Raw genomic sequence first — 115343 nt, forward strand, 5'->3', positions numbered from 1 at the left:
ATGGCGAAGACCGCAGCAAAAACAGCGCCAGTCGTCGAAGGGTTGACCGCATTGATGGAGCGTCATGCCGACGCTCTCTCCAGCCAACTTCAAGCCCATCATCTCAAGGTCTTCCCGCCGACGTCCGAAAAGGGCATTCGATCCTTTGCACCGTCAGAAGCCTCAAAATTGCTTGGCATCGGTGAGTCTTATCTTAGGCAAACTGCTTCGGAAATGCCTGAATTGCACGTTAGCATGAGTCCTGGCGGTCGACGCACGTTTACGATCGAAGATATTCATTCAATCCGTAAGCACCTGGACCTGATTGGCCGCGGGAACCGGCGCCACCTGCCCCATCGTCGCACGGGAGAGCAGCTTCAAGTCATCTCGGTGATGAATTTCAAAGGCGGCTCGGGCAAGACGACGACGGCCGCGCATCTGGCACAGTACTTGGCAATGCGTGGCTACCGAATTCTGGCGATTGATCTTGATCCCCAAGCAAGCCTTTCCGCACTCTTCGGCAGTCAGCCAGAAACTGACGTTGGTCCGAACGAAACACTCTATGGCGCCATCCGGTATGATGACGAGCAGGTCCCAATCGAGCAGGTTGTCCGAGGAACGTACATCCCGGATCTTCATCTAATTCCCGGCAATCTTGAACTGATGGAGTTCGAGCACGACACCCCCCGCGCGCTTATGAACCGGAAGGAAGGCGACACGCTTTTTTACGGTCGGATCAGTCAGGTCATCGAAGACATCGCGGACAACTACGATGTCGTCGTTATCGATTGCCCTCCTCAACTTGGCTACCTCACTCTTTCGGCTCTGACTGCCGCAACCTCGATCCTCGTCACCGTCCATCCGCAGATGTTGGATGTAATGTCGATGAACCAGTTTCTGGCGATGACCTCGAATCTCCTTCGGGAAATCGAGAATGCAGGCGCCCAGTTCAAGTTCAATTGGATGCGCTACCTCGTCACTCGTTTTGAACCGAGCGATGGCCCGCAGAACCAGATGGTGGGCTATCTGCGTTCGATCTTCGGCGAAAATGTCCTCAATTTTCCGATGCTCAAGACGACGGCCGTTTCGGACGCTGGTCTGACAAATCAAACCCTCTTTGAGGTTGAGCGCGGACAGTTCACGCGCTCAACCTATGATCGGGCCTTAGAGGCGATGAACGCCGTCAACGACGAGATCGAAACTCTGATCAAAAAAGCATGGGGTAGAACCACATGAGTCGGAAGCACCTCCTTGACGTCTCCACGGACGCCCCCGACAGCTCATCAGCTGCTGAACACAGAGCGGCAAAGACTCGCTCCATGCCGCTTCTCGGCGTGACCAGAAAAGAACGAGATCCAGCGACGAAGCTGACTGCAAACATCGGTAACGCGTTGCGCGAGCAAAATGATCGTCTTGGTCGTGCCGACGAGATCGAGCGGCGTCTAGCCGAAGGTCAGGCCGTGGTTGAACTGGACACGTCGTCAATCGAGTCGTCCTTCGTTCAGGATCGTATGCAAGGTGATATCGAAGGACTTCTTGCATCCGTCCGCGAGCAAGGACAGCAGGTCCCAATCCTTGTGAGACCTCATCCCGTTAAACCCGCGCGCTACCAGGTTGCCTTTGGACACCGCCGGCTGCGCGCCGTTTCGGAGCTAGGACTGCCGGTCAAGGCGGTTGTTCGGGACTTGACGGACGAGCAGTTGGTTATCGCACAGGGTCAGGAAAACAATGAGCGCGAAGACCTCACCTTCATCGAAAAGGCACGTTTCGCACACAAGCTAAACAAGCAGTTTCCACGAGAAATCGTCATCGCGGCAATGTCAATCGACAAAAGCAACTTGTCGAAGATGCTCCTGCTTGTCGACGCCCTCCCCTCTGAATTGATCGATGCCATTGGCGCCGCTCCAGGCGTTGGACGCCCAAGTTGGCAGCAATTGGCAGAGCTGGTTGAGAAAGCATCGTCTCCGGGAGGCGCGGCGAAATATGCGGCCTCGGAAGAGGTGCAGGCGCTGCCGTCGTCAGACCGGTTCAAGGCGGTGATCGACCATTTGAAACCGCGTCGGATTGCGCGCGGGTTGCCAGACGTCATGTCGACCCCCGATGGCGACAGGCTTGCGCAGGTCACGCAGAGCAAGAGCAAGGTCGAAATTACCATTGACAGGAAAGCCACGCCGGATTTCGCGGCTTTCGTACTCGAGCATTTGCCGGCGCTCTACCAGGAGCATCGCGCAACGCATCAACGGAAACAGGGAGTGTAACCCGCAAAAGAAAAGAGCTCCCTCAACGTCGCCGTCGTGGAAGCCCTTCTGTCTCTGTAGCAAGAACAGAATCGCATTTCCTCGAATCCTCGTCAAGAGTCTTTGGCGCCGTTTTGGTGAGCGAATTTCGTTTGCCTGGTGAAAGGTGAGAGACAATGCACTCGGGGAATGTGACGACGCCGTTCGGGCGGCGGCCGATGACGCTTGCGCTCGTGCGGCGCCAGGCGGCAATAGAGATCAAGCATGGAAAGATTGCCGATAAGTGGAAAGTGTTGAGAGACGCTTCCGCCGCGATGGGACTGCTCGGGATCCAGTCGAACAGCCTGGCCGTTCTTGACGCACTTTTGAGCTTTTATCCTGACAATGAGTTGCGTCAGGACGCACAATTGATTGTCTTCCCGTCGAATGCTCAACTGGCGCTTCGGGCGCATGCAATGGCGGGCGCAACGTTGCGGCGGCATATAGCTATCCTGGTGGAGTCGGGGTTAATCGTCCGTAAGGATAGCGCAAATGGCAAGCGCTTCGCCCGTAAGGGCGACGATGGCCGGATCGAGAACGCTTTCGGCTTCGACCTGTCGCCCCTGCTGGCGCGATCGGAAGAGTTGGCGATGTTGGCGCAAAGAGTGGCGGCCGAGAGAGCCTCTCTCAGGAAGGCCAAAGAGAGCCTTACCATTTGCCGGCGGGATGTTCGCAAACTTATCACGGCTGCAATGGTCGAGGGCGCAGACGGCGATTGGCAGACGACCGAAGATATCTACGTTGCGCTCGTGAGCAGAATTCCGCGTGTTCCGACCCTTGAAGGGGTCACTAGCGTTCTCGATGAAATGTTGATGCTCCGTGAGGAAGTGCTCAATCGATTGGAAAACCTTGAGAATAATGAAGAAATTAGCACCAATGCTGCTCGTATTGAGCAGCACATACAGAATTCAAAACCCGAATCCATCAATGAATATGAACCTCGCTCCGAAAAGGAGCAGGGGGCAAAGGCTGGCTTGAGCCATCAGCCGAAGAATAAATCGCAAAGGGCATTCCCATTGGAATTGGTGCTCAAGGCGTGCCCGATGATCAGCGACTATGCGCCACGCGGCGTGGGGAACTGGCGAGATCTGATGTCTGCCGCCGTGGTGGTTCGATCTATGCTGGGGGTAAGCCCTTCCGCCTACCAGGATGCCTGCGAGGCGCTAGGACCGGAGAACGCGGCGGCGGCAATTGCGTGCATCCTGGAAAGGGCTAATTTTATCAACTCCCCTGGAGGCTATCTGCGGGATCTAACGCGTCGGAGTGAGCGCGGTGAATTCTCGCTTGGCCCGATGTTAATGGCGTTGTTGAAGGCCAACGGACAAGGTGGTTTGAGGGCTGGGTAGGTGCGGCTGATCGTTATCCTGCCGCTGAGGATTTCGGTTGTGGTCAGCTGACCACAGAGCTAACCCCTTGGAAGACGCTGATTTTCGAAGGAGACTGGTTGGAGGGACTGTGTGTAGGTTACCGTCAGGCCCTGAGCCAAATGACGCCTCTTAGGGGAACAGTAGACCGTGACCTCAATACGAAGTCGCTCCAAAGTCGAGCACAAACAAGCCAGGAGCGAAGTCTTCGCACGATTCAGTAATTCATTGGAACCGTCGCGGCGAGCAAATCGCAAGGTGGTCTGCTGCGCCGGCTAATCGCGAATGCGCGATGGCGCCGAAGGAATAGGACGCAAACAATAGGAACAAATACCTGCTGCTATCCGCAGAGGCCCCGATCCTGGTCGAAGCGAAAGCCGATGCCCGCTGGTAGCTGGATTTCGTTCACGACCAGTTCACTTGCGGAAGGCGGTTTCGCGTGCTCAACATCGTCGACGATGTGACGCGCGAATGCCTGGCGGCGATCCCGGACACCTCGATCTTGCGTCGTCGCGTCGCTCGAGAGCTGACGACCCTCATCCTATGCGCGGCAAACCTGGAATGGTCGTTTCCGACAGGCACCGAACTCACCTCAAATGCCATCCTTGTCCGGTCGAAAGATCATGAGGTCGAGCGGCACTACATCGCGCCGGGAAAGGAGATGCAGAATGGCTATGTCGAGAGCTCCAACGGCTGCATGCGCGACGAGCTGCTCAACGAAAGCCTCTTCTTCGGCCTCGATCATGCCCGAAGTGCCATTGCCGAATGGGCCGACGATTACAATCCTGTTTCATAACACCCATCTTTCTATGTCATTGAAAGGAATAGATTTTCCTGATCTGGAGGCGATCCCGCGGGGTGGCGAGGGTTCTTCCGGGCACGATCGAGAATCTGACGTGCTTGCGGGGTCGCGAGTTTGGAACGGCTGAAGATCCATGGGCCATCGGGTAGCGGATGAGCCCCCTTAATATCGCCAGCCTCGGCCGCCAGACGCAGCGTCTTTGGCGATATCCCGAGTAACTTCGCCGCACCGCCCAGATTAAGCCATGGCTCAACCCCGTCGATCTGCGGACGGAAGACCGGAATCTTGCGATATGACCTCAGCGCGGTGACCCGCTCCCGTGTCCAGCGATTGCCATTGCCGGTCGTCAGTCCGTTGCGATTGAGGACACCGGCAATCACATCATCATTGGCGATCAAGACGAGCTGTTTCACAGCGTCGACAATGTCGTCAGGGGTCGCATTTCTTTGGCCACGGTGTCGCTTCGGCAGGCGCAGTTCGGTGTGGACGCCTCCAACCCAATGAATGACGAGGACGATCTCAGAGGTTCCATCATCGAGATCGGCGACCACTTCATTGATGAGCGTGCGCACGATGCGCTTCTTCAGCCTTGCATCGGTTGTCGGCGCCGTCCAGACGGCGCGAAGGTTTCCCGCAAGTGCGGTTACCTGTGATGCGGACATGGGGAACGGATGCGGCGTAACTGTCCGATGTTTGGCAATCTTGGCCTCGATCTCACCGACGCCAGTCAGCGCCTTGTTCCAGCGTGCTTCCAGCTCCGACGTCACCAGCCTATTCTCTGGATCGGCCGCGTCATATTGCCGGAATGCCCGGTCGGCTACATAGCGTGCTGCCTCGAGGTCGCGCATCAGGGCATCCTGAACCTGATCGCGTTGGTTGGCCATATTGCGTTCCGCCTCGACGGCGGCGGCAATGGCTCCTGGCTCGACCACGCCGAGAAGTGCCTCTTCGATCGCGTCATCGACCCGCAGACCGCCGAAGGCGATGCAACGTGGTTCGCCGTTGTCGAGCAACCCTCGCCAACAGGAATAGCGCGGGATGTTATGGTTGGCTCCTGTGTAACGAACCGTCAGCTTCCGGCCGCACCTTTTGCAGCGGAACAGGCCGGCAAGCAGAGCGTCGCCATGCTTCGGCGCTCCATGATGGCGACTGGCCGGTACATTGTCGCTGACCATCTTGCGGATCTCCTCCGCCCGTTCCCAACTGATGTAACCTTCGTGCGCATCCGGGATCAGCGCCAGCCATTCATCACGCGCCTTGCGGCGAATTCCAGATCGGCCATCGTATCCTGGTACGGAACGACTCTTACCATAAGCATAAGCGCCGCCGTAGATCGGGTTCGCAATCATCCGGTGGATGGTGGCATAATTTGGCCTGCGCCAGATGACGTCACCGTTGGCGCACCTGACGGGCAGGTCCAATCCCTGCTCAAGGAACCATAGCAAGGCCTGCCGGGCACTCCCGAGTTCGGTGACCTTGTCGAAGACGAGTGCGATGGCTTCCTGGATGCGCCGATTGGGATCCTTCTCGATCCTGTCACCGGCCTTTACGAAGCCGGCCGGAACAGTGACGACGAGTTCACCGCGGCGAGCCTTCTCATAGCGGGCGGAAAGGGAACGCTGACGCAAGAGATCGAGTTCATACTCGTTGAGGCTGCCCTTCAAACCCAAGAGCAGGCGGTCGTTGCCCTGGCGGGGCGCATAAACTGCTTCCTGGTCGACCAGGACGGTATCGACAACGCGGCACATCTCGATGAGTTGCTGCCAATCGCGGCTGTTCCGGGCGAAGCGCGATACCTCACGCGCGGCCACGGCGCCTACCTTGCCAAGGCAGACTTCCGCCACCATCCGATCAAATCCAGCGCGGGTCACGCCGCCGGCGGCCGAACGACCAAGGTCGTCATCCACCGTCTCTATATGTGACCATCCAAGCGCTGCCAGACGGTCGCGCATGGCGTACTGGAGGGCGCTGCTCTCTCGATTGTGCAGAACCTGGTGAGCCGAGGACTGCCGAACATAGAGGATGGCCTTCCGCTCCAGATGATGCGGCGCGATCTTCTCATGCATCATGACCGGCCTCCTTCTGTTGGCAGGCATGTCCGCACTTTGCGTGATCGACGAACAGCCGCACGATGAGCACCGTCAACGCTTGGCGGGTCTCCTCCGGCAACTCCGGCCATTGCGGCGTCCCTGCCGTCTTCCCCCGCTGCGGGGCCGAGAACAGATCGAACTGGCATGTCATGGGCTGGCGAGGCATGAACATCTCTCCGACTCGTTTCGTGAGAGACCAATGCTGCGCCCATTACCGAAGATTGCGATGAGGCATCAGCGTCCTTCAGCAATCTTGCCAAAGAATGCAGGCTTGCGAGATCGACGTGCGGGACCGCCAGGCTGCGCCAACAACCACTCACTGATCGGTCGAACATCCACGACGGGACCTCAAGAAGTCGACCAGAAGAAGAACCAGAAAGGCTGCAGCGGAAAATATGCGTCCCTTTAGACACCGCCTCATGCACGTGAACAAGCCGTCCGGACCAGGGATGCCACGGATACAGAAGCTCGCGAACCTCGGTCCCGTGGGTGTTCTGTCGTCGTGTTGTACAACCAATTCCGGCCGCACGCATCGCTCGGATCCAGACCCCGACAAATGATGCTGAAATAACCGCCGTAACCGCGCCATTTGGCCTACTCTAAACCGCCGGGCTCTCTTATGTTCGTTTGCAAGCTCTTTAGTCATGAGTCTTTCTTTCCGGTTTTGAGGACGAAAGCCGATGCGTGTAGCTGTTGAACAAAGGAGGAGACAGGGCATTTCGACGACGGCTGGCATACTCTTATGCGCGGGTTGGGTACCGCATTTCCGTGTGTTCGTCTGGGGCTGCCTCTGTCTAATCTCGGGCTTGGAATTGTCCGCCACATAGAGCCTGCGAGGGTTCCCCACCGGAGCCCTGCCTCCATCTTTGTCCAACAGCAGATGATTTCAATTTGCGGGTTAAGCGTCTCTGTTCAAGCTGGTTATTCGCCTTTAGCCTTTTGCTATGGGAGCGACCTCCTGCCCGATGGCCCACAGGAACGCTGCCATTTCTCGCGCAATGGCGGTGACCGCGACGACCTTCGGCTTGCCTGCCGCCATCAGCTTGCGATAGCGCGCGCAAAGCCTCACCTGGGCTTTCCAAGCAATCTCGCGAACCGTTCTTGGTAGGTCGTCCAGTCGCGCCTGGATCTTCGGGCTCACGCGAGCCGGGAAGCGATATGTCCAAGCCCCTTCAATGAGTACCCTTCGAGCCCTTGTATTGCCCGCCTTGGTGATCCCACCACGCTTGACCCGTTCGCCGGTTGAGCTTTCCGACGGCACGAGACCGAGATACGCCATCAACTGACGGGGATTATCGAAGCGCCTGACGTCGCCGATCTCGACGACAAAGGTGACCGCCGTCATGAACGCGACGCCGCGGATCGCCTGGTAGGCGGCCACAACCGGGGCCATTGACCAGGATGCCGCGGTCTCGACGACCAGCTTGGTCAGCCGATCCAGGCGCACGCAGGCATCCGCGACTGCCTGGCAATATTCCGCCAGCAGGATTTGGTGGGCGGGATGATCGAAGGCCTGGCATGTCAGTCAGCCATCTTGTATGGGCACGCGTCCATGGTTCGCGTCCGGCATAGATCCGGCCATGACGCAACAAGAAGGACTGAAGTTGCTGACGCGCCTGTTTCAGCGCGTCGCTGGCCGCCTCACGCGCCCGCACCAGGTCGCGGATCGCCTCATGGCCTTCATCTGGGACCCAGACTGCGGTCAGCTCGCCCGCCCGGTGCAGGCGCGCTAGACCCATGGCATCCCGGCGGTTTGTCTTCACCCGGTCGCCCGCACGCTTGGGCACCAGTGACGGCGCCACGACCACGCAATCATGCCCCAGTTCGACAATATGCCGGTAAAGACCGTAACCGTTGGACCGGCCTCATAGCAAAAATGAAGCTTAGCTCCGCGCTTGGAAAGCTTGTTGACCATAGATGCCACTGATGCCGGCTCCGAGGAGATGTCGCCGAAAAACCGCACCTCGCCGTTGCGGGTTCCGTCGGCAATGGCCACCGAAATCTTCAATTTCGACGTATCCAAGCCGACGAAAATTACGCTATCTTCTTTCATGGTTCGCCCTCGCTAAGCGTGGGGCTCGGCTCCGGCCTATCCAGAGCAACCCCCGAATTCAGCTTACCGCGGGGGCGGGCCACCTTCACCCTACGAACATACGGTCTAATCGCCGCCGGATGAGGATTGAGCGCCAGCCAGCGGGTCCAGTGATCAAGGTTTTTCCGCCCGACCTGCTGTCGTGGGCCAACTGGCAGGGAGTTTTTTGGAGTAAGACGCCCCGCCAACAGCTAGTTTTCCAGTGGTCAGCTGACCACAGCTCCAACACTTTGAAACGAAACGACTTTTCAGACGCTTCTGGAACGGTGCAGCTCCTCGGGGCCACCTTTCACAAGGTCAGCCATCGAGATAGGTACCGTCCTGTCGCCGCCATGGGTTCGCAGGTTTTGATGGGCAATTTTGATCGTCATGACCGTAAAGATCTCATGACATTCTAAGGTCACGGTTGACTGGGTAGAATGGCCGCCAGCCTTCTATGCGGCTGGTGTAGTAAGGTCAGTTGATGCACGGACCCGATCGAGCAGCTTCGTGTTGTGCGCCCAGCATGGGCGCACTCTTGTGGGTGGAAGTCCCCACGTAAGTTGGTCATGGCGAGCGAAGCGAAGCGCAACTGAGGAAGGGCGACCAACCGTGAGGAGGAAGCGTGGATCGAAACTGAGGGCCGATGAACAAGAATCGGATATGGCGGTGCCGACCAGGGCGAGCGGGCAAAGAACGGCGAAGCTCTCTTGACCAAGAGGCGGTGGCGTAGATCCGGCGGTCGGGCAGTGAAGGAGTGCGCTCTTACCTGGGGAGATCTCGCCTCACGCCAAAGGGCGACGGTGTCGAGCCTGAGCGAGAAGCAGAGGCCTTAGTAGTGAGCACGGAAGTGCGGACGAAGGGCCGAACGAGCGAAAGGGAGAACCGCTGGTTATCTGATTTGAACGGTCTCTGATGGTCGCGTCAGCGAAGCTCGCCGATCTGGCAGGTAGGGTGAAGCTCGAAGGGCCACGGCAGCGAGAAATGAAATCCGCCGCACCAGGATAAGCAACGCCACGCGTCAGGCTGGGAGAACTGCGATCCTGCCGACTTCAACTGCTCCAACCGCCCGGTGCGGATCCGGATGCCGGGTGGCTGGGAGGGAGGAGCCGAGGCAACAGGCTCCCCCTATCCCCATCAAGCGACCAATGACAATGTTTGTCACGACTGAAAGCAGACATTAGCTTGTAATCTTTGCAACGCTTCCGCGAGATGCTTCAGGACGATGACCTCCCAGGCTCCGAGGACAGTCGGAACTTGCTGGTCGCGAAACAATATGTTCGCAGATTTTGGCCGTAGTCATTCTTGTAGAAATCATAGCTGCCGGCGTGGACAAAGGCCCAACCGAATTGTCGACCATCCTCGAAAGAACGCCGAAACGCTTATGGGATTTTGAATGAAACAAACACTGTCTGACTGGGTCCTAGCTCGCGCCCGAATTCTTCGTGCGGCCGAGATGGATTGGCCGCGAGGGGAGGGGGCCGTTCTCTGCTTTCAATGGCGCCGTCGAGGGTCATGGCCCGCGCGCCTCTACGGAACGTAATCGCCGCGGCTGAAGCCGCAGCATGTTCCGAGGGAGGGAGGGCGAGCAGGGGGAAGAAGCCGCCTCCGCGGTCGAGGATGTAGGCGCTGAGCCGAAACTGTGGAGCGATAGCGACTAGCGGTCCTGGCGCTGCAGATCCCCAAAGCCGGACCTGCAAGCTATGCCGTCGAATAGCGGCAAGAAGAAACACCCTGCCATCGGTTGCCGGATGAACCGTGCCCTCAGCGGCGAATGAGGCCAAACCGGTGGGCTTCGTCCAGCAGGACCCGCACCGAGGACGGTTGCCACTTCTTGCCGCCGCGGACAGGCCGTTCTCCCATCTGGTCCAGTTGCGCGGCGATGTCGCGCAGCGACAGATTGGGATCGGCAATGGCAATCGCTGCCACCAGCTTCATCAGGTAGTCTTCGGGAGCGCGGCGAGGGGACCGAGCAAGGAGTTCCTTCTCCGCCAGCTTTTCGCGGACCATGCGATGAACAGCGCGACGAAGGCGTTCGACGGTCCAGTCGTGGCCACGGCGATTGAGCACCCGCACGACATTGTCCCAACTGTGCTGCGGCCGGAGTTGCCGCACCATTGGCAGCCACGTCTGCGCCGATGCAATAAGTTCATCAAGATATAACTTATGCCGTGCTTGCGTGACTGCCTTGATCGCCTCCGGCCGTCGTTCTCGCAGACCCGGATTTCCAGGAAGCTTGCCGCGCGCCTTCGCCGCCTTAATGCCGGCTTTGGTGCGCTCGGCGATGAGCGCCCGCTCGAGCTGCGCGACCGCGCCGAGGACCTGAAGGGAAAACATGCCCTGTGGTGTGGACGTATCGATCGGATCGCGGATCGACCGGAAATGGACGCCGCGTTCTTCAAGGTCCTCGATCACCTGCAACAGATGGCTGACCGACCGAGCAAGGCGATCCAGCCGGACAACAACAAGCACGTCGCCGGCGGCGAGCTCGCCGAGCAGTCTCGTTAGGACGGGCCGTGCCCGTGAAGCACCTGATGCTTGCTCCTGAAAAATCCGCTCACAGCCGGCGGCGCGCAACTCGTCCATCTGCGCATCATGGACCTGATCATCAGTCGAGACGCGTGCATAGCCGATAAGCCGTTTGGGTGCTGACGATGGATTGGCGCCTGGCCGTTTTGCCATGGTTTTCTCACGGGTATTTCAGGTGCTTTGTACAGATAAGGAATGCGTGAGAAAATGATCAGTTGCAAGCGTGTTTTAAGCTCTGAATAGCGGGCCGCCAGACTCAAATCGTCGCCCAAGACGAGCGACGGGCCGTCCACATAGGCAAACGCGTGCCTGCGGGCTTCTGTGACGGAAATGCCGGAAAACCAATGGTTCCGAAGATAGTGGAACGACTAAGACCTCGCTCATGGGGTATTGAAGTCTGTTTCGGTATCGGCGCCAGATCACTTGGCCCGACGGCGCGGGTCGAATTCTGCTTGGGCGAGTCCGGTTAATCCGGCCGACATCGCCCTAGAAGGCCGAAAACCGGGCCTTTCCGGTCATCCAGGACGACCGACATCGCCGATTTGCGGTGTTATAGCAATCACGTCCGATAAGCATTACTTATCGGAAGTGAGGCGAACTCTAAACGACGCAAGCGATGACGGAAGTTAATGCCATCCTGGCTTCCAGGACAGAAAAGAACGGCATTAATTCATATGGTTAATGAAACGGAAACGGCGAAATATTGAGTAAGCGGGGGGTAAGCGGGGCTGATTTGGTGGCCATGCCAATACAATCAGCATGTCTGACGCAGAGCAGGGTGCTCGAAGGGCCGAGAGCGTTCAGGCGCGTGCTGCAACCATCGAGGCGAGGGGTGCAATAGGATGATCTTCGTCATTGATCCCCAGCCGATCGCCGAGATAGTGCCAGAACGACAGGCCGAGCTTTTGGCAGGTCTTCATCAGGCCGAGCATGCTGTCTCGCGCCTGCCGACCGTTGCGACTGACCGTGCCGCCGGAAATCTTTCGCTTGATGACAAATCCGCGCAGATCTCTTTCCGACGCATTGGTATGGAGCGGGGTTTCAGGCCGCTCGAGAACCCGCAGCAGTTCTGCCTTGCGGCGTCTCAGTCGAAACAGCAGTTTGTCGAGGTCGCCATAACCGGTGCGCAGCGAGAAAATCCGATCGAACCGGGCCTGAAGGCTCCGGGCTGCACGCGGATCAGGTCTTCGCTGATAGGCTTTCAGGGCCTTGTAAAAGCGCCAGATGAGATCCCGCAGGGTTTCGACATGCCGTACTTGGCCGGGTGTCGCCGGCATCAGTTTGTGCAGCAACCGTTCGGCGTGGAGCACAGCGCATGGGTGCCGACGCGGAACTGTCCGGCATCATCGGACACAATCACCGCATTGCCGACCAGACCATGATGGCGGATGGCGCCCCAGATGCCGGCCTCGGCAAACGGGCGGATTATTTCTTTGTCGAAGATGTCGACCCCATTGGCGGCCAGATACTCGAGAAACGGAACCTGATTGGCAAACCGCCGCGGTTGGCGTGTGTTCAACCGCGCCAGAAGGGCGGGGTCGACCTGACGGTCTTCCAGAAAGGTGAAGGCGGCATCGTTGAGAACATAGTCCTGATAGTTGCCGCGCAGCAGGGCCAGAAAGTTCAGCCGCGACTTCGACGGCGTAGTGCGGAAGGCGGTGAAATGTTCGCCTCCGATCTGTGTCGTATGGAAATTGCGGTTGGCATGACGGGCGCCAGTGTCGTCGACCGTGACAAAGGGAGCCGAGACCAAGCCCGCATGCAGCACGGCGGCATCCTCGGCATGAAAGCCGTCCAGCCGCTGCGTCAAAAACCGGATGACCTGGCGTTTGGAAATCTCGACACCGACATCGTTGAGCAAGGTCGTCAATCGCTGCGTTGTGACCTGCCCATGGCTATGAAGCATCAGGCAGAAGCGACGCAGACTGGCGCCGTAGCCGCCCCTTATCCCTGCTGGCAGCGGCGCAATGATCGTGCGTCCTTCCGGTGTCACCCAGCATTCGCGGCGATAGCGCACCACTTCGGCCCGCACGACCAGATCCCGGACCACGCAATCCTTGTAGCCTTTAAACCGCGATCCAGGTGGGGCTCTGGCAGGCAGTACCTCTTCGCGCGTGGCGCTCCCCGTGTCGCCCTTCGGCCCGCGACGCCGCGCCGGCTTTCGGCTGCCGGCCACCGCCTTGTCGCTCGTTGCCTGGTCCATACCCGAGGGCCTGAAGGGTGGGCGTGGCGGCAGGTTTTTAAGCCGCGCAATCTCGTCGCGCAGAAGCTGGTTGTCGACCTTCAGCCGCGTGTTCTCTACCCTGAGCAGGTCGTTGTCTTCTCGAAGCTTTCGGTTGTCAGCCTCAAGCTTCTCGATCCGGATTTCTGCCCGATCAGCCCGCTCCACCAGACCAGTCACCAACTCCCGCAGCGCCTTCAGCGACAGCGTGTCGGCATGCTCGGCCATGGGGAGGCGGCGCTTCGTCATAAAGGAAGTGAATCATGATTCACAAAAAACAGGAATCCCTTCTGCCACCAGATCTGCTCCAGTTACCGTCTGGGCGCTGACCCCAGAGGGCTGCGCCCAGATCTGCTCCAGTTACCGTCTGGGCGCTGACCCCAGAGGGCTGCGGATACTCCGCGGTCATGGCGGGGACATTACACCAGAGGTGGGTGGGCTCGGTGGCGCAGGAGTCGCTACCGGTCTACCGGCCGCCGCGCGACACGGCCGACCGGGGGACGGGAGAGGCCCAAGATTTCCGATCCCCCCGCGGCGGAGTTAGCTGCGATCGACGCGGTACTCGCCCGTTCCAACACGGCTATTGCCGAGGCTCAGGCGCCCGGGCGTGGGCGGAAGGGGCAAGCTCGACGTCACGCCGCAGGCGGCGCGACGGATCCTGTAATTTCGGTCGTGTCCGCTATCGTGGGGCAAACGTCTGTCTGAAAACTAGTGGATCGGGAATGGAGCGCTCGTCGGCAGGAAACGACGTCTTCAGAGCAGCGTGCGGAACCTCGATCTGAAAAGTCTACCCCGCACGTTCGCGCATAGGCTTGTTTGCAATCAGGCCCGCCCTGGCGCGTAGAGTGCTGAATGTTGTCTCGCCATATTCACCTAACCTATTGGCGTTAAGCGGCCTTCTATTCGACATCACATCTCCTCCAAGGCGCCACCTCGATCGGTTCCGTCAGCCTTCCGAGAGGTGATCCATCGGAGATCACTGTGCATGGGCGCCTGGCACCTGATCCAAAAGGAATGGTTATGGCGGCAAAACCACTGGGCTGGAGATGTCAAATCACCTGCTGCCCTTGCTGTCAGCGCCCGCAAGCCGAAAATGTCCTCGGCGGTCCTTATCGCCTTCCTCGACCGTCCCGCCCCAGGTTAGTCGCCGCAAGACCCTCAGAACATCCCACGGGATCTCATCGATATCGATGGCGATATCAGAGCCGCTGCGATAGGTCGCTTCATCCAATGCGGCAATGACCTTGGCTTCGAGGCGACCGTCGTAGGACGGTTCTTCATTGCCGTATTCGAAGCGCCCGCACCATACGATATGATCACGCCAGACGATGAAATGGCTGCGGCAGCCGTCCTCGCGCCATACCGACGGATAAAGCGAGCAACGCTCGCCCCGGACCGTCAGAGACCATGCCTTTCCCGCTCGAGGATCAAGGTTGATGACCAGGGTGTCACCGCACCCGTCTGGGCATCTTATCAACAGCGAACGGGGGCGGGTGCGGATGACGGCGGCGGTATCGCCGGGCAGTTCGAGCAAGGCTTCGGTATCATCACGATATTCGCCTCTTCCGCGCCAGCGGATCTTGCGTGCTGGCGACGTCATGGTGCGCCCCCGCAAAGATCGGCGACAAGACGGGCGGCGATCCGGTAGCCCCTTGCGCGGCGCCCGCGGTCGGCATCGGGACCATCCGCCCATTGGCAGCGCCGCAGGAGCTGCACGGCGACGGCGGTCTGGTATTCGCCGGGGCAGGTCTGAATGGCGATCCCCATCGTGCGGATCTGGCGGACAACCGCTTCGATCCAGGCAAAGCGTGTTGCCGGGCGAGCAGGCCCGGGGGGATGGCGAAAGGCCGTTGGTGCATAAAGTCGTTCGATCACCGTGGTCCATTCCGGATCGTCATAACGGTGCTGGTCGACGTCGGGTGGCAACTCGAATGCCAGCCAGGCTTCGAGTGCGGCAAGATCGGCGGTCAAAGGCCCGAGCGTTACCGAAGCCAGATCGATCAGGATGGCACTAGATCCGCGCACCCGCACATTGTCGCCATGCAGGTCACCATGAATCGGGGCCCGTCGATAGGTCTGCTCAAGTGATGCAAGAGCGGTCCACAACGTCTCAGGTGTTTCAAAGATCCCGGCCTCGGCGGCACGCTCGACATAACAGGGATCAATCCGATCCGGGTTCCACACGCCAATGTTCCTGAGGGCAACCGCGACAGCGCCTCTGACCGGATCGCTCGCATAACCCTGGTCGCGCCAGCCACCCAACGTTTCATCCAAGAGGGCGGTGATGGCTGATCCTGCGACATTGCGCCGGGCAAGCGTCCAGAGCGATTCCGAGCGGTCAACGAAACTGCCGACGAGAAGACTGCGCTGGCTGCCGTGGATCAGTTCATCGATATTGGGACGCAGTCCGAACGGGATGAAGCGCTCCGCGAAATTCCGATAATTGTCGTGTTCCTGTGCGATCTTGTCGCGTCGGTCGAGCTTTGCGAATGCCGGTTGCGGCCACGCACCGATGTTGGAACGGTCGACGATCATATGGACGGCAAAGACGCGAGCCGCAGAGCGCCCGCCACCCAGTTCGACAAGCGCGATCCTGCTGCAGTGAGGAAAGGCCCGTTTGAACAGGATCTTGTCGGCTTCGCGTAGTGGCTCGCGGTCATCGGACGTGTTGATGTCGAGGTCCAGGCGCGGCACCTTGCCCGCATCGTATCGGGCAATCACCTCGGCGATGGCGGGCGCTTGAGGCGCGGTATGCAGGCCGACGGAAGGTAGGCCGGCAAGCGTTCCCAGACGATCCTGGATACGGCCCGTCGCGGCATCGTCGGGCGCAATCACATCGACGCGCAGACCGTGATCCACAAGCTGCAGGGCGTCGCGTCCGACCGCCTTGATGAGCTCGTCTTCCTGTCGCCCATTGACGTTCACGACGACACTACGTGCGAAGCCGGCATTCGGGAACAGCGATGTCGGATCACATCGTTCTATGATGCAACGGCGATTGGCAAACTCGCGCATCATCAGTGCGCCGGGCGCTTCACCGATCCACAGCACGTTGCGGCGTTCGTCAAACATGGTGTGCTCCTGCGGGGCGGACGGGCAGCGGCCAGCTTGGGCCATGGCCGAGCGCGCCGGATGGTGAACAGACGATGCAGCCGCAGCGCTGGGCGGCAGCCGTTGGCCTCACCGTGCCGCGCACGCCGTCATAATATTGGAAGCGGCTTTGCGCGGGCATGGCCGTGACGGCTCCGAGGAACATCGTGACCGCAAGCGAGGCGACCGTCGAATTGATGGAAACGACCGCGGGCTGGGGAACATGTGCGCCGAGCACATAGGGATCGGCTGCGCGTTGGGCCGGGGTGAGCATCTCACGGCGGATCTGTTCGCCGTTCAAGGCACCGGTGCAGGTCAGGCACGGCAGACCGGGCGCCAGCATTTGTACCCGGCCGGTCATGTGCGAGACCAGACCGTCGGCAACCGTCACACTGACGCCGACATCGATGGCCGGCACGAGATACTGGTAGGCGGCCTGGCCGACGACGGCGCGGCTGGCATGCGAATCCGTGCACAGGAAGATGAAATCGAAGCCGCCGATCAGGCCTGCGACCGGGCCGTCGACGATATCGCCGACAATGCCCTGCACAGCCGCCTTCGGATTGACGGCAAGCATGGCCCGGCGGGCGACATCGACCTTCGGCGTGCCGATATCTGCTGCCGTCGCCCCGATCAGCCGATTGAGGTTGGTCGCCTCGACGCTGTCGGGATCGACGATCGTCACGTTTTCGGCTCCGAGATAGGCGAGCTGCTGCACCGTCGCCGATCCGGTGCCGCCGGCGCCGACAACCAGGATTTTCAGCCTTGCGATCATCTGCTGGCCGTCCCGGCCGAAGGCGCGGATCTGCCGATCGTGGCGCAGATCGCCCTCCTGGAAGCCTGCCGCCGCGTCGCTCAGCAGCGTCAGCCCGGTTCCGACCTCCCAGACGTCAACGGGCGTCCGCAGGCCGAGACGACGGGCGCTCAGCCCTTGCGGTCCGATCACCATTGCCAATGGACTTGCCTGCGGGGCACGCCGGTCGAAAAAGGCCTTCATCTCCTTTTCGCCGGCATCGTCGATCGACGAAAAGACAGGCCTCCCGGCGGCGTGCGGATGCGTATGGATCATGACGGGGCTGAGGCGCTCGATGCGCGCTCGATTGGCAATGTCGACCAGGACGGCGGGGTGGAGGCAGACCGAGGTCGGGCCCCGGCTCACATAGGCCGACTGGTCGACCGGCGAGGCTTCGGCAAGCACCCAGCTTTTGGTAATCTGGTCGAAATGGGCGTAGCCGATTGCGCAGGCCTCGGCGCCGGTTGCCGCCAGCAGATCGTCGGCCAGGCTCCTGCAGGTCCCTTGCAGCGTACGTAGTCCGCTCATTGGATCCTCCGTAGCCGGTCGATGATGGTGTTCATCCAGCCCGACAGCGTGTCGCGGTTTGCGTCCCATGGCGTTGTCAGATGCCATGAAAACCACAGCCCGCTTTCGCTGGTTTCCGGGATCGCATTGTCCGAGGCCGCATTCTGCGGCAGGTTGCCCGAGGAAAGCCTGAGGCTATTGTCACCCCAGAAGCAGTCCAGGGCGGCGTAAGGGTAGGCCACCGGAACCAGAAAACGGATCGTGGTCTGCCTTGCCGACCATCCTTCGGGCAGCAGGACGGCCGGCACGCTCACGAGCGTCGTTCCGCTCGGCAAGAGGCGTTTTTCGGCGGCTGAAAAGCGCGCCCGGAGTTCGTCAAATTGACGTTCGAGGATCGTGCTCATCAGCCAAAATTCGCCTTCGGGACAGAGGAGAAGCGGCGCGCAGGCGTCACATCGAGATCGACGATCTCGTCGTCTGCGATGATGCGGTCCGGATCGTCGCCATGGCCTTCCAGCATAAGATCGTGTTCGGGGTTCCAGCCCGAAACGCGTGCCTTGATCTGCAGACCGGTCAGTTGCGGCTGGTCGGTTTCGTACTTCTGGCCATTGACGAAGAAGTGATAGGTCTTCGGACGCGGCGCGGTGATGAAGCGCTCGACGCCGTCGCGCGTGAGGTCGATGGCTTCGCCTTGCTTGATCAGGCGGTCGGTGCCGCCGCGAACCTCGAGAAAAACCGCCTCATTGTCCGACGCACCGCTGAACAGGCGCAGCGCCGCCTCGTCGATCGTTTCGAGACCCCATTTGATTTCCCGGTTATTGGCAAAGAGGCGGAAGATACGGTCACCGGTAAAGGCGATGAAGCGTTCGGTGCTCTTGGCGCGCAGGTCGAAGGTTTCGTCGAGACGGACATCCTCGAAGTCACCGGTTTGAAGAATGGCATAGAGGCTATAGGCCTCGGGCGGCGCAAGCTTGCCGGCGCCCAGAAGCTGGCGGCCCAGTGGCACGGGGTCGGAAAGCGCGATCGGCTTGAAGACGATACCGTCGACGGCGAGTTCGGCGGGATGGCCCTTGTTGGTACTGTTATCTTGCATCGGAATTGATCCTCATGATTGTCACCGCGGTCTGCTGTGACGTGCACTGGATCAATCCCTGCGAGGAACGATAACCGGAAAGGTCAGGCGAAATTTTTTTCGAATGTTCCGCCCGGCACGGTTCCGCACATAAAAAACGCCGGGCATTTCGGACAGGTGCGCGGCGATGCCTTGGTCGGAAATTGGCCGGACAGTATGGCGGCGATATTGGCCTCGAGCTTGCGCCGCCGCGTGTCGAGCGGCCCATCCTGCAGGCTGAGCCGTTCGTGGCCTGCGTCGGAAAGAAACAAGATTTCGGCGCTGCAGCCAGGTGCCTGATCGTTGACGGCAAGGAGCGTCGCCATGACGGCAGCGCCTTCCATCGCCGTCGTGCGCCTGTGGCCCGTCTGGACCTGCCGCAATGCCCGCATGACGCCGGCGGCATCCGTCTGCGCATAGTCGATCTCGATTTCGATCGTTGCCCCGGCGAGCGTAAAGGACAGGCGGTCCGGCGGGGCGACGGGCCTGCCGTCGTTCATGGCGACGAAATTCCGGACGAGTTCGCCGGCAAGGCGGCGATAGGCCGGCGCGGCCGGCAATGCAGCAAGAGGCGAGGCCGACCAGAGACGTTCGACGATCTCATCCGGACCGGCCGCCTCCGCCGCGATGGTGCCGGTGGCGATCAGCTCGCGGACCGCCTGCCGGACGATCTCGTGCATGTCCTCATAGGCGGTCGTGGTACGCCGGCCGCCGAGTTTGAGGATATGGGTATAAAAGAAACGGCGCGCACAGCGCTCGTAGAGGGCAAGCTCGCTCTGCCGGAAGAGGGGCTGTCCGCGATAGATTATCGCGATCGACGGGTTGTCGGGCGGCAGATCGAAGCTGGACGGCGTAACGCCGAGCCGAGACAGGCCGGATCCGAGCCGGGCGATGAAGGGTGAGGGCTGCCGCTCGGACTTTTTCGTGCGGCCGGGCGCGTAGACGAGGAGCCGATCGCGCGCCCGCGACAGGGCGACATAAAACAGACACTGCTGCTCCTGCATATGCTCGCGATCATTGAAACGTTCGCCGTCAAGGTCCGATCCTTCGATCATGCCGTCGGGCGGCGGACAGGCTGGCGCGGCGGCGTTGCGCGGCAAGGTACCCTTCGCCATGCCGGGGATGTGCACGACGCGAAACTCAAGGCCCTTGCTGGCATGCATGGTCATCAACCGCATCGCGTCGATGCCGCCTGCCGCCTGCGGAATATGTCTCAGGTCCCGGTCGTCGGAGAGGCGTACAAGCCGGCGGATCCTCTCGAGCAGGGCGGAAATGGCTCCGGTGCGGCCTGCGGGCTGGGTCCGCACGAAATTCATTAACTGCCAAAGGGCGATCCCTTTTGCGCGCGCCTGCATGTTGCCGGCGCCGGCAATCTGTGCCGCCATACGGCTGCGGTCGAGCAACAATTGCGCGAGGGTATCCCAGGGCGGAGAATTGGCGTCGAAGCCGGCAAGCAAGGAGGAATAGGCGGCAACGGCCGCCGCGGCTGGCTCGCTGAGGCCGGCAGGCGGGTGTTTTATCCAATCGAGTGGTCTGGCCGTGTCGTTATTGAGCGCTTCATTGAAACGACCAAGATCGCCAAGCGGTATCGTCAGCCCCGGTGTGGCGACCGCGCGCGCAAGCGCCATGGCGCGCCGGTCGATCAACAGCGAAAGCCATGCCAAAAGATCCTTCACCTCCGGCCGCTCAAACAGACTGCCAAGATAGAGGACGGGAATGCCCCTGGCCTCGAGGCCGGCGCCGATCTTGGCGAGCCGGTCGTTGCCGCTGCACAAGAGCGCCTGGTCGCGGAAGGCATGACCGGCATTGCGCATTTCCAGGATGCCGTCGGCGAGAGCGTCGATTTCCCTTTCGGTGTCGCCGTCGACGGAGCGGAATTCGACCGGATTGCCGCTGGCCCTGCGGTTCGATTTCAGTGCCATGGGCGTGGCCCCTTCGATCTGCATGCCAGCCGCGAAGGCTTGGTAGCTGTCGACGATCTCGCCCACAGAGCGATAGTTCACCTCCAGCTGATCGCGACTGCCGCCCTTGAAATCCTGCGTCTCGAAACGGGAAAGGTTGAAGGATGATGCGCCCCGGAAGCGATAGATCGACTGACGGACATCGCCGACGCACCACAGGTTGCGACCACCCGGGCTCAATTGCTGCAGGAGCCTCACGCTTGCCCGGTTCACATCCTGATATTCGTCGACAAGGATATGGCCGATATCGGCGGCGACGGCGCGCGCGATCTCGGGGCGCGTCTCAAGCAAATGCGTCGGCAAGGCGACGAGATCGCCAAAATCGACGCAGTCGAGCGACCTCTTCAGGTCGCTGTAGCTCTCATAGACGCGCGCGACTTCGCGGGCCCGGTCCGCCCGTCCGCCCGACGCGCCGTCCGAAGCGGCCAACTTGTCGACGAGAGCGGCATAATCTGGCGCAAGCACGACCTCATCCTGCGCCCGGGAGATCGCAGACAGGAGATCGCGCAGCTTGTCAGTCGGATCGGAGAGATCCCGGTAGTGGGCAAGATCGAGACCGGCGACCCTGTCGAGCATAAGATCGATGGCTTCGGTGCGATCGAGCAGCCGTGGTTCGCGAGCAAATCCGAGCTCCCTATGATAGCTGCGCACCAGATTGAGGCCATAGGCGTGGAAGGTGCCGATCCACATGGCCGCTGCCGCTTGCGGCGCACGCTTTGCAATACGCTCCGACAATTCGCCGGCCGCTTTGTTGGAATAGGTCAGGACGACCATGGTACGCGGGTCGACCGCATCCTTGTCGATGAGGTCGCAGATGCGGCCGACGAGGGTCTTCGTCTTGCCCGTACCCGGGCCCGCCTCGAGCAGAAAGGCACCACCGCGATGGGCTGCGGCGCGCGCCTGACGATCGTTCAGCGGCAACGTGTCGCAGGCGTCCTGTCTGAGCTCGACCGACGGCAAGAGTAGCGCGTCCAGCAATTGCTGGGCAACCGCGCCAAAGGGCGCGCCCAGCTTCGCCGCTATGGCGTTCGCGCTCATGCCCGCCAGGTGTTGCTCACGCAGGAATGCGCGCGGCATCAGCAGCTCGCGCGAAAAGAGGTCCATCTGCACCTCGCGACGCGACTTGCGGCTATAATCGGCGACGCGCTCTTCGCCATCGGGGGCCGCCTCGACCGAACGAGCCGGATCTGGGTCGCGCGCCTGGTCGGGCAATCGCGCGTCACCGAGGGTGGCATGGCCGATTTCGTGGCCGATCAGGAAGGCGTTCATGAACGCATTGCCGGTGTCTTCATGCAGAATGCTATGGCTGTGCGGGTCGTAGCTCGCACGTGCTTGGGCCAGAAGCGCGCCGCCCGGCTTCAAACCGGTTATGTCGACGATGCCGCAGCGATCGGCGGCCGCTTCCACCAGCGCCAGCGGGTCCCAGGGATCTATGCCTTGTTCAACCAGACGGGCGTGGATCCTTGCGGCCTCCTGACGGCCGAGTTCGACCGTATCCATCCTAGTCCTCGTCGAGAAGAAGTTCTGCAACGTGTTCCGGGGAGACATTCGCCTCCTCCAGCACTGCCTTGAAACTCAGCTTGTCGCTTGCCGCCCCAGGCTTGCCGTCCGACTTATACTGGACCCCGCGCGACAGGCTCGGAGGAGCGGAAAGATAGTCCGCAAGTTCCTGGATGCCGACATTCAGCCCGGCGGCGAACTTTTCCAGGAAGGACAACGGCACGCTCCCGAGCGTTATCAATCGATCGCGAAAGGCGTTGATGACGGGGCCAGGAACGCCGAGGCTCTCGCGGAGCGCGGCATAGGCCGAACGATCAAGGCCCGCAAAGGGACTGGTCCGGGACGGGCCGGTAGGGGTGAGGTTGGCAATCCATCGATCGGTGGCCGCGTCGATGGGAGTGTCCTGTTCAACGCTCTGCAACAAGAGCAGTTCATGGGCGAGCGCGACGAAGTCGTGCGTATTCTGCGGATAGCGCTGACAGTAGCGGCCGAGCGAGACGGGATCCTTGCGGAAATCGACGGCGAAGCTTGTCAGCAATGTCTCAGGGGTCGGCTGATCTTTGCTCATTTGTCCTCTCCGAGGCCGAGCGCCTGTCGCAATGCCGCAATAGCCCGCTTGCGGCGATTGTGCACGGTGCGCGGATCGCAGTGCAAGAGGCCGCTGATTGAAGCAATATCGGGATCGCTCGACTGGCTCGGGATATTTGCAAGCGTCATGGTGATGACCTCCTTTTGTTCCTGTGGCAAAGCATCAATCGCCGCCAACAGCCGAGGCCGGAAAATAGGATCTGAAAGAATTGCATCATCCGCATCATTTGCATGCGCGCCGGTCGTCTGGGCCGACGCGACGAGAGCCCCGCTGTCGTCATCGACTTCGATCGGGGTCTCGCGTTCGGCGCGAACGGAGACACGCCTGCGTGCGCTCAGGCGAAGCTTCGCGACCGCCTCGTCGAAATGGACCTCGTAGAAATCGAGACGGTCGCCGCCACTGCGGTCAAGGCTGACGAGAAGGCGAATACGGTCGAGTGCCGCATCGTTGATGTCTTTCGTGGCCGCATCGACCAGAACCTTGCCGTCGACCGTGCGTTCGGCACGCGGCAAGGCGCGGGCGATGCGCCGGAGAAAAAGCACAAACAACCGGTTGAACCTTGCGTCATTATTGTCCGACCGCGTCGCCCGCATCCTGTAGACCAGCGATTCCGAGCGTATATAGCCGGGGTTCGAGCGGTCGGAAATTTCGCAACGCGTAATAAGCTCGTCGAACCCAAGCGTTTCAAGTCCGGCAAGCTCGGTCTCGACCTCGGTCATTCTCGTATATTTGCTGAGCGGCGGAATGGTCCGCGGGTTCATTTTGTCGGCTCCGCGTCAAAATTCGATTCGAATCACATTTCGAGAATCCAACATCTTTAAGTTGATGTCGAGCGGGGCACCGGACCAAAAATGGGCATGGCCTTCTGAAGGCGAGTCTCGTGGTCGATGAGCCGGACTATAACTCGGCCCCATGCTTTCAAAGAAAACGTCTCAAAAGTTCATTTGTCTCCAAGACTGGTCTTCTTAAAGTTGAAAAACACGGCTAGTCTTTTCCGCCAAGGGGGAGACAGCAATGCAGGATTTTGAGAATTATGGTAGTGAAAGCAAAGAAGCCGATAGATCCAACAATCCTGCCGTTGTTGTCGACGTTGCGGCCAGCTTCACCTACGCATCTTACCAAAATGCGATTCCGGTCATCCGCTCGATCCTGATTGAGAATAATACTGATAGGCACATTGAAAACTGCCGCCTCGATCTGACGTCTTCGCCTTCGTTTCTAAGGCCGAAATCATGGATAGTTGATCGCCTGATGCCGGGCGATCGGCTTCCGCTGGTCGATCGAAAAGTCGAATTCGACGCCGCCTATCTCTCCGGCCTAAATGAGGCAGAGCGCGGTGAGATCACGCTACGTCTATCCAGGGGTGGAGAGATTCTGGACGAACGGCGCCTTCCCGTCAGACTGCTTGCGCGAGACGAATGGGGAGGCGTTGCCGATATGGTGCAACTGCTGCCAGCCTTCGTCATGCCGAACGATCCGGGAGTTGCCCAAATCCTGCGAACGGCAGCAGAAAGGCTTGCTGCACACGGTCAGCCGGGAGGATTGGACGGTTACCAGTCACAGAATCCCCAGCGAGCCTACATGCTCGCCGCAGCTATCTATTCAGCCGTTGCCGGGATGGGGCTGCACTACGCAGAGCCGCCGGCAAGTTTTGAAAGTCGCGGCCAGAAGATTCGGCGTCCCAGCACAATTGCCGAGGAGCGGCTGGCGACCTGCCTTGATACTACCCTTCTTTTTGCCGCTGGACTGGAAGCCGCCGGATTGCATCCGGTCGTCTTGATGTTCGATGGGCATGCGGCAGTTGGTGTATGGCTGTCTAAGAGAACCTTCGCCCATGCGATCGAGACAGATCATATGGAGGTCCGAAAGGCCCTTGCATCGCGCGAGTTGATAGTGTTTGAAACGACTGGCGTGACGCATCGTCCCGCCATGACCTTGGAAAGTGCACAGCGGGCCCTGGACAGCCGTCTCGGAGAAGGCGAAGCTCACGCATTCGTCGCGGCGATCGATGTCAGGCGATCGAGAAGCGGCGGGGTCATGCCACTCGCCTCACATGAGCCGATCCGGCGCAATGTCCTCGATGACGAAATGTCACCCGTCGCGGATCTGCGCCTTCCCTCAGCCCTCAGTTTTGGCGAGTTACCGGCTGATATCATTGAGATAAAACCGCCCACCGCCGCCGGCCGTATCGACCGATGGCAGAAGAAGCTGCTCGATCTCACCCTTCGCAACCGGCTCCTCAACTTTCCCGAATCGAAGAAGACGATTCCGTTTCTTTGTACTGACGTTGCCTATCTCGAAGACCGACTCGCGAATGGCGCTGCAGTACGGATCATTTCATTGCCCGAACAGAACCCACTCGGCGAACGGGACGCGGCGCTCTATCGTGACGTGCACGGCCGCGATCTTCAGCGCAATTTTGCTGCCGAAGCTCTGCTGAGAGACGAACTTCCGTCGCCACTGGATACTCAACAGCTCGATGCTCGGTTGATCGACCTGTACAGGCAGGTCCGTAATGATTTTGCCGAGGGCGGAGCAAACACCCTCTTTCTTGCCGTCGGCTTCCTGCGGTGGAAGAAGAAACCGGAGGATGAGCGCAGCTATCGAGCGCCGCTTTTGTTGGTTCCGGTAAAGCTTGAGCGCCGCAGTGCCAGTTCGCGCTTTACGATCCGCTTTCATGAGGATGAGCCGCGCTTCAATGCTACTCTCTTGCAATTCCTGGAGCGGGATTTCGACCTGACGCTTCCCCAGTTCGGCGGCGATCTGCCGCTCGATGACAATGGGGTGGATGTACCACGTCTTCTGGCGATGATGCGGCAGGCGGTCCGTGACGTGCCTGGTATGGAGGTTGTGGACGAGACAGCATTGTCGACCTTCTCCTTCGCGAAATTCCTCATGTGGAAGGATCTCGTGGAACGTACCGAGGCGCTTCGCGAGAACAGAGTGGTCCGCCATCTGATCGATACGCCGGAGGACGCCTTCCAAGAAGGCGGCGGGCAATCGGCGTTCCGGGACGAGCGTGAGCTCGATCTTGCTTACGCGCCAGCGGACATCATTTGCCTTCTTCCGTCAGATTCATCCCAGACAGCGGCAAGCCTGGCGGCCGCTGAGGGCCGAGATTTCGTCATTGTCGGTCCTCCCGGTACGGGCAAGAGCCAGACTATCGCAAACATGATCGCGAACTGCCTCGCGGTGGGAAAAACGGTCCTGTTCGTCGCTGAAAAAACGGCTGCGCTGGACGTTGTCTACCGTCGGTTACGCGCGCACGGCCTCGGAGACCACTGCATCGAATTGCACTCGCACAAAGCTGATCGCCGACATTTCCTTGGACAGCTCAAGGCAGCCTGGGAGCATGGCGGTCGGACAGATGCGTCGGAGTGGGTCGCGATCAACGAGCGACTTCGATTGCGCCGCGACGAGCTCAATGCCTACGTCGAGGCTTTGCACAATCGTTATCCAAACGGATGGACGCCTTATCTGGCATTGGGCGTCGCTCTCAAGGCTGTGGACGCTCCGGCACCAGGCTTGTCATGGTTGGAACGAGACGCTCATGATGCGCAGACGTTACGCGAGCTTGAAGACCTTGCGGGCGAACTCGGTCTGGTCTTCGCATCGGTCGAGCGGCAGCCAGCACTGGACCTTGTTAAGGTTGGCGAATGGACTTCCGCCTGGCAGGATGGGTTGTTAGCGTCCGCACAATCGCTGCAGAATGCGATCGATCTGTTGGCCAGCTCAATCGACGGCTATCTCGCGAGCATGGGCCTGAAGCCGCGGGAACGGTCGTCACAAGCCGAACTCCAAGCATTGGAAAGTCTAGCGCGAGCACTGCAGAAATGCCGAGGTCGCGACATCACGATCGTATTCGATCGGGACTTCGCGCGATGTGCCGAGGCGCTGGAAAGTCTTCGAAATTCTATCGAGGCCTATCGCGAAGCAGAGCGCGGACTCGCAGCATCTTATGGAGCCTCCGCCATTCGAGACCTTGATCCGGACGTGCTGGATCGCCAATGGCGAGAGGCGAACGCTTCGTTTTGGCCAAACGCGATGCTTGCCAAGCGCAAGATTCAAAAGCTGCTGCAAAGCTATGCCGATAAAGGTACCGCGGAACCGGAGCGGGACCTCCCACTAATGCGCCGCATGAAGGATTGCCTGGCGGCGATCGACCAGAATCTGTTGAACGGAAAACCCTTGCCGGTACACGGCCTGGGTACAGATGTCGGAGTGGTTGCCCAAACTCTGGAACTGGCGCGAGAGTTTCGTGCCACCATGCCGCTTCCGGGACGTGATCAGGAGGAGATACGGTCGGCGGTCCGCATCATCGCGCCATGTCTCCACGCAGTGGTTGAAAACGATGGCGTCCGGCAAGCGGGAGACAGGCTTCTTGCCGCAGTCGAAGGCTTTAAGGAAGCGCGACAGCGCTTCAGCACGATTGCGGGGTGGGATCGCTCTGTTGAGAAAGACGTGGTCGACCTTGCGACGCTTAGGGAGAAGCTTGATGCTCTCATCGGTGCACGACATCTGCTTCGCGATTGGTCCGCCTGGTGCCGGATCAGAAGCCGCGCAATGCACGCGAACCTGTCCTCTCTGGTCGAACAGATTGAGAATGGGGTGATCCGGCTCGATGAAGCGCGAGCTGCGTTTCGCCTCGGTTACGCGAGGTGGTGGCTTCCGAAGGTTCTGGACGCAGACCATGTTCTGCGAAGTTTCCGCCGTTTCCAGCACGAAAACGCAATCCGTGAATTTCGTGAAATCGATGATCTCGTTCGATCACACGCTACCTCACGTGTCGTCAGTGTGATTGCCCACGGATTGCCGCCCGTTCAGAGCGTTCCACGGAATTCGGAACTCGGCCTCTTGCGCTACCAGATGGAGTTGCAACGGCCGAGCCAGTCGATACGAGACATGATCGGCAAGATGCCGCAGAACTTTTCAAAGCTTGCGCCCTGCATGCTCATGTCGCCGCTCTCCATTGCTCAGTATCTCCCGCCAAACCAGGCGTTGTTTGACGTTGTGATCTTCGATGAGGCGTCGCAGATAACAACCTGGGACGCTGTTGGCGCCATCGCGCGGGCTCGCCAGACTATTATTGTCGGGGATCCGAAGCAGTTGCCGCCGACGAACTTCTTCGGGCGCAACGAGGAAGAGGAGGAAGTCGCCGATCATGAGAAGGATCTGGAGAGCATTCTTGACGAGGCGAAGGCCGCTGGTATTCCGGTCCGCGATTTACGATGGCACTACCGCAGTCGAAGCGAGTCTCTGATCGCTTTCTCAAACCATCACTACTACCAGAACCGTCTGGTAACGTTTCCGTCGCCTGCCGTTGAAGACCGCGCGGTACATCTGCGCAAGGTACCTAACGGCATTTACGACCGTGGGAAGAGCAGAACCAACCGGATCGAAGCAGAGGCAGTCGCAAAAGAAGCCGTTTCCCGAATGAAGGCGTGGCTGAAATTGTCTGAAAAAGATCGCCCGACGCTTGGGATAATCACCTTCAACGCGCAGCAGCAGTCGCTGATCCTCGATCTCCTCGATTCCGCGCGCCGAGCCGATCCGGAGCTCGAGTGGTTCTTTGTCGAGGAACGGGTCGAGCCCACGATCGTCAAGAACCTGGAGAACGTGCAGGGCGACGAGCGAGACGTCATCCTGTTTTCGATCACGTTCTGGAAGGACGCCGCTGGCAAGCTCACGATGGATTTCGGCGCGCTCAACCGGGACGGTGGCGAGCGCCGCCTCAATGTTGCTGTCACACGTGCGCGGCAGGAACTCATCGTCTTCTCCGGTTTCACGGCTGACCAGATCGACCCGACCCGCACAAAGGCACTCGCCGTACAACATCTGAAGACATTCCTCGACTATGCCGACCGTGGCGCGATCGCCCTGCCGGCCCAGGATATCGGTTCTGTCGGCGGTTTCGACTCCCCCTTCGAGGAGGCCGTCGCTGCGCAATTGGAGCGCCACGGCTGGCGGGTCGTGCCGCAGGTTGGGATTTCCGGATTTCGGATCGATTTCGGTATCCGCCATCCCGATTTGGCTGGTAGCTATCTGGCGGGCGTGGAGTGCGATGGCGCCACCTACCACGGATCGGCCACCGCCAGAGACCGCGACAAGGTCCGTGAACAGGTGTTGAGAGGTCTTGGCTGGAACATATTGCGAGTCTGGTCGACCGATTGGTGGTTCGATGCGGCAGGCTGCGCCGAGCGACTCCATGCCAGCCTCGAAGCCCTCCTGGAGGAGAGCAGGGCGCGCCGTGCTACGGAAACGGAGGACACCGCGACCCGTTGGAACATGGGGCACGAGGTGGAGGGGATTGACGAAATTCATGACGACGAAGCTGCCCCTCCTGTCGAGCAGGCTATTTTGCCTCCAGCGATCGTCGAGACCGAACTCGTCTCTGCGGAGACGCCGCCCTCTTCAAGCATGTTGGGATCGGTGGGAACACAACCACCTGCCGCTTCGGTCGGCGACGAAGCATCGGATGGACAGCGATATCGTGTCACCGATCTGTCCAGCTTCCGAGCTGATCCCGATCAGTTCTTCGAATTCGGCTATAGAGATACCCTGCGAGGTATGATCGAAGCGGTCATCGAAACCGAAAGCCCGGTACGCACAGACATACTAGCCCAGCGCATTTCGCGGGCGCACGGCTGGTTGCGTACCGGTGGACGAATCCGAGAGAGGATCGACCTTCATCTTCGCGGTCTCCAAACGACCAAGGAATCGAGCGGCGAGTTCGTCTGGAAGGTGGGAACCGTTTCCGAAATTGTTGCATACCGGAAGCCAGCCAGCGAGGATGCGCGCAGATCGATTGCCGATATCCCGCTTGCGGAACTTGCTTTTGTAGTACTCGATAATCCCGACTTACTAGACCAATTAGATCCGGCCCGAGATCTGGCTCGGCTGCTTGGTGTCGAGCGCCTTGCCGCTGTTTCCCGCTCACGGCTTGACGAAGCGATTGCGAGAGCGCAGCAGCATATTTCAACCACCCATTCATTCGAGTAGCCATGTTCCGATTTATCCATTCAAGCGACCTCCATCTTGGCAAGCGCTTCGGCAATTTCTCGGGCGACTTGCCCAGTCGATTGCGCGAGGCAAGACACGCAGTCATCGCGCGGCTCGCTCAGCACGCCCGCGAACAAGGCGCCACCACTATCCTGCTCGCGGGCGACACATTCGACACCGAAACGCCTGCGCCGGATGTGCGAAGACAGGCTCTCACGGAGATGCAGAACCACGCCCCGATCCGATGGGTAATTCTGCCCGGCAACCACGATTCGCTACAGGCAACGCAGCTTTGGACGACGCTGATTGCAGAAGTGCCGGAAAATGTCGTGCTCGCGGTCGAGCCTCGGCCGGTCGAATTGGCGAGGGACGTTTTTCTATTGCCTGCCCCTTGCACCACACGCCGTCCTGGCCGGGATTTGACTGAATGGATGGATGGCGAAGCAACGCCAGAGGGGACGCTTCGCGTCGGGCTTGCCCATGGCGCAATTCAGAGTTTCTCCGAGGAGGCAATCGCCTCGGATGTTATTGCGGTGGACCGGGCACGGCGAGCCGGACTTGACTATCTTGCGCTTGGCGATTGGCACGGCGCGGTCGAGATCGATCAGCGAACCCATTACAGCGGTACCCCTGAACCCGACCGTTTCAAACACCAACGTCCAGGCACCGCGTTGCTTGTTAGCATTGCCGGCCCCTCCGCCCAGCCCGAGGTAACGCCGCTACCGATGGAGAGCTTTACATGGCGCAGGCTGGATCTTCACCTTCTCGAAGGCGACGAACCCGTCTCGGCCTTAGAAGCGCTCCTGCCGGATTCCAGGCATCGAAGGATGACCCTCGCCCGCGTGGCGGCGACAGGTCGCAGTCGTCTGGCGGCACGAGCAGCGTTGGCGGGTGCGGCCGAGAGACTTTTGCCGGATTTCGCATTCCTCGAGTTGGATGACATGGGTATTGTCACGGAGTACGAGGTCGAAGACCTTGACCACATAGATCGCGGAGGCGCACTTCGCGAGGCCGCGAATGCGTTGCGTGCCGAGGGGGACGACGAGAGTCGCGCATCGTCTGAACGTGAGATCGCACGGGCGGCGCTGGTGCGCCTTTATTCTTACGCACAGGCGATCACACCATGAAGATCTCGGCACTACGCTTGTTCAATGTGAAGCGGTTTGCCGGTCGTGGTGTTGCCATTGACGGTATTGGCGATGGCGTGAACGTCCTTTGCGCTGCCAACGAGTTTGGCAAGTCGACCAGCTTTGAAGCGCTGCACGCACTCTTTTTCCAACCACATTCTGGTACTCCCGCCGATGTTCAGAGATTGCGGCCCTACAGTGGTGGCAATCCACTGCTCGAAGCCGACTGTTGGTTTCCACGCGGAACTGAGCCGGTTTTTCCACCGAGAAGTGAGCCACCTCTGAGTATGGTTTTCTGATCAGGGTTTGGTCAAGGGATTGGTTTTTTCTCCTTTCCTCTGTGCTGCGGCAGCCGAGCTGGCTTTGAATCGGAAGCTGTCGTTGCCGGTTTCCAGGATATGACAACGATGGGTCAGGCGGTCGAGCAGAGCGGTCGTCATCTTGGCGTCCCCAAAGACGGTGGCCCACTCGCTGAAGCTGAGGTTGGTGGTAATGATGACGCTGGTGCGTTCATAAAGCTTGCTCAGCAGATGGAAGAGCAGCGCTCCGCCTGAGGCACTGAACGGAAGGTATCCGAGTTCATCGAGGATCAGCAGATCGAGGCGAACCAGCGTCTCAGCGATCTGGCCCGCCTTGCCTTTGGCCTTCTCCTGCTCGAGCGCATTGACCAATTCTATGGTCGAGAAGAAGCGAACTTTTCGGCGATGATGCTCAATCGCCTGGACTGCGAGGGCGGTCGCGACATGTGTTTTTCCTGTGCCCGGTCCGCCGACAAGCACAATATTATGCGCTCCGTCCATGAACTCGCATCGGTGCAACTGGCGCACCGTCGCTTCGTTGATCTCGCTGGCGGCGAAGTCGAACCCGGAGATGTCCTTGTAGGCTGGGAAGCGAGCAGCCTTCATGTGATAGGCGATGGAACGGACCTCGCGCTCGGCCATCTCGGCCTTCAGCAACTGGGACAGGATCGGCACGGCCGCATCGAAAGCCGGGGCTCCTTGCTCGATCAGGTCAGTGACAGCCTGGGCCATGCCATACATCTTCAGGCTACGCAGCATGATGACGACTGCGGCGCTGGCAGGATCATGACGCATGGCGACCTCCGATCCGGACGCGCAGACCATCGTAGCGCTCGACATTGGCCTTGGGTTCGTGAAGCAAGGTCAACGCGTGTGGCGTATCGATATCGGGGCCATCGGTCGTCTTGCCGTCGATCAGCCGATGCAGCAGGTTCAGCACATGCGTCTTCGTCGCTACGCCCGCATCCAGAGCCAGTTCCACAGCCCTGACGACGACCTGTTCGTCGTGATGAAGAACGAGAGCAAGGATATCGACCATCTCACGATCACCGCCAGGGCGGCGAAGCATCTGGTCCTGCAGCCGTCGAAAGGCCAACGGCAATTCCAGGAAGGGCGCACCATTGCGCAGGGCACCAGGTTTGCGTTGGATGACCGCAAGGTAATGCCGCCAGTCGTAAATCGTTCGCGGCGGTTTGTCGTGACTCCTCTCAATAACCCGCGCATGCTCGCATAGGATATTGCCCTCGGCCGCAACGACCAGCCGCTCCGGATAAATCCGCAGGCTGACGGGCCGGTTAGCAAACGACGCGGGCACGCTGTAGCGGTTCCGCTCGAAGGTAATCAGGCAAGTCGGCGAGACGCGCTTGCTCTGTTCGACAAAGCCATCGAAAGCGGCAGGTAATGCCATCAGAGCAGCCTGCTCGGCGACCCAGATGTCCGCAATCGTGCCGGGCAAAGTGCCGTGCTGGGTCTCGCGCCACAGGTCTTGGCAATGCTGTTCCAGCCATGCGTTCAACGCCAATAAATCCGGGAAGTCCGGCATCTGTTGCCACAGCCGCGGTCGGGCATCCTGGACGTTTTTCTCGACCTGACCCTTCTCCCAACCCGCGGCGGGATTGCAGAACTCAGGCGCAAAGACGTAGTGGTTCGTCATTGCCAGGAAACGGATATTGACCTGTCGCTCCTTGCCGCGGCCAACACGGTCGACTGCAGTCTTCATGTTATCGTAGATGCCGCGACTAGGCACACCGCCGAACACGCGGAAGCCGTGCCAATGAGCGTCAAAGAGCATCTCGTGGGTTTGCAGCAGGTAGGCCCTGATCAGAAAAGCTCGGCTGTGCGATAGCTTGATGTGGGCGACCTGAAGCTTCGTGCGTTCGCCGCCGATCACGGCATAGTCCTCACTCCAATCAAATTGGAATGCCTCGCCAGCGCGGAAAGACAGCGGAACGAATATGCCGCGGCCCGATATCTGCTGCTCAATCCGCCACTCACGGGCGAAGGCGGCGACCCGGCCGTAGGACCCGGTAAAGCCCAGAGCCATCAGATCGGCATGAAGTTGCTTCAGCGTTCGGCGCTGCTTGCGTGACCTCCCGGCCTCGGTCTTCAGCCAGCCAGCGAGTTTGTCGGCGAACGGATCAAGCTTGCTTGGTCGTTCCGGTACCGTGAACTTCGGCTCGATCGTGCCGGCGCTCAAATACTTCGCGATCGTATTGCGCGACAATCCGGTTCGTCGGCTGATCTCGCGGATCGACTGCTTCTCCCGAAGCGCCATCCGACGGATGATATTTAAAAGTCCCATGTGGATCACTCCGTTGCCCCCGTCGCTCACCGCGTTGGGGGAAGGTTCACATGGCTCAATTCTCAATGGAAATTATGCGCCTAACCGGCTCAGTTCTGCGTGGAAACCAACAGCTCATACTGAGCGTACGCATCCAGCATCATTTGCGTATACTCGCTCGTGCTGGAGGTTAGCTCGCCCAATCTCGGCCAGGCGAAGGGTATCGCGGAGCACATCGATTCGAGTTCAACCTCGATTCCCAGTTGTGCCGCTACAATAAAGGCCTGAACGGGCCGCTTGTCGTGCGGCCACAAATCCTCCTCAAGTGCGATCCAGACGTCATTTTCGTCTTCGACACTGATCTCAGCCTGAAGTGCGCCTAGCTTTTCGCTGATGTTGGTGGCGTCATCAAGCAAGGCGCATCGGATGAGAAGAGTGATCTTCTCTTCATTCAGGTCGAGTTTGGGTCTGTCATCGACAACCCGGAAATCGGGCTTGTCACTGTCCACCGCCCCGTCCGTTCTTACCGACGGAAGAGACTCACCACCATCATCACACCAGAACGCCGTGTCAAAGATGTCGAGAGGAGATGCCCCACACCCCGGGCAATGCCAGAGGTTTTGAGCGATCTGAGTACCGATAATTTTTCTACCGCAATGCAAGCAGAACCACATGTCTGACTCGCCGCCCCAAAGTGGGTGGCGAACCACCCCGTCGAGGTCAGGCTTTGTGGAGCGTCGGGGCCAGTCGGTGGAGATTTCTCCACGAACCTGGACAGCCCGATCTCTCGCCAGATCAAGTGCTTTTTGAAGGAATTCCGGGTCAAACACCGGGCATCGCTCATCATTTTCGATAGATGTCTGGATGATCGGTGCCGCGCCAGGGTTCTCAGGCACCTTTATACTCCATCCGGCTCCCGCCATAACGACGTCGTGGAAAATCACCTGAAGACGGTATGCATGATCTCCAATCATGCCATGTTCGGCCTGTTCGAGGTTTGCGAACCGCCGGGTCATTGCTTCGGGATGTCCGGTCTGAAAATCTTCCGTCGGAAGAGCATGTGCCACGAAGGCTTCTATGCTCGCCATCTGTTTGGAACTGGGTATCCAATCATTCTTGCTGGCGGAAGCGAGTTTGGTCCAGTTGGCGAATCCCAGTTTCCCCGCAACCAAGTCAAGAGCTTGGTGTAGCGTGATTCTCTTGGCCCGCGCGTATCGTTTAGCAAGAAGCTTGAGGCTAAGTTTTGTTGCTTTGGTCATATCGATATCCTGAAATGATCCGACCATGTGCCCGCTAATGGCCAGACCATGCCTGTTGGCACGGATTGACACTTCAGGAATGAAACGCTGACATAGCTTTGCGTGGCGGGCACACCGGCCCGCGTGTAGGGCCATGTTTTGTATGCCAAGCATGGCGATGTCGGTCAAGCCGACCCGTATTTTCCCACAGCGATTTCGCATGGCACGCGCGCGCTAACGGTGTGGCAAACCGGACCTCGATACCGCATGGCTTCAGCGAGGGCCGAAAACGCCGGCCAAGGCGGTGAGGTCGCGATTAGGCGTCAACTGGCGGGCAGGTCGCAGATTCACATCCCGTCAAGAACTGCCGCTGCCTCATCGGCGTTTCGCTCGCGCCGCCAGATGCAATGAAACGAACAGGTTGAGCGGTGCGACTTTGCGAAATCATTACCCCGGTGAATGGCACAAAATTTCATGCCGGCCTCGCTTTGCGCAACTCAAATTGCCCTTGCAACGTAAGCAAGAAAATGTGCAAGTATAAGTCGTCTGCTTTGTCTCGGAATCACTATAGAAATGCTTCAAGAAGAAAATCAAAATGCTCACGTGGGGAGTGAACAGCTCGCTATCGCTCTGGATGCTATCGACAGGCGATTTAATATGCTCCGTCGCCCACGGCGCTCGCTCGTAGTCGGTACGCGATCAATTGGGGCTCTTGACGCGTACTTGCGGGGTGTCAGCGGAAATCTAACAAGCGAAAGGATCACGATCCGCAACGTCGTCCGATTCGGTATCGCCCTGCAAAATGATGAGCCTGATGATGTGATCATCGGCATACTGTCGCGCTTCTCTGTCCTGAGTTTTTATCCCGAAATTGTGGCTTTCTGTTGTGGTACCGAGGCTGCGGCAACATTGGGCCTCAAGATCGAGTCTGAAATCGATCTTCATGCGGTAGCTCCGCCACATCTGCCATTGAATGAGACCATGCGCATACGGAACATGATCGCTCAACGTCTGTCGAGCATGGGTATTTCGTTGCCTGTCGACATCGAAGATCTACGTACCCTCAATTTCCGCGTGGCCAAAGTCAGAGGAAAAAAGCCATTCGATTTCGAGGAGCTCAGCAACTTCCTCGGCGCGGTCCAACAGAGCGTTTGGCCGTATTTCTTCGCTGACGCCTTTCGCTTATTGCGAGCAATGTTCAAGCACGACCTCAGCCTGTCGCTCGCGTCACTCGATGAGACTCATCGGGTCTGTCACGCTTGCGGACTGGAAATTTTCTTCTCGCAGATGCTGATGGTACGCGCCCTATCCGGCCATGCCGCCGAACAAGCCTATCTAATTCAGAACCAAGCGCGCTACGGTGACGCGCGCCTGCCTCGAAAGCTGATCGTCTGGGTTCGTCAGACCCTTTCTGGCCGAAGAGCGACGATCGCCATTGAGGATGTGCAATCCTATTCCCAGCCCCTGGCAAGACTCATCGGAGCGATAGTCTACGTGCTTGCCTCTGATGAGGAACACGCTTTTCTAAAAAGGCTTGCGGCAGCCTATGAGGTAGATGAGGCACTGCCCGACTTCTTGAACTGGCAGTCGCTAGGGCCTCTCCTGGACAAGACCGCTGGCATCAACCTGCCGCATCTCGTGTTCATGTCAACATTGGCTTCATCCGATCGCGTTGTCGCACGCTATCCCTTCCTCTTTCATAGCTATTGGGTCGGTGGAGCGACGGCGGACCTAGAAAGCTATGCGATGTTTGTTCGGGGACGCTCGAAAGAGTCGGGCCTCGGTGATTTCCTGACTAGCCTTGCCACCCTGCCACCGAAGGCGAGGGCAAAGACGTTCAAACACCTCTTTTCTCCCACAGTCATCGAGCGGCTAGCGAGCCTCCTGACGACCCCGATCACAAAGCGTCTGGGCCTGTCAGAAGGTGCAGACGAATTTAAGTCTCTCCATGCCCAACTTGCGATCTTGGATTTTGTCGAGACACATCGCGTTCTTAGTCCTGAGTTCGTCCATCAACGTCGCGAAGATATCCGCAAGTTCATGCGGTTCCTAAAATATTCGACCCATAAGAGTGGCGGCATGATACGCATTGATCCGCTCGACGTCGAGAACGAGCTGCTGCGGTTCCTTGCGACCAGCGGCGACGAATATCTAGGCATTTACTACGGCGTTAACGAAAGCGCAGATGTTATTCTTGAAATTGTATCGCAACAGTTAGCACAGCTCGTCACCCGATACATCTGCTTCAACTCACGCGTTGCATTCGATTATGTGCTCAGCAACCGCTTGAGGCATGGTTGGTTGGAGCGGCGGTTGGAAAGGGCCGTGCTCGATGCTAAAAGCAGCGTGCGCTCGTCGATCCTCGATTGGGCAAATCTGCTCGATCAAGTAGACGCGGTGGTCAAACGGTTCAATTCGATAGAACTGACACTGTCAGAAAGTAGCCGATACTTCGAGGCGATCGCTAAAACAACTGCAGATTGGTTTCGTCGCGAGCTACCGAATGGTCGCGAAGCCCTCCGCGGTAATGCAATTTCGCGGCTGTCAACAGATCTGATCGCTCACCTTCATACGATGCTTGAGCACGCTCGTCAGCGTTGGAAATTTGATTATAAAGAAGATGTGCTGGTCCTCTGTAACGACAGCGCGCGCGAAGTGGACGAAAAAGATCGGCCGGTCGTCCAAGACCATCTGCTTGCAAATTTCGACGCGGCGTTTACTGAGACGGAGCGCTGGATCCGTGTCAACTCCCGTGAACTCAACCATCAATCCGACGTTCAGCTAAGATCGCTCATCGAATTCGAGGCGCGTACCATCGCGGTCAATGATCCCCCCGAAAACGGGATCACCTTCGAAGTTTATGATGGTGACGCTCACGGCCGACGCCGGCATGGTTTCGACGTGTTGATCCCCGCTAAATATGTCGGGGTCCTAACGACACTGGCCGATATTGCCATACAAAACGCGATCGACAAAAGTGGTTTGCGGCACAGCACTCTCATTAATATCATCGTATCTTTCAGCTCTGCACGGGTTCAGCTGAGCTTCACGAACACTTTTCGGAAATCCGAGCTCTCGCGTATCAAGCGCAACATTGCCCATGCGCAACAGATTTTGACCAAAGCCAATCTGATGAACAGCGGCGAGTTGCTCGCCAGCCGACGGATCGAAGGTGGAGGAGGGCTCATCAAGGTGATTTACGAATGCCGCGAGACTTTTGAAAAAGGATTCAATATCGAGGTCAGCGAAGATCTGCTGTCGGATGGATGGTTTTGCGTCAAGGCGGATTTACCGATCGTTGCGGCCAAGCTGGTGCCGCCCGATGCCGTTCCGGAGCGATCGTCATGAAGATACTCGTGGTGGAGGACAACGACCTCAAATATCGGCGCCTGCTGGAGGTATTGACTTCATGCGGTTTTGCTAGCGAGAATGTCACTCGATCTAAGAATCAGCGATCGGCGCTAATCAATCTGCGGCTGCACCATGATTTGGTGCTGCTCGACATGACGTTCGAGGTCCTGGAAAACAAGAGCCAAACTGCAACGCTGCAAGCGCTTGCGGGGCTTCAGGTCATGCAGTACATGCGGCGCACTGGGCTGCAAACTCCCACGATCGTCGTTACCCAACATTCCAGTTTTCAGCAGCCAGGGACCCCTGTCATCCCGGATATCGAGACGTTGGACACCGTCCTGAAAACCAACTTTCCTGGACTATATCGCGGTTACGTTTTCATGACGGAAACGAACAACTGGCGGGAAGTCCTCATCAGTCATTTGAGGCCCCTAAATGGATAAGCTTAGCATTCTCATTGTTGAGGATCAGAACAGTAAATACGAGGACGTTTGCAAGAAACTCGTCGAGCGCTTTCGCCAGGAAAGTCTCCCAGAGCCGGCCATCTGTCGCGCGGCGAGCCATACCGGCGCGGTGCTGGCACTCGGTGAGAACAAGCATTTTGATATTATCGTTCTTGATCTGAAAATACCATTCGTCGACAACGACAATATGCCCAGTTTCGAAGCCTCGAAAGCGTTCCTTCACTACCTTCGCAGCAATCCGACAGCCCAACCTTTCCGGGTTCTGGCCTTAACGTCCTTCGAGGAGAGCGAGCTTCCGGATCTGCAGGCAACCGACGCGACGGTCACGGTGCAGCAGTATAAGGCGATGGACGACAGTTGGCTCGACCGCCTTATTGAGGAACTGCGATATATCTCGAAGGCGAAGACGGCCTTGATGCGGTACTATAACTCAACGTACGATCTTGATGTGTTGATCGTTGTGGCTCGCTACGAAAACGAATTCGCGCCAATTAACGAGGCCATTGAGTGGCTTGCCCCGCCGACCAGTGATGCGCGGCTCGGCAAACGGATGAATGTGTTTGGCAAAGTCAGCTACGGCGCGACAACTCGGAGGGTTGGCCTCATCTGTATTCAAGAGACGGGGCTTTCAACGAGTGCCGCCCTCGTTGGTAACGTGATTGCTTTCTTAAGGCCCAAAACGCTGCTGATGCTCGGAATGTGCTGCGGTCTCAACGACTTGAGCTCGCCACGCAAATCGATGCTCGGCGACGTCATAGTGGCTGACGAGACGGCCTGTTGGGACGAAGGGAAATACTCCGAGGAGTTGGTTCGCGATGACCCTTTCTATAATCGGTCCGTCGTTCGCACGCCCGAACATAGCTTTAGAAACCATCTTAAAGCATACTTTGAAACGAACGCATTGGCGCTCGATAGTGCGCTCTTGTCGGCGAGCAAGCCCTTCAAAAAAACGGCTGCAAAGTGTGACGAACCGGTCGCCGCCAATCCGACCGTCTACTGCGGTCTGATGTTGTCCGGATCGAGTGTCGTCGATAGCGTCCGTCAGATTGCAACAATCCGCAGCCGGTTCCCGTCAGCAATTGGCTTGGAGATGGAAGCCCACTCGATCTATGCGGCGGTCGATGCGACAGTTGGCCCTAAACCGGGTGCTGTCGTCATCAAAGGCGTTGCCGATCATGGACAAGGTAAGAAGAACAAGCAGGCGCAAAAGTGGGCCTCGACCTTGTCATACGTGGTCGCCCGCGAATATTTGGTTTGGGACGACTGCCAATCGAGCTAAGAGGGCGGTTTGTGTTCCTCTCCAACAGTCTCGCCAAACGTGATCAAAGACGGATTACGTCGTGCACCGAAAAATCACGTAACGGGTGTTCCGCTCCCGCGTTGCCCTGACTGCCCAAATCTGTGATTGGCTTCCATGGACGAGCGACGGGAGTTTCTCCATTAAGAGTACATTGGCGGTTCTAACAACCAAGAAATCTGGACGTGAGGTCACGGGCACCGACGGGACGAGGTCAAAGGCAGAGATCGTTTCCAAGAGCCTTCGGCCGACGTGATGGTGAATGAGGTCGCACAGCGGCATGGCGTGAAGCCGAACCAACTGTCGACTTGGCGAACGATGGCGCGGCAGGGCAGGTTGATCCTGCCTGCACCCGAGGATGCGGTGGAGTTCGCCTCGGTCGATCCGCCCGCTTCGGAGTCGCCAATCAAGAAAGCCAGCGGTCCCGAGATTTGTTGGCTCTGTCACGATCCGTACGGAACAAGGCGCGTCTGCTGCCCGGATCGCCAGGGCGGTGCGAACAGGCCGCTGATGTTCAAAGGTCAATAGTGCGGCGACTAACAGTTCCAGCTTTTCGAAGTCTGCAACGGGTTATACCGCTCGAAACACCGACTGCGGCAGCTTCGATGACCAGCCAAGGTGCTGTCGACAGCACCTTCCTTTCGCGATAGTGCATGCCCCCCGCTCCGGATTTCCCGCTGAGATCTGTACGATGCGCGGAAAGTCATCCAAAAGAATGAGGTCTCGCATGCGTCAGACTTCTTCCCGACGCTCGGTTCCTGACCCCGAGGGACCGATATTTGTTCTAGCGGCTGAGTGTTTAGTTCCCACATCGCCGGCACCGCCAGAGCTTTCGAGACTAGAGCTTGTTGCCATGCTGTTCACGGTCTGGGCCAAGAGGATCGCATAATGGATCGTCGGGAACACCAATTCACCGGACACGCCGATGGGCGGTACTGTGAAGGGAACTACGCCGGCAAGCGCGCCTCGGCATAATGGTCGGCGGCCTCTTCCAGCACCTCTTCTGCCCACTGGTTCAGACTCTTTCCCGAAAGCTCAGCAGCAAGAGCTGCTCGGCGATGGACTTCGGGAGCGACACGAAACATCATCTTCCCAGAATAGGGTCGCTGAGGCTCTTTGCCGATTTTCCTGCAGGTCTCGAGGTAGTCATCGACTGCCTCATGGAAGGCTTTCTTGAGTTCAGTGACACTGTCACCGTGAAAGCCGATTACATCGGAGATACCTGCAATCCTGCCGAAAAACACATCGTCCTCAGCGTCGAATTCGATGCGAGCGTGATATCCGTTATAGGTCATGATGTTCATGGCGTTACTCCAATCTGCATCAGGAACTCGCGAGCATCGCGCACCTGATAACGCTTTGCTTCCTTGTCCGGATGAGGTCGATGGAAGCTCGCAATGATCTCGTCTTTTTCAAACTTAACGCGGGAACCGTTCCCCTCAATGACGTCGGCTCCGGCAGCCACAAGCAGATTCTCTATAGCGGCCCATTCAATGGTTCCCGAGACCGGGTCCGTGAAGACCGCCGCGAGAGTCTTTCTCTGCTTGCTGTTCATGCTAGCAAATATAGAGACGCTTGCTGATTATGCAAGCACAAACTCAACAGCCTCTTGAATTCATCCCAAAGGTCGTACCGGGGGGCGTGGTGGGGCAATAATCGCGGGTCGGCAGTTCGTATCCCTTCAAGGCGTCCATTGGGCACCCTCGCCCAACTCATTTCTATGGCTGCGGGATCTGCGACGAATGTCTGGCACCATGACTGCCGGCGGCAAAACACCTCCACCGATTCTGGCGACGTTCGAAGACGCGCTTGCGAAAAGCTCGGAGGAGGGGAAACGGACCTGGCTCTATGCGAGGAGCTTAGCGGAACCGATATCGTCAGCTTCAACCCCGGCACGGGAACACTGCGTCTCGACCACAATGCCGAAAAACGCACAGAATTTCATATTGCATTGCAACATGCGCATGGCTGCACTGCGATCTGAGCGCTGGCGGTCGGGGCAGCCTCTGGTATTTTCAGATCATCGAAGCGATGCACCTCCTCCCGCAAAGCTTCGTGTTTCAGGCGACCCATTCCTCCTCCCAAGGGGCGCCTGACGGAATAGCGGCACTCCTCCTCCCAGCCGTTGTTCAATTCTTTCGAAAAGCCTGCCGCACCTCCTCCCGCGGCAGGCTTTTTTCGTTTTCCGATACAATCAAGCTCTGAGTTCCGGCGTTAAAGCAAACCGCCCTGTTCCACCGGCTCTCCGGATGTCGAGACGATCGTGGATCCATACGGCTCGCGTGAGGAAATAATTAGCGCGTCGTCCGGTAGAGGCCGTGCGAGATTCTTGGCCTCATCCCAAGGCGCCCGCATCCAGGTGTCGGTCTCTTCCTTCGTCAGCAGCAGGACCGGCATGGCCTTCTCATGGATCGGCTCCACCAGTCTGTTGGGATCCGTGGTCAAAAACCCATAAAGGTCGTCGGTTGTCAGGCCATCCCTGACTTTTCGGACACTCTGCCATTGCGGCACATGGATGCCAGCGAAAAACATCAGCGACTTTTGCTCATCGCGGGCGAACCAGGCATTTGGCACCTTACCACCTTCCGCTTGGCTGGCCGGATCCGGTTCCGCGAAACTGGTGACCGGGACGAGACATCTATTTTCGACGCCGAACCATCGCTTCCTATGCGGAAAATTGAGCTTGCGCACATTGGTCGTGCCGCGGTCGGCCTCTATGCGGATCAGCTCTTCGAAATCGAATGGCTTGCCCTTGGCCGCAAGTCCGTGGCTTTGGCCGTCTTCTCGAGCGCGAAGCGCGGGGAGGGCAGTCCCCAGCGCGCATGGACCAGTTGTTTCTTCCCGTCCGCGGTATTGCGGACGATCGGCCCCATCTGATCGATTTCTCCCAATCCTTGGCGAGACGGCGGCAGCGTCCAAGCCAGGCGAAAGTCCTTTCCACCACCCATCTCTTGGGCAGGACGACGAAGCCCTTGGCGTGATCCGAACGCTTGACGATTTCGATCGTCCAGTCACCATGGCCGCACATTGCTCGCCTCAACTTGGCTCCGGCGTAGCCACCATCGGCGAAGATGTGGCGCAGCCACGGAAAACGGCGGCGGATCGCCTTGAGGACATGGGGTGCGCCGTCGCGATCCTGTATGTCGGCAGCATGGATGAACACGAAGATCAGAAATCCAAGCGTATAGGTGACAATCTGACGCTTGCGGCCCTTAATCTTCTTGCCTGCATCATAGCCGGATATTCCGCCGCTTTCCGTGGTCTTGACGCTTTGGCTGTCGATAATCCCTGCCGTCGGTTGCGCCTCCCGTCCCTCGATTTCCCGCGCCGCCATCACCAGAAGCTGGTTGATGCTCTGCCACAGTCCGATCGCGCGCCAAGCATAAAAATAACCGCGCACTGTCGAAACCGGCGGAAAATCGCCCGGCAGCATGCGCCATTGGCAGCCGCTCGAGGCGATATAGAGGATCGCCTCCACGACCGGGCGCATATTCGTCGTCCGACGCCGCCCGCCACGACGCGCTGGCGGGATCAGCGGTTTGATCAACGCCCATCCCCGGTCCTCCAAATCACTTGGAAAACGAAGCACGTCTCGGTTATGCCCACGGCGAGCGATAGCAGTCCAGCTCATCGAAACCCCATTTGATTTAGCACCAATAGGGAATCACAACTGCCTGTTTCGCTCAACTTCTTTTAAATCGGGCTCTAAGGCGTGAATTCACAAACGTTCAGGCCAAAGTGAAATGACGCACAATGCATCGGGTCAGTAAAGCAATCGAGCGCGTATCGTTCCCGGAATCTGGCGAACTTCATCAAGGATGTCATCCGCTCTCTGGCCAATGCTCTCGGCCTCAATCACCACATAACCCATCTCGCCGAAGGTCTGCAGGAATTCGCCGACGATATTCAGTCCGCGGGACGAAAAAATCATATTCAAACTGTTCAAGATCCCAGGGCGATTTTCATGAACATGGATGAAACGTGTGCCGTTCGGTCGCGGAGGCAGTTGAACCTGGGGAAAATTGACCGCGCCCAGCGTCGAACCGACGTCCGAATATTCGACGAGCTTCCTTGAGACTTCCCCTCCGATGCGCTCCTGGGCTTCTTCGGTTGAGCCGCCAATAAGTGGCGTCAGAATTACATTGTCCAAACCCTGTAGCGGCGTCTCGAAAAGTTCTTCATTGGATGCCGGCTCTTTCGGGAACACGTCCACAGCGGCGCCTGCGAGATGCCCTTCTTTCAAAACCGTCGCAAGCGCCTCAAGATCGACCACGGTCCCGCGGGAATTGTTGATAAAAACGGCTCCCTTCTTCATTCGGCGCAGTTCCGCTTCAGTGATCATGTTTCGCGTTGAACCGGTCTCTGGAACGTGCATCGTCACATAATCTGAGATTTCGAGCAGTGCCCCGAGCGTTTCCATCGATTCTGTATTGCCGTGCCGAAGCTTGTCCGAGGGATCGAAATAGCGCACGTTCATGCCCATACTTTCCGCAAGAACGCCAAGCTGCGAGCCGATATTGCCATAGCCAACGATTCCCAGCGTTTTACCGCGCACCTCACGACTGCCGACGGCAGATTTTTCCCATCCGCGTTCATGAGCCGAGGCCGAACGCGGGAAGATCCGCCTGGTCAGCATGATGATCTCACCGATCACAAGCTCGGCCACCGAGCGCGTATTTGAATAGGGTGCGTTGAACACGGGTATCCCACGTCGGCGGGCCGCATCCAGATCGACCTGATTTGTCCCCACAGAAAAACAGCCGACGGCCATGAGCTTCTTAGCCGATCTGAAAACTTCCTCTGTCAGATGTGTGCGTGAGCGAATTCCCACAATGTGCTTCGGCTATATGACTTTTGAGATCCTTGTCATCCAGAGCCTTCGGCAGATGCGTGAGATTGACGTAGCCGGATGACGAAAAATAGTCCACCGCGCTCTGACTGATGCCTTCAAGCAGAAGTACGGAAATCCGGTCGCGCGGAAGCGAAAGAGGTCGGGACATTGGATTGCTCTCGATTTTGAATCATTAATATACCGACAATGTGACTGAATCCTGTTGCCCTGTCTGTGAGCTTTTGTGGCCTCATCTAAAAAACCCGTATTCGGAGATCATCGCTCAGGGCCTGTCCCATCATCCACCTCTCCGCTGTGGATGTTGAATCAGCTTCGACCGGCCCCGTCACCTCACAATCGATTCATCAATCGCAGGACATGCTCTAGCAAATGATGTAGATCTTTGGGCAATGCGGAACTGTCCGCTGGCGAGCCATATGTTCAACCCCCGAAGTCGGTTATGATGTGCAATTGTCCGTGGATCTGACATAGACAAAGCGCCGTAGATCTGGCCGTCGCCGCTATTGTGATGTCCCTCGGCTCCTCGTTCTCAATACGTGAGTTCCGGCACAAGCAACTGAAGGGGTGGCGACAAACAACTTTCGCTGTTGCTGAGGATCAGGATACGATACCGCCAGCTGCGACCAATGCTTCCATTGTGTCGACATCGTGCAATGCTGAGGGACCGATATCGACTTCTACGACCGGCAGATTGGAGCCTCGGATAATATTTCGTGCTCCAAGGTCGCCCTTAAGATTGGCGACCTCGCCCAGGAGAGACCTGGGAAGGATCACTGGATTCCCGCGAACGCTCCCGCAGGTCGCGACAATAATCGGTCGACAACGATGAGCAAAGAAAGCCTCAATAAGCGAGTTTATGTCAGCTGTTGAAACCCACGGCATGTCGGCCAGCATGACCAGCGTTCCTTGCGCCGATCGCACGTATGTCGCCACCTACGGACTTGGTGTCACCGGCGAGTTCGTCGCTCTGATTAATGCAACGTCTAGGTTGGTTGACCTTCCTCCCCAAGAGCGCGAGCGCCAGCGGTGCTGCAGGTCTTCCCAGACGGAGCCCCACCGGCGCCTTGAGGCTAAGGCGTGAGCGTCAGTGCCAGTTGCCGTGGGGTGTTTATGCGGTCACGCCGCACCTGATGACAAGATTATTGTGTGAGTACCTGCAGACCTTCTTTCTGGCTTATCGCCTGCGATCGGATCGCCGTTTCTTATGGGTCCGAAGCTTTCAATATTAGACCTGATGCCTTATCTATAGTGTGAACCATCATCAATTCGGCCTCGTCCGATGAACAATTTTATAAAGCTGCCCATGAACATTGCGTCCTCACCCGATGTTGAAAAACCCTTGTTAATGCAGCGGCAATCATCGGTTCGTCGAACCATGGAAATTGTTTTCGAGACCTGGAACTTCTTGATTCTTCGAGAAGCCTATTTCGGTGTGCGTCGGTTCGACAAATTTCAAGAGCGTTTGGGATTTCCACGGCAAACGCTTTCGTCCCGACTCTGTGGCAAATGAGATCCTCAGCACCGGCAAGCGGCCCAACGAGCCGGGGCAACAGTATTTTCTAACCCTCCGAGGTAAAGATCTTTTTCCGACGATGCTTTCGCTCATGGAGTTCGGCGACAAGTGGTTGACAGGGGGCAACGAAGCCCCGCTACAGTTGATTCATAAAAGTTGTGGGTGTGAATGCCATCCCATCACTGTCTGCTGCGAGTGTCTCGAACCTTTCACGGCTAAAGAAGTTGCGCCTCGCGACGGACCGGGCGCGGGGTATGCTCCGGTCGAGACGCGCCCGACATCTCGCAGAAGCTCAGATTCGACACTTTTGGAAAGAGTGCGGCCGTGCTCCGTCGCGCGGACGCTCGCGATCATTGGCGATCGTTGGAGCTTCCTCATTCTGAGAGAAGGCTGGTTCGGTGTTCGCCGCTTCGAGGAAATGCGGGAGAATCTCGGCATTGCGACCAACATTCTCGCGGACCGTCTCTCCCGGCTCGTACAGGCAGGGTATTGCGCAAAGTTCCCTATAATGCGGGCGTACGCTTCGAGTATCGCTTTACGGAAATCGGCCTCGATCTGTACAAGCCCATGCTCGTCATGATGGCTTGGGGAGACAGGTGGCTCTCAGATGGCAAGCCACCGATGCGGCTTCGGCATAAGGGCTGCGGGCAGGATTTTTCCGCCATTTTGGTCTGCTCCGAGTGCAAGAAGCCCATCTCCTCCAAGGACACCGACTATATCCTGAGGTACCCATTTGACCTTTGAAGGGTCTCTTGTCCCATAGGGATTTCCAAAAACGCGATGTTCGGGGTCAATCCGGCGCATCGGGGAACAGTCTCTTATGGCGAAGCATCTGGAAAATGCGCTCTGGAGTAACTGGCAGCGTTCTACCGACACGCCGAGGTGAGAAAGCGCGTCCGAGACGGCGTTTGCGATCGCCGCCGGCGCGCCGATCGTGCCGCCTTCGCCCATGCCGCGAAAGCCGCCGATATTATTCGGCAGATTTGCTTCGGTATGGACGATACCGCCAGCTCAGCCTCGATCAGTTCGTCGAAGGCCTGACTGGTCGCGGAAAGATCTTCCAGCCGATCGCTGATGTACTTGATTGGCCGCTTCAGCTTTCGAGCCAGCGCGCAGACAAGAATTTCTTCGCCGTAGAGCGACCCCTTGCCGCCGAAGCTGCCTCCCACATCGGGGGCCACGACGCGCATGCGTGTTCCTGGGAGGTCGAGGCAGGCCGAAAGCACATCGCGGATCACGCCCGGAATATTGGAGGACGTGTAGCGTGAGCGATTGTTTCCGGCTCTCCCATTCGGCGAGATAGGACCGGTTCTCCATGGCAGCCGCGGTCTTCCGCGTCATCCGGAACTTGCCTTTCACGGTGACCGCTGCATCCTTGGAACGCCGCGTCGACGTCGCCACGCTTGAACTCGCGGCGGATGATCGTGTTGGTGCCTGCCTCCTCATGCAGGAGGGGTGCATCGTCCTTGACCGCATTGATAGCGAAGGGCAGTGGCTCGTACTTGATACTGATATGTTCAAGCGCGCCTTCCGCCGCGTACCGGCTTTCCGCCACAATGGCGACGACCGGCTCGCCTACATATCGAACCTTCCCGCGTGCAAGTGGCCATATGGGGGTGGCGTAATAACCAGGCATACGCGAGGTCGGTATGGCAGGTTTGATCTCTCCTTCCAGGTCGCTCGCGTCATAGATCGCGACGACGCCGGGCATCGAGAACGCATCGCCGACATCGATGTTCAGGATTCGGGCATGTGGCTGGTCGGAGCGCCGCAATGCGATATGCAACATACCGGCCGGCGCCATGTCATCGACATACTGACCAACACCCGTCAGCAGACGTGGATCTTCGGTGCGCTTGACCCGCTTGCCGACAAGTTTGGGCCGCAGCTCGACGGAGTGGTCCTGATGGCTCATTCGTAGAACTCCGTACCCTTTCGCAACCCTTGCCACTGCGCGTCGTCGTGGCCGGAAATGATGGTAGCTCCCCGCTCCCGAAGAGCTTTCAGGCGAGCGAGTGCCTCTGCGGCCAGCTCGATGTTCCAAGTATTTCTTGGAGCGATACCGGTGTCGACGTTCGCCTGGAGCGGCGCAGCATCTGAAGCGAGGATGAAAGAACCATCCTTTTCCAGCTCGACACGGGCGACGGTCATCCCGGGGGTATGACCCGGCATGGGCAGTAAGACGATGCGCCCGTCGCCAAAGACGTCATGCTCCGCGTTGAAGGTCTGGAAACCCTGGGGCTGGTCCCATTCTCCTCGAAGATAGCCTAGATTTTCTGCACCGTTTGCCGTTGCTGCCTTCGCCTCCGCTTCGTGGCAGAAGATCGTCGCGCGCCGAAAGTACGAGTTGCAGCCGCAATGATCGGGATGCAGATGTGAACAGATCACCACATCTATGTCCTCCGGATCGAGAGCAAGAGTCTTCAACTGATGAACGACCGTCTGCTCAGGTGAAAAGATCGGGGTCATAACCTTGCTTAACCCGCCCCATCGCGCGCCTGGATCGATGGCGGCCTCCGGACTGCATCCGCTGTCGAACAGCGCGTTGCCTTGGGGATGGCGCACCAGGGTGGCGTGAACCGGCAACTCGATCGCTTCTTCCTTCGGTGCCCCGGGGACGTAGATGGACCGGCGCATACGGAGCCGGCCGCCTTCAAGAAAATGCATCTTCATCTCAGAGGTCCTCTCTCCCTAGCCAGTTCGCGGACGGCATTGACGATGTTTTCATATCCCGTACAGCGACAGATGTTCCCCGACAGCGCTTCCCTGATCTCCTCATCGGTTTCCAGCGGGTGGTGGCGAAGAAGGTCGGTGATCGCCATGATGAAACCGGGCGTACAGAATCCGCATTGCAGGCCATGATGCTGGCGGAACGCTTCTTGGATTCGCCCGAGTTTATCGACGCTTCCCTGGCCCTCGATGGTTTCGATTTCGCTCCCGTCCGCCTGCACTGCAAGCGTCAGACAGGAGCGTGCGCTCCTTCCATCGAGAATGACCGTGCAGGCACCACAAACGCCATGTTCGCACCCGACGTGGGTTCCGGTCAGGCAAAGGTCCTGGCGCAGGAAGTCGCTCAGCAGCATTCGTGCTTCAATCGTGCGCGTCGTACACACTCCGTTGACGCTGACGGTGATCGTCTTATCACTCATCTTGCTTGAAGCCTTTCGTGGTTCGCACGGCTCCAGGCGGCGCGAAGGGCTCGTTTGGCGAGGACGCCGGAGAGATGTCTACGATAATCTGCAGAGGCATGGATATCGGTGTTGGGGGTGAGAATTCGCGCTAGGCGAACCGCCACCATATCGAGAACCGGCTCGGACACATCCGTCCCCTCGATGATGTCCTCGATCTCTTCGAGCCGCAGCGGGGTTTCACCAACGCCCATCATGCCAACGCGAACGTCAGACGCCCTGATAGGAATGTCAAGCAATGCGATTTCGCCACTCGAGGGCGGCAACACCCAACCGTCAGGTGAGGAGATGGCATCGTAAACTAACGGAAATTGGATTTCGATGTCCGATCACGGGCTATGACACACACCGTGATCCGCTTTACCGTCGCATCGCTTTCCCGCCGAGGTGATCGCTCATGCCGTTTGGCTGTATTTCCGCTTTCCTCTCAGCCTACGGATGGTCGAGGACATGCTGGCAGCCCGCGGGATCATTGTCTCGCATCAAACGATCCGACCGTGGGCGGAGAAGTTCGGCCGAGCCTTCGCCAACGACATACGCCGTCGTTCGGTCGGAGCGCTTGGTGACAAATAGCACCTGGACGAGGTGGTCGTCACCATTCGCGGCAGAAGGTACTGGCTCTGGCGTGCCGTTGACCAAGACGGCTTCGTTCTGGACGTTCTCGTGCAAAGCCGCCGAAATGCAAAGGCGGCAAAGCGCCTGATGCGCAAGCTTTTGAAAGACCAGGGACAGCCGCCACGGGTGATGATTACCGACAAGCTTCGATCCTACGCCGCCGCGAAGCGAGATGTCATGCCTGGCATCGAGCACCGCTCGCATAAGGGCCTCAACAATCGGGCGGAGAATTCTCACCAGCCAACCCGGCGACGGGAGCGGACCATGAAACGCTTCAAGTCGCAGCGACAATTACAGCGTTTCGTCTCCATCCATGACCCGGTTGCCAACCTCTTTCATATCCCTCGCCACGACATTCCCTCCAGCCATCATCGCGAACTGCGAGATGCAGCGATGAACTTATGGTCGGAAATGGCTCGCGTCTGAGTGAAAACCCAGGCCATCGTGATAATCCGTCGCCAATCGCGATTAAGTTTACAATGCCCTTCGACTTGTTGACCGGGTCGCCGATCAAGCTCTTCCTGTGAAGCCGATCCGTCGTTGCCCAGTCGAAGCCCTTCCAGGCACAACGCTCGTTATGCAGCGTCAGCCATAACAGCGCCAGAACGGCATCGTCGATCTTGTCCTCATCGATCTCCATGAACCGACGTTACCACGCGCGGCGCCCAAAATCCCGCGGCCCTGCTCGGATGGATACGATCTCTCTGAGCAGTTGGAGGTTCTCGCCGGTCATGGTGGCGACGTCTTCGATCGTGCAGATATGCATCGAACGAGCCATCAGGCGGCCTTTTGCGCAGTGGAGACCGTCGGGAGCATATTCCACGGCAACAGGTCTTCAAGCCTATCTACCGGTGAATCTTTGATCTGGGTTAGGACGTCCGTGAGGTAGCTCTCGGGGTTGCGGCCATGCAGTTTGTCCGTTCAATGATGGTCAAGATATTAGCGTTGCGCTATCCCGTTCGTAATTTGCATGGTGTAAGTCTTCACTCCCGATGCTCGTTCTCGGGCCGCGCCGCGCAAGGCGCGGCCCGTCTTTCGGGTTTCTCAACCCGGTAAATTGCTACTCGGATTGATTGATTATTACGAGATTATATGCAACCTTCGGTACGATCGCCGACGGTCGGCGCACATCAGGAGGAAAAACCATGATCCGTACTACTGCAGTTGCAGCACTTGTGTTTGCTGTAGCAACCTCAGCTCTTGCTTTCGATGCAAGCAACTTCAAGGATTTTTCAAGCATCGCATCGGCTTCCAGCAGTTGGCAGAACCAGTCCGGCTCGACGATGATCATTCAAGTCGACTCGTTCGGAAATGTCTCCGGCCAATATGTAAACAGAGCCCAGGGCACCGGATGCCAGAACTCGCCCTATCCGCTAACAGGAAGGGTAAACGGGACGTTCATCGCATTTTCGGTCGGCTGGAACAATTCGACGGAGAACTGCAATTCCGCAACCGGATGGACCGGCTACGCACAGGTCAACGGCAACAACACTGAGATAGTTACGAGCTGGAACCTCGCTTACGAAGGCGGCTCCGGACCGGCCATTGAGCAAGGACAAGACACTTTCCAGTACGTGCCGACGACTGAGAACAAAAGCCTCTTGAAGGACTAAACTCCTCTGCCCTGCCGGCGCTGGCCCGTCGGAGATTGTGGAGCAAGAATTCATCGAATATGGCCAAAGGCTTAGACGAAGCTGCTTTCCCTGCCGAATAAAAGCGCCGCGTGCTCGTCCGCGCGGCGCAAATCCTATTTGATGAGTTCAATGCGGCCAAAACGGCAAGCTTTCCGGACAAAAGTGAGCATCCGAGGATGCGCCGCCTTGAGCGCGTAGGATGAATCTGTCGTTTTGTCGCTATGGACAGGCATATGGACAGTTTTCGGACACCGGTGAGCCGGCTTGAAATCATCGACCCAGGGCGTCGGCGGCGCTTTACCGCCGCGGCCAAGCTCAAAATTCTCGAGGAAGGCTTTTCCGGCGATGGTCGCCAGGTTTCCGCGACGGCGCAGAAGCATGGGGTTTCCCGCGCACAACTGTACCGCTGGCGGCAGTTGGCGCAGGCCGGCAATCTTGGCAGCAATCGGATCGAGGGCTTTGTGCCCGCGCTGATCACACCGGACGTGCCTACGCCCGTGTCGGCTCCATCGACTCCGGTAGTGGGTAGCCGTCGCATGGAGGTGCGGAGCGCAAACGGCCGGCGCGTCCTTGTCGACCGTGACGTCGACGTCGATGCGCTGCTGCGAATCCTGCGCGGGCTGGAGACACTGCGATGATCCCGATCCCGACAGGCGTCCGGGTTTGGTTGGCGACGGGCAATGCGGATATGCGATGTGGGTTCCCGTCCCGGCGCTACGGGTGCAGGAGGTGCTGAAGCACGACCCGCTGGGCGGTCATCTGTTCTGCTTCAGGGGCAAACGCGGCGATCTGATCAAGGTCGTTTGGCACGATGGCCAGGGGGCCTGCCTGTTCACGAAAAAACTGGAGCGAGGAAGGTTTATCTGGCCTTCCGCCGAAGGTGGGGCGGTGGCAATCTCGTCGGCGCAGCTTTCCTATCTGCTGTCCGGAATTGACTCACGCGCACCGCAGGAAACCTGGCGCCCCAGCCGGGTCTGACTGCATTTTTGCACTGAGATTGTTGAGAAATCTAATTCAATGTCGTTATGACATTGCCGCCGCTTACCCTGCCATCGGACCTTGCCAGCGCTCATGCGGCGCTGCTGGCCGAACGTGCTGCGCGGCTGCAAGCTAGCTGAGGCAAGCGGCCAACGCGAAGGCGCGGCTGTCGAGCATTGAGGCGCTGAACGTGCATTTGCAGTTGCTGATCGGCAAGCTGGAGCGCGAGAAGCACGGGCCGCGCCGCGAGCGCACGCAGCGGCTGATCGATCAGTTGGAATTGCAGCTCGAAGAGCTCGTGGCGTCGGCCGCCGAGGACGAACTGAGCGCCCAAGAGGCCGCGGCAAGAACGCAGTCCGTGCGCGCCTTCGCCCGCAAGCGTCCAGTGCGCAAGCCGTGGCCCGAAGACGTCGAGCGCGCACGCATCGTCATCGAAGCGCCGACGGCATGTGCCTGCTGTGGCGGCTCGCGGGTGTCGAAGCTGGGCGAGGACGTGACGGAAACGCTGGAGGAGATCCCGCGCCGATTCAAGGTGATCGAGACGGTGCGCGAGAAATTTACCTGCCGCGATTGCGAGGCGATCAGTCAGGCTCCCGCACCGTTCCATGCGACGCCCGCGCGGCTTCATCGGCCCTCAGTTGCTGGCGACGATCGTGTTCGACAAGTTCGGGCAGCACATCCCGCTGAACCGCCAGAGCACGCGGTTCAAATGTGAGGCATCGGTCTGTCGACCCAGACCCTGGCCGATCAGGTCGGGCACGTCACCTTCGCCCTCAAGCCGGTCTTCGACCTGATCAAGGCGCATGTGTTCCAGGCCGAGCGGCTTCACGGTGACGACACGACGATCCCGATCCTGGCCAAGGGCCAATGCACCACCGGGCGAATATGGGTTTACGTGCGTGACCATCAGCCGTTCGCCGGCCCTACGCCTCCAGCGATCGGCGCGGCGAGCACCCGCAAGGGCATCTGGCCGACTTCAGCGGCATTCTTCAGGCTGATTGCTACAACGGCTTTAATCCGCTGTTCGACCGGACGAGGAAGCAGATGCCGGCTACGCCCGCGTTCTGCTTTGCCCATGCGCGCCGGAAGTTCTTCGAGCTGGCCGATGTCGCTCGCAACGCTCGGCGCGGTAAAGGGTGCCAAGCCGATCTCCCCGGTAGCCCTCGAGCGCGACATAAACGGCCTGAGCGCGGCCGAGCGGCTTGCGGTCCGGCAGGAGAAGAGCAAGCTGCTACTGGGCGATATGGAGGAATGGTTGCGCACCGAGCGGGCCAGCCTATCGCGCTCATCGCCGGTGGCCGGACCGATCGACTATATGCTGTCGCGCTGGGCTGACTTTGCCCGCTATGCCGACGACGGCAGAACCTGCATGACGACGGATGGTGTCGAGAAGAGTGAATCTTCACTCTCTCGCTGCATGCAGTGGCTTTTCTTTCCAAGCCGCCACCTTCCGCTCGTAGGCTCTTTCAGCGCGTTCGACATATTGCGCTTCGCGATCGCGGATCTCTTTGATCGGCATCGTAAACTTAATCGCGATTGGCGACGGATTATCACGATGGCCTGGGTTTCCACTCAGACGCGAGCCATTTCCGACCATAAGTTCATCGCTGCATCTCGCAGTTCGCGATGATGGCTGGAGGGAATGTCGTGGCGAGGGATATGAAAGAGGTTGGCAACCGGGTCATGGATGGAGACGAAACGCTGTAATTGTCGCTGCGACTTGAAGCGTTTCATGGTCCGCTCCCGTCGCCGGGTTGGCTGGTGAGAATTCTCCGCCCGATTGTTGAGGCCCTTATGCGAGCGGTGCTCGATGCCAGGCATGACATCTCGCTTCGCGGCGGCGTAGGATCGAAGCTTGTCGGTAATCATCACCCGTGGCGGCTGTCCCTGGTCTTTCAAAAGCTTGCGCATCAGGCGCTTTGCCGCCTTTGCATTTCGGCGGCTTTGCACGAGAACGTCCAGAACGAAGCCGTCTTGGTCAACGGCACGCCAGAGCCAGTACCTTCTGCCGCGAATGGTGACGGGCGGTGACGGCGCCATGCACCGCAGAAATGGTGCATGCGATCGCCGTGAATAGGGCGCTGCTCGGAAACGCGGACAAAGCGGCAGCTTGGCTCGCCTTGGGGGAGCAGGCCGACTTCGTGCAACACTTTTGCGGCATTCGAATTACCTTGGTCAAGGCTTGGCTGGATATCCTCGCGGTAGACGGAATAGCCTCCGGTGTGCGATTTGTGGAGATCGAGGACGCCATCTTTAATATACAGGCGCCTGAGTTGCAGATAGAGATGTTGGAACTCCTTTGCACGTGCGGAGGTTAGGGGCATCTATGCACCTGCGCGGATCAAGAGCTGGAACGATTATTTCCGGTCGGTCAGACCATTGATGCTCTGCCCTAAGTTCCGGCGGGATTTCTGGCTCGGATTGAGCCGTGTGAAACACGAGGCCACCCGACTCGACCTTGATGCGGGAGCGCGAGCCCGCCTGCTGCAACGGTCCACGTGGGCGAAGGATTGGGGGAACCGAGCCGTCGAGCGAAGAGATTGTTTCCGGAGGGATCCGCAATGAAAGCGCTGGTGACCGGATTCGACGCGTTTGCCGGGCTTCCGTTTAACCCATCCGAAGAGATTTTGAAAAGCCTAAGACGGCATCCCCCAAACGACCTGTTCGATCTGATCGAGTTTTCGGTCCTTCCAACTTCATACGCGGGAGTCGACAACTGGCTCGAGCGAAGCCTCGATCTCGCCCTGGACGCAGATCTAATCCTAATGCTTGGCCTGTCTGTGTCGACAGATAGGCTTAAGCTTGAGCGCTTTGCCATCAACGTAGCCGATTGTGGCGTAGCGGACAATCGCGGCGAGGTTCGCAGTGGAGTCGCGATTGTCGATGGCGGCCCCCGCGCATACGGGACCTCTGTCAATCTTGAACGTGTCGGAGCGCAGCTGGCGGTGGCTGGTATCCCCTATTGCGTGTCGAACAACGCGGGCTACTACGTCTGTAACTATATCTATTACCGCGTACTTAGACGCTTAGACGAAGTGGCGTCGACCGCGAAGGCCCTGTTTGTCCATATACCTTGGGCTTATCCCGTGACGATACAGGAGCATTTCGATTTGCCGCAACGGGACAGGCATCTAGCAGCCATCGGAAAATTACTGCTGGCATGCCGGATGTATCTAGATGAGTGCTGAACTGCACGGCTGTGGTTCGGCGTTGACGGATGACCCCCGTGGTTCACGTGGGAGGCGCAGGCGATCAGATCTTGGACCACCGCAACGGGAACTTGCACCCCGCGCATGGGCGGAGGCGGGACGGCAGGGAAAACTCGTCATCCATTTTGTGCCCAGCAGTGACCGACGCCCGCAGTGAGATAGGATTAGCAGCATACCGCCGGACGCCAATACCCTCCTGTGGGTCGGCGATCACTGCCTGAAGACATACGACCGCGTCAACGTGATCGTTGCCGGCAAGCAGCCGGAGTCCCAGTACCTTACGATCGACGAGGCGGTGAAGCATTGTGAAGAGGGCATTGGCGTCTGGGACTGGGCAAGCTTCGAAAACAATACAATCGCGCCGGACGTCGTGATGGCATGTGCGGGCGACGTGCCGACTATGGAGACCTCGCGGCCGTCATGCTGCTGCACGCGGCGGTACCAGATCTCAAGATAAGGACGGTCAACGTCGTCGATCTACTCGCGCTGCAAGGTCCGAAGGTGCATCCTCATGGCCTCGATGATGCACGGTTCGATAGTATCTTTACGCAGGACAGGCCGGTCATCTTCGCCTACCACGGCTATCCCTATCTCATCCACCGGTTGACGTACCGGCGCACCAATCACGGCAACATCCACGTGCGCGGGTTCGTGGAGGAGGGAACTACGACGACGCCGTTCGACATGACCGTATTGAACGAGCTGGACAGGTATCATCTCGCTCTCGAGGCGATCGCGCGAGTGCCCGATCTCGCCGAGAAGGTGCCAGATGTGGTGGCAGACCTGCATGCAAAGCTCGACGAGCACCGGGCGTTCGTGCGGGAGCGTGGAGAAGACATGCCGGAAATCCAGAATTGGCGCTGGGCACGCTCCTCCTAGCGCCACCGATGACCGGATTTGGGTAGCGACTGCCACCGCATACTGCCGCAGCCACGCTGGCACGCAGGAGAGAGGATTCGAGTGCGAGGTGGCAACCTCGCTCGACTTGGGGTGTCCCAACGGCAAGCGCAGCCTTTGCAGCGTCAGCTTCAGCCTGTTTCGAGTCGTTTTCGCTCTGCAGACGATGCGATCCCAAAACGTCGTAGAGAATGATCGCCGGATCATGCTGCAGCCGTCAACGAGAGGCAGCTAAGGGTGAAGCCCGGTCCCATCGCCGTCAGGACAGTTCTCCTGGGTAGTCCTTGCGCAAGAAGCTTCTCGAGTACGAACAGCGCGGTTGGCGAGGACATGTTCCCATAGTCCGAGAGCACCTCACGTTCCTGGTCGAGGGTTCCCTGGCTTAGTTTAAGCGCCGATTCCAAGGCTCCGGGGTGGCACGCAAACCGGTCAACGTCGGCAGGAGTAAGATCTGATCGGGCGAGTATGGACGTTACGCCCTTCAGCACATGAGTTTCGGCGAACGATGGTATCGCACGGTCGAAGATCACGCCCAGACCCTCCGGATCGACGCTCCATCCCATGATGTCTAGCGTGTCGGGCCACGTATGCTTGGCCTGCAAGTTCGACCTCGGCCAGACCGGTCTCACTGGCACGCACCACGCAGGCGGCGGCCCCGTCGCCGAAGAGGGCGGTCGCCACGATGTTCGCCTTCGTAAGCTTGTCCATATGCCAACGTGCAGGTCTCGGCGGCGACCACCAGAACGACTGAGCCTGGCCGGGATGCCGCCAGCCGTGACGCGATTGAAAGCGCAGAGACTCCGCCGGCACAGCCGAGGCCAAACACGGGAACCCGTTCGACATCGTCCCGGAAGCCCAGCTCGCCGCTTACCCTCGCTTCCAGACTAGGTGTCGCAATACCAGTCGAGGAGACGGTTACGATCGTGTCGGCATCGCCTGCTGCAAGGCCCGCCGACGCGAGAGCCTTGCTGGCGGCGGCGACGAACATTGCACTCGCGCCCTCGATGTGAGCGAGGTTTCGTTCGGGCCATCCCGACGTCTCGAGATACCACTCGATCGGCCGGACGGCATAGCGGCGCCGAATTCCCGAGGTTTCGAACACCCTTGCCAGCTTTTCGAAATCGCCAAATCGCGATGAGAACGCGGCGTGCGAGGCTCGCGCCGCGTCACGCTGGTCGATGACATGTGGCGGAACGGCGGTACCGACGGATACCAGCTTGACGGAATGCTGCATAAGACTCCTTGCGACGGCGCGGGAAGAATTTGGTACGCCGCGCGAGGACGAGACCGAACCGTACGCCTTGATCCTCAATAAGGTTGCAATGCGGGCGAGCCTGACGCCGCACTTCGTCGGAAGGCTTCAGAGACGACGACGCGCGAAGAATGCCTCCCGCGGCTTCGTGTCTGCCTTGATCCACGTCAATGCGCTCAACGTGTGCTTCAGGTTGAAACCGAACGAGTAATCGCTGCGACGTGAAAAGGGGCCATCCGCTTATCGAGTGGATCGCGCTCTATGCCGATGGCACGGAGCCGGCTTTCTGCCGTCTCCGCCGATCCCGGTGACGATCGCTTGTCCAGCGGTCGCTGACGCGCCTGGCGACGAGGCCCGTTCCGGGCCGCTTCCGTCTGTTTCGCCCCATGACATCGCCGCCCAGGCCCGTCAAGCGGCCCGTGAAGCCGGTCCATCTTCCGCGCCAGTCCGCAGAGCGGACCCGAGAAGATCTCCCGCCTTCCGCGCCACGCCGCTTGACAGTCCCGTTCGCCACCGCGGGGCGGGCTTTCGCCCTCCCCTTCTGTCCGGGGGAATGTCAGAGGCCATTCCCCCGGAAAGACCGGGGAGGCTTCGCCCGAGGGGGCTTGCCCTTCGGGGTGGCAACGGGAAATCTTGGAGACAGACAATGAGCATCGCGGGCCCGCGGATATTGCCATCGAGGAAATCGTCGAAGTCAGCTTGATCGAGGAGCGCACGAAACTGTCCGGCGATGAAATTTTGAACGTCGTTGTCGGCCGCCGTGACCTCGGCAAGGAGCTCCTCCCTGCCGTCGACAATAAGGAGGATGTCTTCAGCGTCACGGGTCATGATCAAGTCGCCGTTTCCCCTTCCGGCATAGGCTTCGAGCTTCGTCGCAAGAAACATTGGCGGCGTCAGGATCCGGATCGTGAGGTCTTCCGAGAGCTGGTAATGCTGTGCCGTCTCGATTCCACTCGCATACCATCGATTTCCGAATCCGAGGATAGCCGGATCATCCGGCATGACGTCGACCGTGAGCTTGCCGAGACGCATGCGGCAGATCACCGCCTCGTCAGCGGCCTCCATGAAGCCCAGTTGTCGAAGCTCTTCCTGGAGCTGTGCCCAGGCAGGAAGGCCCGCCAGGTCAACGATCAGGTCGATGTCATCTGTGGCACGCACATCCTCGAGCGTGACCGGATCAGTGATGAATAGCGCGGTCGTGCATCCGCCAACGAAGACCAGGCGCGAGCGGGTCTTCGCCAAGGGCCGAGGCAACGGCTTTCATCATTTCCAGCAGTTGAGCGCGGATCGCTGTCATTTGCTCATGATCCTTGACTTGAGGTGGTCGGTCGCGAGACCAACTTCCCGCTGGTTCCCGAGCCGGATCGCATCGACCAACGCGAGGTACTCGTAGAGTGCGTCGTCCTTCAGGACTGCGTCCGGCACGGTCTTGAAGAGCGGCTCCACCGCCTGCCCCATCTCCCTTCCGTTGGCATAGGGCCAAACGTAGTTGTACGTCCCGCCGCTGATCAGGAGTTCCGTGAGCATAGGTGCGGCGAAGGCAGTCGGTATGCCGCGCTGCATCGGTCCAACTTGGGCGGGGAAGACGAACTTTAGCCCGGTGGTAATGAAGCCGAACAGGTTCCTTCGGCTTGGCCGAGGCTCGTTCCTGCTGTTGTCTTTTCGCGCGATGCCTGATGCGACACTACGCTTGATCGACTGCGCTATTTCGGTCTTGCTGATCCCGAGTTGCGCTTCTAGGTTCCGAACGGAATATGGATCTCCCCCCACGGATTCCGATCGCAACCGATCGATGCCCTTGGTGAGTTCCTGATCTTGCAGGCTTACCAGCTTCAGCAGGACGACGATATCTTGGCTCTTCATAATAGTGTCCTCTGTCCTAGGACTGAGGACACTTAGCCTAAAGCAATTGGTCCTGTCAAATCTGTGGACATCGCCCTTAGGGTTGATCGTCTGGAGCAAAGAGCTCGATGTACCTCACAGTAAGTGCTTGGGCGATTTGGTAGATGATGATGATCGAGGGGTTTCCGAATTGATCAAGACCAGATTTCCAGCCGAAGCAAAGGCGCCTGGCCAATCTCTCGCCGGCACCGCCCCAAATAATATCTAAAATCGCGGGAAAAGCGGAATGGCATTAGCTCGAGATAACGCATACATTTCGCGAGAAACCTAAGGGAAACCCTGACCAGCTTTCGGCTTTCACTGAGGTGATTGCCACCGCTGTTATGACATGATGAAACAAAGGTTGGATGACGACCCCACATGTCGAAACTAGAGAATCATATAATCTCGACACAAGCTGTTCTATCAAGATCTCATTTTGCCAAATCACGGTTCAACGGTTCGATTCCCATCAAGGCGAGGGATGAGTTGGGTATGCCGCTCCGAATAGTCCCATTTGTCACATCACTGAAAAACTTCTGACCTAACGAGGCTTTCCGGGCCTCCGCTCAGGGTGCGGCCGTCGATCAGGAGTGACGAAATCATGTTGGAACGTGTTGGCAGCGAATCGAAAGAGGTCGAAACCCTGGTCGTGGACCTCGGCCAGAAAGACGTGACCGGCCGTTCTGCATCGGCAAAAACCATCGACGCCAGCGAAATACGCAAGATCGCGCCGAGCGGCAACGGGCAGGCACTCGACATCTCCGCTGCGCGGGGCTTCGTCGGGTTTACGCCGAGCAAACGCGGCGGCGCCGCGATCCTGGTCGATGCAAAGGTGAGCACGCCCGAAACCGACCCGGGCACCGATCTCAAGATCGACCTCGACGGTTTTCTCGCCGCTGCCCTCCAGCAATCTCGCCAGCTATTCGTTCAACGACGTCATGGCGGCGATCATGATCGGCACCGGGCTGGCCGGCAAGGGCATTGCCGCCAACGGCTCAGGCGACGGACGCTTCTTCGCCGGCAGCGGCGGCGACGCCTGGATCGCCGAGCGCATGTTCGCCACCAAGGATAATGGCTGGAGCAAGACCATCCAAAGTCTCGATCTGCCTTATATCGACAGCGACTATCTGACATCCAGCCTCAAGAAGATGGACCTTGTCATGTCGGGTTCGGATGCCATCGAGCCGGTCGTGGAGCGCCCGATCGACGAGAAAGACATCCTGGAAAGCAAGGTGCTGCGCGGTTACGCTCCGTCGACCGCCTATGAGCCGACGCTGAAGAAGCTCGACGAACTCAAATACGGCATTCTCGGCGACGCCGTGAAGGACGTGAACCGGGATTTCGTGGCGCCCCACAATATGGACCACCTCGACCAGCTGGCGCCGGAACAGAAGGCAACGCTGCTCTACGATCTCATCGAGATCAAACAGCAGTTCAACGGCTATATGAACCAGTATGGCGACAGCGTGCCCGATGGCGAGCGCGTCGGCAAGGACCTCGACGCGCGGATCGAAAAGCTGACGGCTGATCCCGCGACGCAGCAGCATCTCTCAGATATCTTCGCAAGCGGCATGAAGGAATATCTGCAGCAACCGGAGAATTCCGATCTGCTCACCAACATCGAAGACGCCTATCTGATCGATATCGGCGGCGGCAAGGCGATCGACCGGGCGCTGAGCGCCGGCAAGAGCTTCGAAGATGCCCTGAAGGATTATTATTCCGAACTCAACACGCTCGTCGATCTCCTGCCCCAGGATTATATCGACGCGCATCTCGACGCCGCGAACGTCACCTTCTCAAACATCATCAAGGAACATTATATCGGCGACGGCCAGGGTGTCGATCTCGAGCAGTTGCTGTCGGGTCCGGATGACACATTTGTGCCCGGCGCAACGAATGACGCCATCAGCCAGTTGGCAAACACCTTCGCCGAGGATTTCATCAGCAAAAACGGCCCGGCAGATGGCGGCGAAACGCTGAAACAGAATCTGGCGCAGGACATAGCACGCGACGTTGACGGCGTTCTGCGCATGGTGCGCGGCGGCATGAAGCTCGACGCCGCGGTCGCCTCCTTCAAGGATTCGCTCGACCTGCCGCGCCAGACTCGCACACCTGCTGGCATCGATGCCGAAGTGTACAAGGCCGGCCTCGTCCATGCGGTCCAGATGCTCAGCATGTCGAGCGTGCTGGTGGCGCGCGGCCTCGGTGTGGGCGGCAAGTGGACGCCGGCCGATATCGCCGCTGCGGTCGGCTCGGCGACGCAGATCGTTGGCATGACGATGGAGGGTCTCGGCAAGAACCTCGACGTTGCCGGCAAGCCGTTCAGCGCCTTCGGCAATCAGCCGGGCAGCTGGGGCAAGGGGATCTCCATGAGCTTCTCGCCGAAGACGATGGAAGCGGCGGGCAAGATTCTCGGTGCCGCCGGCGGCCTCGCCATGGCCGGCCTCGGCTTCTATCTGGCGTCGCGGACGATGAAGACCGGCGACCGCGCCAAGGGCGCGCTCGAAATCATCGGCGGCATTGCCGGTACCGGCAACGCGCTTATCGGTTTCTCCGAAGCGATGCTTTATCTGACCAATGTCATGTCCCGCGCCTTTTCCGGACTCGAAACGGTGGCGCCGGAAGTGGTGACCATCTTCAGCAACGCCGCCAAAGCCGGCCTTGCGGCGGCCGGACTGGTCACCGGCCTCGTTGCCTCGGCCGTCGGGCTGGCACTTGGCCTGTGGGATATGGCCAATGGCGTGAAGAAGCTCGACAAGATGGAAAAGCAGCTGAACGAGAAGCTTGAGCGCTACACCGGCGAGTCCGTGCATCTCGAATTCCGGCCGGATCCGTCATTCATCTGGTAAAGGCATAGTCGGCGGCAACGATGACCGCCACCCCGGAAAAGCCTGGGAAATGCCCTGCGAGCCTCGGTAAAAATGTGATTTGATCTCCCCGCGCGAGGTCGCTGCATTTATGCAACCGCGATGTCGCGATCGGGCTTGAATTATCGCGCAAAGGTCGATCTTATGCCTAACGTAAGGTAAACGACCTCATCCGCGAAAAGCGGACAAGAAAATCAAAGGGAACGCATGTCATCCATCGCACCAGCATCTTCGGATATCGATACGGTTTCATTTCTCAGGCTAAACGCCAATTCCGATCCGAAGTCCGAAAATTCGACAAGCCAGGACAAGACCGCGAGCACGGTCAAGAAGGCATCGCCTTTTAGCTCTGACGGGACGACGACGGCAGGCCTGACGATTCTCTCCTCCACATCGGCGCAGACGAGTAGCCCGAAGTTCGTTGCGCAGGCCGCGACGTCAAATGGCGATTCCAGCCCTACCGCACCGATCCAGCCGGTCATCGATCTCCTGTTCAATTCCGATTTCATGAGCGAGATCAATCAGGGCTTCATGGAAGGGCTGAAGGACAAGGACAAGTCCTTCGAGAGCATCGACGTCGTCAAAAACCCTCAGAATTACACCGCCGAGCAGAAACTGATCATGTATCTCGATCTGCTTCAGACTAAGGCGACCTTCGGCAAATACAAGGACAGCCTCGGCGACAACCAGCGCGGCATCTACAACGACCAGGAGATCCTGAAGGATCTCGACAAGTCGATTGCAATCCTGGGCTCGGACGCCGACGTCAACTCACAGATGACGGAGAAGGCGCTGAAGGCCCTCAAGCTGATCTTCTCCGGTTATCGCGTCGCGCCGGCCGATACCAACAAGGACGCTTTCGAGATCATCAACGACACGATCACCCGTGACGAGAAGATGAAGGACCTGCGTACGAAGGTCGAGGATGCCTTTGAGCGCGACATCGTCAATGGCGGCCTGCTGAATGACGGCCTGAAATCCGGCAAGGACGTCACCACCATTCTCAAGGAATATAATGCCGCCCTCGGCTTCTATTCCATGGTGCTTCCCGACGATTTCGTAAAGCAGCGCTCGGCGATTGCCGACAAGACCTATGCCGAATTTTTCGACAAGAACGTGCTGCCGACGATCTCCGATCCGACGACGGCGCTCGATGGCCTGATCCGCATGGGACTGGCCGGCAACAAGACCGAGCGGGAGCTGAAGGGGCTCGGCTCCATCCTGCCGGTTGTGGATTTCGACCAGTCGCTCGGGCTCGGCGGCAGTCTGTTCCCCGATCTCAAGATCGACCTCGACGGTTTGAAGAAGGTTGCCGCTTCCGAATTCGGCAGCACCGTGCCCAACAACATCACCCACCTGTTCAACCCGACCATCCAGGCGATGGCCAACCAGTTTCACGGGGGAGACAGCCCCGAGGTGCGCGATCAGTTCAAGGCCGATGTGAAGGCGCTTCTCGGCCCGCTGCTCGACAAGATCGGGGCCGGAGAAATCGGAGTCGGCGATCTTGCCGGCAATCTGGAGCGCATCACCTCGCAGCTGGCCGCCCCCGGTGGCAAGGAGGTCTGGGGCTACCGCCATGCGGTGCAGACCGCGCTCGAAGGGCTCGTCATGGGCGCCAGCCTTGTCTCGAAGATGTCGGCCAATGCTGAGTGGGACAAGAGCGTCTCGCCGCTGCCCTCCAGCAATCTCGCCAGCTATTCGTTCAACGACGTCATGGCGGCGATCATGATCGGCACCGGGCTGGCCGGCAAGGGCATTGCCGCCAACGGCTCAGGCGACGGACGCTTCTTCGCCGGTAGCGGCGGCGACGCCTGGATCGCCGAGCGCATGTTCGCCACCAAGGATAACGGCTGGAGCAAGACCATCCAGAATCTCGATCTGCCCTATATCGACAGCGAATATCTGACATCCAGCCTGAAGGACATGGGACTTTCCATGTCGGGGCTGATGAAGACGCTGATGCCCGGAACGGATGTGATCGATCCGATCATCGTCGACGGCAAGACCGCCGAAGAGGCGATCAAGAAGATCATCGCTCCGAGCCTTGATGCGCTGGCGGAAACACTGTTCAAGGGCAATGCCGAGGCCATGGCGCAATACAAGACCAATTTCACGACGATCTTCACCGCGCTTTGGGCGACGATGCGCCCGGGCGGCAGCGTCGAAACCATCAAGGCCGACCTTGCCAAGCTGATCGACAAGACTGCGACGGCAGTGCCAGCGGGGGTCGATCCGGTCAAATACAAGGCGGCGCTCTCTTCCGGCGTGATGTCGGTGCTCACCGCCTCCCGGTCCATCTATGCCGGCCTCAACATGACGAGCCCGACCTGGGACAGCATCGGCATCGTCGTTCTGCACGCCCTTGGTGCGCTGGCGCATATGGGCAGTGCGCTCGGCTCGGCGATCAAAGCCTCGAATTTTTCGCTGCTGGATGGGATCGGCTCGCTCGTCGGCGTCTCCGACGAACTGGCGCGGGCGCAACGCAGCGTGCTCTCCGCCTTTTTCAAGAATACCGGGACGACGGTCGGCGCCGTTGCCGGGGTCGCCTGGCTGCCGGTGGAATATTACCAGTTCCTGCAAGGGCTCACGAGCGGCAAGGGCGACCCGGTCGATCTCATTTTCATGGGTATCGGAACGGTAGCGGACACGGTCGGCGCGATCGAAGGCATTGCAGGCGTTGCCAACATGCTGGTGAACTCCACCTTCCTCGGGCGCACGGGTGCAACGGTTGCCCTGGTCTCCGGCGCCTTCTCGCTCGGTTTTGCCGTTGCTTGCGCGGTGTCCTGGGCGGCCTGGTCAGGCTTTACCATCTACCAGAGCATCAAGCAGGAAAAGGCCTTCCACAAGCAGACCGACATGATGAACGACATGCTCAAGCGCACGGTCAACGACACGGTCGGCATCTACGCCAAGACCGGCCCGATCGTCGGCGCCAAGGGCGGCGTCACCCCCGCGCCCCGCGACCCGGAACAGCGCGAGCTTACGCCTGAGAACTGGGACGCGATCACCGCCGATGTCGAGAAGCGCCGCGGTACGGCGGTGGGCTGATCCGGGACGCGTTCGCAACACCAAATATCTGAGTGTTCACAGGCCCGTTGGCGTAGAGGCGGTCGGGCCTGTGAACATTCGAACAAATTTAAGTATAAACTTCATGCGCAATCTGGATATCTGCTGCGTTTTATGGACAAAACGTTCCATTTTAATATAAAGATCGCTAAATTTATCATAGCCGACTGTACGTTCTGGAAATTAACCATCGGTTAAGTTTAAACAATTGACCAGCCGTTTTTTTATCCATATCAAATCATGCATTCATTTTGATAAATTCCTTGATGGAAGTGCTCATATGGCCGTAGATGCGGTGAATTCCGACCTGAACTTGGCGCCTGCAGACCCTGTCTCGGTGGAGCTGACGACTGATAAGACGGGTTCCACAGGCACCACCGGCAGCACGACGAAAAAGGTCGATCCGAACAGCGAGAGCGAGGTTCTCTCCGCTGCCGTGGACGCATTTCTGCCGGGCATGATTTCCAACACCCTGATGCTGAACAATTCGCTTTTCAATTTCGCCAAGGAGGCGATCGACGAAGGCAGCGACGAGTAGCGTTCCTGTTCATCGTTTGCAGTTGACATGTACCGAGTTGAGGAATTGCAATGAGTGGAGAAGTACTTTCCGGCCGCGCCTTCACGCCGCCCTTCGATGGCGTATCGACGGGCAATGTCCTGAAGACCTCGGAGATCGTGGCGGAGCGGATCGGGTTGCAGCCGGCGGATTTCGCTGGCATTCGGCCAACCGAGCTCACCTCCATTCCCAATACCCAGGGCCGCAAGATCGCGCCTGAGTCCGACGCCGTCCTGCCCTCCTATTCACCGGAAGGCAATACCACGCCCTCCAGCATTCTCGACCGGCTGTCGGCTTTCTTCATGCCGGTGGCCGGAATCGGCCAGCCGGAGACGCCGCTGGTGCGATTTACCGCGGACAAGGATCAGAGCGGCCCGAAGATCGAAGACATCACGACATCAATCGACCGGCTGGAGAAATCACAGCAATTCGCAACCGGCACGACGCTGCTGTCGTCGCTCACCCAGTCGGTGATGTCGTCATCCAAACGGCTGACGCAGGGCCAGTGAACATCATGATCACATCGGCCCTTTCGAGATCATCGATCTCTTCGCCCGCGCGCAAAGTCCTTCCGAAGGCCGCAATGCTTGCCCTCTGCCTGTTCCTCGCCGCCTGCAGCCAGGACGTGCTCACGGGGCTCGATCAGCGCGATGCGCTGGATGCCCAGGTGCTGCTCGAACGCGCCGGCATTTCCGTCACCATGAAGAGCGAAAAGGGCGGGACCTATGCGATCACCGCTGAATCAACCGATCATGCCCGGGCGATCGAGCTGCTGGCGGGCGCCGGTCTGCCGCGTCAGTCGTTTGGAAATGTCGCCGAACTCTTTGCCGGCAACGGCTTCCTCGTGACACCTTACGAACAGAAAGCCCGGATGAGCTACGCCATCGAGCAGCAGCTTGCCGAAACGCTTTCCGGGCTCGACGGCGTGGCGACGGCGCGCGTCCATGTGGTGCTGCCGGAGGAGAACGGCCGCGGGCTCATCAAGGAGAAGGCGAGGGCAGCGGCCGTGCTGCAATATCGCCCCGGCGCCAATCTCAACGAGATCGACATGAAGAGCCGGTCCGTTCTGGTCAACAGCATCCGTGATCTCTCTTACGAAGATGTCTCGGTGGTGGTCAGCCCCTGGTCGGAGGTCGGCGCGCCGGCGGCGGTAGCGGCGGCACCGGCCCCGGCGGCAACCGTGACGCCGGCGCCCGCTACAGCGCCATCCTCGATGGTGCAAAGCGCTCTCTCGGCTTTCAAAGGCCCCAATCTTGCCGTGATCGGCGCCATCATCCTCGCCATCGGGGCATGCCTGCTGCTGCTGTTTCCGCAGCGGAAGGAGCGCTGAGCATGCGCACGCCGCGTGCGGACGGCGAGGCGATCTCGAATGCGGCGAGGATCCGCAAGGCAGCGCTGCTTTCCGCGGATATGCTGACGGCCGCCCGATGGGATGGGATCGCGCCGCTCCTTGCCGACGGATCCACCCTGTCGCCGCGGCTGCATCGGCGGCTTTTCACTGAGATAGCGGAAGCCCATGGCGATCCCGCCACGTTTGCCGACGGCGCCCGCCGCCTGACTTCCATGGCCACGGACGGACGCGCAACGGCCGCGCTCCGGGCGGGCCTCGCCTATCATCTCGCAGCCTTCTGCCCCGCGGTCGATCGCCCGACCCTTACGAGGCTCAGGGCCGCCTACGGCGAGGAAGCGGTCGCATTCGCTCTCGGCCACATCAATCTTTCCGCGGCAACGCCGCCGCTCGATCTGTTGAGCGAGCAGGCAAGGCAGGTCGTCGAGGCCGATGGCTGGTCGATGCTGGCACTTCTGGCAGACGAATACCGGATCTCCGCGGCTTGGCGGTCGGCGGGCTGGCGCGACATGGCTGAAAACGGCTCGGCTTCCCTCTTAAAGGGCCCGGCGCTCGCCCTGGCGGCGGCAGCCGTCGACGAGGTCGCCGCCTTAAAGGAAGGCGCCGGACGATGAGCTCGGGATTTGCACGCCACGACCGCATCATTCCGGCGGAGAGTTTCGGCCAGATCACAGAGGCGGCGCAAATTCTGGAGGCTGCCCAACGGGACGCCGCCCAATCTCAGGCCACACTTGCAGCCGCCAGCGAGCAAGCCGCCCAAAACGGCTATCGCGACGGATTCGAACAGGGCGTTCGCGATGCCGCCGCACGGCTTGCCGCCTCGCTCGGAAAAGCCGAACGGGAAATTGCCAATCTCGACAGCTGGGTCGAGGCGGTGGTTCTGAAATCGGTCGGACTGATCCTCGGATCGATGGAGGCCGACGAACGCACGAGGCGATTGGTCCGCCACGCCATATCCCAGACCGCTGAGGCGCAGGAGATCGTCCTGCATGTCGCCCCCGACGATGCCGCCATGATCGCCCGGGCAATTGCGGACATCGATCACCGCATCACCATCGAAACGGATCCGCTGATGTCTGCCGGCGAGATTATTCTGGAGACGTCGGCGGGACGAAGCCAGATCGGCTTGAAAGACCAGCTCGCCACCGTGACCGAGGCCCTCGTCCATGGTTGACGCGTTGCTTCGGATGGAGCGGACACTCGAACAAACGGACGTGCGGCGGCAGAGCGGCCGCGTAAAGAGTGTGTCGGGCCTGCTGGTGCGGGCGCTCATCCCCTCGGTCAGGATCGGCGAGCTTTGTGAACTGCATGAGCCGGGCAGGGGTCGCATCGGCCTTGCCGATGTCGTCGGCATCGACGGCGAGACGGCGCTTCTCTCGCTTCACGGCGAAACCCGCGGCATCTCCCAGCGCACGGAAATCATCCCGACCGGCCGGGAACCGACGGTCTCTGTCGGCAGTTTCCTAATCGGCGCGATCGTCGACGCACACGGTAATGTCCTGCGTCCCTCCGCCAATCCCGGCGGCGAGGACGCGCGCTTCCTGCAGCCGCTCTATGGCCAGCCGGTCGATCCTCTGTCGCGCCGCCCCATCCGCCAGCCGTTTACCTCGGGAATTGCTGCCCTGGACGGATTGCTGACCTGCGGCCAGGGCCAACGCATCGGTATTTTCGGCGCGCCCGGCGCCGGCAAGTCGACGCTGGTGTCCCAGATCGTCGCCAACAGCAAGGCCGATGTGATCGTCTGCGCCCTGGTGGGCGAACGCGGACGCGAGGTCGGCGAATTCGTTGCCGGCAACATGCCGGAAGGCGTTCCGTCGAATGTGGCGCTGGTTGTCGCCACATCCGATCGCCCGGCGCTGGAGCGGTTCAAGGCGGTGATGACAGCAACGGCGATCGCCGAATATTTTCGCGAGCAGGGAAAACATGTGCTGCTCGTCATCGACAGCGTCACCCGCATGGCCCGCGCCTTGCGCGAAGTCGGACTTGCTGCCGGCGAACCGCCGGTGCGGCGCGGCTTTCCGCCTTCCGTATTCGCCGTCTTGCCGCAGATCTTCGAGCGCGCCGGCAACAGCGCAAACGGCACGATGACGGCTTTCTATACGGTCCTCGTCGAAGGCGAAGAGCAGGACGATCCGATTGCCGAAGAAACCAGGTCGCTGCTGGACGGCCATATCGTGCTCTCCGACAAGATTGCCAGGGCGGGCAATTTTCCGGCGATCGATGTTCTGGCCAGCCGAAGCCGGACGATGAGCGCGGTGGTGAGCGAGAGCCATCGCCAGGCAGCCGACAAGCTGCGCGCCCTGCTTGCCCTCTATGACGAAGTGGAACTGCTTATCCGCGTCGGCGAATATCGCCAGGGGCGCGATGCCGCTGTCGACGAGGCCGTCGCCAAACACGGCCTCATCCAGCGCTTCCTGTTTGACGGCCAGGGCAAGCCGCAGCCGTTCGGCGCGATCGTCGAAGCCCTCGATGAGCTTGTCCGATGAATGTCGCCGCGCCCGCATGGCCCCACGCATCGATGGCCGGGAACTTCTTTTCCCGTTCCGGCACGATGATGCGCGCCGCCTGGCAAATTCCGGTCCGGGAGCAGACGCTTTCCGTTCGCCCGCTGGCCCCCGATATCGCAGCCGCGCGGACCACCGATCCGGTCGGCATTCTCTGCCACGTCGGTAAACGTGAGCAGATGCTGATTGCGTCGGCCGGCGCATTGCGGCTGCTGGCGGAAAGACTGGAACCGCTGCTCCTATGGGAAAAGCTGTCGCCGTCTGAAAAGGCGGCCGTGGTCGAACACCTGTTCGCCGAGGCTTTCGAGGCAATCGAGAATAGGATCGGCATGAGCCTGTCGCTGCTGCAGATCGGCGCCGAGACGCAGCCGGATGTCAGCGGCAATTTCGGCTTCGACATCGGCTGGAACGGCATGAGCCTGCCCTTGAGCGGCCGCTTCGATGAAACCGCCCTTGCCGGCCTGGTCGGCTGGGCAAGCCGCCTGCCGCGCCGCACGCTCAATGTCCTGACGACGGCGGTCAGCATCCGGCGCGGTTATGCCCTGCTGTCGGTCAGTGAAATCAAATCCCTGCGGTTGGGGGACGGCATCGTCATCGATGGCGGGGCACCGGAGACCGTGGTCGCGATCACGGGTGAACGTTACCTTGCAACCTGCATGCGATCGGACAAAGGCGCGGTCCTCACCGAACCACTCCTGTCGACGCCAACCGGACCAATGAGGCATTTCATGACAAATGAAACCGTCGATCAGGAATTGCAGGGCGAGCCGCGTCCGTCGCCTGTCGACAGCATCCCGATCAAGCTGGTCTTCGATGCAGGACGGCTGGAGTTGCCGCTGCGCACACTCGAAATGATCGGCGAGGGTTATGTGTTCAACCTCGACAGGCCATTGTCGGACGCCGTCGATATCATCGCCCAAGGCCGCGTTATCGGACGGGGCGAAATCATCTCCGTGGATGGATTGAGCGCCGTTCGCGTCACGGCGCTGCACGACTGATGGAACAGAGCTTTCCTCTTGCCCAGAGCCTCGTGGCGATGGCGGCGATCTCGATGCTGCCGGTTATTGCCGTGATCGCGACCTCCTTCACCAAGATTTCGGTCGTCCTGCTGATCGTGCGTAATGCGATCGGCATCCAACAGACGCCGCCGAATCTCCTGGTCTTTGCGATTGCCATCGTGCTCTCGGCCTTCGTGATGAACCCGGTGCTGCAAAACAGCTGGCAATTGCTGCTCGCCCATAGCGGCGATTTCGGCACGGTCAGTGGCATGGTGGACGGCATGATCAAGGTGGCGGCACCGCTGAAGGATTTCATGCTGAAATTTTCCGACGCCGAGGTGCGCGAATTTTTCGTGCAGGCGTCGCAGAAGATCTGGGCAAACGCGCCGGCAACCCCCATTGCCTCCGATGACATCACCGTGCTGACGCCGAGCTTCCTCGTTTCGGAACTGACGCGGGCCTTCGAAATCGGATTTCTGATCTATCTGCCCTTTCTGATGATCGACTTTGCCGTTTCCGCCATTCTGGTGGCGCTCGGCATGCAGATGATGTCCCCGACCGTGGTGTCGACACCGCTGAAGCTGCTGCTGTTCGTCTCGATCGATGGCTGGCGGCGATTGCTGGAAGGTCTGGTGCTGTCCTATGCGCAGTGAGCATCGCCCCTTCCCGAAAACCCCGGTTCACGTGCCTGCCACGCGAAAGGCTTGCCGTCATGGGTGAAGACCAGGTCGCAGCCGAAATCGGCATGTCCGTCATGGCGACCTTCGCCTTGGCCGGCCCCATTCTGGGCCTGGCCGCGCTTCTCGGGCTGATCATCGCCATTTTCCAGGCGGCAACGCAGATCCAGGAGCAGACCATCGCGCAGATCGTCAAGATTTTCGTGATCTCCATCACCCTGCTGCTGTTCGGCCGGGTGCTGGCAACGCCGCTGATCGAACATTCCGTTCATATCCTCAACGACTTCCCGACCATGGTTCAGTGAGGCGAGGCGGATGGGGCCGGATCATCTTCCGCTCGTCGGCATTGAGGTCGCGGCACCGGCCGCAGCCATGCTCGGCGCCGCGCGTGCGCTCGGGATCCTGCTGATCTTCCCGATCTTCTCGCTGTTTAGCATCGTCGGCATTCTGCGTTTCGGCCTGGCAATCGGCCTTTCGGCGCCCTCCGTCGCCTTCGCCTATTCGGTGCTGGCTCTCGGAGATACGTCCTGGTTCGATCTGGCCGCCCTTTCGATGAAGGAGCTTTGCTTCGGGGCGCTGATCGGCATGGGGCTCGGCATTCCCTTCTGGGCGGCCCAGACGGCGGGCGATATGACCGATGTCTATCGCGGCGCCAATGCCGCCAATCTCTTCGACCAGATCAACGCGCTGGAAACCGCGCCGCTCGGCTCGCTGATGATGTCGATCGCCCTGGTGATTTTCGTCAGTGCCGGCGGCATCATCGATCTGGTCACGATCTTCTATAAGTCGTTCGAGCTCTGGCCGCTCTTCAACCTCATGCCCACTATCCCCGACGATCCGCTCGACATGATATCAGGCGTTTTCGGCCGGCTGTTCAAAGCGGCCGGGTTACTCGCCGCCCCGTTCATGATCGTCACCTGCGCGTTTGAATTGTCGCTCGCCTTCGTCGGCCGCTCGTCCAAACAATTCCCGCTGAACGACAGCCTGCCGGCCATCAAGAACTTCGCGGTCATGGTCATCCTCGTGATCTACACGGCCTTCATCTCCAGCTATTTCCACGATCTCTGGATCGATGGATTCAACGAGGCGAAAGCCATGCTGGAGGTGACCGATGGCCAAAAATGACGATACCGAGGAAAAAACCCTGCCGCCGAGCCGGGTGAAGCTCGATCGTCTTCGGCGCGAGGGCCAGGTTCCCCGCTCGAAGGAAATCCCGGTTGCGATCTCCGTCCTTGCCATCGCCGTCTACGTCACCTGGGGCTTGCCTGATATCCTCGAGGATTTCACCCGCAGTTTCGATGCCGGCCTACACTCCGCCGCGCGGGCCGACCCCTCCGACGCCGTCACTGTCGGCTTGAGCGAAACCGGCGTGGCGCTGCTCGATCTCATCTGGCTGCCGCTTGCCATGGGTCTTGCCGCAACCATCCTGGTCGCGATCCTCGACGGGCAGGGGTTTCTCGTATCGTTCAAACATATGAGCTTCGATTTTAACCGGCTCAATCCGTTCGAGGGCATCAAGAGGCTTTTTTCGCTCGCGAGCATCGCTGAGTTCGTCAAGGGGCTCGTCAAGTTTGTCCTGCTCGCGGCGGCCGGCGGCGGTGCGATCCTCTATTTTCTCAACAGCATCTTCTGGTCGCCTCTTTGCAGAGAAGCATGCACGCTCTCCGCGGCAGCCCATCTCCTCGGCTCGATCCTCGTCATTGCCGCCGGCATCATGGTAGCGGCGGCGTTTTTCGATATTCGCATTTCGCGCGCGCTGTTCAGGCACGAACACCGGATGACCAGGACGGAGGCGCGGCGCGAATACAAGGATACTCAGGGCGACCCGAAGCTGAAATCGGCGCGCCGGCAGATCGGCGCGGAAATGCGTAGCAGCTCGCCGCGCAGGCAAGGGCCTGGCCGGCAATGAAAAAGCGGGAGCCTAAGGCGCCCGCTTGGTCTCAATTTGCGGTTCCAGTCGTCGGGCGTCTCAAACGCCCGATTGATTGTCACCCACACGCGTACAATTCTTCACATCGTCCAGCGTGATCTGGGACAGGAACGTCGCGCCGGCAAGCGAGCTGTCGGTGCGGAAGACGTTGCTGCCGTTGGAGAACGCCCCGCCATCGATGGTGACGTCGCCGGCGCTTTTTACCGTCAGCGCATCCTCGCCGACATTCTGCCAATTGACGTTTTCGAGCGTCGGGCCGCCATAGACGTGAATGCCGTCGGTGCCATTCTCGCCGAGATTGACATTCTTGAGCGTCGCGCCGTTCTTGAAAATGAACAGCGGCGATTGGGTTTCGGACTGGCCGCCATTGCCGAGCTTGGACGAGGCCGTATAGGTCGCCCCCTTGCCGTCGAACACGCCTCCATCTACGACGATCGGCTCATTGACCACGATGACGCTGCCCTCTTTCGAGAGGTCGGGCTTTTCCGTCGTGGCCTGTTTTTCGTCGGATGGATCCACCTTCTTGGAGTCTGACTGCCAGTTGATGTGCTTGCGCAGCACATCCTTGGGGTCGGACTCAGTGCCGTTTTCCGACGTTTCCCGCGACTTCGGCACATAGGAAGTTAGCAACGGCGGGTTGCCGGAGAAATCTTCGAAGGGCGAAACCTTGCGGGTTCGGATGGCGGTGAAATCCGTGTCGGCCCTATTGCTGCCGCCAAGGCAACCGGACTCAAGGTCGAAACGGGACGTTCTGTCGAAGTCGATGGGCCTTTGTCCATCTACGCCACACATTGCATTCACCCCAGTTGGTCTCGTCTACTTCACCTGCTCTATGAGCCTGGCCTCTGTTTGGAGCCGGCAGCGTTCCGGATTTGCCCGATCTCTCCGACGGTTTCGATCGTTATATCCCTGTCGATCTCCGCCGCCGCCAGCACCGGAATGCGGCAGTTGTGGTGGATCATCAGCGTCTGGGTGAGCAGGCGCCATTCGCCCGGCACGATGATGACGGGATCGTAACCCCGCTCGTTGGTGTCCTCGAGAGCCTGCCTGGCTTTTTCGGCCAGCAGGCGCAGTCTTTCGGCTATCTCGATCTTCTCGGTCGCTCCAGCGGCATCATAGGACCGGATGAAGTGGTCCCATTCGGCCGGAAGCACCAGCGCCGGCAGCAATCCGCGCCGGTCGAGAAGCCCGAAGGCGATCTGCTTGACCAGCGCGGCGCGCGCCATTTCGGCCACGGCATCCGGTGCGTGATCGGTGCCGGCGTGCAGCATCACTTCCAGCAGTCCGCGCGGCTGGGAAAGCGTCACGCCGGAATCCAGCAGGCGCCTGACGACCGCGACCGTCAGCATCAGCGGCACCTGGGTGGCGACGTCGATCGCCAGTTTGCCGAGACGCGGTTCGAGGCTCCCCAGCCATTGTGCCGCGTCGTCGACGCTGAACAGGGCGCCGATATGGCGGCGGACGATGCGCACGATGTCGTCGGCAATCTGTTCGGCCGTCCGTTCAGGACCGCAGTTGACGAGGCCGGCGGGCACATTTTCCACCTGAAGATGGATCAGATCCTCGGCCATGCGGGGATCGGCGTTGAACGTCGGCACCGTCACGGAGACGCCGACGGCGCGCGCCGCCAGGCGAATCCGCGCGTCCAGCATTTCGCCGAGCCGCATCGCCTCAAGCCGCGCCAGCGTTTCCACCGCGACGGTGGCGATGACGGGATCGCCATATTTCGCCCTGTCGAGCGGATAGGAATTGGCGCTTTCCACGGCATTCGCCGATCCGGCCGCGGCAGGGCCCGCGCGCCGGCGATGAATCATGAAGGCTAGGCCCGCCAGACACAGGCCGATCGCGGCGAGCACGCTCGTCGGAAATCCCGGGACGAAGCCCGCGCAGATCGTCAGCGCCGCCGCAATCGCCAATGCGCGGGGCTCCCGGAAGAGTTCGCGGCCGATATCGCTGCCGAGACTGCCGTTGCCGTCATCGGACACGCGGGTCACGACGATACCGGCCGAGACTGCCATCAGAATCGACGGAATCTGCGACACCAGACCGTCGCCGATCGACAGCAGCGTATAGAGATGGGCAGCCTCGGCGAAGCTCAGCCCCTTCTGGAAGATACCGATCGCCAGGCCGCCTATGAGATTGACGGCGACGATCACCAATCCTGCGACCGCATCGCCCTTGACGAAGCGCATGGCGCCGTCCATCGCGCCGAAGAACTGGCTCTCCTGTTCGAGACGCGACCGGCGCTTTTGCGCAGCTTCCGTGGTGATATGGCCGTTGCGCAGGTCGCTGTCGATGGCGAGCTGCTTGCCCGGCATGGCATCGAGCGTGAAACGCGCGCCGACCTCTGCGATACGCTCGGCGCCCTTCGTCACCACGATGAACTGCACCAGCGCCACGATCAGAAAAATGATCAGGCCGACGACGACATTTCCCGCAACGACGAAATCGCCGAAGGCCATGATGATCTCGCCGGCATCGGCATCCGCCAGCACGAGCCGCGTCGAGGAAATCGTCAAGGCCAGGCGGAACAGCGTGCCGATCAGAATGACCGCGGGAAAGGTCGAGATTTCAAGCACGCTCTTCAGATAGGTCGTGGTGATCAGCACCACGAAAGCGAAGGAGAGATTGAAGGCGATCAGCACGTCCAGAACGATTGTCGGAAGCGGCAGCACCATCATCGTCACGACGGAGGCGAAAAACACCGCAAGCAGCATATCGGTGCGCCGCGCAAGCATGGCGATGGCGGATGACCTTACCTTCATGATCCGGCTTCCGACGCCATCGCCTATTCTTGTTCGCTGCTGGAAATTTCGGCGAGCTTCGGCTCGGCACTGCCGGCGGAGGCGAAATTGACCGTATCGTCCTCACTGTCGCGGGAAACGATCATCTGGTCGTTGCCGATCTCCTTGATCCGCCAGCCGCTCGCAACGACATCGCCTTCCTCGTAGCGGCGGCCGTCGGAGCCGATGATGAACCTGACTGGCGTATAGCCGGCGGCGGCGACGAAGCCGTCGAGACCGGAAGAGAGGGCGGTGAGATCGACGATGGAAACGGAACCACCGCGCCGGCTCATCGAGGCGATGATGCTACGCAGCTTCGTCTTGTCAGGCAGGCCGAGAGGTCGCGATCCTTCGCCGATGCGAATTTCGTCGGCGGTGGCGACGATGCTAAGATCTTGGGGAATCTGAGCCATACGAATGGCCTGGCGGATTTCGGCAGCGATCGCCGCCGATGACGGCGCCGGTTCGGGTGCGGCGGAAACCCTGACGGGCGGGCCTTCGTGAGCCGGCGCGTCGCTGTTGTAAAGGCCGACCAGCAAAAGCATCGCCGCCAGCCCGAGAAGGCCGGCAGCCGCAATCCGGCGTGGCGCGAACCGCCCGCGCCCGGCGCCGAGACCTTCGAGTTCGCAGGCCGTGCCGTCGAAGGAGATGGTCTGCCTCTTTGTAAGGCTCATCGTTCGATCACGCGGGATGGAATGACCATCGATCACCACGTCATCCCGCAGCGCGGTAAACGACACCGCGTCGGAGCCGCGGGAGCGCTGCAGACTGATGGCAAAGGCGGGTTCCGGTTTGGCGCCGAGGATGATCAGGTCGCAATCGGCGCTGCCGCCGACAACCTGCCGCTCCGCCGTCAACGGCAGAATGGAGCTGCGCCCGGCGCGCGTGATACGCAAGACCGGTCCGCCGCGGCCTGACGCAGCGTTGCCGGCGTTACCTCTGAATGTCGGCGAAGAGGGATCTAGATTCATAGCCATCTTGTTCCCGAACCGTCCGTCGAGCGGCTTTTATTGTCTTCGAGAGCGGGGAAGCGAGACGGGCGAACCCGTCGCGCCATTGTTTCAATCAGCCTGGGCCGATCTTCTTGATGGCGTTTGCGACGCCGTTGATCTTGGTGATTTCAGTTGCAACCTGCAGGCTCTGCGCGGTCGCTTCGTTCTGGGCCGACTTGAAGGCGGAAATCGCCGAGCCGATACCCGCATCGAGTGTCGAAGTACTAGTGCTGGTAGCCATGTCTTGAACTCCTTGCATGGTTTTGGCGGCCAAAATCTTGCAGAATTCCGGATCGAATTCAACAGCTTATGTTAAAAAGTTATTAATTCGCGATATGTACAACAATTGCGCGAAATGGATATCCGTCCTGTTCCCAGCGGACCGATGATCTGCAACAGTAGATCAGATAATTATTAACAGACTGGATTTCGCAGCCCCCTGATTTCCTTCGTTCATTAGTTGTCGGGCGGCATCCGGATCGTGAGGTAAACTCAGATGTTTGCGCGTTTTGTTTACATGGCCGCTATCGGACTGCTGGTCTCCTTTCCTCCATCAGCCGGCGCCGGCGAGCGGGAGGTGCGCCTGGATGTCGTCTCCCTGCCGCTTGGCGATGTCGTCCAGACGCTGTCCTTCATGTCTGGCATCCCGGTCACGACAGTCGGGACGCTGAGCGGCAAGGTCGAGCACTGGTCCGTCCGAGAAAGCGGAGCCAAGGCCTTCGTCAAGCTTGGCGATGCCAGCAATCTCTTCGTCGCCTATGACGGCAGCCGCATCATCATCGCGCCTAAGCAGGAGGTCTCCACCGTTGTCCTCGATCGCGGCGACCGCAGCTGGAAGACCGAGCAAAACGCCATTCGCGCGCTGTTCCCGCTACTGCCGGACGATGCACTGCGTGAAGATCCCGCCAGCGGCTTGGTGCTGGTGCGCGGCCCCTCCGTCTTCACCAAGGCCGTCGAAGACGTGCTGAGCCGGCAGGAAGCCGACAGCATCAAGGTCATCAAGGGCGGCCAGCTGGAAATCCTGACGACGAACAACGGTGCCTGAGCGGCTGATATGAAGGCGCTGAAGTCTCTCAGGCAGTTACTGGAGATCCGCAGCCTGCGGGCGGACAATCTTTCCCGCAGCCTCTCCGAGGCGCGGGCGGACGCCGAAAACGCGCGGGAGCGGGAAGCGAAAGCCTCCGAAGCGCTCGACATGGCAGCAAGCCGGGCCGCAGGCAATCCTATCGTCGACGAATTGCGCAAGAGCGGCGTTATCTCCGCCGCCAAGCTTCAGGACGCGTTGATGCGACAATCCGTATTGCGCAGCCATGAAGCCGATGCCGGCCGATCGCTTGCGCAGCGCAAAGACGCCCGGTGCGCCGCGCAAGAGCGGGCAGAACAAGCCGCCGCCGATTTTTCGCGAGCACAGAAGGCGGTATTGCGCGCCGAATTTTCGCTTGAAGCAGCGGAGAAAGTCGACCGGTAGAGAGCTAAGAACCAGCAGATGAACCAACCGCCTTGGCAGCGAACCAGCGTAACCACTGTCCTGATGCAACGTTCCGCGTCATCGCTTGATCATTGATGTTCAGCCTCAGCTTGAAATTAGTGCTCACGTTACGAATGCGAAACCTACCCGGGCTCCCCTCTTGTTCAGCAATGGCTGGATGGTGAACTTCGAGCGCATCACGATACGGAGTTGATCCGCGGCGTCGACCGGCCGTAATGGCTCCGCAGCTGGTGTCTTAAGCCAGGGTCCGAGTACGGCACGCTCATTCCAGCGCGTTTCCTCCGAGCGCCATCTGTTTTTCTCCCGCCAAGCCTGTTTGCTCATCGTAGCTAGGAACTGCTCAACGGCCATGCCAATGATAACGCCCTCAAACAGCGCGGCGATTAGCAGTTCAGGAATTTCGAAGTCTGCAATGGCTATACCGCCCGAAGCGCCTACTGCGGCAGCCCCGATGATCAGCCGAGGTGCTGCTCACAGCACCAACCTTTGGCCATATTGCATGCCCCTCTCCGGATTTCCCGCCACGATAGTACAACGCGCGTACCATATCCAAAAAAATGAGGCCTCGACCGCATGAAGCTTCCCCCGAGAAACCGATATTGGCTCTAGAGGACAGTCGACATCCGCTTCCGCTCAGGACGTTCCTACGTCGTGGCACGGCGCGATTTCGAGGCCAGCGCTCCGGCTTGTTGCTATGGAGCTCACGTTTTGGACGAAGATCGCATAATGGATCGTCGGGGACGGCGTGATCGCGCTGCTTGTGGGGTCGATTCGGATCCAGCCGGTGGGATTCGGGTGGCGGAAGCGCTCGCGCACTGAGAGCCTGCGCAATCGACAAAGCTAAGCACCTTCGCGGGCCGAAGGAACCTGTCTTAAGGAACGGGCGGGCCCGGCATTTCTCGCCTCGGTGGAGGTGGCGAATATCCGCCAGTTAGGTTCCTATTGCGGCGCGCATATCGCGCTTGTGAAATGCAATTAGCGGAGGCACGGAGACTTCCGGTTTCAACGGCGATTTTAGACGGGAAGCCGTCATGCTTGACGAGCAAGAAAAATATGCATTAGGCCTTGCTTGACAGAAGGGCAGCTCCGGTCTTTCATGGCGGCATTCACCAGGGGGGCCCGGCAAGGGGCTGAGATACTGCTGAACAATAAGGTGTTGCTTGTTGTGGCGCAGTGACCCGTTGAACCTGATCCAGTTCATACTGGCGTAGGGACGGTGCAAGCGCTCCAAGGCTTCGGATTCACGCGTGGAATCCATGCCGGCGTCTTTTCATCATTCCGGCTGACTGGGTCTCCAACTTTCAATTTGGAGCCTCAAACTATGACATTGCCGCAAAAAACTTCACCCCAACCGTCACCACCGGCCCGCTGCCAGTGTCGCGGAAGATCCATACCGGGAGTTATCCACAGTCATGTCCGCGTGCCGATGCGCGGAATCAGCGTCCATCCGACCGCCGGCGAGCCGCCTTTCGTCGTCTATGATTCCTCCCATCCCGACACCGCCCGCAGCTACCGTGACGAGACCTTGCCGAAGGAAGCGCACAAGGTGGCGCATTTCTGCTCGATGCGCATATCGCACAACATCCGCGCCGAGGCGCAGAAGGAGGGGCTGGACGCGATGGCGGCGAAATACCGACAGGGCGGCGAACTTTACATGTCGGTCGTAGAGGCCGCTAAAATACCGATTGGAGGATGACCATGCGCGTTCTTGTCAAGGGGGCCGGCGTTGCCGGCCTCACCGTGGCCTGGCAGCTTTATCGCCAAGGCTTCCGCGTCACCCTTACGGAGCTGGCCGACAAGGTCGGGGGCGGCGCCTCCGGCCTTGCCGGCGGCATGCTCGCCCCGTGGTGCGAACGGGAAAGTGCGGAGGAACCGGTGCTGACGCTCGGTCGTAATGCCGCCGATTGGTGGGAGGCAGCATTGCCCGGCCACGTCAAACGCCGAGGAACGCTGGTGGTCGCGGGTGGGCGAGATACCGCCGAGCTGGACCGCTTTTCCCGCCGCACAAGCGGATGGGAATGGCTGGACGAGGCGGCGATCGCAGCTCTGGAGCCTGATCTCGCCGGCCGCTTCCGCAGGGCGTTGTTCTTCCGGCAGGAAGCGCACCTCGATCCACGGCAGGCGCTCTCGGGACTTGCGGCAGGACTGGAGAACGCCCGCGTGCTTCTCGTGTTCGGCGTCACGGGCAATGCGAACGTTGCCCATTATGACCGGGTGATCGACTGCACCGGTGCCGCCCAGATTGGCCAACTGCCCGAATTGCGTGGTGTTCGAGGCGAGATGCTCTGCGTCGAAACGCGCGAGGTCAGCCTTTCTCGCCCCGTCCGCCTGCTGCATCCGCGCCACCCGATCTATATCGTGCCGCGCGAAAAGAACTGCTTCATGGTCGGTGCGACGATGATCGAAAGTGACGATGCGGGGCCGATTACCGCGCGTTCGCTGATGGAGTTGCTGAATGCTGCCTATGCGATGCATCCCGCCTTCGGCGAGGCACGCGTCACGGAAACAGGCGCAGGCGTGCGGCCCGCTTATCCCGATAATCTACCGCGCGTGACGCAGGAGAAACACACCCTCCATGTCAACGGCCTCTATCGCCATGGCTTTTTGCTGGCGCCGGCCATGGCCGGAGAGGTGGCGCGGCTTCTTCTAACAGAACAAACGGAAAGGAGGGCGCCATGACCTTCATCATCAATGGCGAGGAACAACAGGTCGCGGCCGCGACGCTCGCAGATCTGCTTCTCGCTCTGGACTACGAAGGCGGGTGGCTCGCAACCGCGGTGAACGGCGAACTGGTACACCGCGAGGATCGCGTCGATTTCATGCTTGGCGAGCGCGACCGCATTGAAATTCTCTCACCGATGCAAGGAGGCTAAGATGCTGAAACTTTACAGCGTCGAGGTCCATTCCCGGCTGCTGCTTGGCACCGCCCGCTACCCGTCTCCGGCCGTGCTTGCGGAAGCAGTGAGACGATCGAAGACCGAAATTGTAACTGTTTCGCTTCGGCGCGAGGCCGTCGGCGGCAAGGCGGGCGGCGCCTTCTTTGAGCTGATCCGCGAGCTTGATGTGCGCGTGCTTCCCAACACGGCCGGATGCCACAGCGTGCAGGAGGCTGTGCTGACGGCGAAGATGGCGCGCGATGTTTTCCGCACCGACTGGATCAAGCTCGAAGTGATCGGCCATCACGATACGCTGCAGCCCGATGTTTTCGGCCTCGTCGAGGCGGCACGCATCCTGACCGGCGAGGGCTTTCACGTCTTCCCCTATACGACCGACGATCTTGTCGTCGCCGAAAGGCTGCTGGACGCCGGCTGCCGCGTCCTGATGCCTTGGTGCGCGCCGATCGGCTCTGCCATGGGAGCGGTGAACCCGATGGCGCTGCGGGCATTCCGAGCACATTTTCCGGATGTGCCGCTCATCGTTGATGCCGGCATCGGCCGCCCATCTCATGCCGCCGCCGTCATGGAATACGGCTATGATGCCGTTCTTCTGAACACCGCCGTTGCCGGCGCGGGTGATCCCGCCGCCATGGCCGAGGCCTTCGCGTTTGCCATCAATGCCGGCCGCATCGCGCATGGCGCCGTGCCGCTGGAGCCGCGCGACATGGCCGTTCCTTCCACTCCCGTCATCGGAAAGGCCGTCTTTTCATGAAGCTCGATCCCTTCTATCTCATCGTCGACAGCGCCAACTGGGTCGAGCGTCTCGTGCCGCTCGGCGTCAAACTCGTCCAGCTGCGCATCAAGGACCAGCCAGAGCCGGTGCTTCGCGAGGAGATCCGGCGTGCGAAAGCCGCCTGCGCGGCAGCGGACTGCCGATTGATCGTCAACGATTACTGGAAGCTCGCGATCGATGAGGGATGCGATTTCATCCATCTCGGGCAGGAGGATCTGGCGGCAGCCGATCTGGCTGCAATCGGCCGCGCCGGCCTGAAGCTCGGCCTTTCCACGCACGACATGGCGGAACTAGAGACGGCGCTGGCCGCCCGTCCGGATTACGTGGCATTCGGACCGGTCTGGCCCACGGTGCTCAAAGAGATGAGATGGACGCCACAAGGCGTCGAACGCATTGCGAACTGGCGGCGGCGTGTCGGGCCGATGCCGCTCGTTGCCATCGGCGGGATCACCGCCGAGCGCGCGCCGCTGGTACTGGAAAACGGCGCCGATACCGCTGCCGTGGTCACCGATATCACCCGCAACCCCGATCCCGAAGCCCGCACACGACAGTGGCTGGCCGCGACCGCGCCTTGGCGGTCCGTGACTGAGAGGCCGCACCTGGGCTCTCTACAATGAAAAGGCAACAATAAAGAGGACCAAAAGGCGGATGCGTCAGGGGCTCGCGACCACCGCTCGCTGGTTCAGACGCTGACTGAGGCACCATCGGAAGGTTACTATCGGACACCCGATCTTTGCAACGCAACGATGCCGCAATTTGGTTCAGTGATCGGGCTGGCCGAGGGCGGGTCGAAACTTTGGAGTAAGGCTCTCTTCATAGAGTTAGCGCTCGCTGCAAATCATCGTGCTCGAACGCACTAGCCATACGGTTGATCTCGGCTGACTGCGCACCGACCGCCTTTGCGGTCTCGCGCCACCTTGCTGTGGAGGTCGCGACTTCCTTAATGATCGCGCGAGCCTGGGCGAGCGTGAGCGCGAAGAACCCGGCAGTTTCTTCCAGCAGATCAAGGGAGCAGGTGCCCTCATCAAGATCTATGTTGGTCGTCAGGACGCGCGCCCTGACGTCAGTAGGCACTGGATTGAGGTCATAGGCAGGGGACAACGACCAGCCGGCTTTGCCGAGCCACAGAAAGCCGTGATTTCTCAGGTGGTCATCGACGTTGGAAATCAGCACATTGAAGGCGACGCGGCGATAAAGCGCGTGCGCATCGGTCTTTCCCTGCGCGCCGTGTTCGGCCAAGGCGTCTACGATCTCCGGATAGCTTCCACGCTCGCCGTCCTTTGCGCCCATCATCGCCATCGCGGACAGGAAGGGGATCCGGACAGCACCATCACGGTCGAAGCGACGCGAGAGCATGACCTTCTTGCCGGCGACGTCGATGAGCTCGTGGAGGGGCGTGACAATGCCGGCTTGTTCAGCCAGTTGCAGAGCGACCTCTTCCCATGTCTCCATGCTGTAGTCGTCGGTTTCCTTAGGAAACTTGGCGATCGAGAGATGGCCATGTTGATCGATAACAGAAGCCTTCGGACGCGCTCCACCAAGCGAGGAGCCAGGCGCGAAGATAAGTTGGACGTCTTCGTCGGTTTCCTCATCGCGCAGAATACGTTCGGTGATCTGCAGTAGGCGGCCGAGCTCGATGAGGGCGGGAACGCCGGCACGGATCGGCGCCTGGAATTCCTCGTCGCCAACCCGGCGGAACCGGAGGGCGCCGAGCCGTGTCTCGTCGGCGACCCCAAGCAGATAGTCGCTTTCGGCCAGCGTACGAACGGCCCGGCCATCGCGCTCAGCCATGCGCCTTTCCGAGCGTTGCATGAGGCGTCGGCCCCACGTATCGGGTGCTGAGTCACCAATAGAGCCAAAGTTTGCGAGGCCGGCGGGTGGGGCGAACGCTCCCCGGCTCAGAGCTAGAGCGGGCTCCAGCGAGAAGCGGCCGGGGTCCTCTAGCCAGGCACGGTCATACTCAAACACGATCGTTTCGGCACCACGGACGCGATTGCTTCGCGCCAGTCCGATCGGACGGGTGTGACCGTGAAGGTCGAGATGAACTTCAAAATCAGCCATCGCGTGACGATCCCGGCGATCGCTTTGGGTGAGCGTGCTTGGGCAACTCCGCACTGGCCAAAGATTGGCCGACGCTGTCGTTACTGATGTCGGCGACTTGGCTCAGCCCAACTAGCAGGCCGAGTGCCTGGAGGACGCCTGCATAGATGCCGATGCTGACATTGGTGTCGCCGGCCTCGATCTTTTGAAGCGTTGAGCGTGAGGTGAAGGCACGTTCGGCTACTACCGCCATAGGCAGGCGGCGACGTCGACGTGCGTCGTGGATGTCTGCGCCCAGTTTGCGCAGCGCGCGCCGCACAGCGGCCGGAGGGTTATGAGGTGTAGGCATTTGTCACCTTCGCACTGCAGATAAGCCCAATATGTAGCACGAAGATGACAATTTTGCCAGAGGGATGGTCAGGTAGAAAAGCCGATTGTTTCGTCGAGCGCCACCCCGTCTGGTTCGTTTGCCGAGCAATCCTGCGAATAACTAGCGGTGTCCAATTCTCACCCTAAACTTCATCAGCAAGCAAGCAAGCAAGCAAGCGGGAAGTGAACCGTATCTTTGGCAACGTCAAAGATGGTGGAGTCGATATCGTTCGGCGTCCCGCTTGCCGCCAGGTCCCGCTTGTCCCTGATAAAGTTGCGAACGTTCGCATAAGGTACCAAAAACGCTCTTCCGGGCTGTGCAAAGCAAATGACCGGGAACAGCGAAAATCGCCTCAGCGGTCATGCCGAGCGGGCGCTGTTCCATGACGGTCCCTGCCATAGTCATCCTCTTGCCGGCGCCGGCGGAACCGGCCAGCTAGGTCGTGCCGGATGCGATGATTCCCCAGGTGCCGTGTTCTGGCGAATAGAGAGTGAACGCGGCCGATGCACGCCAGCAGCTTCAGATACACGCTGCCGAAGCGCCGAGGGGCTGGTTGTTGAAACGGTCTTTACAAACCTTGCAGCCGGTCGATCCGGTCGGCATCGGACCAGGCCCAGCCCAGAAAGGCCGTCTGACCTTCGTGAGCTTCTCCTTTGCCGGCTACGTCTAACAAGCGCCGTTCACTGTGGGAATTCATAGCATTGGTGAGCTGTTGTCGGCGTCGCGGCGGCCAATGCCGCATTCCATATGCCCGCGGCATTCCCCTCCAACGACGGCGCCAACTATCGAGGAGTGGAGCTTCGGCCAGTGATGCATGCGGGTTTCGGAGCCCATCGTCTCACGCACGAAGGAGATCATGTCTAAAGCCGGGATCCAGGGATCCAGGGAGCACTGGGACGCGCCGTTTAATCGCCAAGCAGCGAAGATCGGCCGGCTGCACCTCGCAAGCGCCCGGACATTGCGCCTAAGTGGCATTTGGTTGCTGACGTGGCCGGAGAGATGGGCTTCCGCCGCTGCACCGGTATGCCATTTCTTCAATGTTACATCTCCGTTACGATCCCCACCGCATCTTGTCCGGTTCACGACAATGCTGTCCTCGATTAATCCTTCATAGGCTAGCTAAGAGGCTGGAAAAATTACAGATTCCGTGTTCCGAAACTCACCGGAGGAGACTGGCATGAGTCTTGAACTCCCAGAACTAGGCGGCGAGCAATCCCCCTGGTGGAACGTGTCGCGTACGGTCGAAGTCTTTTGAATCTTGAAAGGGAAATACATGGCAGGTCTGCGTCAATTCGCACTCTACGGAAAGGGGGGTATCGGCAAGTTCACTGCCTCTCAAAATACTCCCACTGCCCTTGTCGACCTCGAGAAGCTGATTCCACCCGCCTAATCTAAATCCGAAAGCCCAGGACACGGTGTTAGACCTGGCGGCGAATAGGTCCGGTTGAGGATCTGGAGTTCGCGGAGAAACATACCGCCACTGAAATATCGAGACGGAAATCTCGCTTGTGAAGCGCTTTTCGTCAACCCCGCCGGCGCATGCCAGCCGCTTGCCGGTGTTGTTGCGGCCGCCCGGCTTCGAGGGGGCTATGTCTTTCGCCGGGCCAAGTTGCGTCCCGCCACAGGTCCCATTTGTCGCACCATTTTAAGGAAGGTGTTATCGGAGGCGGGTGTGGCCGTAGTTAAACCGCATCCAGCACTCAGGAGGATTTTAAGCTGATGTCAAACGTCACCCCTGTCCCCGACAATGCTCGATTAGATGAGAAAGACGCTCTCGGCACGCCTTTCGTTAAGTGTCTCTTGCGACTGATGCGTGCTCAAGACACCTTTGAATTGTGGCAAGAAAAATCGGACACCGATTTGGTCTGTGATTTCATCGTGACGAGGCAGCAGCGTAGGGCGATTCCTCTCATCGGGGGACCTGACCTGGAGGTGCAGTGGCGGCTTGAGATCTTCTATGCCGCTGTGGCACTTGCTATAGAGGAGCAGTCCGGACTGATCGCGTCACCGGTGTTGACTGTGAACCATGAGGGATTCGGTCGGATATTACTTACGGCTGGGCGGCTCGTCGTACTGTCGAAGACGCTCCGCGACGTGCATCGATTTGGCTTCGACAACCTGCGAAAGCTTGCCGAGGCGGGAACTGGCCTGGTCGATAATGGCTTAACAACAATTAAGACCTATTCAGATGTAGCGCGCGTTTGAGTGCGGTTGAAATGGCTCATATAGGGCGGAATTCTTCGCTAATCTGGCCAGCAATCAAAGCCGATCAAAGGGGACCTTACAGCTCTTGGCGCGGGGGGGCGACATGGAGGAGCCCGCATGACAGTGCGTTCACTACTCGTTACGGCTCCTCTTGGCTCCGGCGTATCTTACAAGCACTGATCAAGCGACGTGTATTGGCTGCTCAGCGCATTCGGCAATGGCGCTTCGTGCATTTGGCGGGCGAGGAACAGGCTGCTTTGGTTGACCAGCTCGTCGCGCATCTGCCGTTGAAGCTCTCGACATAAGCGTTTTGCATCTGCTTTCCCGGCGTGATGTCGTGCCACTCGACCTTTTGATCTTTCGACCGGGCAAGGGTGGCATTCGAGGTCTTGTCCGAGAGATCATTGCGAGTTTGCCGCGTCGTTCGATGAGGGTCGTCAGCTCTCGAGCGACGCGGCGACGCAAGATCAAGGTGTCCGGGATCGCCGCCAGGCATTCGCGCGTCACATCGTCGACGATGGTTGAGCACGCGAAACCGCCTTCCGCAAGCGAACTGGTCGTGAACGAAATCCAGCTACCAGCGGGCATCGGCTTTCGCTTCGACCAGGACCGGGGCGCGCGCGCCGACAGCATGCCGCCTGGCTTTCCGGTTGCGAACGAAAAGTCCTTCTTCGCAATAGAGAGGGTAGATGCGGTTGACCCCAGGCGGCTCTCCCTCCCGCCGAAGCAGGACGAACAGTCGCCGATAAACCATGACGTTCGCAACCGTTTTTCAACTTGGACAAAATCCCAGCTTCGAGCCGACATGGCCTACACGGATCAAGACCTTTGCGCCCGCCACAATCGAGCGTAAGGACCATCAGTTTTCAGCAGGTCAGCGTGCTTTCCCTCCTCGATGACCCGCCCCTTGTCCAGGACCACAATATTGTCCGCCCCACGAACGGTCCTCAACCGATGAGTGATGACTATGATGGTCTTCCCAGCGCGAGACAGATCCTCCACAACCCGCAGCACAAACTCTTCGGCTGCCGAGTCCAGGGAGGAGGTCGCTTCGTCAAGGATTAGAACGTCGGGATCCCGGTACAGGGCCCGAGCCAATGCGAGGCGCTGCTTCTCACCTCCGGAGAGGCGAACCCCGTTCTCGCCCAGATGGGCCTGGAACCGCCCGGGCCAGCGCTCGATGCACTCCCGCAGTCCTATTCGATCACAGATACGTACGATCTTATCGAACTCCGGTTCGAACTCGCCCAGGGCGATGTTCTCGATCACGGAACCAGAGAAGACGTCTATCGATTGCGGTACTGCAGCCATGACCTTGTGCAGTGATGCGCTCGAGAGGTCCTGGAGGGCATATCGGCCGATCCGAATGCATCCATCCTCAAGCTGGTAGACATTCTGCAGCAGAGCCGCAAGGGTGCTTTTGCCCGAGCCGCTCTCACCCACGACGGCCGTCAACTCTCCTTGGCGAAAGGAGACGCTTAGATCGCTGAAAACCTCCGCCTGCGCGCCATAGCGGAACGTGACGTTCTCCAGGCGAATATCTCCGAGATCGGTCTTCGTGGCATCGATGCCGCTGCTGCTTGCCGACTCCAGTTCAAAGATCTCGAAAAGTCTATCCGCCGCGATAAACGCGTCTTGAACGATCCGGTTGGTCTGGATCAGGCGGGTGACCGGCCGGGTGATATAGCCAAGCAACGTATAGCAGGACAGCAATTCGCCGGGCGTGACGGCCTGTTCGAGCGCAAGCGTGGTTCCAAACCACATCAGCACGATGGTGAACAGGACCGACAGGAACGTCGAGGCGTTGTCGCCGCAGATTGAGATCAGCCCGGAGCTGTAAACGGAATGCAGCATCTTTACGAAGCGGGTCTCCATTTTGAAGTTTGCGAAGCTCTCGACGCCGGAAGTCTTAATGGTGGAGACGGCTCCGAGTGATTCTACCAGTTGCGCCTCGAGTTTGGCGTCATTTTCCATGATGACACGTTGGAGATTTCTGTTCATCCGATTAATGGCCCAATATGCCAGGATGTACATTGGAATGGCGAGCGCCACGATCAAAGCAATATTCCAAGAATAGATGAACATCATCCCGAACGAGAACAGTATCATTAAAACGTCAACAAACATGTTTATCGAAACGTCGTTCAGGAAGCTCCTGATTTTCACAGCGTCGTTCATGCGCGACACGATTTCTCCCATGCGCATGCTGTCGAAGAACTTCTGAGGCAGGGCCAGGATGTGATTGTAATAGCCGAGGATCAAGCAGACGTCGATCTTCTGCCCCGTCTGCAGGACGAGTCGGCCTCTTAGGAGGTTGATCAGGATCTGTATCACTAGGATCAGCAGCATTGCGATGCTCATCAAGTTGAGCAGGTTGCGGTTTCCCGCTGGGATCACGTGATCAACGATCTTCTGAACGTAGATCGCCGTCGAGAGACTGAGGACGGTCGTCACCAGCGCGCCGGCGAGAGCCTGCGCCATCACCATGCGGTGTGGCGCGAGTAGGCGGGCGAAGCGGGCGAGGGGCGACGTGGTCTCGTCTCGGCGATTGAATGTGTCTGCCGGAACCAGCAGAACCAGGACGCCGGTCCATTGCTCCATGAATTCCTGATGCGGCACTTTGCAGATTTCGCCAAAGGCCGGGTCCATGACGATAACCCACTTGGCGTCGATCGCATGGACCACTACGAAATGGTGCAGGCCCTCCTTGACGACGTGCGCGATAGCGGGCTTAGGGATCTTGTACAAGCTGTCGAAGCCACCTTTGACGCCTTTCGCGATGAAGCCCAGCTTCTGCGCCGCCTCCGTGAGCCCCAGCACGCTCGTACCGGAGCGGTCGGTCGACGCATACTGGCGGATGCGCGCCAATGGCAACTTGTAGCCGTAGAAGGCTGCGACAGAAGCAAGGCTGGCGGCGCCGCAATCCGTGATGTCACGCTGCTTGAACTTAATGGCCTTACTCGACATGGAGGCTCGCTGACTGTTGGGACAATATTAGCGCCCCGCCAGCATCGGGTTGAGCCAATCGTCTGCCTCGTCGTAGAGCAGTTGCAGGAGAGTGCGATTGGCCAACAGAAAGCGAGCCCGCACGGTCATTCCTTTCTTCAGGTGGCCGATGGCCCCGCTCTTTAGCGCGAGATCGCTGCGAGAGAGCGCGCACTGGACCTTGAAGACCGGGTTCCCGTCATGCAGAGTGAAGTCCTGCGCCACCTCGAGCACCCTTGCTTTGATGACACCCCATTGGTTGTAGTTAAAGGCATCCACTTGGAGCCGCACCGGCTGACCAGCCTGCACAAAGCCAATGTCGTTGGGGGAGACGTAGATTTCCGCCACCAGATCGTCGTTCGGCGAGATCCAACCAACGGTTTGCCCGATCTGAACGTAGCTTCCGTGCGCGAGGCCGGAGAACTGCTCGAGAGCACCCGATACTGGGGCGCGGATGCGGTGCAGGTCCCGTTCGTGCTCGAGCTGATGCAAGGTGGCCGTGAGTTCCTTTAAGCGCAGGTTAGCATCAAGGAGCTTCTGGTTCCAATCAGCGGTTTTGCGTCGCACGAGGATCTCCCCTTGGACCTCGATATTTTGGAGAGCGAAAGCCTTCTCGTCAACGGCCTTCGCCGGCGCCGCAGCAGCCGAGACAAGTCGCTTTGCGCGGTCGAGTTCCGCCGCGGCGTTACTGCGCGCATATTGGTTCTCGCGCAGCAAGTTGAGAAAATGCACCCTTTCAGCCGTCGCGGATTCGGTTTGTAGGGGGGACGAGACGCTGATCCTTGCGCCGGAAGAAATCAGCGTTTGGAAGTCATGGGCAAGATCGCTCTTGGCATGAATGTCGGCTAAAACGCCGCTGAGCTTTTCCTCGATTACATGATCGTCAAAGGCGATTATTTCCTTCCCCTTAGCAACGAGATCGTTCTCAAAGGCAAGGACACGGGAGATGCGTCCGGAGACGGGCGCTATCAGGGGCGTCTTCTCCACGATCGGGCGAATAGTACCGGCACTCTGCATGGAGACCGGTATGGTGACGAGTGGCAGTGAGCCAAATGCCGCGACGACGAAGAGCAAGATCGCCCTATAAATGCTCAGGGATCGTCCTGATCGTCGCGACAGTATGCTTTCTGCGGTGCAGCTGGCCGTTTCAGCAGAAAGGGGAACTGCTAGTCTGTAGTCACTAGGAGCCATCGAGAGCCAGCTCGCTTTGTATCAACCAAACAAGTGCCCGTAACGTCGCAAAAACACGTAAACCCAAAAATACCAACCTCCGGAGGTTTCAGCTGCTTCTTGAGGGGTTAATTCAGTTACACGATAGGCTGCCATGTTGTTCATCATTGGTGTCTCCGTTCAGAGCTGGATTGAGAAGATGCCAAGGCCCCGTTGGGAGCTCCTAGCGGCGCGCAACAAAAAGGTTCAAGATTCGTGCCAATGCAGAAAGAGCGAAAAGCATCAGAAAACTGTTCTGCATGTTATACAATGGCTGCCCTAGATGTGAGCTTCCAATAGGTTGTCCATTCGATCCGGACCGGGAAAGCTGAGGTTGTCGAAGCTTCAGTGATTCTCGGGGGACCGAATGGACATCCATATGAATGCCCGCCTCACGCCGCTCAGTCGAGCGGTAATTGCGCACCGCGTGCTGATGGAAGGACAGCGACCGATGGCCGTCGCTGCGGCTTTCGGCGTCTGCGTGAAGACTGTCTATAAGTGGGTAAGACGCTATCGACGGGAGGGCGAGGCCGGTCTCAATGATCGCAGTTCCCGACCGCACCGCCTGTATCATCCGACCTCGCAGGCCACCGCCGCCCGGATCGAGACGTTACGCCGCCTGCGCATGACCGGCCAACACATCGCCAAGGAGACGGGTGTCTCGCCAGCCACAGTCAGCCGCATTCTCAAGCGCCTTGGCCTGAACAAGCTCAAGGCCTTGGCCCCGGCTGAGCCGGTGCGGCGCTACGAACGCGACCAGCCCGGCGAACTCATCCATATCGACATCAAGAAACTCGGCAAATTCAACCGAACCGGCCACCGCATCACCGGCGATCGCACGGGGCAGAGCAACAGCCGCGGCATCGGTTGGGAATACGTCCATCTGGCCATCGACGACCACTCACGCCTGGCCTATTTGGAAATATTACCCGACGAGACGCGACGCTCCTGTCTGCGCTTTCTCTTCAATGCTTTGCGCTTCTTCAAAGCCCATGGCGTCAAGGTCCAGCGCGTCATGACCGACAACGGCACAAGCTTCCGCTCCCATCGATACGCCAAGGCGCTGCGGCGGCTCAGCATCAAACACATCCGCACCAAACCCTATACGCCGAAGACAAATGGTAAGGCCGAACGCCTCGTCCAGACCGCACTGCGCGAATGGGCATATGCCAAGGCCTACGAAACCTCGCAGCAGCGCGCCGCCGACCTGCCGCTCTGGCTCCACCGTTACAATTGGCATCGCCCGCACGGCAGCCTACAATCCAAACCGCCCGTCAGTAGACTCGGCCTGATCAAGGACAACCTGTTGAGGCTCCACACCTAGAGCGCCGAGACATGCCAAAACGCACATCACGCTGTCGCAAGCACGACAAACCGAGTAGGGTTCTGAATGAACGTCTTGAACAGGATCGACAGCTCCGAAGTTCGGTGGGGGCGGTACAGTTGAGGCCTAGAGTCTGTCAGCGCTAATCGGAATCGTGCGGAGATTCCCTTGTCTTTGATTTTGTGATTCAAGGTCATTGCTGGTGTGGAGGCCAGCGATGATGGTGCGACCTCTTTCTCTGGATTTGCGAACGCGCATTGCGACAGCGTTGAATGATGGCATGACGGTTCGCGCCGCAGCGGAGCGGTTCGGCATATCGGCTGCGACAGCGGTACGCATCGGACAGCTCGATCGTTCAGGTAAAGGCCTGGCGCCGGCGAAGATCGGCGGCTATGTCAAACCGACACTGAGGGGTGCGGCCGCCGACGCCGTGCGTCAGCGGCTACAAGTCAAGTCCGACTGGACGGTGCGCGCACTGTCGGCGGACCTGAAGGCTGCGGGGATCAACGTGTCTCACGACACCGTCTGGCGCTTTCTGCGCAGCGAAGGCAAGACCTTCAAAAAAAACGCTGGTGGCAAGCGAGCAAGACCGCCCGAAGGTGGCCCGGTTCCGGATGCGGTGGAAGACCCATCAGCACCGGCTTGATCCGGACCGTCTCGTCTTCATCGACGAGACTTGGGTCAAGACCAACATGACGCGCACCTGCGGCTGGTGTCAGCGGGGAGAGCCCCTCATTGCAAAAGTCCCTCATGGTCATTGGAAGACACTGACCTTCCTGGCCGGCTTACGCCGCGATAGCATCGTTGCCCCCTTCGTCCTCGATGGTCCCATCAATGGCATCGCTTTCACCGCATGGGTTCGGCAATGTCTGGTCCCGACACTCAAAGCCGGTGACATCGTCATCCTCGACAATCTCGGAAGCCACAAAGGAAAGCCGGCCCGCGATGCGATCCGAGATGTCGGTGCACATCTCTTCTTCCTGCCGCCCTACAGCCCCGACCTCAATCCCATCGAGATGATGTTCGCAAAGCTCAAGACACTCGTCAGAAAGGCAGACGAACGAACCGTTGAAACAACATGGAGACGCATTGGAGAACTCTTGAAGACGTTCAGTCCCCAAGAGTGCTCTAACTACCTCAGACATGCAGGGTATGGTTCAAAATAAACCTGACAGACTCTAGAACCTCGGCGCTCAGTGAGCACCCCAATCCGCGTGGCCCCCCATCGAGCTTGCCGTCGATTTTTGTTGTTGCTGATGCACCCTGAAACCTGTGAATTGTTAACGGACTGTGGCCCTCCGCACGATAGTGGGTGCGGATGCGCCGCTTCTGGTGCCGCAGGCCTTGTCCCTGTTAACAGATGCTATGGCCGCATGCGTCAAGTAAAAGATCCACCGGATGCGACAAGAAACGAGACACCTATTGGGGAATGCCTGGCCGGGTCCCGACGCTATAGCGATCTCAGACCTGCACTTGTTCCGGCCCAGGCTGTGACCGACAGCGGTCGTCTCGCTGTGCCGTTGCGACAGGAGGAATAGCTGGAAATCTCAAGCTCACCTCGACATCCGGTTACGCGAGCTTGGCCGCGCCCGCTCGGGCTGGTACGATTCCCGGCGGCTCGATTGCGAAGGCGTCCTGTATTAGAGAGAAGCTCAAAGTTGCCGCACCGGACGGCTTTGAGGACGTGTTACTCGATCTCTACAAGCAAATCTCGCCCACGCGGATCACCGATGTCCCGACGTGGATGCTGCGACTGGCTTCTGCGAAGCATTCAATCATCTGCGGAGCGCCCTGCGATGAACGTCATCCTCGCGGAAGGGACTAACTTTGACCTGCGCATGATGGCCGATGCCACAGAGACACCCACACCTTGTGGTTGTTAATCCGTATTCGACAGTGGCATGTCGAAGGCGAAGCCTACGACCGGCGCTAGCCAGGGTGGTCGAGGCGCAGGCGGGGTTACCGATCCATGAGCACTCCGGCTTCGAGCGACGGCCTATTATTTGCCGCCACCGCGCAAGGCGATGCCATTAGAGGGTACGGTTCAGAATAACCCTGACAGGCCGACCCCAAAACCTTCAGAAACCGACCTGTCGCTCTTTCTTCGACGCGTCGAATGGAAACCCTCTGGCCAAAATATGGATGCCAGCGATAGTTAGGCTGATTTGTACGCGTGGATCGCACGCACCCGCCTTACAGAAGCGATCCGATGCCCGGTCCAGGTTTTTCCTTGCCCCGTTGGCATGCCCATTCGATTAAGCGACGCGGCGATATGTTCATCGGAGCAGCGACCAGCCATGCTGCGCATCACCGCCAGGGCATCCTCAGTGGTGGCACAACCGTGTTCACCGGTCTGAGGCTTACGGACCTTGAGCTCCGAAGCTGACCGCCCTTCCAATGGATCGTCAACACCACGTCACGCACCGCATCGTCGTCGTGCCAAATGGAAACCCTCTGGCCGAAATACGGATGCCAGCGATAATAGACCTCGACTTCATCGCCGACATGGGCAGAATGAACGGGCTTTGGCGTTGGAAGAGGGAACTGGCTCTTCGCGGGAGCCGATACGGGAGCGGAGACCTTGGCACGCGCCATGACGATCATCGAGACGGCAAAGATGAATGGTCGTGATCCGCAGGCATATCTGGCTGACGTGCTCGATCGTATCCACGATCACAAGATCAATCGGTTAGACGAATTGCTTCCGTGGAACTGGTCGGCGATCACCACAATCGACGCAAAGGCAGCCTGATGGCGACAGTCACCCACGTCCGTACGATCAAATTTGTTGCCGAAATTCTCGAAGAGGACCCGGAGCTTCTTCAGGCAATCGTCTCCAACGATGATAATCTGAGCTATGGCAGCATTATCTCCGTGTGCACTGGCGACGACGAATCCGTGACCGCACTGACAGACGACGGCATGGACGAATTGGAGCAGATGCTCAAAGACGCCCGCCGGTCATCCCAAGAATGGAACGACTTCCTCGACAGCTTTGTTGACGACGTGCCGCTCGTCGCTCGCATCAAAGCAAAATCTCCGCGGTAGCAATCGGGCCGGTTACGATCGAGGCGACGACCCTGCGTTCCCACTCGCCACCATCTCATGCACTGTCTCGACCAAGAGATGGACGACCGCGTTAGCGGAAAAAGACAGCGTAAATGCCAAGGTATGCGCCTGAGGACGCCGCCGAACCTCCCGCGCGGTTTCCTGGCAGAAACGACGATACAGCCGCTCCCCCGTAGCAGCGCCTGCACCGGCCGCCTGGCCGGCTGGGCGAAGTGGGTTAGCTCGATGAAGCTTGTGTACGGAGGGGACATTTGATTGATAAAAGGCTAATCGCGCGCGAGACGGCTTCTTACTTTTGCTTCCCCACAATAGAACTCGCTAAAATTGCCTGGGCTTTTAGATCGGCTGTCTTCTGAGAGGAACTTACAGGTGCTCCAGAAGACGCTGGCGATTTATTAATAGATGAAGACCGTGCCGTTGCCATTCCTTCCTCAGGAAGCGTAGCTACTTGAGCGGCACTGTCAATCGCTCTACGGCAGTCATCAAGGAAGTTAGCTATATATTCATTGACATAGACAACCAACGGCTCTTTTGGAACAACAATCAGACGCCGTTTGTCCGTTTTGTCCCGAGTGATGTCGATGAACCCACGCAAATGCGCTGCCTCGACATACTTTTGGCAAACAGTCTGGTTTTTAAAAGGTAGATAGCGACACGCCTGCATTTTCGTCATGGGTCTGTTATTAGCATGCATATGATATACTTTAAGCAGCAACCCAAGAATGTTCCTCAGGAAAAGTTTTTCTTCGGAATTTTCGCTAAAGAGATCTGACAAAAACGAGTCAATTTTCTCAAGCTTATGCTTTACGCCGACGTCGATCTGTTCTGGCGTATATATTACTCTTCGTGTTGTCTTCGCCACGGCCACGCCTCTGCGCAATGGGTCGTTCTGTTTTCACCCAAAGCCTGTTACCGGATCCCATCGCGGCGACATTTATCATATGTATGTCTTTATAACTACGACGAATATAGAGTTTTTAGCGGTCGTGCGACTGACCTTCAGGGTGCACGAGCCCCCGCTCTTGTTTTCACATCCATTTAAAAAAACAGTTACACAAGTGTAACTACCAGTGCTATCAAAAAATTCGGGAGCTTCGCTTCCGATGGAAGGTCGGTCTCTTAGTTGGCCCCCGACCCAGCTCGCCCGCCGCCCGAGCTGGCATGAAAGAGCCCGACCTTCCGTTTTGAACGTGTGGCTTTTCGAGCGAGGGATCCGAAATGACTAAAGAGATCTGGACAGATTACAGCCAACCGTTCGGGACGATCGGTCCATTGATGACAGTGGGCGAAATTCTGGAAAAGAACATTGATGCCGGATACAATGCCTACGATGAGTATACAAACGCAGCTCTTCAGAAATTTGCTCGGTATGCCTCGGACTTCCTCTCCAATCCACATCCTCGTTTGGGTCGGGACGGGAGCGTTTGCCCTTTCGTTCCCGAAGCTCTGACGAAGGGACTCTTACGGATTGCCGCGTCGCAAGTTGTTGCAGTTGACGAAATCGAAAATGAGATGGCGCGTATGCTCGCCGTCTTCAGCCAGATGAAACCCGTTATGTCCTTCAACGATCGAACGGGCGACTGGATCTATAAGGCGATTATTATTGCCCTTCCTGGAATTCAGGATGAAGGAGAGATCAACATGATAGGTCAACTGCAGAAACGGCTGAAGCCCGACTTCATTCAGGAAGGTTTCATGATCGGTGAATTTTATCCAGGTTGCCCGGAACCTGGGTTGCACAATAGGATGTTTCGACCGCTCGACACGCCGGTTCCAGCCTTGGCTATTCGGCATATCACCAAATATGATGCTCCTTTCATGCTTGGCAGCGATAAGTGCCTGGAGGCTTACTTCAGTATTTTTGGTGACGAGGGTCGCCGCCGCATTAGGCAACTTTTGGAGCGAACCGGCTGAAACCTACTCGCAACCGGGGTGTACTCGCAGTCGCAATCAGCCATGCTCGATCATCCTGCCATATGAAACGGAAGGAAACGACTATGTTGGATGTTCATCCGAACGTACTTGCTGAACTGCACCAGATCGGAGCGTCGACGGTACGATTGTGGCGATATAGTGATTTCGCCACCCCTATTACATCCCCTTCAGATTTAGCCTCTGCTATCGGCCTTCCCGTCGGACGCGTTGCAAAGACAATGATTGTTGCGGAGCAGCAAGCAGACGATGTGATGCGCCGATTGGATCCTGGACGCCACCTTTGTGCCGTTTTGCTGCCATCACCTGCAAAGATCGACATGAAAGCGGTTGCTGGCACGTATGGATGGAAACGAGCCGAACTGGCTCAGAAAGAACAGGTACTGGATCTCTTCGGCTACCCGTCAGGAAGCGTATCACCATTCGGTCTCCAGAAGATCGCCGTACTGATTGACACCGCCCTTTTTGCTTATCCTACCGTAGTCACAGGTGCGGGCAAGTTTGGAGTCGAGCTTGAGATCGACACGAGCATGCTTTGGAAGATCGGGCAGCCGTTGCAGACGCGTGCACGGGCCACCCAAACCTAACGACTCCGTCACCTATCAAAGAGAGGCCGTGACCAAGGTTAGGTTATTTCTTCGGAAGAGGAAATGCGGGTCGACATAACGGCGTCTTGATAGATAATGAGGGTTCCAATACGTATGCCGCGTTAACCGGCTCACAGTCCACACTATAACGAAATCCGTCCGGAGCCGCCCGCTCTAAGGCCGAAACTCAATCAGTCGAGCGCAAGCTTCAAACGTAACGGCACGTGGGCCGTCCTGAGGATAGCTGAACACGCGAAAAAACCTTCGAGCATCGACTCGCCGGCGCATGGAATTTCTAAGTGCGGATCGTACGAGTTCGCGCTGATTGGTTGTTTCAACGTGAATATCTAGTGGACTATGTCTGCGCATCGGCTCCCCATAAGTGGTAGAACCATGCGCCATGCCGGACTCGGCGCTAGCGCATGCATTTCCAACCTGAGTTCGTTCATTAAACGCGCTCTCGATCAGATGCTGCGCTCGGTATCGTCGCTGATCAAAGCGGACAACCTTTTTTCGGTTGCGCCGACTAGGAATGACCGGTGTGCATTTCTTCGTTTGCAGCGAGCAGCGCAATTTGCCCAGCGTAATACTTTTTGGCTCCCAACAGATAACGTATTGGGCCAGCGCGGGCGATCAAGCCTGGCGTACGCATTAACTGTCTGACGTCTCCTGCTGTGAAATTGCGGGCGGGAATCACATGGTGAGCGCATAGATTCTGGTGGTCCGGCCACCGCGACAACGGCCGATGGCTTGTTCTTGCGCCCCCTTTCCACCAAATGCCGCCGCGGGTCGTGCACAATTGGCGCAGTCCGCCGTACTCTTCGTCACTGCGCCAGTCTGCATGAGCGACTTCAGCCAGGAGCCTCGTTGCGACCATCAACGGGTTGAGCGATTATAGACCGTCGTCGGTGGGTCATAAGCGGCCAGGCAATCACACCAGCGGCAACCAACCTTCTCAACGTGGATGATGCCCGAATCACGCGACGGTCATCCACCCCGCGTGCACCTGGCTGGTTTTTCGGCAAGTGCGACTCCATTGTTGACCGCTCTTCCTTCGACAGCTTAGACAATTCTATGTCGTTTCTCCTGATCAATGCCCGGCAGTGAGTCAGGTAAGATAACTTCATCAATAGCTGATTGGATTTTGACCGAGGGACGCGACGCATGGCTTTTATGCCTTATGTAGCTACGTCGGTTCCGTGTCATACTCGTCGGAACGAAAGCAGCTCTGGAATTCCTCGCATTGTTGGTAATTCGGAGGGGAGCACAGAATGAAACCTGCAGATTGACAGATTTGGTGGTAGAGGTTTTTCTTCCACTCATATTGTGGGTGTTCTCAGCAGCGAGCTGGGGGAAATGATTGGCGACCAATCTGGTTCGTTCGCCCGGGTCGAGAAGGCCGAACTCCTTCCATAGTTGATCATCTCGCAAGCGCGAAGCGCAATAACTTTGGCAAATAGGCTGCTGATGAGCTCGTGCGGCCGGGCGTAATTCAGCAACAGACGACCATGCAACAGTCCTTACTCGACGCCAACCTCTGCATCCCGCACGTTTTCAACGGCAAATGACAAAGTAAGCGTGGTTGGATAGCGCATCTCGGAGTTCAATCTGCGAAATCCGGTCACCTCCGTAGCCGTCGCCTCGCCGGCCTCGACCTCCTCCAGTGCCCGCGAAAGTACGCAAGTGATGACATACTGATCGAAGCCCATTTCGCCACCGCTTCAGAGCGTCGCTTTGCAACGCGAATTTTTCGGAAGCTCCACTCCTACTCACCCCGATCGGGTGCTATGGAGCTCAGCAGGATGCCTTCGCCGCGGCGGAGCCCGGAGTGTGTTTAAGCATGGAATGTTGACCCCTCTGGCGGGGTGATACTTATCCAATTTTGACCCCCCTTGGATTTCATCCGACCATCCGGCTTTTGCCAGTGGATGGGGTGGGGAGTTGAAGAGAGTGGATACGATTGCCCGTGTCCGACGAGCCTTCCATGTTCAGGGCTGGTCGGTGAAGAAGATCACCAGAGAGCTGAATGTTTCGCGTAATACGGTTCGCAAAATCCTGCGTTCTGATGCGACTGATTTTGTCTACAAACGAGAACATCAACCGTTGCCCAGGATCGGAGCCTGGAAGGGTGATATTGAACGGTTCCTCATTGCCAACGAAGGCAAGGCATCGCGCGAACGGCTGACGCTGATCCGGATTTACGAGGAGGTTCGGGCACTCGGCTACGACGGCAGTTATGACGCGATCCGGCGATATGCCAAGACCTGGGCGAAGAACCGGGGAGCCGTGACGGCGGAAGCCTATGTGCCCCTCTATTACGCGCCGGGCGAAGCCTACCAGTTCGACTGGAGCCACGAGATCATTCTGATCAACGGGGTGACTACGACCGTGAAGGTCGCGCATGTCCGGCTCTGCCACAGCCGGATGATGTTCGCCCGAGCCTATATGCGTGAGAGCCAGGAGATGGTGTTCGATGCCCATGACAAGGCCTTCGCCTTCTTCCGTGGCACCTGTACGCGCGGCATCTACGATAACATGAAGACTGCGGTCGAGGCGGTGTTCGTCGGCAAGGAGCGACAATACAATCGCCGCTTCCTGCAGATGTGTAGCCACTATCTGGTCCATCCCGTTGCCTGCACGCCCGCATCCGGATGGGAGAAGGGACAGGTCGAGAACCAGGTCGGACTGGTTCGAGAACGCTTCTTCACACCACGTCTTCGGGTTAAAAGCCTGGAAGAGCTGAACGTCTGGCTGCTCGATAAGTGCATCGCTTACGCCAAGGCACACCGTCATCCTGAACAGACCGAGCGAATGATCTGGCAGGTGTTCGAGGAGGAACGCGGCAGCCTCGTGCATTACGTCGGGCCGTTCGATGGTTTCCACAGCGTCCCGGCCTCGGTGTCGAAGACCTGCACGGTCCGTTTCGACAACAACAAATACTCCGTCCTCTCGACTGCGGTCGGCCGCCCTGTTGAGGTTCACGCCTATGCCGAGAAGATCGTCATCAGGCAGGACGGCGTGAACGTCGGTGAGCATCCGCGTTGCTTTGGCCGTGGCGAGACGATCTACGATCCCTGGCATTATGTACCCGTTCTGGCTCGCAAACCCGGCGCTTTGCGCAATGGTGCGCCGTTCAGGGACTGGGTGTTGCCAGCGGCGATGGAGAAGGTCCGCAAGCGCCTGAAGAGCGTCCACGACGGTGATCGGCAAATGGTCACAATCCTTGCATGCGTTCCCACCGATGGTCTGACGGCCGTCGATGCGGCCTGTCAGGAGGCGCTGGACCAAGGCGTCTGCTCGGCCTCGGTGATCATCAACATTCTGGCTCGTAGTCGTGACCCGGCTCCGGCCGCAACCCTGCAAACCCCGGATGCGCTTCGATTGACCCATGAACCGGTCGCCGACTGCGCACGCTATGACAGCCTCAGGAGGGCAAGCTGATGGAACGCACACAGGTTCTCGAACTGATGAGCACGCTGAAGCTCTATGGAATGCGCAGCGCCTACGACGAGGTCATGGGCAACGGCATCAAACGGCAGCACGAACCGCCGCGCATTGTCGGTGATCTCTTGCAGTCGGAGATCGCCGAGAAGCAGGCCCGCTCCATTCGCTACCAACTCAGCATCGCCAAGCTGCCCCTCGCTAAGGACATCGACGATTTCGACTTCACCGATACGCCGGTCAATGAATCCCTGGTGCGGGAGCTGGCTACCGGCACCTTCGTCGCCGATCAGCGTAACGTCGTCCTCGTCGGCGGCACGGGAACCGGAAAGAGCCATCTCGCCATCGCGATTGCCCGTGCACTGATCCGCAACGGAACACGCGGGCGCTTCTTCAACGTCGTCGATCTGGTCAATCGGCTGGAAACGGAAACGCGCAGCGGCAAGCAAGGGCGGACGGCCGACTATCTCAATCGTCTCGACTTCATCATCCTCGACGAACTCGGATACCTGCCATTTGCCCTGGCCGGCGGCCAACTCCTATTCCATCTGATCAGCAGGCTCTACGAGCGCACGTCGATCATTGTCACCACGAACCTGGCGTTCGGTGAATGGCCGACGGTGTTCGGCGATGCCAAGATGACGACGGCACTTCTCGACCGCCTGACGCACCATTGTGAGATCGTCGAGACCGGAAACGAATCCTGGCGCTTCAAGAACCGCTCTCAAAGCTAAAGCCGAAGAGCCCCATCACCCGCACTTGGCCTACCCTCTGCAACCCCGGCCAGCGCCGGGCAGGCCAAGCGCTGATCTACAGCACAGGGGGGTCAAAATTGGATAAGCAAAAGGGGTCAATGTTCGGTGCTGATTGACAGCCCGGAGGTACCATTCGTGCGGTCGGCGCGGCAGAAGATTGGCTTCACTTCCCGGCAGCGGAGCAGTATCCTAATGGCGCCGATGCTCACTCGCCTCTATGTGCCTCTACGTACCATGGCGATGGTCCTAGATGCGCAGGCGTTTCTGACCCGGAAGTGTCCGTGACAAAAAAGACGAGGTATCGAAAAGACGCGCGTTCTTGGCAATCAGTGCGCAACCTCCCGGCGTTTTTCGAGGGGCTGCCTCTAAGGAGGTATGCAATGACACTCGCCACATCAACAGGGTTGCTGATCGCACTTGGGGCGATCTCCGTCTGCACTATCGTTCGAACCGACGCCCATCAAGCGAAGAGCGGCTGGACCTATCCTCCGGCGTGCTGCAAGGCCCACGGTTTGAGTGGAGATTGTCAGTCCATTCCGACTCAGAACATTCGTAAAGGGCCCCGCGGTTTTTCCGTCTTACTGCATGCGGGCGACCACCACCTCGCGACAGAGCCGCACCTTTTCTTCATTCCGTATGGGGACGAAATCCCTTCGGGAGATGGCCGGTATCATATCTGCCTTCATCCGACGGAAAACGACGTGAACTGCTTCTTCTCGCCGCCTGACAGTACCTAACTACATTTGCCAACTTGGCCACCGCTAGCTTCTCCACCCGTATCACTGGCGCTGAATCAGTGCGCATTCTCCATTTCAAATTGGTTCTGAATTAGTTAATGGCTATGGGCCAAGTGCGGGTGTAGGGATCCCGACTTTAGCTTTGAAGCGGTTTTCGAAGCGCCAGGACTCTTTCCCAATTTCTACAATGGTGAGTCAACCAATCAAGCAGTGCTGTCGTCATCTTGGCATCACCGAACGCCGACGGGGCGTTCACCGAAGGCCATGTTCGCCGGTGACGAGGATCGAGGTGCGCTCGTAAAGCCTGCGGATAAGATGGAACAGGAGCGGGCCTCCGTCCTTCGCGAACGGCAGATAGCCGATCTCATCGAGGGTGATGAAGTCGAGGCGTGTGAGGTAAGTCGACTATCCGCCTTGCTTGTCGTTCCAACCGGTTGACCAGATCGATGACATTGAAGAAACGGCCGCGCATCAAGTCCATGAAGCGATCTATAGAGTCTGATCTGCCAGCCCCTACGCGGCGTCTCCTCATCTCCCAATCGTAACACCTTTCATCCTATAAAGCTAAGATCTGGAAATGCAGGGACATACAACCGCACTGGCTCCTGATCCTTCCACCTCAGAAGGGACCGTGATTTCGCCCGGGTCGGCCTTACGCCACTTCGATCGACCGAAGGAAAGCAACGGTTCGGCCGAACATCCAAAATGGCATCGAACGCTTAGACGCCTTCTGAACATCGGGGCGAGCGCTGTTGTGCCCTGGGTCAGACGTGGCAAGAAGCGTTGACGTTTGAGCAACCCTTTGAAGGTGGAGATCCCGGGTTATTCACCTGGTGGATCAATGCCATACAAACAATTAATTTTACGAAGCCGTGGGATGTTATTAAACACCTCGACTATGAATTGGGGATACCATGATGTTGCTCCACCGGAGAGCAGCCGAGGGCTAGGTCACAGACCTGGCCGATAAATGGAGACGAATATGGCCAACGTGGAAATGCAGAACGCACTCTCGTCTGCCAATCAAGTGCGGAGACATAGCTCTGGGTCCTTTCTTCGCCTACTGCAAGAGCCTCGTCGCATTACACCGAATACCAGCCATAACCCGTTCGGGTCGCCACAAAAGCTGAACAACCACTAATCGAACTTCCCAATCCTTGGGTTCTCAAAAGTGAACGGAGCTGTGGGTATGCGAGATGGGGTGTTACTCGCCGCGAAGTCATACAGGGAATATGAAGGATCCAATATCATTTCAGCGTGAGCATTATGTTCAGCTCATCGGCGTCAGCATCGGTTTCAGAGCCAACGGCTTTACGAAGAGAACCGCAAGGATGTTAAGTATGGGTGAGGTAGTGAGCCTGGCGCTTTCGGAGCGGGGCTTTCGATCACCCTTTCGAAATTAACTTCGCACTTTTCAGGGCCCGGGCGGGTAAAAATGGAAGGTTTTGGCAAAGGGAATTAGAACGGAGAAATATATACTGGTAAATGTTTCCGAACGAAGCTCTTTGCCATTCCATATGCGTGAGTATCGGTACGGCTACGCAGATAAATCCATTGATGAAACTGTAGACTGCATTCTTGGAGCAGCCACCCGATTGTGGATGCGAGAGCCGTCGCCAGCAATCGCATGCTCGCAGCGGTAGATGAAGCGGGTGGCGTCCTAGTCTAGGGGGTGAAAGCTGAGCAGGTTCAATAAACTCGAAGCCCCAACATTTATAGGCTCTGGATGTGCGGCCTCCAATCCTGCCAGACCCTCCAACCACCTAGCGCAACGGGCTTCGGATAGATTTTCCGGCGCCGCCGTAACCATTAGATAATTCAGTGCAAACTTAAGACGGGCGAATAATTCCTGGCGAAAGACATCGGGGCCACCCTCCGGTTCTGGCCACCGAAAACTCGCCGCCAAACTTGGAGACATTCAGATGACAAACTCTCTTCCCGCAAAGCTGATGGTTGGCATTTTCGACCATTTGGACGAAGACGGCAGAGAGATTGCGCGCCAATATGAAGATCGGATGAAATTGGCAGAGGTTTGCGATCGCCTTGGCTTTTTTGGATATCACGTCGCAGAGCACCACTGTACCCCCCATGGTAGGGGACCTTCGCCGAATCTATTTCTAGCAGGCGTAGCTCAGCGCACGCAGCATCTTCGTCTCGGTCCGTTGGTTATGCTGTTGAACCTTTATCATCCGCTACGTGCGTTTGAAGAAATTTGCATGCTGGATCATCTGAGTGGTGGCAGGCTCGAGTTGGGCATGGGACGCGGCTCCTTACCAATCGAATGGGGCTTTTTCGGTATTGAGGAGGAGGTGGCGACATCGCGCTATCTCGAAGCCAGCGAGATCGTCATCCAAGCGATGAAGGGAGGAGCTCAAGCTCTTTCCTACAAAGGCGATCACTTTGAACTAGACAAAGTCCCGTTGATGTTGAGGCCACACCAACGTCCTCAGCCTCCGACATGGATTACAACCAGTCGTCCTGAGGTTGCGCGCTGGGCGGCTGAGAACGATACAAATCTTGCCTGCGGGGGCCCTGCTTCGACTGTTCGCCAGATCACTGATGCCTACCGAGCACACGAGAGACATACCGCCGGGGGCAGGAAACGGGCGCCATTCCTTGGGTTGGTCCGAATGGTGGTGGCCGGCAGCACGACGAAGCATGCCATTTCGCTCGCGGCCCCGGCTTATCAACGGTGGCTTCGGAGCTTTAAGTTTCTGTACGAGATAAACGGGATACAGACTCCTCAGAACCTCCCGCCAGATTTTGATGCAGCAGTAGACTGTCAGTTGTGCGTAGTTGGTACTGCGGCGTCAGTTAGGCAAGATCTTCTCGATCATGTCGAGGAAGCAGGTGCTAATTATCTTCTTTGCCAGCTGGCGTTTGGCGATTTGCCATTGGAGGCTTCCTATTACACTGCAACGAGCGTTCACTCTGGAGTTATGGCTTAATCTGGACTGGCCTCAGGTTGCTTTCCGAGCACAGAGATTAAGTCTCTGTGTCCGCGCCCTCAAATCGGTTGAGGAGCGCCAAGGCGAATTCAGCCATCGCCGTAGGAACAACCGTTGTGGAAGGGCTGCATTATTGGATAGTTAAAAGATATGCGATTCAAGGGCCTCGATCTAAATCTCCTTGTCGCGCTCGATGCACTAATGATTGAGCGCAACCTTACTGCGGCGGCACGTAGCATTAATCTGAGCCAGCCCGCAATGAGTGCAGCCGTCCGCCGGCTCCGCTCCTATTTCCGCGATGAACTTTTTACGATGCGTGGTCGTGAATTTGTTCCAACGCCGCGTGCGGAAGACCTCGCGCCTGCGATTCGTGAGGCTTTACAGCATATTCGTCTCAATATCATTTCCTGGGACAAATTTACTCCTGATCAATCAGATCGTCATTTCAGAGTAAGTTTGTGCGATTTCGTTACAGTTGTTCTTTTTCAGAAGATACTGGAGCGTCTTGCGCGGGAGGCACCCGGCATTAGCTTTGACTTGCTGCCGCTTACTGACAATCCAGACGAGCTCTTGCGACGCGGCGACGTAGACTTCCTTATTAGCCCACCGTTATTCATGTCGAGCGCGCATCCTAAGATAGATCTATTTCAGGAACGACTGACTTGCGTCGGCTGCAGTAATAACAAACAACTTGAGGAAGCCCTTACTGCAGAGGAGTATTCATCAATGGGGCACGCGGTAGTTAGGTTCGGTCGGACGCAGCAGCCTACCATAGAAGATTGCTTCTTGCAGGAGCATGGCCTCAAGAGGCGGGTCGAAGTCGTTGTTTCAAGCTTTAGCATGATCCCCGCCGCCCTGATGGGCACTGATCGCATCGCAACCATTCCGTTACGATTAGTTGGGCTTTTTGAGGACAAGATACCGTTGCGGATGACTGCGCCCCCGATAACGCTGCCGACATTCACCGAGGCGGTCCAATGGCCGGTACTTCACGACAAAGATCCGGCAAATATCTGGATGCGAGATATAATGGTTCAGGAGGCAGCGCGATTGCCGTGACCATCTTGAAACCTAGGAAGCTGGGTTGCATTGGAATCGATCGACCCGCGACGTGCCCGATTAGCTGAAGACGGCACCACCTGTGACTGACCCGCAGGCCATTTTATCGACGAAGCTGAGCGCCACGTCCGTCGCCGGTCGGCCGGCCTTCGGACGATTGGTGGTGAGCGTCCGGTGAGCGGATTTTGGTTAGGTGTGGGATTGGCGCAAGTTACGACACAGATGATTCATTTGTGACGTAACAGGGTATGAATGGCCAAGGTTGAGATCCTGACGGGTGCCGAGCGACAACGTCGATGGTCGACGGAACTGAAGCTTTCGATATTGCAAGAAGCGTTCAGCGCGGATGGCACCGTTTCGGATGTGGCGCGCCGGCACGACGTTCTTCCGCAGCAGATTTACGCCTGGCGAAAGAAGCTCTTGCCACCCGAATCTCCCCAGACCGCATCGTTCATCCCGGTATCGCTTATCGGAGCGTCGGAGTGCGTGAGTGAAGGCTCTAAGAGGAGCAGTGCTCGGCCGAGATGCAAAGACGTTGAAATCGTCCTGAGGAATGGCCGCTTACTGAGAATTGCAGCGGACATGGATCTCGAAGTGCTATCGTCACTGGTCGCTTGTGTGGAGGCGGCATGATCGGGCCTTCGGGGAATGTGCGGGTTTATCTGGCCTGCGGGGTGACCGACATGCGGCGTGGCATTGATGGACTGTCCGCGCTTGTCGAGACGGCTATCAAGGAGGTGCCGGGCTCCGGCGCAATCTTCGGCTTCCGCGGAAAACGCGCTGATCGGATCAAACTTTTATGGTGGGATGGCCAAGGGTTCTGCCTGTTTTACAAAATTTTGGAACGCGGATACTTTCCCTGGCCGACAGCGAAAGATGGGGTTGCGCATCTGACGCAAGCTCAGTTGTCGATGCTTGTTGAGGGGATCGACTGGCGCCGACCTGCGTGGACTTCCGCTCCCGGTCGAACGGGTTAAAAGCTATATTTTGCAAGGACATCCGGAGCATAATGCTAGCGCTTCCGGCGCAAATCGGCTACGTATGCGGGTATGGAAATAACGCCGCTGGACAGTCAGGAGGAGCTATCTGTTTTGCGCGCGCTCGTCGCTGAACAGGCGGCGAAACTTGAGCGCCAAGAAGCCGAAGTCAGCAAGCGAGACTCCATTATCGGGCTCCTGCGCGCGCAGTTGGATTTGCTCCGCCATCGGCAGCATGGCGCTTCTTCGGAAAAGATCGACCGGAAGATCGAGCAATTCGAACTGATGCTGGAGGAGATCGAAGCCGCCCGCGCCGAGGCTGAGATGCGCTCCGGGAAAGCTCCTTTGCCGGAGTTGGACGACGCGCCGGACAAGCCGAAGCGTAAACCATTGCCCGATGGTCTTCCAACCGAAGAACTGGTCTATGCAGCACCCTGCAGTTGTCCGACTTGTGGTGGCACATCGTTCCTGAAGGCCGCCGACAGGGTGATCCAGGTGATGGAGCACGTGCCGGCGTCCATCAAGATTGTCCGCCACGTCGAAAAGCGCATGATCTGCAGGGACTGCGATACGACGGTGGCAGGCGAAATGCCGACCCTGCCGATCGAGCGCGGCAAGCCCGGACCGGGGTTGCTGGCCCATATCATGGTCGCCAAATTCGACGATCACATCCCGCTCTACCGTCTATCCGAGATGTACGACCGGCTGGGGATAGATATCTCCCGATCCGTGATGGCCGACTGGGTCGGCCGCGTGTCAGTTCTGCTGGCTCCTCTCATCTTGCTGATCAGAGCCCATATCGCGGCGGTCGACCGAATACATACGGACGATACCCCGGTCGATGTTCTCGACCCTGGGCGAGGAAAGACAAAAACCGGGCGGGTCTGGGTCTATGTCTTCGATGGCAGCGGCTATCAAGATCCCACTCCAAGAGCCATTGCCTACTACTATAGCCCCGACCGCAAGGGCGCGCATCCAGCCGACCATCTCGCAAACTTCAGCGGCGTGATGCACGCGGATGGCTATGGTGGCTATAAGAAGCTTTACGGCAACCAGATCGTCGAGGCCGCCTGCATGGCCCATGTGCGCCGCAAGTTCCACGATGTGATCAAGCTGAAGCCATCTCCAATCGCTGACGAAGCGCTCTCGCGCATCGGTGCGCTCTACGATATCGAGGATCGTATCCGCGGCATGCCGGCTGACGAGCGGCGTACACTGCGCCAGCAACACGCCAGGCCCCTTCTGGCAGACTTCAAGAGCTGGATCGAGGAAAAGCTGCAGGCGGTACCACAGAAGCAGAAGCTGGCTGAAGCGATGCGATATGCCCTCTCGCGATGGGCAGCGTTGAGCGTTTACATCGACGATGGCCGTGTCGAAATCGATAACAACATAGCTGAGCGAGCCATGCGTCCGCTTGGAATCGGAAGAAAAAATTGGCTCTTCGCCGGGTCAGACAAGGGCGGTGAGCGCATCGCCAACATTCTGACTATCATCGAGACTGCCAAACTCCATGGCCACAATCCGGAGGTCTATCTCACAGACGTCCTGACCCGGATCCCGAGCCATCCCAAGGATCGGCTCCAGGAACTGCTGCCGTGGCAGTGGGTGCCGGCGAAAGACCGATACGAGGCTGCGTGATGGCACGCTCGAGGTTCATCTACACGCTCAAAGAAGTCGCCGTCATGATCGGCGAGAACCTTGAACTACTCGAGGAAGTCACCGCCAACTCGGACAATATCGCCGAGGGCGAATTGGTATATGTCCGCGATGGCAGTGAAGATGGCACAAAAGGCCTGACCGAAAATGGAATTGACGACCTTCGAGATCTCCTGGCCGACATACGGACGTGGGATGGTGGAATCCGCCAGTTCCTCGTCGATGAACAATGCGATCCCGAGGTGATCGAGCGCGTCATGGCAGATGAGCTAATCCGCAAGTCCTAAACCGTGCCTCGTTGACGCAAAAAATGCATTCGCCGGACGCTTACGACGATTGCGCGACCTGCGGTCTAGCACCTTCGGCGGCAAAGCGAAGGGTGCTGGGGGACCACAATTGCTGGTATTGTTCGTTTCTGATGGTTCTTGGTTTTTGGTGGCATCTCCTAAGCTCGGACGCTGCTCCTACGTAAGCAGGGACGGAGGCCTCGGGAATGTGGCCAATGTTCGCGTTTAACCGCTTCACAGGCGATTGGATCGCCGAATTCTAAACTAGTTTATGATAGCAGCCTTTCTAACCGCGGCTTCCTCAGCGATCCAATGCGAGCGCCCCACTGTGAATTTTCATGCGTTTGGGCTCTGAAACGCCTGTTTAGTGGGTGCAGTATCATGACTTCGGCGTCGGCCGCGAATTCTCCGCGTTAGTTGAACTTGTTCGGATTCGGCAGATCGTACTCAAGCAGGAACCTCCGTCAGGAACCGGATTATTGCAGCGAGCCATGTATTTTAAGTGCGTTGGAGGAAATCATATGGGAAGCTTCCTCAACCAATATCTCCCTAAACCAGATGCTCCCTGGATCGGCATTATGTAGCGCTGGCCATTGAACAGCTTCGGTGAAGACGGGAAGCGGTAACGGAAGGTTGATGATCCGCAAAGGAAAAGTACTTTCGTAATGCTCGACTAAGCGAAGCGGTAGGTTAGCTATGCGTTTCGTGCCACGCAGGACTGATGGTATTAAGCTAAACCCTTGCACGACGACCTCCACCCGCCTCTGAATCCCATTCTCGAGCAAGAACCAGCCCTCGACCGATGGCTTCAAAAAGCGCCCAAACGCGGCAGCGACGTGTCCCATGGAAACATATTGCTCGATCGTCAGCGCTGAAGGTAGGTCCACATTTGTCGAACAGGCTACGCATACAAATTTCTCTGTGAACAGCTTTGCGCTCGGGTGTGCGCCCGAGAGAAAAAATTCAGGCAGTATGAGGAAATCGACGTCACCGCGGCTAAGCATTTCGTACGGATCACTATCTAAAGGCAGCAACTCGAAGCTGACTCCGGGCGCTTCTCGAGCAACGCGCTCAATGATTTTATTGAAGTATATCAGCATCATGAAATCGGACAGAACTATTCTAAAGCATCTGTCAGACTTCGACGGGTTAAATGGCTCCCAAGAGATGATTGAGCATTGTACTTGCAAGAGAGTTTCGCGCACTGCCGAGGCAAGTCCTTCGGCGCGTGGCGTCAGCCGAAGTTCTCGACCATTCATTGTAAACAATTCGTCGCGGAAATAGTCCCGCAGCCTGCCAATGGCGGCACTCATGGCTGGCTGACTTAGATTGATACTACGTGCGGCAGCCGTTAGGTTGCGCTCGGTCGTGAGCGCGTCCAGTGCAACGAGCAGGTTTAGATCAAGGCCCTTGAAACGCATCTTTAGTCACATCCAAACAACGGATATTTTATATCCAAACAATCAAGTTTTCCAGTACAGAACCTTCCAGCCTAGCTCCAATGAAGGTTCGTCGATGATCTATTAAGTAGCGTGCATAGTTACGATAGACGTTATAGTTGCAGATAGTCTAATTTAAGTATGGAAAGGCGCCTTAGCAATAGGCGATGTGGAGCGGCGTCACCGAGCGACATAACATTCGCTAGTGAACGGAATGGGCGGAAGTAGGTTCATCATATCGCGATACCGGAGAGGCTTTGCCGTACGCTGGCTATCGACTGGCGGGCTCCTTCTATTTGGAAGCATGTTCAAGATATGGTGGCGTTGACCTGCCACTGAGAATTTGATCTGAACCCTTCAAACTGGACCAATTTTGGTTAGAGTTTTCCGGTGCATTTTCCTGGCTGGGAAAGGACCAGAAGACGATGGAAGCATCGCAGTTTTCGGACGCTCAGAAGGCGTTCATTCTGAAGCAAGGTGATGAAGGCGTGTCGGTTGCTGAAATCTGCAGGAAGGCGGGGATCAGCCAGGCGACTTATTTCAACTGGAAGAAAAAATACGCGGGCATGCTGCCACCGGAGATGAAGAGGCTGAAACAGCTCGAGGACGAGAATTCGCGCCTGAAGAAGATCGTCGCGGATCTAAGAGTCGGACTCGAAAAGGTTTCAACGATATCCGTATCTTGCCAGCCGCCTGGTGAGCATTCGGATGTGAGCGATGGTTATCCAGGCTTCTGCTGAAGCGATGGATGTCTCGAAGTCCTTGGCCAGCCTGCGGCATCGACCCAACCACGCAAACGTCCGTTCGACGACCCAGCGGCGCGGCAGGATTTCGAAACCCTTGGCCTTGTCGGTACGCTTGATGATTTCGAGTGTCCATTTTCCTATTTTCTGCAGCCGCTTTTTCAGCTTGTCGCCCGCATAGCCGCCATCGGCGAAGACATGAAGGAGCCACGGCCATCGGTTGCGGATGGACTTCAGAAGATCGGGAGCCCCGTCGCGGTCCTGTATATCAGCGCTGTGCACCACGAGACCAACCATCAGCCCGAGCGTATCGACAATGATGTGGCGCTTGCGGCCCTTGATCTTCTTGCCAGCGTCAAAGCCCCGAATACCACCGCTTTCAGTCGTCTTGACGCTTTGGCTGTCGATGGCGCCAGCCGTCGGTGAAGCTTCTTTCCCATCCAGCTCCCGCGCCTCCATGACGAGGTGATGGTTGATCCGTGGCCAAAGACCCATTGCCCGCCATTCATAGAAATACCGCTGCACCGTTGAACAGGGCGAAAGTCCTTCGGCAGCATCCGCCACTGGCAGCCTGTCGAAGCGATATAGAGAAGGGCGTTTAAAACCTCGCGCAGATCGGTCTTGCGTGGCCGGCCCAGACGCCGTGGCGCGGGCATGAACGGCGCAATAAATTCCCATTCGCGATCGGTAACATCGCTTGCATATCGGCTCGTCCGACGGACATATTGCCGTCGGGTGGTTTCAGTCCAGGCCATTGTGCACTCCATCGAATCTTCGCAAATCCGAAGGAATCACAACTGGCTGAAATCACTCAAATCTTTTTGGGGCAGCCTCTAACGCTGGACCGCGAGATGTTGCAGGATGTCATCCGCCGAAAGCTCTGAGGCCTGCTCGGAAGCGGGAGATGGTGAAAGGCATGTGCCGCGATTGGGCGATCTCGATCCGGCGTGCTTGTGGAGCGTTGAACTTCGATCGATCAACTCACCACTATACCTCTCGCCGTACTGATCAGGCCGGTCTGGAACGTCGTATTCGCGAGATCTGCGAGATCCGTGTGCGGTACGGCTATCGCCGCGTGCATGTGCTGTTGGAACGCGAGGGTTGGGGCACCAACATCAAGCGAACTTACAAGCATTTACAGGGACTTGGGGCTACAGTTGCGGAACAAAACACCGAAGCGGAGGGTAAAAGCCAAGCTTCGCGAGGATCGGCACATGGCCGTCGGCCCCAACGACGTCTGGGCGATGGACTTCGTTCACGACCAACTCGCAACGGGTAAGAAACTGCGCGTGCTGACGGTGGTCGACACCTTCTCGCGCTACGTGCCGGTGCTTGATCCACGTCATAGCTATAGAGGCGAAGACGTTGTGCAAACCCTTGAACGGGTGTGCCAAAAAGCCGGCTATCCGAAAACGATCCGTGTCGACCAAGGGACGGAGTTCGTGTCGCGCGACTTGGACTTGTGGGCCTATTCCAAGGGCGTGACGTTGGACTTCTCACGCCCCGGCAAGCCAACTGATAATGCTTTCATCGAAGCGTTCAATGGCCGCTTCCGTGCAGAATGCCTGAACCAGCATTGGTTCCTGACCCTTGCGGATGCCCGCGAAAAGATGGAGGATTGGCGTAGATACTACAATCCTGTTTCATAACACCCATCTTTCTATGTCATTGAAAGGAATAGATTTTCCTGATCTGGAGGCGATCCCGCGGGGTGGCGAGGGTTCTTCCGGGCACGATCGAGAATCTGACGTGCTTGCGGGGTCGCGAGTTTGGAACGGCTGAAGATCCATGGGCCATCGGGTAGCGGATGAGCCCCCTTAATATCGCCAGCCTCGGCCGCCAGACGCAGCGTCTTTGGCGATATCCCGAGTAACTTCGCCGCACCGCCCAGATTAAGCCATGGCTCAACCCCGTCGATCTGCGGACGGAAGACCGGAATCTTGCGATATGACCTCAGCGCGGTGACCCGCTCCCGTGTCCAGCGATTGCCATTGCCGGTCGTCAGTCCGTTGCGATTGAGGACACCGGCAATCACATCATCATTGGCGATCAAGACGAGCTGTTTCACAGCGTCGACAATGTCGTCAGGGGTCGCATTTCTTTGGCCACGGTGTCGCTTCGGCAGGCGCAGTTCGGTGTGGACGCCTCCAACCCAATGAATGACGAGGACGATCTCAGAGGTTCCATCATCGAGATCGGCGACCACTTCATTGATGAGCGTGCGCACGATGCGCTTCTTCAGCCTTGCATCGGTTGTCGGCGCCGTCCAGACGGCGCGAAGGTTTCCCGCAAGTGCGGTTACCTGTGATGCGGACATGGGGAACGGATGCGGCGTAACTGTCCGATGTTTGGCAATCTTGGCCTCGATCTCACCGACGCCAGTCAGCGCCTTGTTCCAGCGTGCTTCCAGCTCCGACGTCACCAGCCTATTCTCTGGATCGGCCGCGTCATATTGCCGGAATGCCCGGTCGGCTACATAGCGTGCTGCCTCGAGGTCGCGCATCAGGGCATCCTGAACCTGATCGCGTTGGTTGGCCATATTGCGTTCCGCCTCGACGGCGGCGGCAATGGCTCCTGGCTCGACCACGCCGAGAAGTGCCTCTTCGATCGCGTCATCGACCCGCAGACCGCCGAAGGCGATGCAACGTGGTTCGCCGTTGTCGAGCAACCCTCGCCAACAGGAATAGCGCGGGATGTTATGGTTGGCTCCTGTGTAACGAACCGTCAGCTTCCGGCCGCA

Annotated in this window: 89 protein-coding genes, 24 pseudogenes and 1 riboswitch (1 of these 114 running past the window's edge); of the genes and pseudogenes, 60 read left to right on the top strand and 53 right to left on the bottom strand. The window is 58.6% G+C overall.

What is annotated here, in order from left to right; genetic code table 11:
• From repA to AB8B31_RS31760, 4 genes and pseudogenes are all read left to right on the top strand, one after another.
• Positions 1-1215, top strand: a 1215-nt coding sequence (gene repA / locus AB8B31_RS31745) for a plasmid partitioning protein RepA (protein WP_096771948.1), incomplete at its 5' end; no start/stop codon positions are given.
• Positions 1212-2237, top strand: a complete 1026-nt coding sequence (gene repB, locus AB8B31_RS31750; RefSeq protein ID WP_096771943.1) for a plasmid partitioning protein RepB — start codon at positions 1212-1214, stop codon at positions 2235-2237. The genes repA and repB, both read left to right, overlap by 4 nt.
• Positions 2238-2392: 155 nt before the next feature.
• Positions 2393-3601, top strand: a complete 1209-nt coding sequence (gene repC / locus AB8B31_RS31755) for a plasmid replication protein RepC (protein WP_096771944.1) — start codon at positions 2393-2395, stop codon at positions 3599-3601.
• Between the two features lie 358 nt (positions 3602-3959).
• A pseudogene (locus tag AB8B31_RS31760) lies at positions 3960-4403 on the top strand (integrase core domain-containing protein); the annotation flags it as partial.
• A gap of 23 nt (positions 4404-4426) precedes the next feature.
• Here AB8B31_RS31760 and AB8B31_RS31765 read toward each other — a convergent pair.
• From AB8B31_RS31765 to AB8B31_RS31825, 13 genes and pseudogenes are all read right to left on the bottom strand, one after another.
• Complete coding sequence (locus tag AB8B31_RS31765) at positions 4427-6490, bottom strand: recombinase family protein (protein ID WP_097622254.1); 2064 nt, start codon at positions 6488-6490, stop codon at positions 4427-4429.
• The gene (locus tag AB8B31_RS31770; RefSeq protein WP_037145433.1) at positions 6480-6677 is read right to left on the bottom strand and encodes a hypothetical protein; all 198 of its coding nucleotides are present in this window, start codon (positions 6675-6677) and stop codon (positions 6480-6482) included. Before AB8B31_RS31770 ends, AB8B31_RS31765 begins: the two co-directional genes overlap by 11 nt.
• A 765-nt stretch (positions 6678-7442) precedes the next feature.
• Positions 7443-8564 (bottom strand): annotated as a pseudogene (locus AB8B31_RS31775) (IS110 family transposase).
• A gap of 1782 nt (positions 8565-10346) precedes the next feature.
• Complete coding sequence (locus tag AB8B31_RS31780) at positions 10347-11264, bottom strand: recombinase family protein (protein ID WP_096772351.1); 918 nt, start codon at positions 11262-11264, stop codon at positions 10347-10349.
• Between the two features lie 647 nt (positions 11265-11911).
• Positions 11912-13581, bottom strand: a pseudogene (locus AB8B31_RS31785) (IS66 family transposase).
• 805 nt (positions 13582-14386) lie between these two features.
• Positions 14387-14932, bottom strand: a complete 546-nt coding sequence (locus AB8B31_RS31790) for a DUF6527 family protein (RefSeq protein WP_096771497.1) — start codon at positions 14930-14932, stop codon at positions 14387-14389.
• Complete coding sequence (locus AB8B31_RS31795) at positions 14929-16404, bottom strand: phosphotransferase (RefSeq protein WP_096771496.1); 1476 nt, start codon at positions 16402-16404, stop codon at positions 14929-14931. Before AB8B31_RS31795 ends, AB8B31_RS31790 begins: the two co-directional genes overlap by 4 nt.
• A complete protein-coding gene (locus AB8B31_RS31800) occupies positions 16397-17743 on the bottom strand; it encodes a ThiF family adenylyltransferase (RefSeq protein ID WP_170961490.1) in 1347 nt (448 codons plus the stop codon). The genes AB8B31_RS31795 and AB8B31_RS31800 overlap by 8 nt, the downstream gene beginning before the upstream one ends.
• The gene (locus tag AB8B31_RS31805; protein WP_141399549.1) at positions 17740-18126 is read right to left on the bottom strand and encodes an E2/UBC family protein; all 387 of its coding nucleotides are present in this window, start codon (positions 18124-18126) and stop codon (positions 17740-17742) included. Before AB8B31_RS31805 ends, AB8B31_RS31800 begins: the two co-directional genes overlap by 4 nt.
• Positions 18126-18815, bottom strand: coding sequence for a multiubiquitin domain-containing protein (locus AB8B31_RS31810; protein WP_096771494.1), 690 nt, complete (start codon positions 18813-18815; stop codon positions 18126-18128). Before AB8B31_RS31810 ends, AB8B31_RS31805 begins: the two co-directional genes overlap by 1 nt.
• 83 nt (positions 18816-18898) lie before the next feature.
• Positions 18899-22294 (bottom strand): ATP-dependent helicase, encoded by a 3396-nt coding sequence (locus AB8B31_RS31815; RefSeq protein ID WP_096771493.1) that lies wholly within the window; start codon positions 22292-22294, stop codon positions 18899-18901.
• A 1-nt stretch (position 22295) separates the two neighbouring features.
• Positions 22296-22862, bottom strand: coding sequence for a hypothetical protein (locus AB8B31_RS31820; protein WP_096771492.1), 567 nt, complete (start codon positions 22860-22862; stop codon positions 22296-22298).
• Positions 22859-23644 (bottom strand): response regulator receiver protein, encoded by a 786-nt coding sequence (locus AB8B31_RS31825; RefSeq protein ID WP_096771491.1) that lies wholly within the window; start codon positions 23642-23644, stop codon positions 22859-22861. Before AB8B31_RS31825 ends, AB8B31_RS31820 begins: the two co-directional genes overlap by 4 nt.
• Positions 23645-23897: 253 nt before the next feature.
• Here AB8B31_RS31825 and AB8B31_RS31830 point away from each other — a divergent pair, with 253 nt between their 5' ends.
• The 3 genes and pseudogenes from AB8B31_RS31830 to AB8B31_RS31840 form a co-directional block, all read left to right on the top strand.
• Complete coding sequence (locus AB8B31_RS31830) at positions 23898-29882, top strand: DUF3320 domain-containing protein (protein WP_239621113.1); 5985 nt, start codon at positions 23898-23900, stop codon at positions 29880-29882.
• A 2-nt stretch (positions 29883-29884) separates the two neighbouring features.
• Positions 29885-31009: a metallophosphoesterase family protein gene (locus AB8B31_RS31835; protein WP_096771489.1), complete on the top strand. Its 1125-nt coding sequence runs from the start codon at positions 29885-29887 to the stop codon at positions 31007-31009.
• A pseudogene (locus AB8B31_RS31840) lies at positions 31006-31254 on the top strand (AAA family ATPase); the annotation flags it as partial. The gene AB8B31_RS31835 and the pseudogene AB8B31_RS31840, both read left to right, overlap by 4 nt.
• Positions 31255-31308: 54 nt before the next feature.
• Here the strand turns inward: AB8B31_RS31840 and istB (AB8B31_RS31845) are convergent.
• The 3 genes from istB (AB8B31_RS31845) to AB8B31_RS31855 all read right to left on the bottom strand — a co-directional run bounded on the left by istB (AB8B31_RS31845) (position 31309) and on the right by AB8B31_RS31855 (position 35016).
• Positions 31309-32103, bottom strand: coding sequence for an IS21-like element helper ATPase IstB (gene istB, locus AB8B31_RS31845; RefSeq protein ID WP_054186382.1), 795 nt, complete (start codon positions 32101-32103; stop codon positions 31309-31311).
• Positions 32093-33610, bottom strand: coding sequence for an IS21 family transposase (gene istA / locus AB8B31_RS31850; protein ID WP_128715576.1), 1518 nt, complete (start codon positions 33608-33610; stop codon positions 32093-32095). Before istA (AB8B31_RS31850) ends, istB (AB8B31_RS31845) begins: the two co-directional genes overlap by 11 nt.
• An 89-nt stretch (positions 33611-33699) precedes the next feature.
• Positions 33700-35016: a hypothetical protein gene (locus AB8B31_RS31855; RefSeq protein ID WP_245424587.1), complete on the bottom strand. Its 1317-nt coding sequence runs from the start codon at positions 35014-35016 to the stop codon at positions 33700-33702.
• Between the two features lie 384 nt (positions 35017-35400).
• On the opposite strand from AB8B31_RS31855, the gene AB8B31_RS31860 reads away from it, so the two are divergent.
• The 4 genes from AB8B31_RS31860 to AB8B31_RS31875 all read left to right on the top strand — a co-directional run bounded on the left by AB8B31_RS31860 (position 35401) and on the right by AB8B31_RS31875 (position 40467).
• On the top strand, positions 35401-38175 hold the full coding sequence (locus AB8B31_RS31860; RefSeq protein WP_096771488.1) for a hypothetical protein: 2775 nt from the start codon (positions 35401-35403) through the stop codon (positions 38173-38175).
• Complete coding sequence (locus AB8B31_RS31865) at positions 38172-38621, top strand: response regulator (protein ID WP_096771487.1); 450 nt, start codon at positions 38172-38174, stop codon at positions 38619-38621. Before AB8B31_RS31860 ends, AB8B31_RS31865 begins: the two co-directional genes overlap by 4 nt.
• Positions 38614-39921 (top strand): hypothetical protein, encoded by a 1308-nt coding sequence (locus AB8B31_RS31870; RefSeq protein ID WP_096771486.1) that lies wholly within the window; start codon positions 38614-38616, stop codon positions 39919-39921. Before AB8B31_RS31865 ends, AB8B31_RS31870 begins: the two co-directional genes overlap by 8 nt.
• Before the next feature lie 273 nt (positions 39922-40194).
• On the top strand, positions 40195-40467 hold the full coding sequence (locus AB8B31_RS31875; protein ID WP_096771485.1) for a transposase: 273 nt from the start codon (positions 40195-40197) through the stop codon (positions 40465-40467).
• A gap of 419 nt (positions 40468-40886) precedes the next feature.
• On the opposite strand, the gene AB8B31_RS31880 is transcribed toward AB8B31_RS31875, so the two are convergent.
• From AB8B31_RS31880 to AB8B31_RS31905, 6 genes and pseudogenes are all read right to left on the bottom strand, one after another.
• Positions 40887-41243, bottom strand: coding sequence for a type II toxin-antitoxin system HicB family antitoxin (locus AB8B31_RS31880; RefSeq protein WP_096771484.1), 357 nt, complete (start codon positions 41241-41243; stop codon positions 40887-40889).
• Positions 41240-41494 carry a type II toxin-antitoxin system HicA family toxin gene (locus AB8B31_RS31885; RefSeq protein ID WP_096771483.1) on the bottom strand — a complete coding sequence of 85 codons (255 nt, stop codon included), beginning with the start codon at positions 41492-41494 and terminating at the stop codon, positions 41240-41242. The genes AB8B31_RS31880 and AB8B31_RS31885 overlap by 4 nt, the downstream gene beginning before the upstream one ends.
• A gap of 659 nt (positions 41495-42153) precedes the next feature.
• Positions 42154-42630 carry an SOS response-associated peptidase family protein gene (locus AB8B31_RS31890; RefSeq protein WP_425351024.1) on the bottom strand — a complete coding sequence of 159 codons (477 nt, stop codon included), beginning with the start codon at positions 42628-42630 and terminating at the stop codon, positions 42154-42156.
• The gene (locus tag AB8B31_RS31895; RefSeq protein ID WP_425351023.1) at positions 42605-43570 is read right to left on the bottom strand and encodes an IS5 family transposase; all 966 of its coding nucleotides are present in this window, start codon (positions 43568-43570) and stop codon (positions 42605-42607) included. Before AB8B31_RS31895 ends, AB8B31_RS31890 begins: the two co-directional genes overlap by 26 nt.
• A gap of 132 nt (positions 43571-43702) precedes the next feature.
• Positions 43703-44939 (bottom strand): annotated as a pseudogene (gene serA, locus AB8B31_RS31900) (phosphoglycerate dehydrogenase).
• 449 nt (positions 44940-45388) lie between these two features.
• On the bottom strand, positions 45389-45724 hold the full coding sequence (locus AB8B31_RS31905) for a nucleotidyltransferase family protein (protein ID WP_345774744.1): 336 nt from the start codon (positions 45722-45724) through the stop codon (positions 45389-45391).
• Positions 45725-46395: 671 nt separating this feature from the next.
• Between AB8B31_RS31905 and AB8B31_RS31910 the strand changes: the two are divergent.
• Positions 46396-47048 (top strand): annotated as a pseudogene (locus tag AB8B31_RS31910) (winged helix-turn-helix transcriptional regulator).
• A 122-nt stretch (positions 47049-47170) separates the two neighbouring features.
• Here AB8B31_RS31910 and AB8B31_RS31915 read toward each other — a convergent pair.
• Genes AB8B31_RS31915 through AB8B31_RS31935 form a run of 5 tightly spaced genes read right to left on the bottom strand, consistent with a single transcriptional unit; the run spans position 47171 to position 49731 of the window.
• A complete protein-coding gene (locus tag AB8B31_RS31915) occupies positions 47171-47542 on the bottom strand; it encodes a molybdopterin cofactor-binding domain-containing protein (RefSeq protein ID WP_439004411.1) in 372 nt (123 codons plus the stop codon).
• Entirely contained in the window at positions 47539-48219 is a 681-nt protein-coding gene (locus tag AB8B31_RS31920) for a dehydrogenase (protein ID WP_239621114.1), read from the bottom strand. The genes AB8B31_RS31915 and AB8B31_RS31920 overlap by 4 nt, the downstream gene beginning before the upstream one ends.
• Positions 48216-48977: an N-acyl homoserine lactonase family protein gene (locus AB8B31_RS31925; protein ID WP_096771482.1), complete on the bottom strand. Its 762-nt coding sequence runs from the start codon at positions 48975-48977 to the stop codon at positions 48216-48218. The genes AB8B31_RS31920 and AB8B31_RS31925 overlap by 4 nt, the downstream gene beginning before the upstream one ends.
• Complete coding sequence (locus AB8B31_RS31930; RefSeq protein WP_096771481.1) at positions 48974-49453, bottom strand: (2Fe-2S)-binding protein; 480 nt, start codon at positions 49451-49453, stop codon at positions 48974-48976. Before AB8B31_RS31930 ends, AB8B31_RS31925 begins: the two co-directional genes overlap by 4 nt.
• A complete protein-coding gene (locus AB8B31_RS31935; RefSeq protein WP_239621115.1) occupies positions 49450-49731 on the bottom strand; it encodes a hypothetical protein in 282 nt (93 codons plus the stop codon). Before AB8B31_RS31935 ends, AB8B31_RS31930 begins: the two co-directional genes overlap by 4 nt.
• Before the next feature lie 89 nt (positions 49732-49820).
• Here AB8B31_RS31935 and AB8B31_RS31940 point away from each other — a divergent pair.
• Positions 49821-50533 (top strand): annotated as a pseudogene (locus AB8B31_RS31940) (IS6 family transposase).
• Positions 50534-50549: 16 nt separating this feature from the next.
• Here AB8B31_RS31940 and AB8B31_RS31945 read toward each other — a convergent pair.
• Positions 50550-50747 (bottom strand): annotated as a pseudogene (locus tag AB8B31_RS31945) (DUF6429 family protein); the annotation flags it as partial.
• 137 nt (positions 50748-50884) lie between these two features.
• Positions 50885-51057, bottom strand: a pseudogene (locus tag AB8B31_RS31950) (transposase domain-containing protein); the annotation flags it as partial.
• A gap of 195 nt (positions 51058-51252) precedes the next feature.
• Here AB8B31_RS31950 and AB8B31_RS31955 point away from each other — a divergent pair.
• The 4 genes and pseudogenes from AB8B31_RS31955 to tnpC (AB8B31_RS31970) all read left to right on the top strand — a co-directional run.
• Positions 51253-51720: an avidin/streptavidin family protein gene (locus tag AB8B31_RS31955; protein WP_064842422.1), complete on the top strand. Its 468-nt coding sequence runs from the start codon at positions 51253-51255 to the stop codon at positions 51718-51720.
• 254 nt (positions 51721-51974) lie between these two features.
• Positions 51975-52379: an IS66-like element accessory protein TnpA gene (tnpA, locus tag AB8B31_RS31960; RefSeq protein WP_037080141.1), complete on the top strand. Its 405-nt coding sequence runs from the start codon at positions 51975-51977 to the stop codon at positions 52377-52379.
• A 55-nt stretch (positions 52380-52434) separates the two neighbouring features.
• A complete protein-coding gene (tnpB, locus tag AB8B31_RS31965; RefSeq protein ID WP_348627821.1) occupies positions 52435-52719 on the top strand; it encodes an IS66 family insertion sequence element accessory protein TnpB in 285 nt (94 codons plus the stop codon).
• 47 nt (positions 52720-52766) lie between these two features.
• Positions 52767-54130, top strand: a pseudogene (tnpC, locus tag AB8B31_RS31970) (IS66 family transposase); the annotation flags it as partial.
• 161 nt (positions 54131-54291) lie between these two features.
• Here tnpC (AB8B31_RS31970) and AB8B31_RS31975 read toward each other — a convergent pair.
• A pseudogene (locus AB8B31_RS31975) lies at positions 54292-54741 on the bottom strand (IS6 family transposase); the annotation flags it as partial.
• On the bottom strand, positions 54630-55043 hold the full coding sequence (locus AB8B31_RS31980; RefSeq protein WP_239621176.1) for a hypothetical protein: 414 nt from the start codon (positions 55041-55043) through the stop codon (positions 54630-54632). The pseudogene AB8B31_RS31975 and the gene AB8B31_RS31980, both read right to left, overlap by 112 nt.
• Positions 55044-55280: 237 nt before the next feature.
• Here AB8B31_RS31980 and AB8B31_RS31985 point away from each other — a divergent pair, with 237 nt between their 5' ends.
• Positions 55281-55907 (top strand): pyroglutamyl-peptidase I, encoded by a 627-nt coding sequence (locus tag AB8B31_RS31985; protein ID WP_096771919.1) that lies wholly within the window; start codon positions 55281-55283, stop codon positions 55905-55907.
• A gap of 316 nt (positions 55908-56223) precedes the next feature.
• Positions 56224-56807, top strand: a pseudogene (locus AB8B31_RS31990) (hypothetical protein).
• Between the two features lie 221 nt (positions 56808-57028).
• Here AB8B31_RS31990 and AB8B31_RS31995 read toward each other — a convergent pair.
• The 3 genes and pseudogenes from AB8B31_RS31995 to AB8B31_RS32005 all read right to left on the bottom strand — a co-directional run bounded on the left by AB8B31_RS31995 (position 57029) and on the right by AB8B31_RS32005 (position 59940).
• Positions 57029-58059 (bottom strand): annotated as a pseudogene (locus tag AB8B31_RS31995) (type III polyketide synthase).
• A gap of 426 nt (positions 58060-58485) precedes the next feature.
• On the bottom strand, positions 58486-59319 hold the full coding sequence (locus AB8B31_RS32000) for a hypothetical protein (RefSeq protein WP_342588543.1): 834 nt from the start codon (positions 59317-59319) through the stop codon (positions 58486-58488).
• Positions 59320-59370: 51 nt separating this feature from the next.
• Positions 59371-59940 (bottom strand): hypothetical protein, encoded by a 570-nt coding sequence (locus AB8B31_RS32005; RefSeq protein WP_096771921.1) that lies wholly within the window; start codon positions 59938-59940, stop codon positions 59371-59373.
• 971 nt (positions 59941-60911) lie between these two features.
• Here AB8B31_RS32005 and AB8B31_RS32010 point away from each other — a divergent pair.
• From AB8B31_RS32010 to AB8B31_RS32070, 13 genes are all read left to right on the top strand, one after another.
• Positions 60912-62810 carry a hypothetical protein gene (locus AB8B31_RS32010; protein WP_239621118.1) on the top strand — a complete coding sequence of 633 codons (1899 nt, stop codon included), beginning with the start codon at positions 60912-60914 and terminating at the stop codon, positions 62808-62810.
• 225 nt (positions 62811-63035) lie between these two features.
• Entirely contained in the window at positions 63036-65876 is a 2841-nt protein-coding gene (locus AB8B31_RS32015; RefSeq protein WP_096771918.1) for a hypothetical protein, read from the top strand.
• A gap of 298 nt (positions 65877-66174) precedes the next feature.
• On the top strand, positions 66175-66432 hold the full coding sequence (locus AB8B31_RS32020) for a hypothetical protein (protein ID WP_088396736.1): 258 nt from the start codon (positions 66175-66177) through the stop codon (positions 66430-66432).
• Positions 66433-66482: 50 nt separating this feature from the next.
• Positions 66483-66959: a hypothetical protein gene (locus tag AB8B31_RS32025; protein WP_096771917.1), complete on the top strand. Its 477-nt coding sequence runs from the start codon at positions 66483-66485 to the stop codon at positions 66957-66959.
• Entirely contained in the window at positions 66956-67780 is an 825-nt protein-coding gene (gene sctJ, locus AB8B31_RS32030; protein WP_088396738.1) for a type III secretion system inner membrane ring lipoprotein SctJ, read from the top strand. Before AB8B31_RS32025 ends, sctJ begins: the two co-directional genes overlap by 4 nt.
• Before the next feature lie 2 nt (positions 67781-67782).
• Positions 67783-68412: a hypothetical protein gene (locus AB8B31_RS32035; protein ID WP_088396739.1), complete on the top strand. Its 630-nt coding sequence runs from the start codon at positions 67783-67785 to the stop codon at positions 68410-68412.
• On the top strand, positions 68409-68972 hold the full coding sequence (sctL, locus tag AB8B31_RS32040; RefSeq protein WP_096771916.1) for a type III secretion system stator protein SctL: 564 nt from the start codon (positions 68409-68411) through the stop codon (positions 68970-68972). The genes AB8B31_RS32035 and sctL overlap by 4 nt, the downstream gene beginning before the upstream one ends.
• Positions 68965-70284: a FliI/YscN family ATPase gene (locus AB8B31_RS32045; RefSeq protein WP_088396741.1), complete on the top strand. Its 1320-nt coding sequence runs from the start codon at positions 68965-68967 to the stop codon at positions 70282-70284. The genes sctL and AB8B31_RS32045 overlap by 8 nt, the downstream gene beginning before the upstream one ends.
• Complete coding sequence (locus AB8B31_RS32050) at positions 70281-71300, top strand: FliM/FliN family flagellar motor switch protein (RefSeq protein ID WP_096771915.1); 1020 nt, start codon at positions 70281-70283, stop codon at positions 71298-71300. The genes AB8B31_RS32045 and AB8B31_RS32050 overlap by 4 nt, the downstream gene beginning before the upstream one ends.
• Entirely contained in the window at positions 71300-71953 is a 654-nt protein-coding gene (sctR, locus tag AB8B31_RS32055) for a type III secretion system export apparatus subunit SctR (RefSeq protein ID WP_088396743.1), read from the top strand. The genes AB8B31_RS32050 and sctR overlap by 1 nt, the downstream gene beginning before the upstream one ends.
• A 59-nt stretch (positions 71954-72012) precedes the next feature.
• On the top strand, positions 72013-72282 hold the full coding sequence (locus tag AB8B31_RS32060) for a flagellar biosynthetic protein FliQ (protein WP_004672590.1): 270 nt from the start codon (positions 72013-72015) through the stop codon (positions 72280-72282).
• A gap of 10 nt (positions 72283-72292) precedes the next feature.
• On the top strand, positions 72293-73102 hold the full coding sequence (locus AB8B31_RS32065; protein WP_096771914.1) for an EscT/YscT/HrcT family type III secretion system export apparatus protein: 810 nt from the start codon (positions 72293-72295) through the stop codon (positions 73100-73102).
• Entirely contained in the window at positions 73089-73886 is a 798-nt protein-coding gene (locus tag AB8B31_RS32070; RefSeq protein WP_096771913.1) for an EscU/YscU/HrcU family type III secretion system export apparatus switch protein, read from the top strand. Before AB8B31_RS32065 ends, AB8B31_RS32070 begins: the two co-directional genes overlap by 14 nt.
• Positions 73887-73946: 60 nt before the next feature.
• Here the strand turns inward: AB8B31_RS32070 and AB8B31_RS32075 are convergent, their stop codons facing one another.
• The 4 genes from AB8B31_RS32075 to AB8B31_RS32090 all read right to left on the bottom strand — a co-directional run bounded on the left by AB8B31_RS32075 (position 73947) and on the right by AB8B31_RS32090 (position 77923).
• Complete coding sequence (locus AB8B31_RS32075) at positions 73947-74699, bottom strand: pectate lyase (protein ID WP_096771912.1); 753 nt, start codon at positions 74697-74699, stop codon at positions 73947-73949.
• Between the two features lie 38 nt (positions 74700-74737).
• Positions 74738-76672 (bottom strand): flagellar biosynthesis protein FlhA, encoded by a 1935-nt coding sequence (locus AB8B31_RS32080; RefSeq protein ID WP_096771911.1) that lies wholly within the window; start codon positions 76670-76672, stop codon positions 74738-74740.
• Positions 76673-76695: 23 nt separating this feature from the next.
• Positions 76696-77586 carry a SctD/MshK family protein gene (locus AB8B31_RS32085; RefSeq protein WP_239621127.1) on the bottom strand — a complete coding sequence of 297 codons (891 nt, stop codon included), beginning with the start codon at positions 77584-77586 and terminating at the stop codon, positions 76696-76698.
• Positions 77587-77755: 169 nt separating this feature from the next.
• Positions 77756-77923: a hypothetical protein gene (locus AB8B31_RS32090; protein WP_007636000.1), complete on the bottom strand. Its 168-nt coding sequence runs from the start codon at positions 77921-77923 to the stop codon at positions 77756-77758.
• A gap of 255 nt (positions 77924-78178) precedes the next feature.
• Here AB8B31_RS32090 and AB8B31_RS32095 point away from each other — a divergent pair, with 255 nt between their 5' ends.
• Both AB8B31_RS32095 and AB8B31_RS32100 read left to right on the top strand, forming a co-directional pair.
• Positions 78179-78727: a hypothetical protein gene (locus AB8B31_RS32095; RefSeq protein ID WP_054186187.1), complete on the top strand. Its 549-nt coding sequence runs from the start codon at positions 78179-78181 to the stop codon at positions 78725-78727.
• A 9-nt stretch (positions 78728-78736) separates the two neighbouring features.
• The gene (locus tag AB8B31_RS32100; protein WP_054186188.1) at positions 78737-79150 is read left to right on the top strand and encodes a hypothetical protein; all 414 of its coding nucleotides are present in this window, start codon (positions 78737-78739) and stop codon (positions 79148-79150) included.
• A 144-nt stretch (positions 79151-79294) separates the two neighbouring features.
• On the opposite strand, the pseudogene AB8B31_RS32105 reads toward AB8B31_RS32100, so the two are convergent.
• Positions 79295-79630, bottom strand: a pseudogene (locus AB8B31_RS32105) (DUF2726 domain-containing protein); the annotation flags it as partial.
• Positions 79631-80272: 642 nt separating this feature from the next.
• A riboswitch (TPP riboswitch) is annotated at positions 80273-80403 on the top strand.
• A 251-nt stretch (positions 80404-80654) separates the two neighbouring features.
• On the opposite strand from AB8B31_RS32105, the pseudogene AB8B31_RS32110 reads away from it, so the two are divergent.
• From AB8B31_RS32110 to AB8B31_RS32130, 5 genes and pseudogenes are all read left to right on the top strand, one after another.
• Positions 80655-80867: pseudogene (locus tag AB8B31_RS32110) on the top strand (phosphomethylpyrimidine synthase ThiC); the annotation flags it as partial.
• Between the two features lie 2 nt (positions 80868-80869).
• Complete coding sequence (gene thiO / locus AB8B31_RS32115) at positions 80870-81850, top strand: glycine oxidase ThiO (protein ID WP_007635991.1); 981 nt, start codon at positions 80870-80872, stop codon at positions 81848-81850.
• Positions 81847-82044, top strand: coding sequence for a sulfur carrier protein ThiS (gene thiS / locus AB8B31_RS32120; RefSeq protein ID WP_007635990.1), 198 nt, complete (start codon positions 81847-81849; stop codon positions 82042-82044). The genes thiO and thiS overlap by 4 nt, the downstream gene beginning before the upstream one ends.
• A gap of 1 nt (position 82045) precedes the next feature.
• Complete coding sequence (locus tag AB8B31_RS32125) at positions 82046-82819, top strand: thiazole synthase (RefSeq protein WP_096771908.1); 774 nt, start codon at positions 82046-82048, stop codon at positions 82817-82819.
• Positions 82816-83457: a thiamine phosphate synthase gene (locus AB8B31_RS32130; protein ID WP_096771907.1), complete on the top strand. Its 642-nt coding sequence runs from the start codon at positions 82816-82818 to the stop codon at positions 83455-83457. The genes AB8B31_RS32125 and AB8B31_RS32130 overlap by 4 nt, the downstream gene beginning before the upstream one ends.
• A 196-nt stretch (positions 83458-83653) precedes the next feature.
• On the opposite strand, the gene AB8B31_RS32135 is transcribed toward AB8B31_RS32130, so the two are convergent.
• Together AB8B31_RS32135 and AB8B31_RS32140 are read right to left on the bottom strand one after the other, a co-directional pair.
• Positions 83654-84901 carry a type II toxin-antitoxin system HipA family toxin gene (locus AB8B31_RS32135; RefSeq protein WP_096771906.1) on the bottom strand — a complete coding sequence of 416 codons (1248 nt, stop codon included), beginning with the start codon at positions 84899-84901 and terminating at the stop codon, positions 83654-83656.
• Positions 84894-85229 (bottom strand): helix-turn-helix domain-containing protein, encoded by a 336-nt coding sequence (locus tag AB8B31_RS32140; RefSeq protein ID WP_007635986.1) that lies wholly within the window; start codon positions 85227-85229, stop codon positions 84894-84896. Before AB8B31_RS32140 ends, AB8B31_RS32135 begins: the two co-directional genes overlap by 8 nt.
• Before the next feature lie 511 nt (positions 85230-85740).
• On the opposite strand from AB8B31_RS32140, the gene AB8B31_RS32145 reads away from it, so the two are divergent.
• The 4 genes and pseudogenes from AB8B31_RS32145 (at position 85741) to AB8B31_RS32160 (ending at position 87455) form a co-directional block, all read left to right on the top strand.
• Entirely contained in the window at positions 85741-85920 is a 180-nt protein-coding gene (locus AB8B31_RS32145; RefSeq protein WP_096771904.1) for a hypothetical protein, read from the top strand.
• Positions 85921-86523: 603 nt separating this feature from the next.
• Positions 86524-86717, top strand: a pseudogene (gene nifH, locus AB8B31_RS32150) (nitrogenase reductase); the annotation flags it as partial.
• A gap of 16 nt (positions 86718-86733) precedes the next feature.
• Positions 86734-86903 (top strand): annotated as a pseudogene (locus AB8B31_RS32155) (nitrogenase molybdenum-iron protein subunit beta); the annotation flags it as partial.
• Between the two features lie 66 nt (positions 86904-86969).
• Positions 86970-87455 (top strand): NifX-associated nitrogen fixation protein, encoded by a 486-nt coding sequence (locus tag AB8B31_RS32160; protein WP_007635973.1) that lies wholly within the window; start codon positions 86970-86972, stop codon positions 87453-87455.
• A 189-nt stretch (positions 87456-87644) separates the two neighbouring features.
• On the opposite strand, the pseudogene AB8B31_RS32165 reads toward AB8B31_RS32160, so the two are convergent.
• The 4 genes and pseudogenes from AB8B31_RS32165 to AB8B31_RS32180 form a co-directional block, all read right to left on the bottom strand.
• A pseudogene (locus AB8B31_RS32165) lies at positions 87645-88203 on the bottom strand (integrase core domain-containing protein); the annotation flags it as partial.
• Between the two features lie 71 nt (positions 88204-88274).
• On the bottom strand, positions 88275-90422 hold the full coding sequence (locus AB8B31_RS32170) for a peptidase domain-containing ABC transporter (protein ID WP_096771902.1): 2148 nt from the start codon (positions 90420-90422) through the stop codon (positions 88275-88277).
• 27 nt (positions 90423-90449) lie between these two features.
• Positions 90450-91535: an HlyD family secretion protein gene (locus AB8B31_RS32175; protein WP_097622114.1), complete on the bottom strand. Its 1086-nt coding sequence runs from the start codon at positions 91533-91535 to the stop codon at positions 90450-90452.
• Between the two features lie 117 nt (positions 91536-91652).
• Entirely contained in the window at positions 91653-91778 is a 126-nt protein-coding gene (locus AB8B31_RS32180; RefSeq protein ID WP_275593055.1) for a hypothetical protein, read from the bottom strand.
• Between the two features lie 238 nt (positions 91779-92016).
• On the opposite strand from AB8B31_RS32180, the gene AB8B31_RS32185 reads away from it, so the two are divergent.
• The gene (locus tag AB8B31_RS32185) at positions 92017-92973 is read left to right on the top strand and encodes an IS481 family transposase (protein ID WP_096771901.1); all 957 of its coding nucleotides are present in this window, start codon (positions 92017-92019) and stop codon (positions 92971-92973) included.
• 220 nt (positions 92974-93193) lie between these two features.
• Positions 93194-94139, top strand: a protein-coding gene (locus tag AB8B31_RS32190; protein WP_170961553.1) for an IS630 family transposase whose coding sequence is annotated in 2 segments (ribosomal slippage) — positions 93194-93532 and positions 93534-94139 — 945 coding nt in all. Because the reading frame shifts where the segments join, the coding sequence is not laid out codon by codon here.
• 992 nt (positions 94140-95131) lie between these two features.
• Here the strand turns inward: AB8B31_RS32190 and AB8B31_RS32195 are convergent.
• Positions 95132-95406: pseudogene (locus AB8B31_RS32195) on the bottom strand (recombinase family protein); the annotation flags it as partial.
• A 94-nt stretch (positions 95407-95500) separates the two neighbouring features.
• Here AB8B31_RS32195 and AB8B31_RS32200 point away from each other — a divergent pair.
• A pseudogene (locus AB8B31_RS32200) lies at positions 95501-95725 on the top strand (transposase domain-containing protein); the annotation flags it as partial.
• Complete coding sequence (locus AB8B31_RS32205) at positions 95725-96021, top strand: hypothetical protein (RefSeq protein WP_096772340.1); 297 nt, start codon at positions 95725-95727, stop codon at positions 96019-96021. The pseudogene AB8B31_RS32200 and the gene AB8B31_RS32205, both read left to right, overlap by 1 nt.
• A 310-nt stretch (positions 96022-96331) precedes the next feature.
• Here AB8B31_RS32205 and AB8B31_RS32210 read toward each other — a convergent pair whose 3' ends face one another.
• Complete coding sequence (locus tag AB8B31_RS32210) at positions 96332-96904, bottom strand: hypothetical protein (RefSeq protein WP_239621135.1); 573 nt, start codon at positions 96902-96904, stop codon at positions 96332-96334.
• 356 nt (positions 96905-97260) lie between these two features.
• Between AB8B31_RS32210 and AB8B31_RS32215 the strand changes: the two genes are divergently transcribed.
• Both AB8B31_RS32215 and AB8B31_RS32220 read left to right on the top strand, forming a co-directional pair.
• Positions 97261-97956, top strand: a complete 696-nt coding sequence (locus AB8B31_RS32215; RefSeq protein WP_096772339.1) for a DUF6875 domain-containing protein — start codon at positions 97261-97263, stop codon at positions 97954-97956.
• Positions 97957-98039: 83 nt separating this feature from the next.
• Positions 98040-98561: an aminoacyl-tRNA deacylase gene (locus AB8B31_RS32220; protein WP_054185946.1), complete on the top strand. Its 522-nt coding sequence runs from the start codon at positions 98040-98042 to the stop codon at positions 98559-98561.
• 1186 nt (positions 98562-99747) lie between these two features.
• Here the strand turns inward: AB8B31_RS32220 and AB8B31_RS32225 are convergent.
• Positions 99748-99855 (bottom strand): nitrogen fixation protein NifQ, encoded by a 108-nt coding sequence (locus AB8B31_RS32225; protein ID WP_141098812.1) that lies wholly within the window; start codon positions 99853-99855, stop codon positions 99748-99750.
• 226 nt (positions 99856-100081) lie between these two features.
• On the bottom strand, positions 100082-100270 hold the full coding sequence (locus AB8B31_RS32230) for a hypothetical protein (protein WP_239621137.1): 189 nt from the start codon (positions 100268-100270) through the stop codon (positions 100082-100084).
• Between the two features lie 232 nt (positions 100271-100502).
• Here AB8B31_RS32230 and istA (AB8B31_RS32235) point away from each other — a divergent pair.
• From istA (AB8B31_RS32235) to AB8B31_RS32245, 3 genes and pseudogenes are all read left to right on the top strand, one after another.
• A pseudogene (istA, locus tag AB8B31_RS32235) lies at positions 100503-101996 on the top strand (IS21 family transposase); the annotation flags it as partial.
• Positions 101997-102001: 5 nt separating this feature from the next.
• Entirely contained in the window at positions 102002-102736 is a 735-nt protein-coding gene (gene istB / locus AB8B31_RS32240; RefSeq protein ID WP_017996675.1) for an IS21-like element helper ATPase IstB, read from the top strand.
• A gap of 401 nt (positions 102737-103137) precedes the next feature.
• Positions 103138-103494, top strand: coding sequence for a hypothetical protein (locus AB8B31_RS32245; protein ID WP_096772349.1), 357 nt, complete (start codon positions 103138-103140; stop codon positions 103492-103494).
• Positions 103495-103596: 102 nt separating this feature from the next.
• Here the strand turns inward: AB8B31_RS32245 and AB8B31_RS32250 are convergent.
• A pseudogene (locus AB8B31_RS32250) lies at positions 103597-103972 on the bottom strand (ATP-binding protein); the annotation flags it as partial.
• 1444 nt (positions 103973-105416) lie between these two features.
• On the opposite strand from AB8B31_RS32250, the gene AB8B31_RS32255 reads away from it, so the two are divergent.
• The 6 genes from AB8B31_RS32255 to AB8B31_RS32280 all read left to right on the top strand — a co-directional run bounded on the left by AB8B31_RS32255 (position 105417) and on the right by AB8B31_RS32280 (position 110421).
• The gene (locus AB8B31_RS32255; protein ID WP_096772348.1) at positions 105417-106442 is read left to right on the top strand and encodes an LLM class flavin-dependent oxidoreductase; all 1026 of its coding nucleotides are present in this window, start codon (positions 105417-105419) and stop codon (positions 106440-106442) included.
• A gap of 150 nt (positions 106443-106592) precedes the next feature.
• Complete coding sequence (gene nodD3 / locus AB8B31_RS32260; protein ID WP_096772347.1) at positions 106593-107501, top strand: transcriptional regulator NodD3; 909 nt, start codon at positions 106593-106595, stop codon at positions 107499-107501.
• A 252-nt stretch (positions 107502-107753) separates the two neighbouring features.
• Positions 107754-108134, top strand: coding sequence for an IS66-like element accessory protein TnpA (tnpA, locus tag AB8B31_RS32265; RefSeq protein ID WP_096772384.1), 381 nt, complete (start codon positions 107754-107756; stop codon positions 108132-108134).
• A complete protein-coding gene (gene tnpB / locus AB8B31_RS32270) occupies positions 108131-108478 on the top strand; it encodes an IS66 family insertion sequence element accessory protein TnpB (RefSeq protein WP_003574550.1) in 348 nt (115 codons plus the stop codon). The genes tnpA (AB8B31_RS32265) and tnpB (AB8B31_RS32270) overlap by 4 nt, the downstream gene beginning before the upstream one ends.
• Before the next feature lie 72 nt (positions 108479-108550).
• Positions 108551-110116 carry an IS66 family transposase gene (gene tnpC / locus AB8B31_RS32275; protein ID WP_096772372.1) on the top strand — a complete coding sequence of 522 codons (1566 nt, stop codon included), beginning with the start codon at positions 108551-108553 and terminating at the stop codon, positions 110114-110116.
• Positions 110116-110421 (top strand): hypothetical protein, encoded by a 306-nt coding sequence (locus AB8B31_RS32280; RefSeq protein ID WP_096772371.1) that lies wholly within the window; start codon positions 110116-110118, stop codon positions 110419-110421. The genes tnpC (AB8B31_RS32275) and AB8B31_RS32280 overlap by 1 nt, the downstream gene beginning before the upstream one ends.
• Before the next feature lie 476 nt (positions 110422-110897).
• On the opposite strand, the gene nodD2 is transcribed toward AB8B31_RS32280, so the two are convergent.
• Positions 110898-111842 (bottom strand): transcriptional regulator NodD2, encoded by a 945-nt coding sequence (gene nodD2 / locus AB8B31_RS32285; RefSeq protein ID WP_096772353.1) that lies wholly within the window; start codon positions 111840-111842, stop codon positions 110898-110900.
• A gap of 443 nt (positions 111843-112285) precedes the next feature.
• On the opposite strand from nodD2, the pseudogene AB8B31_RS32290 reads away from it, so the two are divergent.
• Positions 112286-112534: pseudogene (locus tag AB8B31_RS32290) on the top strand (transposase); the annotation flags it as partial.
• Here AB8B31_RS32290 and AB8B31_RS32295 read toward each other — a convergent pair.
• Positions 112526-113358, bottom strand: a protein-coding gene (locus AB8B31_RS32295) for an IS5 family transposase (protein WP_239621145.1) whose coding sequence is annotated in 2 segments (ribosomal slippage) — positions 112526-113142 and positions 113142-113358 — 834 coding nt in all. Because the reading frame shifts where the segments join, the coding sequence is not laid out codon by codon here. The pseudogene AB8B31_RS32290 and the gene AB8B31_RS32295 sit on opposite strands and share 9 nt — an antisense overlap.
• A gap of 78 nt (positions 113359-113436) precedes the next feature.
• On the opposite strand from AB8B31_RS32295, the pseudogene AB8B31_RS32300 reads away from it, so the two are divergent.
• Positions 113437-114240 (top strand): annotated as a pseudogene (locus AB8B31_RS32300) (IS3-like element ISRel21 family transposase); the annotation flags it as partial.
• A 23-nt stretch (positions 114241-114263) separates the two neighbouring features.
• Here the strand turns inward: AB8B31_RS32300 and AB8B31_RS32305 are convergent.
• Positions 114264-115343 carry the 3' portion of a recombinase family protein gene (locus AB8B31_RS32305; protein WP_097622254.1) on the bottom strand. It continues 984 nt past the right edge of the window, so only the last 1080 of its 2064 coding nucleotides appear in the window; its start codon lies beyond the right edge, outside the window; it ends in the stop codon at positions 114264-114266.

The sequence above is a fragment of the Rhizobium sp. 62_C5_N11_2 genome (assembly GCF_051811185.1).
Classification (GTDB): domain Bacteria; phylum Pseudomonadota; class Alphaproteobacteria; order Rhizobiales; family Rhizobiaceae; genus Rhizobium; species Rhizobium leguminosarum.

Bases quoted from the DNA above. Each gene is read 5' to 3' on its own strand.
- AB8B31_RS32070 (WP_096771913.1), top strand. From the start codon at position 73,089: ATGGCCAAAAATGACGATACCGAGGAAAAAACCCTGCCGCCGAGCCGG.
- AB8B31_RS31770 (WP_037145433.1), bottom strand. From the start codon at position 6,677: ATGCCTCGCCAGCCCATGACATGCCAGTTCGATCTGTTCTCGGCCCCG.
- AB8B31_RS32160 (WP_007635973.1), top strand. From the start codon at position 86,970: ATGTCAAACGTCACCCCTGTCCCCGACAATGCTCGATTAGATGAGAAA.
- AB8B31_RS32280 (WP_096772371.1), top strand. From the start codon at position 110,116: ATGGCACGCTCGAGGTTCATCTACACGCTCAAAGAAGTCGCCGTCATG.
- thiO (WP_007635991.1), top strand. From the start codon at position 80,870: ATGCGCGTTCTTGTCAAGGGGGCCGGCGTTGCCGGCCTCACCGTGGCC.
- AB8B31_RS32035 (WP_088396739.1), top strand. From the start codon at position 67,783: ATGCGCACGCCGCGTGCGGACGGCGAGGCGATCTCGAATGCGGCGAGG.
- AB8B31_RS32080 (WP_096771911.1), bottom strand. From the start codon at position 76,672: ATGAAGGTAAGGTCATCCGCCATCGCCATGCTTGCGCGGCGCACCGAT.
- AB8B31_RS31815 (WP_096771493.1), bottom strand. From the start codon at position 22,294: ATGGATACGGTCGAACTCGGCCGTCAGGAGGCCGCAAGGATCCACGCC.
- AB8B31_RS32230 (WP_239621137.1), bottom strand. From the start codon at position 100,270: ATGGGCTTCGATCAGTATGTCATCACTTGCGTACTTTCGCGGGCACTG.
- AB8B31_RS31920 (WP_239621114.1), bottom strand. From the start codon at position 48,219: ATGAGCCATCAGGACCACTCCGTCGAGCTGCGGCCCAAACTTGTCGGC.
- AB8B31_RS31830 (WP_239621113.1), top strand. From the start codon at position 23,898: ATGCAGGATTTTGAGAATTATGGTAGTGAAAGCAAAGAAGCCGATAGA.
- AB8B31_RS31885 (WP_096771483.1), bottom strand. From the start codon at position 41,494: ATGAACAGCAAGCAGAGAAAGACTCTCGCGGCGGTCTTCACGGACCCG.
- AB8B31_RS31780 (WP_096772351.1), bottom strand. From the start codon at position 11,264: ATGGCAAAACGGCCAGGCGCCAATCCATCGTCAGCACCCAAACGGCTT.
- AB8B31_RS32215 (WP_096772339.1), top strand. From the start codon at position 97,261: ATGACTAAAGAGATCTGGACAGATTACAGCCAACCGTTCGGGACGATC.
- AB8B31_RS32220 (WP_054185946.1), top strand. From the start codon at position 98,040: ATGTTGGATGTTCATCCGAACGTACTTGCTGAACTGCACCAGATCGGA.
- AB8B31_RS31895 (WP_425351023.1), bottom strand. From the start codon at position 43,570: ATGAGCTGGACTGCTATCGCTCGCCGTGGGCATAACCGAGACGTGCTT.
- AB8B31_RS32205 (WP_096772340.1), top strand. From the start codon at position 95,725: ATGGCGACAGTCACCCACGTCCGTACGATCAAATTTGTTGCCGAAATT.
- AB8B31_RS31870 (WP_096771486.1), top strand. From the start codon at position 38,614: ATGGATAAGCTTAGCATTCTCATTGTTGAGGATCAGAACAGTAAATAC.
- AB8B31_RS31805 (WP_141399549.1), bottom strand. From the start codon at position 18,126: ATGAGCACGATCCTCGAACGTCAATTTGACGAACTCCGGGCGCGCTTT.
- AB8B31_RS32135 (WP_096771906.1), bottom strand. From the start codon at position 84,901: ATGGCTGATTTTGAAGTTCATCTCGACCTTCACGGTCACACCCGTCCG.
- AB8B31_RS32180 (WP_275593055.1), bottom strand. From the start codon at position 91,778: ATGATGAACAACATGGCAGCCTATCGTGTAACTGAATTAACCCCTCAA.
- AB8B31_RS31980 (WP_239621176.1), bottom strand. From the start codon at position 55,043: ATGCCCCTAACCTCCGCACGTGCAAAGGAGTTCCAACATCTCTATCTG.
- AB8B31_RS32245 (WP_096772349.1), top strand. From the start codon at position 103,138: ATGACACTCGCCACATCAACAGGGTTGCTGATCGCACTTGGGGCGATC.
- AB8B31_RS32185 (WP_096771901.1), top strand. From the start codon at position 92,017: ATGGACATCCATATGAATGCCCGCCTCACGCCGCTCAGTCGAGCGGTA.
- tnpB (WP_003574550.1), top strand. From the start codon at position 108,131: ATGATCGGGCCTTCGGGGAATGTGCGGGTTTATCTGGCCTGCGGGGTG.
- AB8B31_RS32140 (WP_007635986.1), bottom strand. From the start codon at position 85,229: ATGCCTACACCTCATAACCCTCCGGCCGCTGTGCGGCGCGCGCTGCGC.
- istA (WP_128715576.1), bottom strand. From the start codon at position 33,610: ATGGGACTTTTAAATATCATCCGTCGGATGGCGCTTCGGGAGAAGCAG.
- istB (WP_054186382.1), bottom strand. From the start codon at position 32,103: ATGCGTCATGATCCTGCCAGCGCCGCAGTCGTCATCATGCTGCGTAGC.
- repC (WP_096771944.1), top strand. From the start codon at position 2,393: ATGCACTCGGGGAATGTGACGACGCCGTTCGGGCGGCGGCCGATGACG.
- tnpB (WP_348627821.1), top strand. From the start codon at position 52,435: ATGTGGGTTCCCGTCCCGGCGCTACGGGTGCAGGAGGTGCTGAAGCAC.
- AB8B31_RS32005 (WP_096771921.1), bottom strand. From the start codon at position 59,940: ATGAAGAGCCAAGATATCGTCGTCCTGCTGAAGCTGGTAAGCCTGCAA.
- AB8B31_RS31955 (WP_064842422.1), top strand. From the start codon at position 51,253: ATGATCCGTACTACTGCAGTTGCAGCACTTGTGTTTGCTGTAGCAACC.
- AB8B31_RS32015 (WP_096771918.1), top strand. From the start codon at position 63,036: ATGTCATCCATCGCACCAGCATCTTCGGATATCGATACGGTTTCATTT.
- AB8B31_RS31825 (WP_096771491.1), bottom strand. From the start codon at position 23,644: ATGAACCCGCGGACCATTCCGCCGCTCAGCAAATATACGAGAATGACC.
- nodD2 (WP_096772353.1), bottom strand. From the start codon at position 111,842: ATGCGTTTCAAGGGCCTTGATCTAAACCTGCTCGTTGCACTGGACGCG.
- AB8B31_RS32025 (WP_096771917.1), top strand. From the start codon at position 66,483: ATGAGTGGAGAAGTACTTTCCGGCCGCGCCTTCACGCCGCCCTTCGAT.
- AB8B31_RS31810 (WP_096771494.1), bottom strand. From the start codon at position 18,815: ATGCAAGATAACAGTACCAACAAGGGCCATCCCGCCGAACTCGCCGTC.
- AB8B31_RS32100 (WP_054186188.1), top strand. From the start codon at position 78,737: ATGAAGGCGCTGAAGTCTCTCAGGCAGTTACTGGAGATCCGCAGCCTG.
- AB8B31_RS32050 (WP_096771915.1), top strand. From the start codon at position 70,281: ATGAATGTCGCCGCGCCCGCATGGCCCCACGCATCGATGGCCGGGAAC.
- AB8B31_RS32010 (WP_239621118.1), top strand. From the start codon at position 60,912: ATGATCGGCACCGGGCTGGCCGGCAAGGGCATTGCCGCCAACGGCTCA.
- AB8B31_RS31835 (WP_096771489.1), top strand. From the start codon at position 29,885: ATGTTCCGATTTATCCATTCAAGCGACCTCCATCTTGGCAAGCGCTTC.
- thiS (WP_007635990.1), top strand. From the start codon at position 81,847: ATGACCTTCATCATCAATGGCGAGGAACAACAGGTCGCGGCCGCGACG.
- AB8B31_RS32255 (WP_096772348.1), top strand. From the start codon at position 105,417: ATGACAAACTCTCTTCCCGCAAAGCTGATGGTTGGCATTTTCGACCAT.
- tnpA (WP_037080141.1), top strand. From the start codon at position 51,975: ATGGACAGTTTTCGGACACCGGTGAGCCGGCTTGAAATCATCGACCCA.
- tnpA (WP_096772384.1), top strand. From the start codon at position 107,754: ATGGCCAAGGTTGAGATCCTGACGGGTGCCGAGCGACAACGTCGATGG.
- repB (WP_096771943.1), top strand. From the start codon at position 1,212: ATGAGTCGGAAGCACCTCCTTGACGTCTCCACGGACGCCCCCGACAGC.
- AB8B31_RS32060 (WP_004672590.1), top strand. From the start codon at position 72,013: ATGGGTGAAGACCAGGTCGCAGCCGAAATCGGCATGTCCGTCATGGCG.
- AB8B31_RS32090 (WP_007636000.1), bottom strand. From the start codon at position 77,923: ATGGCTACCAGCACTAGTACTTCGACACTCGATGCGGGTATCGGCTCG.
- sctR (WP_088396743.1), top strand. From the start codon at position 71,300: ATGGAACAGAGCTTTCCTCTTGCCCAGAGCCTCGTGGCGATGGCGGCG.
- sctL (WP_096771916.1), top strand. From the start codon at position 68,409: ATGAGCTCGGGATTTGCACGCCACGACCGCATCATTCCGGCGGAGAGT.
- AB8B31_RS32130 (WP_096771907.1), top strand. From the start codon at position 82,816: ATGAAGCTCGATCCCTTCTATCTCATCGTCGACAGCGCCAACTGGGTC.
- AB8B31_RS31925 (WP_096771482.1), bottom strand. From the start codon at position 48,977: ATGAAGATGCATTTTCTTGAAGGCGGCCGGCTCCGTATGCGCCGGTCC.
- AB8B31_RS31985 (WP_096771919.1), top strand. From the start codon at position 55,281: ATGAAAGCGCTGGTGACCGGATTCGACGCGTTTGCCGGGCTTCCGTTT.
- AB8B31_RS32125 (WP_096771908.1), top strand. From the start codon at position 82,046: ATGCTGAAACTTTACAGCGTCGAGGTCCATTCCCGGCTGCTGCTTGGC.
- AB8B31_RS31800 (WP_170961490.1), bottom strand. From the start codon at position 17,743: ATGAGCGGACTACGTACGCTGCAAGGGACCTGCAGGAGCCTGGCCGAC.
- AB8B31_RS31865 (WP_096771487.1), top strand. From the start codon at position 38,172: ATGAAGATACTCGTGGTGGAGGACAACGACCTCAAATATCGGCGCCTG.
- tnpC (WP_096772372.1), top strand. From the start codon at position 108,551: ATGGAAATAACGCCGCTGGACAGTCAGGAGGAGCTATCTGTTTTGCGC.
- istB (WP_017996675.1), top strand. From the start codon at position 102,002: ATGGAACGCACACAGGTTCTCGAACTGATGAGCACGCTGAAGCTCTAT.
- AB8B31_RS32065 (WP_096771914.1), top strand. From the start codon at position 72,293: ATGGGGCCGGATCATCTTCCGCTCGTCGGCATTGAGGTCGCGGCACCG.
- AB8B31_RS31790 (WP_096771497.1), bottom strand. From the start codon at position 14,932: ATGACGTCGCCAGCACGCAAGATCCGCTGGCGCGGAAGAGGCGAATAT.
- AB8B31_RS31930 (WP_096771481.1), bottom strand. From the start codon at position 49,453: ATGAGTGATAAGACGATCACCGTCAGCGTCAACGGAGTGTGTACGACG.
- nodD3 (WP_096772347.1), top strand. From the start codon at position 106,593: ATGCGATTCAAGGGCCTCGATCTAAATCTCCTTGTCGCGCTCGATGCA.
- AB8B31_RS31860 (WP_096771488.1), top strand. From the start codon at position 35,401: ATGCTTCAAGAAGAAAATCAAAATGCTCACGTGGGGAGTGAACAGCTC.
- AB8B31_RS31795 (WP_096771496.1), bottom strand. From the start codon at position 16,404: ATGTTTGACGAACGCCGCAACGTGCTGTGGATCGGTGAAGCGCCCGGC.
- AB8B31_RS32045 (WP_088396741.1), top strand. From the start codon at position 68,965: ATGGTTGACGCGTTGCTTCGGATGGAGCGGACACTCGAACAAACGGAC.
- AB8B31_RS31875 (WP_096771485.1), top strand. From the start codon at position 40,195: ATGGTGAATGAGGTCGCACAGCGGCATGGCGTGAAGCCGAACCAACTG.
- AB8B31_RS32095 (WP_054186187.1), top strand. From the start codon at position 78,179: ATGTTTGCGCGTTTTGTTTACATGGCCGCTATCGGACTGCTGGTCTCC.
- AB8B31_RS32075 (WP_096771912.1), bottom strand. From the start codon at position 74,699: ATGTGTGGCGTAGATGGACAAAGGCCCATCGACTTCGACAGAACGTCC.
- AB8B31_RS31765 (WP_097622254.1), bottom strand. From the start codon at position 6,490: ATGATGCATGAGAAGATCGCGCCGCATCATCTGGAGCGGAAGGCCATC.
- AB8B31_RS32020 (WP_088396736.1), top strand. From the start codon at position 66,175: ATGGCCGTAGATGCGGTGAATTCCGACCTGAACTTGGCGCCTGCAGAC.
- AB8B31_RS31880 (WP_096771484.1), bottom strand. From the start codon at position 41,243: ATGAACATCATGACCTATAACGGATATCACGCTCGCATCGAATTCGAC.
- AB8B31_RS32170 (WP_096771902.1), bottom strand. From the start codon at position 90,422: ATGTCGAGTAAGGCCATTAAGTTCAAGCAGCGTGACATCACGGATTGC.
- AB8B31_RS31820 (WP_096771492.1), bottom strand. From the start codon at position 22,862: ATGAGCAAAGATCAGCCGACCCCTGAGACATTGCTGACAAGCTTCGCC.